Annotated in this window: 103 protein-coding genes and 5 pseudogenes; 65 read left to right on the plus strand and 43 right to left on the minus strand. The window is 60.3% G+C overall.

The features are described from left to right. The 3 genes from ACRARG_RS19390 to ACRARG_RS19400 form a co-directional block, all read right to left on the minus strand. A partial coding sequence (locus ACRARG_RS19390) for a TniQ family protein (protein ID WP_432691757.1) occupies window positions 1–580 on the minus strand: 580 nt, incomplete at its 3' end. A 38-nt stretch (window positions 581–618) separates the two neighbouring features. Further along, entirely contained in the window at window positions 619–1,557 is a 939-nt protein-coding gene (locus ACRARG_RS19395; RefSeq protein ID WP_432691758.1) for a TniB family NTP-binding protein, read from the minus strand. Beyond that, window positions 1,548–3,194 (minus strand): TnsB C-terminal domain-containing protein, encoded by a 1,647-nt coding sequence (locus ACRARG_RS19400; RefSeq protein WP_432691759.1) that lies wholly within the window; start codon window positions 3,192–3,194, stop codon window positions 1,548–1,550. The genes ACRARG_RS19395 and ACRARG_RS19400 overlap by 10 nt, the downstream gene beginning before the upstream one ends. A gap of 104 nt (window positions 3,195–3,298) precedes the next feature. Between ACRARG_RS19400 and ACRARG_RS19405 the strand changes: the two genes are divergently transcribed. Further along, a complete protein-coding gene (locus ACRARG_RS19405) occupies window positions 3,299–4,411 on the plus strand; it encodes a tyrosine-type recombinase/integrase (protein WP_432691760.1) in 1,113 nt (370 codons plus the stop codon). A 13-nt stretch (window positions 4,412–4,424) separates the two neighbouring features. Here ACRARG_RS19405 and repC read toward each other — a convergent pair whose 3' ends face one another. From repC to ACRARG_RS19425, 4 genes are all read right to left on the minus strand, one after another. Then, on the minus strand, window positions 4,425–5,705 hold the full coding sequence (gene repC / locus ACRARG_RS19410) for a plasmid replication protein RepC (RefSeq protein WP_432691761.1): 1,281 nt from the start codon (window positions 5,703–5,705) through the stop codon (window positions 4,425–4,427). Between the two features lie 160 nt (window positions 5,706–5,865). Beyond that, a complete protein-coding gene (gene repB / locus ACRARG_RS19415; RefSeq protein WP_028095335.1) occupies window positions 5,866–6,861 on the minus strand; it encodes a plasmid partitioning protein RepB in 996 nt (331 codons plus the stop codon). 103 nt (window positions 6,862–6,964) lie between these two features. Next, on the minus strand, window positions 6,965–8,176 hold the full coding sequence (repA, locus tag ACRARG_RS19420) for a plasmid partitioning protein RepA (RefSeq protein WP_009574268.1): 1,212 nt from the start codon (window positions 8,174–8,176) through the stop codon (window positions 6,965–6,967). 491 nt (window positions 8,177–8,667) lie between these two features. After that, window positions 8,668–9,006 (minus strand): DUF736 domain-containing protein, encoded by a 339-nt coding sequence (locus tag ACRARG_RS19425; protein WP_028095336.1) that lies wholly within the window; start codon window positions 9,004–9,006, stop codon window positions 8,668–8,670. A gap of 595 nt (window positions 9,007–9,601) precedes the next feature. Here ACRARG_RS19425 and ACRARG_RS19430 point away from each other — a divergent pair. Next, on the plus strand, window positions 9,602–9,751 hold the full coding sequence (locus tag ACRARG_RS19430; protein WP_229861747.1) for a hypothetical protein: 150 nt from the start codon (window positions 9,602–9,604) through the stop codon (window positions 9,749–9,751). A gap of 18 nt (window positions 9,752–9,769) precedes the next feature. Beyond that, window positions 9,770–9,937 (plus strand): hypothetical protein, encoded by a 168-nt coding sequence (locus tag ACRARG_RS19435; protein ID WP_229861748.1) that lies wholly within the window; start codon window positions 9,770–9,772, stop codon window positions 9,935–9,937. A 120-nt stretch (window positions 9,938–10,057) separates the two neighbouring features. Here the strand turns inward: ACRARG_RS19435 and ACRARG_RS19440 are convergent, their stop codons facing one another. From ACRARG_RS19440 to ACRARG_RS19450, 3 genes are all read right to left on the minus strand, one after another. Then, window positions 10,058–10,969 (minus strand): DUF2493 domain-containing protein, encoded by a 912-nt coding sequence (locus ACRARG_RS19440; RefSeq protein WP_028095337.1) that lies wholly within the window; start codon window positions 10,967–10,969, stop codon window positions 10,058–10,060. Between the two features lie 463 nt (window positions 10,970–11,432). After that, entirely contained in the window at window positions 11,433–12,314 is an 882-nt protein-coding gene (locus ACRARG_RS19445; protein WP_229861749.1) for a DUF7146 domain-containing protein, read from the minus strand. Further along, entirely contained in the window at window positions 12,311–12,706 is a 396-nt protein-coding gene (locus tag ACRARG_RS19450; RefSeq protein WP_028095338.1) for a hypothetical protein, read from the minus strand. The genes ACRARG_RS19445 and ACRARG_RS19450 overlap by 4 nt, the downstream gene beginning before the upstream one ends. Here ACRARG_RS19450 and ACRARG_RS19455 point away from each other — a divergent pair. From ACRARG_RS19455 to ACRARG_RS19540, 18 genes and pseudogenes are all read left to right on the plus strand, one after another. Beyond that, window positions 12,704–13,174: pseudogene (locus tag ACRARG_RS19455) on the plus strand (integrase core domain-containing protein); the annotation flags it as partial. The gene ACRARG_RS19450 and the pseudogene ACRARG_RS19455 sit on opposite strands and share 3 nt — an antisense overlap. Window positions 13,175–13,253: 79 nt before the next feature. Further along, window positions 13,254–14,353, plus strand: a protein-coding gene (locus tag ACRARG_RS19460) for an IS3 family transposase (protein ID WP_088652433.1) whose coding sequence is annotated in 2 segments (ribosomal slippage) — window positions 13,254–13,506 and window positions 13,506–14,353 — 1,101 coding nt in all. Because the reading frame shifts where the segments join, the coding sequence is not laid out codon by codon here. 161 nt (window positions 14,354–14,514) lie between these two features. Next, window positions 14,515–14,721 (plus strand): annotated as a pseudogene (locus ACRARG_RS19465) (transposase domain-containing protein); the annotation flags it as partial. Between the two features lie 123 nt (window positions 14,722–14,844). Then, window positions 14,845–16,056, plus strand: a complete 1,212-nt coding sequence (locus ACRARG_RS19470; protein WP_035367056.1) for a CaiB/BaiF CoA transferase family protein — start codon at window positions 14,845–14,847, stop codon at window positions 16,054–16,056. Next, window positions 16,053–17,219, plus strand: coding sequence for an acyl-CoA dehydrogenase family protein (locus ACRARG_RS19475; protein WP_028095202.1), 1,167 nt, complete (start codon window positions 16,053–16,055; stop codon window positions 17,217–17,219). The genes ACRARG_RS19470 and ACRARG_RS19475 overlap by 4 nt, the downstream gene beginning before the upstream one ends. 105 nt (window positions 17,220–17,324) lie before the next feature. Next, complete coding sequence (locus ACRARG_RS19480) at window positions 17,325–18,179, plus strand: SDR family oxidoreductase (RefSeq protein WP_028095203.1); 855 nt, start codon at window positions 17,325–17,327, stop codon at window positions 18,177–18,179. Window positions 18,180–18,216: 37 nt separating this feature from the next. Next, a complete protein-coding gene (locus ACRARG_RS19485; protein WP_258095910.1) occupies window positions 18,217–19,023 on the plus strand; it encodes an ABC transporter ATP-binding protein in 807 nt (268 codons plus the stop codon). Further along, window positions 19,016–20,935 carry an AMP-dependent synthetase/ligase gene (locus ACRARG_RS19490; protein WP_088652431.1) on the plus strand — a complete coding sequence of 640 codons (1,920 nt, stop codon included), beginning with the start codon at window positions 19,016–19,018 and terminating at the stop codon, window positions 20,933–20,935. The genes ACRARG_RS19485 and ACRARG_RS19490 overlap by 8 nt, the downstream gene beginning before the upstream one ends. Next, on the plus strand, window positions 20,936–21,823 hold the full coding sequence (locus ACRARG_RS19495; RefSeq protein ID WP_100931416.1) for a branched-chain amino acid ABC transporter permease: 888 nt from the start codon (window positions 20,936–20,938) through the stop codon (window positions 21,821–21,823). A 3-nt stretch (window positions 21,824–21,826) separates the two neighbouring features. Next, window positions 21,827–22,900 (plus strand): branched-chain amino acid ABC transporter permease, encoded by a 1,074-nt coding sequence (locus tag ACRARG_RS19500; protein ID WP_100931415.1) that lies wholly within the window; start codon window positions 21,827–21,829, stop codon window positions 22,898–22,900. Between the two features lie 10 nt (window positions 22,901–22,910). Further along, a complete protein-coding gene (locus tag ACRARG_RS19505; protein WP_100931425.1) occupies window positions 22,911–23,720 on the plus strand; it encodes an ABC transporter ATP-binding protein in 810 nt (269 codons plus the stop codon). A 33-nt stretch (window positions 23,721–23,753) separates the two neighbouring features. Beyond that, the gene (locus ACRARG_RS19510; protein ID WP_338054574.1) at window positions 23,754–24,992 is read left to right on the plus strand and encodes an ABC transporter substrate-binding protein; all 1,239 of its coding nucleotides are present in this window, start codon (window positions 23,754–23,756) and stop codon (window positions 24,990–24,992) included. 97 nt (window positions 24,993–25,089) lie between these two features. Continuing rightward, on the plus strand, window positions 25,090–26,340 hold the full coding sequence (locus ACRARG_RS19515) for an ABC transporter substrate-binding protein (protein WP_088652428.1): 1,251 nt from the start codon (window positions 25,090–25,092) through the stop codon (window positions 26,338–26,340). A 93-nt stretch (window positions 26,341–26,433) separates the two neighbouring features. Then, complete coding sequence (locus tag ACRARG_RS19520; protein WP_233152301.1) at window positions 26,434–27,195, plus strand: enoyl-CoA hydratase/isomerase family protein; 762 nt, start codon at window positions 26,434–26,436, stop codon at window positions 27,193–27,195. 11 nt (window positions 27,196–27,206) lie between these two features. After that, window positions 27,207–27,989, plus strand: coding sequence for an enoyl-CoA hydratase/isomerase family protein (locus ACRARG_RS19525; RefSeq protein WP_028095212.1), 783 nt, complete (start codon window positions 27,207–27,209; stop codon window positions 27,987–27,989). A 42-nt stretch (window positions 27,990–28,031) separates the two neighbouring features. Further along, window positions 28,032–28,790, plus strand: coding sequence for an electron transfer flavoprotein subunit beta/FixA family protein (locus tag ACRARG_RS19530; RefSeq protein WP_258095911.1), 759 nt, complete (start codon window positions 28,032–28,034; stop codon window positions 28,788–28,790). Next, window positions 28,790–29,716 (plus strand): electron transfer flavoprotein subunit alpha/FixB family protein, encoded by a 927-nt coding sequence (locus tag ACRARG_RS19535; RefSeq protein WP_088652425.1) that lies wholly within the window; start codon window positions 28,790–28,792, stop codon window positions 29,714–29,716. Before ACRARG_RS19530 ends, ACRARG_RS19535 begins: the two co-directional genes overlap by 1 nt. A gap of 204 nt (window positions 29,717–29,920) precedes the next feature. Continuing rightward, window positions 29,921–31,078 carry an acyl-CoA dehydrogenase family protein gene (locus ACRARG_RS19540; protein ID WP_088652424.1) on the plus strand — a complete coding sequence of 386 codons (1,158 nt, stop codon included), beginning with the start codon at window positions 29,921–29,923 and terminating at the stop codon, window positions 31,076–31,078. Between the two features lie 21 nt (window positions 31,079–31,099). Here ACRARG_RS19540 and ACRARG_RS19545 read toward each other — a convergent pair whose 3' ends face one another. Both ACRARG_RS19545 and ACRARG_RS19550 read right to left on the minus strand, forming a co-directional pair. Continuing rightward, window positions 31,100–32,266 carry a CaiB/BaiF CoA transferase family protein gene (locus ACRARG_RS19545; RefSeq protein ID WP_088652423.1) on the minus strand — a complete coding sequence of 389 codons (1,167 nt, stop codon included), beginning with the start codon at window positions 32,264–32,266 and terminating at the stop codon, window positions 31,100–31,102. A 33-nt stretch (window positions 32,267–32,299) separates the two neighbouring features. Beyond that, on the minus strand, window positions 32,300–33,445 hold the full coding sequence (locus tag ACRARG_RS19550) for a CaiB/BaiF CoA transferase family protein (RefSeq protein WP_088652422.1): 1,146 nt from the start codon (window positions 33,443–33,445) through the stop codon (window positions 32,300–32,302). Window positions 33,446–33,549: 104 nt separating this feature from the next. On the opposite strand from ACRARG_RS19550, the pseudogene ACRARG_RS19555 reads away from it, so the two are divergent. The 11 genes and pseudogenes from ACRARG_RS19555 to ACRARG_RS19605 form a co-directional block, all read left to right on the plus strand. Beyond that, window positions 33,550–33,675, plus strand: a pseudogene (locus ACRARG_RS19555) (Zn-ribbon domain-containing OB-fold protein); the annotation flags it as partial. 21 nt (window positions 33,676–33,696) lie between these two features. Further along, on the plus strand, window positions 33,697–33,927 hold the full coding sequence (locus ACRARG_RS19560) for a Zn-ribbon domain-containing OB-fold protein (RefSeq protein WP_432691777.1): 231 nt from the start codon (window positions 33,697–33,699) through the stop codon (window positions 33,925–33,927). 3 nt (window positions 33,928–33,930) lie between these two features. Beyond that, the gene (locus tag ACRARG_RS19565; protein ID WP_088652420.1) at window positions 33,931–35,082 is read left to right on the plus strand and encodes a thiolase family protein; all 1,152 of its coding nucleotides are present in this window, start codon (window positions 33,931–33,933) and stop codon (window positions 35,080–35,082) included. A 23-nt stretch (window positions 35,083–35,105) separates the two neighbouring features. After that, window positions 35,106–35,963, plus strand: coding sequence for a MaoC/PaaZ C-terminal domain-containing protein (locus ACRARG_RS19570; protein WP_198963345.1), 858 nt, complete (start codon window positions 35,106–35,108; stop codon window positions 35,961–35,963). A 10-nt stretch (window positions 35,964–35,973) separates the two neighbouring features. Continuing rightward, complete coding sequence (locus ACRARG_RS19575) at window positions 35,974–37,110, plus strand: CaiB/BaiF CoA transferase family protein (RefSeq protein WP_283984028.1); 1,137 nt, start codon at window positions 35,974–35,976, stop codon at window positions 37,108–37,110. A gap of 63 nt (window positions 37,111–37,173) precedes the next feature. After that, window positions 37,174–37,893, plus strand: coding sequence for a transglutaminase-like domain-containing protein (locus ACRARG_RS19580; protein ID WP_088652417.1), 720 nt, complete (start codon window positions 37,174–37,176; stop codon window positions 37,891–37,893). Beyond that, window positions 37,890–38,339: a MaoC family dehydratase gene (locus tag ACRARG_RS19585; RefSeq protein WP_088652416.1), complete on the plus strand. Its 450-nt coding sequence runs from the start codon at window positions 37,890–37,892 to the stop codon at window positions 38,337–38,339. Before ACRARG_RS19580 ends, ACRARG_RS19585 begins: the two co-directional genes overlap by 4 nt. Then, a complete protein-coding gene (locus ACRARG_RS19590) occupies window positions 38,326–39,450 on the plus strand; it encodes an acyl-CoA dehydrogenase family protein (RefSeq protein WP_088652415.1) in 1,125 nt (374 codons plus the stop codon). Before ACRARG_RS19585 ends, ACRARG_RS19590 begins: the two co-directional genes overlap by 14 nt. Next, entirely contained in the window at window positions 39,447–40,598 is a 1,152-nt protein-coding gene (locus ACRARG_RS19595; protein WP_088652414.1) for an acyl-CoA dehydrogenase family protein, read from the plus strand. Before ACRARG_RS19590 ends, ACRARG_RS19595 begins: the two co-directional genes overlap by 4 nt. A gap of 28 nt (window positions 40,599–40,626) precedes the next feature. Continuing rightward, window positions 40,627–41,436 (plus strand): enoyl-CoA hydratase/isomerase family protein, encoded by an 810-nt coding sequence (locus ACRARG_RS19600; RefSeq protein WP_088652413.1) that lies wholly within the window; start codon window positions 40,627–40,629, stop codon window positions 41,434–41,436. A gap of 27 nt (window positions 41,437–41,463) precedes the next feature. Further along, a complete protein-coding gene (locus ACRARG_RS19605; protein WP_233152299.1) occupies window positions 41,464–42,660 on the plus strand; it encodes a phenylacetate--CoA ligase family protein in 1,197 nt (398 codons plus the stop codon). Window positions 42,661–42,731: 71 nt separating this feature from the next. Here ACRARG_RS19605 and ACRARG_RS19610 read toward each other — a convergent pair whose 3' ends face one another. Beyond that, on the minus strand, window positions 42,732–43,697 hold the full coding sequence (locus ACRARG_RS19610) for an NAD(P)H-dependent flavin oxidoreductase (RefSeq protein WP_088652411.1): 966 nt from the start codon (window positions 43,695–43,697) through the stop codon (window positions 42,732–42,734). A 216-nt stretch (window positions 43,698–43,913) separates the two neighbouring features. Between ACRARG_RS19610 and ACRARG_RS19615 the strand changes: the two genes are divergently transcribed. The 3 genes from ACRARG_RS19615 to ACRARG_RS19625 are packed head-to-tail and all read left to right on the plus strand — an operon-like array spanning window position 43,914 to window position 46,412. After that, window positions 43,914–44,684 carry an enoyl-CoA hydratase/isomerase family protein gene (locus tag ACRARG_RS19615; protein ID WP_233152298.1) on the plus strand — a complete coding sequence of 257 codons (771 nt, stop codon included), beginning with the start codon at window positions 43,914–43,916 and terminating at the stop codon, window positions 44,682–44,684. Continuing rightward, window positions 44,681–45,871 carry a CaiB/BaiF CoA transferase family protein gene (locus ACRARG_RS19620; protein ID WP_432691762.1) on the plus strand — a complete coding sequence of 397 codons (1,191 nt, stop codon included), beginning with the start codon at window positions 44,681–44,683 and terminating at the stop codon, window positions 45,869–45,871. Before ACRARG_RS19615 ends, ACRARG_RS19620 begins: the two co-directional genes overlap by 4 nt. Window position 45,872: 1 nt before the next feature. Then, complete coding sequence (locus ACRARG_RS19625) at window positions 45,873–46,412, plus strand: acyl-CoA dehydrogenase family protein (protein WP_288996285.1); 540 nt, start codon at window positions 45,873–45,875, stop codon at window positions 46,410–46,412. A 3-nt stretch (window positions 46,413–46,415) separates the two neighbouring features. Here ACRARG_RS19625 and ACRARG_RS19630 read toward each other — a convergent pair. From ACRARG_RS19630 to ACRARG_RS19685, 12 genes are all read right to left on the minus strand, one after another. Beyond that, a protein-coding gene (locus ACRARG_RS19630; RefSeq protein ID WP_283984001.1) for an IS5 family transposase occupies window positions 46,416–47,173 on the minus strand; the annotation gives its coding sequence in 2 pieces (ribosomal slippage) (window positions 46,416–46,852 and window positions 46,852–47,173; 759 coding nt in all). A gap of 128 nt (window positions 47,174–47,301) precedes the next feature. Continuing rightward, on the minus strand, window positions 47,302–48,141 hold the full coding sequence (locus tag ACRARG_RS19635) for an HTD2 family dehydratase (RefSeq protein ID WP_288996287.1): 840 nt from the start codon (window positions 48,139–48,141) through the stop codon (window positions 47,302–47,304). Between the two features lie 11 nt (window positions 48,142–48,152). Further along, window positions 48,153–49,316, minus strand: coding sequence for an acyl-CoA dehydrogenase family protein (locus ACRARG_RS19640; RefSeq protein ID WP_088652163.1), 1,164 nt, complete (start codon window positions 49,314–49,316; stop codon window positions 48,153–48,155). Between the two features lie 3 nt (window positions 49,317–49,319). Beyond that, on the minus strand, window positions 49,320–50,114 hold the full coding sequence (locus ACRARG_RS19645; protein ID WP_088652162.1) for a citryl-CoA lyase: 795 nt from the start codon (window positions 50,112–50,114) through the stop codon (window positions 49,320–49,322). Further along, entirely contained in the window at window positions 50,114–51,028 is a 915-nt protein-coding gene (locus ACRARG_RS19650; protein ID WP_040608815.1) for an SDR family NAD(P)-dependent oxidoreductase, read from the minus strand. The genes ACRARG_RS19645 and ACRARG_RS19650 overlap by 1 nt, the downstream gene beginning before the upstream one ends. Before the next feature lie 12 nt (window positions 51,029–51,040). Further along, on the minus strand, window positions 51,041–52,000 hold the full coding sequence (locus ACRARG_RS19655; protein WP_009803516.1) for a hydroxymethylglutaryl-CoA lyase: 960 nt from the start codon (window positions 51,998–52,000) through the stop codon (window positions 51,041–51,043). Between the two features lie 4 nt (window positions 52,001–52,004). Continuing rightward, a complete protein-coding gene (locus ACRARG_RS19660; protein WP_009803515.1) occupies window positions 52,005–54,011 on the minus strand; it encodes an acetyl/propionyl/methylcrotonyl-CoA carboxylase subunit alpha in 2,007 nt (668 codons plus the stop codon). A 10-nt stretch (window positions 54,012–54,021) separates the two neighbouring features. Further along, complete coding sequence (locus tag ACRARG_RS19665) at window positions 54,022–55,629, minus strand: acyl-CoA carboxylase subunit beta (protein ID WP_088652161.1); 1,608 nt, start codon at window positions 55,627–55,629, stop codon at window positions 54,022–54,024. After that, entirely contained in the window at window positions 55,626–57,017 is a 1,392-nt protein-coding gene (locus tag ACRARG_RS19670; protein ID WP_100931424.1) for a phenylacetate--CoA ligase family protein, read from the minus strand. The genes ACRARG_RS19665 and ACRARG_RS19670 overlap by 4 nt, the downstream gene beginning before the upstream one ends. Before the next feature lie 26 nt (window positions 57,018–57,043). Beyond that, entirely contained in the window at window positions 57,044–58,204 is a 1,161-nt protein-coding gene (locus ACRARG_RS19675) for an acyl-CoA dehydrogenase family protein (protein WP_088652160.1), read from the minus strand. Between the two features lie 9 nt (window positions 58,205–58,213). Further along, on the minus strand, window positions 58,214–58,993 hold the full coding sequence (locus ACRARG_RS19680) for an enoyl-CoA hydratase/isomerase family protein (protein WP_088652159.1): 780 nt from the start codon (window positions 58,991–58,993) through the stop codon (window positions 58,214–58,216). Further along, a complete protein-coding gene (locus ACRARG_RS19685; protein WP_028093906.1) occupies window positions 58,990–60,171 on the minus strand; it encodes an acyl-CoA dehydrogenase family protein in 1,182 nt (393 codons plus the stop codon). The genes ACRARG_RS19680 and ACRARG_RS19685 overlap by 4 nt, the downstream gene beginning before the upstream one ends. Window positions 60,172–60,299: 128 nt before the next feature. On the opposite strand from ACRARG_RS19685, the gene ACRARG_RS19690 reads away from it, so the two are divergent. Further along, the gene (locus ACRARG_RS19690; protein WP_088652158.1) at window positions 60,300–62,300 is read left to right on the plus strand and encodes an FAD-dependent oxidoreductase; all 2,001 of its coding nucleotides are present in this window, start codon (window positions 60,300–60,302) and stop codon (window positions 62,298–62,300) included. A gap of 26 nt (window positions 62,301–62,326) precedes the next feature. Continuing rightward, a complete protein-coding gene (locus ACRARG_RS19695; protein ID WP_088652157.1) occupies window positions 62,327–63,847 on the plus strand; it encodes a class I adenylate-forming enzyme family protein in 1,521 nt (506 codons plus the stop codon). A gap of 415 nt (window positions 63,848–64,262) precedes the next feature. Here ACRARG_RS19695 and ACRARG_RS19700 read toward each other — a convergent pair whose 3' ends face one another. Together ACRARG_RS19700 and ACRARG_RS19705 are read right to left on the minus strand one after the other, a co-directional pair. Continuing rightward, the gene (locus tag ACRARG_RS19700; RefSeq protein ID WP_088652156.1) at window positions 64,263–65,015 is read right to left on the minus strand and encodes a glutathione S-transferase family protein; all 753 of its coding nucleotides are present in this window, start codon (window positions 65,013–65,015) and stop codon (window positions 64,263–64,265) included. Beyond that, window positions 65,012–65,446, minus strand: a complete 435-nt coding sequence (locus tag ACRARG_RS19705; protein WP_040608736.1) for a DoxX family protein — start codon at window positions 65,444–65,446, stop codon at window positions 65,012–65,014. The genes ACRARG_RS19700 and ACRARG_RS19705 overlap by 4 nt, the downstream gene beginning before the upstream one ends. Before the next feature lie 98 nt (window positions 65,447–65,544). Here ACRARG_RS19705 and ACRARG_RS19710 point away from each other — a divergent pair, with 98 nt between their 5' ends. After that, window positions 65,545–65,973 (plus strand): MarR family winged helix-turn-helix transcriptional regulator, encoded by a 429-nt coding sequence (locus tag ACRARG_RS19710; RefSeq protein ID WP_084658444.1) that lies wholly within the window; start codon window positions 65,545–65,547, stop codon window positions 65,971–65,973. An 87-nt stretch (window positions 65,974–66,060) separates the two neighbouring features. Here ACRARG_RS19710 and ACRARG_RS19715 read toward each other — a convergent pair. From ACRARG_RS19715 to ACRARG_RS19740, 6 genes and pseudogenes are all read right to left on the minus strand, one after another. Further along, window positions 66,061–66,560, minus strand: a pseudogene (locus ACRARG_RS19715) (DNA-3-methyladenine glycosylase I). A 305-nt stretch (window positions 66,561–66,865) separates the two neighbouring features. Continuing rightward, window positions 66,866–67,321: a PaaI family thioesterase gene (locus ACRARG_RS19720; RefSeq protein WP_088652155.1), complete on the minus strand. Its 456-nt coding sequence runs from the start codon at window positions 67,319–67,321 to the stop codon at window positions 66,866–66,868. A 21-nt stretch (window positions 67,322–67,342) separates the two neighbouring features. Beyond that, window positions 67,343–68,047: a helix-turn-helix domain-containing protein gene (locus ACRARG_RS19725; RefSeq protein ID WP_254698509.1), complete on the minus strand. Its 705-nt coding sequence runs from the start codon at window positions 68,045–68,047 to the stop codon at window positions 67,343–67,345. Window positions 68,048–68,051: 4 nt separating this feature from the next. Then, window positions 68,052–68,906, minus strand: coding sequence for an SDR family oxidoreductase (locus ACRARG_RS19730; protein WP_088652153.1), 855 nt, complete (start codon window positions 68,904–68,906; stop codon window positions 68,052–68,054). Beyond that, on the minus strand, window positions 68,903–70,840 hold the full coding sequence (locus ACRARG_RS19735) for an AMP-binding protein (RefSeq protein ID WP_100931406.1): 1,938 nt from the start codon (window positions 70,838–70,840) through the stop codon (window positions 68,903–68,905). Before ACRARG_RS19735 ends, ACRARG_RS19730 begins: the two co-directional genes overlap by 4 nt. A gap of 112 nt (window positions 70,841–70,952) precedes the next feature. Then, window positions 70,953–71,714 carry a glucose 1-dehydrogenase gene (locus ACRARG_RS19740; protein ID WP_432691763.1) on the minus strand — a complete coding sequence of 254 codons (762 nt, stop codon included), beginning with the start codon at window positions 71,712–71,714 and terminating at the stop codon, window positions 70,953–70,955. A gap of 124 nt (window positions 71,715–71,838) precedes the next feature. Between ACRARG_RS19740 and ACRARG_RS19745 the strand changes: the two genes are divergently transcribed. Beyond that, a complete protein-coding gene (locus tag ACRARG_RS19745) occupies window positions 71,839–73,203 on the plus strand; it encodes a TetR/AcrR family transcriptional regulator (RefSeq protein ID WP_100931405.1) in 1,365 nt (454 codons plus the stop codon). Here ACRARG_RS19745 and ACRARG_RS19750 read toward each other — a convergent pair. From ACRARG_RS19750 to ACRARG_RS19775, 6 genes are read right to left on the minus strand one after another with little or no spacing between them, the layout of a single operon-like run. Continuing rightward, complete coding sequence (locus ACRARG_RS19750; protein WP_028093915.1) at window positions 73,185–73,586, minus strand: PaaI family thioesterase; 402 nt, start codon at window positions 73,584–73,586, stop codon at window positions 73,185–73,187. The two genes, ACRARG_RS19745 and ACRARG_RS19750, sit on opposite strands and share 19 nt — an antisense overlap. After that, complete coding sequence (locus ACRARG_RS19755) at window positions 73,586–74,068, minus strand: PaaI family thioesterase (RefSeq protein WP_027264417.1); 483 nt, start codon at window positions 74,066–74,068, stop codon at window positions 73,586–73,588. Before ACRARG_RS19755 ends, ACRARG_RS19750 begins: the two co-directional genes overlap by 1 nt. 12 nt (window positions 74,069–74,080) lie before the next feature. Beyond that, entirely contained in the window at window positions 74,081–74,884 is an 804-nt protein-coding gene (locus ACRARG_RS19760) for an enoyl-CoA hydratase-related protein (protein ID WP_088652149.1), read from the minus strand. Next, window positions 74,877–75,731 carry an SDR family NAD(P)-dependent oxidoreductase gene (locus ACRARG_RS19765; protein ID WP_088652148.1) on the minus strand — a complete coding sequence of 285 codons (855 nt, stop codon included), beginning with the start codon at window positions 75,729–75,731 and terminating at the stop codon, window positions 74,877–74,879. Before ACRARG_RS19765 ends, ACRARG_RS19760 begins: the two co-directional genes overlap by 8 nt. Before the next feature lie 9 nt (window positions 75,732–75,740). Next, entirely contained in the window at window positions 75,741–76,940 is a 1,200-nt protein-coding gene (locus ACRARG_RS19770; RefSeq protein WP_088652147.1) for an acyl-CoA dehydrogenase family protein, read from the minus strand. A 13-nt stretch (window positions 76,941–76,953) separates the two neighbouring features. Further along, window positions 76,954–78,168 carry an acyl-CoA dehydrogenase family protein gene (locus ACRARG_RS19775; RefSeq protein ID WP_088652188.1) on the minus strand — a complete coding sequence of 405 codons (1,215 nt, stop codon included), beginning with the start codon at window positions 78,166–78,168 and terminating at the stop codon, window positions 76,954–76,956. Between the two features lie 133 nt (window positions 78,169–78,301). Between ACRARG_RS19775 and ACRARG_RS19780 the strand changes: the two genes are divergently transcribed. The 5 genes from ACRARG_RS19780 to ACRARG_RS19800 are packed head-to-tail and all read left to right on the plus strand — an operon-like array spanning window position 78,302 to window position 84,503. Next, entirely contained in the window at window positions 78,302–79,087 is a 786-nt protein-coding gene (locus ACRARG_RS19780; protein WP_100931404.1) for an enoyl-CoA hydratase-related protein, read from the plus strand. Window positions 79,088–79,108: 21 nt separating this feature from the next. Then, the gene (locus ACRARG_RS19785; RefSeq protein WP_088652145.1) at window positions 79,109–80,908 is read left to right on the plus strand and encodes an acyclic terpene utilization AtuA family protein; all 1,800 of its coding nucleotides are present in this window, start codon (window positions 79,109–79,111) and stop codon (window positions 80,906–80,908) included. A 12-nt stretch (window positions 80,909–80,920) separates the two neighbouring features. Continuing rightward, window positions 80,921–82,390 (plus strand): acetyl-CoA carboxylase biotin carboxylase subunit, encoded by a 1,470-nt coding sequence (locus ACRARG_RS19790; protein WP_088652144.1) that lies wholly within the window; start codon window positions 80,921–80,923, stop codon window positions 82,388–82,390. Beyond that, complete coding sequence (locus tag ACRARG_RS19795; RefSeq protein WP_088652143.1) at window positions 82,378–82,893, plus strand: acyl-CoA carboxylase biotin carboxyl carrier protein subunit; 516 nt, start codon at window positions 82,378–82,380, stop codon at window positions 82,891–82,893. The genes ACRARG_RS19790 and ACRARG_RS19795 overlap by 13 nt, the downstream gene beginning before the upstream one ends. 2 nt (window positions 82,894–82,895) lie before the next feature. Beyond that, window positions 82,896–84,503, plus strand: a complete 1,608-nt coding sequence (locus ACRARG_RS19800) for an acyl-CoA carboxylase subunit beta (RefSeq protein ID WP_088652142.1) — start codon at window positions 82,896–82,898, stop codon at window positions 84,501–84,503. Between the two features lie 114 nt (window positions 84,504–84,617). Here the strand turns inward: ACRARG_RS19800 and ACRARG_RS19805 are convergent, their stop codons facing one another. Beyond that, window positions 84,618–85,280, minus strand: coding sequence for an acyltransferase (locus tag ACRARG_RS19805; protein WP_233152267.1), 663 nt, complete (start codon window positions 85,278–85,280; stop codon window positions 84,618–84,620). Between the two features lie 243 nt (window positions 85,281–85,523). On the opposite strand from ACRARG_RS19805, the gene ACRARG_RS19810 reads away from it, so the two are divergent. The 11 genes from ACRARG_RS19810 to ACRARG_RS19860 all read left to right on the plus strand — a co-directional run bounded on the left by ACRARG_RS19810 (window position 85,524) and on the right by ACRARG_RS19860 (window position 96,889). Continuing rightward, window positions 85,524–86,708: a lipid-transfer protein gene (locus ACRARG_RS19810; protein ID WP_100931403.1), complete on the plus strand. Its 1,185-nt coding sequence runs from the start codon at window positions 85,524–85,526 to the stop codon at window positions 86,706–86,708. A 24-nt stretch (window positions 86,709–86,732) separates the two neighbouring features. Continuing rightward, complete coding sequence (locus ACRARG_RS19815; RefSeq protein ID WP_088652139.1) at window positions 86,733–87,563, plus strand: SDR family NAD(P)-dependent oxidoreductase; 831 nt, start codon at window positions 86,733–86,735, stop codon at window positions 87,561–87,563. 243 nt (window positions 87,564–87,806) lie between these two features. Beyond that, window positions 87,807–88,373, plus strand: coding sequence for a TetR/AcrR family transcriptional regulator (locus ACRARG_RS19820; RefSeq protein ID WP_432691764.1), 567 nt, complete (start codon window positions 87,807–87,809; stop codon window positions 88,371–88,373). Window positions 88,374–88,377: 4 nt separating this feature from the next. Next, the gene (locus tag ACRARG_RS19825) at window positions 88,378–89,976 is read left to right on the plus strand and encodes an acyl-CoA carboxylase subunit beta (protein ID WP_088652138.1); all 1,599 of its coding nucleotides are present in this window, start codon (window positions 88,378–88,380) and stop codon (window positions 89,974–89,976) included. Between the two features lie 9 nt (window positions 89,977–89,985). Next, on the plus strand, window positions 89,986–90,780 hold the full coding sequence (locus tag ACRARG_RS19830; protein WP_432691765.1) for a crotonase/enoyl-CoA hydratase family protein: 795 nt from the start codon (window positions 89,986–89,988) through the stop codon (window positions 90,778–90,780). Then, window positions 90,777–92,780: an acetyl/propionyl/methylcrotonyl-CoA carboxylase subunit alpha gene (locus ACRARG_RS19835; RefSeq protein ID WP_432691766.1), complete on the plus strand. Its 2,004-nt coding sequence runs from the start codon at window positions 90,777–90,779 to the stop codon at window positions 92,778–92,780. Before ACRARG_RS19830 ends, ACRARG_RS19835 begins: the two co-directional genes overlap by 4 nt. Beyond that, a complete protein-coding gene (locus tag ACRARG_RS19840) occupies window positions 92,777–93,943 on the plus strand; it encodes an acyl-CoA dehydrogenase family protein (RefSeq protein WP_432691767.1) in 1,167 nt (388 codons plus the stop codon). The genes ACRARG_RS19835 and ACRARG_RS19840 overlap by 4 nt, the downstream gene beginning before the upstream one ends. A 48-nt stretch (window positions 93,944–93,991) precedes the next feature. Continuing rightward, window positions 93,992–94,558, plus strand: a complete 567-nt coding sequence (locus tag ACRARG_RS19845; protein WP_432691768.1) for a biotin transporter BioY — start codon at window positions 93,992–93,994, stop codon at window positions 94,556–94,558. Window positions 94,559–94,759: 201 nt separating this feature from the next. Next, window positions 94,760–95,578, plus strand: a complete 819-nt coding sequence (locus ACRARG_RS19850; RefSeq protein WP_432691769.1) for an MBL fold metallo-hydrolase — start codon at window positions 94,760–94,762, stop codon at window positions 95,576–95,578. Window positions 95,579–95,780: 202 nt separating this feature from the next. Then, a complete protein-coding gene (locus ACRARG_RS19855; protein ID WP_432691770.1) occupies window positions 95,781–96,017 on the plus strand; it encodes a hypothetical protein in 237 nt (78 codons plus the stop codon). A gap of 125 nt (window positions 96,018–96,142) precedes the next feature. Further along, window positions 96,143–96,889, plus strand: coding sequence for a hypothetical protein (locus ACRARG_RS19860; RefSeq protein ID WP_189658333.1), 747 nt, complete (start codon window positions 96,143–96,145; stop codon window positions 96,887–96,889). 141 nt (window positions 96,890–97,030) lie between these two features. On the opposite strand, the gene ACRARG_RS19865 is transcribed toward ACRARG_RS19860, so the two are convergent. Together ACRARG_RS19865 and ACRARG_RS19870 are read right to left on the minus strand one after the other, a co-directional pair. Beyond that, window positions 97,031–97,288 (minus strand): helix-turn-helix domain-containing protein, encoded by a 258-nt coding sequence (locus ACRARG_RS19865; RefSeq protein ID WP_432691771.1) that lies wholly within the window; start codon window positions 97,286–97,288, stop codon window positions 97,031–97,033. 157 nt (window positions 97,289–97,445) lie between these two features. Further along, window positions 97,446–97,766 (minus strand): hypothetical protein, encoded by a 321-nt coding sequence (locus tag ACRARG_RS19870; protein ID WP_432691772.1) that lies wholly within the window; start codon window positions 97,764–97,766, stop codon window positions 97,446–97,448. 143 nt (window positions 97,767–97,909) lie between these two features. On the opposite strand from ACRARG_RS19870, the gene ACRARG_RS19875 reads away from it, so the two are divergent. The 10 genes from ACRARG_RS19875 (at window position 97,910) to ACRARG_RS19920 (ending at window position 105,425) form a co-directional block, all read left to right on the plus strand. Then, window positions 97,910–98,266 (plus strand): hypothetical protein, encoded by a 357-nt coding sequence (locus tag ACRARG_RS19875; protein WP_028093938.1) that lies wholly within the window; start codon window positions 97,910–97,912, stop codon window positions 98,264–98,266. Window positions 98,267–98,309: 43 nt separating this feature from the next. Continuing rightward, entirely contained in the window at window positions 98,310–98,930 is a 621-nt protein-coding gene (locus ACRARG_RS19880) for a lytic transglycosylase domain-containing protein (RefSeq protein ID WP_432691773.1), read from the plus strand. Next, on the plus strand, window positions 98,927–99,217 hold the full coding sequence (locus ACRARG_RS19885) for a TrbC/VirB2 family type IV secretion system protein (RefSeq protein ID WP_009803468.1): 291 nt from the start codon (window positions 98,927–98,929) through the stop codon (window positions 99,215–99,217). The genes ACRARG_RS19880 and ACRARG_RS19885 overlap by 4 nt, the downstream gene beginning before the upstream one ends. Window positions 99,218–99,229: 12 nt before the next feature. Next, window positions 99,230–99,508, plus strand: coding sequence for a VirB3 family type IV secretion system protein (locus tag ACRARG_RS19890; RefSeq protein WP_432691774.1), 279 nt, complete (start codon window positions 99,230–99,232; stop codon window positions 99,506–99,508). Then, window positions 99,498–101,873 carry a VirB4 family type IV secretion/conjugal transfer ATPase gene (locus ACRARG_RS19895; RefSeq protein ID WP_432691775.1) on the plus strand — a complete coding sequence of 792 codons (2,376 nt, stop codon included), beginning with the start codon at window positions 99,498–99,500 and terminating at the stop codon, window positions 101,871–101,873. The genes ACRARG_RS19890 and ACRARG_RS19895 overlap by 11 nt, the downstream gene beginning before the upstream one ends. Continuing rightward, window positions 101,870–102,037: a hypothetical protein gene (locus tag ACRARG_RS19900; RefSeq protein WP_171043047.1), complete on the plus strand. Its 168-nt coding sequence runs from the start codon at window positions 101,870–101,872 to the stop codon at window positions 102,035–102,037. The genes ACRARG_RS19895 and ACRARG_RS19900 overlap by 4 nt, the downstream gene beginning before the upstream one ends. Before the next feature lie 10 nt (window positions 102,038–102,047). After that, a complete protein-coding gene (locus ACRARG_RS19905) occupies window positions 102,048–103,181 on the plus strand; it encodes a lytic transglycosylase domain-containing protein (protein WP_432691778.1) in 1,134 nt (377 codons plus the stop codon). Window positions 103,182–103,192: 11 nt separating this feature from the next. Next, window positions 103,193–104,008, plus strand: a complete 816-nt coding sequence (locus tag ACRARG_RS19910) for a type IV secretion system protein (protein WP_432691776.1) — start codon at window positions 103,193–103,195, stop codon at window positions 104,006–104,008. A gap of 10 nt (window positions 104,009–104,018) precedes the next feature. Then, window positions 104,019–104,675, plus strand: a complete 657-nt coding sequence (locus ACRARG_RS19915) for a VirB8 family type IV secretion system protein (RefSeq protein WP_088652949.1) — start codon at window positions 104,019–104,021, stop codon at window positions 104,673–104,675. Between the two features lie 123 nt (window positions 104,676–104,798). Next, the gene (locus ACRARG_RS19920; RefSeq protein ID WP_432691779.1) at window positions 104,799–105,425 is read left to right on the plus strand and encodes a TrbG/VirB9 family P-type conjugative transfer protein; all 627 of its coding nucleotides are present in this window, start codon (window positions 104,799–104,801) and stop codon (window positions 105,423–105,425) included. Window positions 105,426–105,435: 10 nt separating this feature from the next. Here the strand turns inward: ACRARG_RS19920 and ACRARG_RS19925 are convergent. After that, window positions 105,436–106,352: pseudogene (locus tag ACRARG_RS19925) on the minus strand (IS3 family transposase); the annotation flags it as partial. Between the last annotated feature and the right edge of the window lie 101 nt (window positions 106,353–106,453).

Here is a 106,453-nt window from a genome sequence, read left to right on the forward strand (position 1 = left end):
ACCAATGGTGACTCAAATCGGCGTCCAGTCTCACATACCCTGAATCGGTTTCAGAAATGCGACACAGGCAAGTCATTGAAAACAAATGGAACGCAGTCTCAGAAATTCCGGCAGACCGACAGCACTTGCGACAGTAGGGGCGCAGCAGGCCATTCAGCATGCGAAAAGTAAGCCGCAGGCCACCACGACAGGCGGGGCAGCGATCCAGAAGCATCGTTCGGTGCGACTGGCAAACCACCTGCTCCGCCAATCGCCAATGCCCCCGCAGATAGGCATCGCGACCGGTAGCGACATCCGCATCGAAACAGGCAAGGCAGACCGGCACTGTCTCGGTCAAAAACCAGTCCAGAGGCCGAGCAGGATATCGGGAAGCCAGTGACCTGCGACGAAGCCGTTCCGGATCGATCCTGCAGGCCTTCGCCCAAAGCCTGAGCAGCCCCAAATCCGGCGCCACATCGTCAACCTGCCGCGCGCCTGCGTCCTTACCCCCCTGCCCCGCCAGGTACACCATCAGCTCAAGGGGCTCCGCCCCGTAGCGCGCGGCAACCCGCGCCACCCAGGACGAAAGCAGTTCGTCCATGAACGGTCGCGACGCGACGGGCAGTCTGGCCGGCACCATCATGCCACGACCCGTTGCTGCACGGGCTTCCCCCGCCGCCGAGCGGTCTGGGTCATCGAGACCAGCGGCAGCACCAGGTTGTCGCCAAAACTATCCGCGTCGAGGCGCTCCTTACCCGACCGAACCGCATCTTCCGCCGCCGTCTCTATCAGGCGGAAGATGCGCGCCGTCACACCGGAGGTCAGCTTGTGAATCCGCTCTCTGGCCTCCCCACTGATCAGATCAGATGCCTCGCGCAAAGGCAGGATGCGTTCAAAACTTTTCAGGAGCCCTGCGAAGGCGGTATCGTTCAGCCAGGGCTTGAGATGGAACGCCTCGAACCGCTCAGCCAGCTGCGCATCGGTCAGCAGGGCTTGGCGCGCAAGATCCGTTCCGGCACAAACCAGTGGAATCCGAAGGTCATTAGCCAGGAACCGGATCGCATTGAGAAAGATGCGCTGCTGCCGAAAGGTACCGGCAAGCATCCCGTTCACTTCGTCGAGAATGATCATCTTAGCCCCTACGGTCCGCAGCAACGACCGGCAGATATCCTTCTCGCGGGCGAGCGTGCCGCCTGTCATCGCAGGAGCGCCCATGGCGGCCAGAAGTTCGCGGTAAAGATCGCGTTCAATCGGTTCGGATGGCACTTGCGCAACAACCACCGGGCGGTGGTCGACGCCGGTCACCTGGCTGAACTTCGGCGGGTGGTCGCGTTCGAACTTGCGGACGATCTTGGTCTTGCCCATGCCTGTATCGCCATAAATCAGCAGGCAGGGCATCCGGTCCCGCGGCGGATAGGTCAATAGGTTCTCCAGACGCGCCAGAGCCGCCGCGGATTGATCGAAACCGATCCAACGGTCAGCCCGGATCCAGGCGATGCGCTCCTCATCCGTCAGCGCCGCAAACCGGCGGTAGGTCGGATCGAGATGTGCAAATGCGATGCCTTCGTTCACGACCATTCCTCGACTTCGAACCCCGGGTGGTCCCGGAGCACATTCTCGCTTTCCTTGGGCTCCGAACCGGCATCTACAGCCTCGTAGGCCCCTACCCCACCAAGCGCTCGGTCCCATCTCTCGGAAAACCGCCTGGCCTCCCGTGTCCTGCTGCTGGCCGCATCAACCAGGGCACGCTGTTCCTCGATCACCGCGAATATGAGGTCTTCGTCCTCGAGCGCGCGCCCGCGCGCGCGTAAAATCGCCTGCGCGCGGCGATGCTCCACAAGGGTGATCGACGGATGGCGCAGATCCGCAAACCGAACAGCATAGCGCCGGCCTTCGGGGCCAAGCACAAAGATCGTCGAGAGATCGCGAGGATCGTAGGTCACGCGCAATTGCCGGTCCTGCCGACCAGCCCAGAGGCTCAGGACATCGTCCCAATACCGCAGGCCGAAGAGATGGATGCCATCGCGGCGTACCATGCGTTCCGTGCTCGGCAGGAAGTCGATCCGGAACCCCTCGGGATCGTAAGGCCGGCGCAATGGTGCGTCGCGCCGCCCATAGGCCTCGTTCCAGGCCGCGACTGGCGGAATGCCGAGCGAGCGGTGCCGTTCGGCATGATAACGGGTGATTTCCAGCGCCAACCAGTGCTCCAGCTCGTCGAGCGTCATCGCCGACTTGCCCACGGAATCATAGTCGCCGCGGTCCTTGATGCTGCTGAAGGTCGATCCCGGCAGCAGGTGGACCGCCCCCATCATCGTGCCGATCAGCCGCTCGATGTGACCGCCGTAATGTGGCGCCCCGATCGGCCGATACTGCAACGAAATCCCGTGCTCCTCGGCGCCCCGCGTCATCGCTTTTGAGCGGAACTCCTTGGCATTGTCGACGTGAATGGTCTCCGGCAATCCCTCGGCGGGCCAGTCTGCGTCGATCCCCAAGCTCTCCAGCCAGTCGAATTTGGGCTGCACCAAGTGCTGAATGGCCAGTGCAACCGACAAGGCTGATGGCGGCTCCAGCGTCAGATAGAACCCTGCCACCATGCGGCTGGCGACGTCGATAGCAAGGGTCAGCCAGGGCCGTTGCAAAGGCTTCCGATGAACCCGGTCCACGACGATGACATCCACCAACGTGTGGTCGATCTGAACCACCTCATAGGCCCGTTCGACCTGATAGCTGCCTGACACCGGGTGATGGCGCTGGCGAGAGGCCTTAGCGCCCTCACGCGCCGCCATGAGTTCCGCCGGATCTATCGCCGCCACACGGTCCCGCAGCGTGGTCCAGCACGGGGGACGCAAACCCCTCTGACTGCACCGCCTGCGCACCTCCTTTTGTAGGGCGTTGATGCTCGGCTTCTGGAGGGACTTGTAGAACTCCTCGATCGCCCCCGAAATCACCGCTTCGATCTCGTCAGGCAGCCGACGGCTGCCCGTCGGTGTCCCAACCTGAGCCGCCAACAACGAACTGGCGACCGGGCGCGCCTTGTACGCTGAGATCAATTCGTACAGGCGAGAGCGCTTGAGACCAAGATCGCGGCAGGCCTTTAGGAATTCGGCACGGTTCGGTGGCGCCTTGCTTGCAAGGCGGCGTATCACAGCTTCCCGCGCAACCGCCTGTTCCCACGCAGCATCGTCGACGGCGTTGATGTCTGCTCGATCCACCATGGCCAAACCCGGAAAATAAGTGTCTTATGTCCGATAATGAAACTATAATCCGGGAATGAAACAAGAACATGAACACAATGATATCAATACGTTAGTGTCCACTAATGGAACAAGAACGACAGTCAGAAAGCACCGAGAAATCGAGCTCGGAAGCGCCGAACGGGTCTTTGTCCAACGAGGACAACGAGAGAGATCGCCCTGACGGCGACGCCTTGACCCTGCCGTCCTTTGTAGCGGGTTCCGGCACGCTTGACCGGCTGGTCGATACCGCCCGCGACTATGCCCGCGCAGCTGCGTCTGAGAACACGCTGAAGGCATATTCAAAGGACTGGGCACATTTTGCTCGCTGGTGCCGGATGAAGGGTGCCGAGCCGCTGCCGCCCGCTCCTGAAATAATCGGGCTTTATCTCGCGGATCTGGCGTCCGGGTCTGGCCCTTCCCCCGCCCTTTCGGTCTCGACCATCGACAGGCGGCTCTCGGGTCTCGCCTGGAACTATGCTCAACGCGGTTTCACCCTCGATCGCAAGAACCGACACATCGCGACGGTGCTGGCCGGCATCAAGCGCAAGCACGCGCGACCGCCGGTTCAGAAGGAAGCCATCCTGGCCGAGGACATCCTCGCGATGGTGGCCACCCTTCCTTTCGACCTGCGCGGCCTGCGGGATCGGGCGATCCTGCTGCTGGGCTATGCCGGAGGCCTGCGCCGCTCGGAAATCGTCAGCCTCGACGTACACAAAGACGATACGCCGGACTCCGGCGGCTGGATCGAGATATTCGAGAAAGGCGCCCTCCTTGCCCTCAACGCCAAGACCGGTTGGCGAGAAGTCGAGATCGGTCGAGGCTCCAAGGATCAGACCTGCCCTGTCCATGCCCTCGATCAATGGCTGCACTTTGCGAAGATCGACTTCGGCCCGGTCTTCGTCGGCACGTCGCGGGACGGCAAACGGGCAACCGAAACGCGGTTGAACGACAAGCATGTGGCCCGCCTGATCAAACGCACCGTCCTGGAAGCCGGCATCCGTTCCGAGCTGCCAGAAAAGGAACGCCTAGCGCTGTTTTCCGGCCACTCGCTGCGCGCCGGCCTCGCCAGTTCGGCGGAAGTAGACGAACGATACGTCCAGAAGCAGCTCGGGCACGCCTCCGCAGAGATGACCCGACGCTACCAGCGTAGGCGCGACCGGTTCCGCGTGAACCTGACTAAAGCTGCCGGTCTCTGACCCCCCTGCCCCATCACGCCGCCTGCCCGCTGATCCTGCCATAGAAGCTGCGCTCGAGATGCAGCTCCCCTGCCCCGGCCTTCTCGACCATGCCACGCAGATAGCCGCCCGGCGAGGAAACTTCCCCTGCGCAATGCTTCTCGAAGACAAGCGCCAGCGCTGCTGTCGCCACCTGTTTGCCCAATCGATCCTGCGCCACGTTCCACGCATGCTCGGACACCCCGATCATCGGCCTGAGCTGCCCGGCAACCCGGTGCAGATCGCCCCAATCCTTCAGGAAGCCGCCCATATTACGCGCCCAGGACGCGAATTCGGGACAGGCCTGCATCACTGTGGGCAGATCCAGTGCCGCGCGCTTCTTGCGGACTTCAGCCACCCACTCTTCCAGCTCCCTGTCAACCTGATCTTCGGGCTGAGCATTGGGCACCACGGCCGCGACTTCCTCATTTTCTGAGGAATTACGAGTTACAGGATCAAGTTGGTTTGTAATTAGTATATGAGGGTCAGAAATGACCTCCCTGGGGTTCATTTCTTGAGTCTTCTCGGGAACTTGTTCCTTGGCTTCGGGCGCGTTTTCCACAGGTTGAACGACCTCGGTTGCCTTGAGATAGGCCGCTTCGACGCGCTCCTGAAGTTCCTTGAACCAGGTCAGCAACCGCGCAAGTTGCTCAGAGGCTTCATGACGGCGCGGAAGCCGATCAAGAAGCTCCTCGAAGAGGCCTGTGAATTGCGTCCAAGGACCGCGCAGCGCGCTGCTGACGGCGGTCTCGATCCGCGCGCGGATCATCCGGCGTGCCACGGTGATCTGGCGCTTCAAGCGCTGGCAGAGCTCGCGTTCGGCCTGCAAATCGCTATGCAGTTCCTCGAACTCCTCGACGCGAGCTGCGAGCGGCGACAGATCGAAGCCATAGGCCTCCACGATGCGCCCCTCAGCGTCCCTACGGCCCCAACGCTTGCCGTTCGGGCTGTCCTGGAAGGAGATCACGCCGATCTCGGCCAGGCGCCGCGCATGGCGTTTCAGCGCGGAAAGCGAGAAGCCCGTCTGCTCTATCAGATAGGCGTTCGATGCCCAGACGATCGGGCGCTGACCCTCCTCCCAGTCCTGGGCCTGGGTAAACGCCCCGAGCGTGTCGAGGAGCATCATGTCCCCCGCCTTGAGGCCAATGTAGGCTCCGACCCGCTTCACGGCCACGAAGGCCCGCGTTTTGGGTACAGCTACCTGTTCACCGGCTTGGGCAAGCTGCTCTGCAATGCCAAGACCCGGTGTCGGCTTGCGCCAACCTGTATGCTTCATGCCTGTTTCTCACCTCCAGTTATGTGGAGGCAAAAGAAAGCCGTTCGCCGAAGTGGCGTTCTTGTTGACAGTGATTCGCGGGAGAGATATCTTCTAAGCGACCAAACTTTTCAGATTAGCTCTCAGGCCACGCTGCTTGGGGGCTTTTCTTTTGCCTAGATCATTGTTCTGACTGCTCCTCTTTCGTCGCGAGGAATTCGCTGTACAGCTGATCAAGCCGACCCGAGAGAAAGTCTCCGAACTCGGTTGAATCTTGTGCCGTAAGCGAAATGCTGAATGCCTTTCCGGAACGACCGATGACTCCCTTGATGCGGCCTTTGCCGGCAGTCCAGGTTCGTTTCTTGGGCGCGGCACGCGTTTTTCGGCGCTTCGGCACCCTACCCGCTTCTGCCAGCTTGCTATGCAGGAACTCAAAGCGAGCATCACTGTCGAGGTTCTGAAACCCGTCGAACTCCAGAGCTCCCTCGAGGATCTTGTCATTCGATGGTTCCGAAGCCAACTTTTTGAAGTCTTCCCAGCGATCACGCCCAATCTGCTTGGCCGGCCCAATCTGTTCGATGACGTACCTAGGGACGTTCTGCGCCACTGACAGCATCCGTGAAAGCAACGTCCCATCGATGGTAAGTGCGGACTGGATCACGTCCTTTGCTTGTCCCATATCCAAGAGGCTCTTCGCAAAAAGGGCCTTCTCAATAAAAGAGAGGTCTGCGCGCGCAGTGTTTTCCTGCCCTTGAGCAAGAATGTGGGCCACATCGTCCATTGGTTTTACAACTGCGCGAACCTTACGGCCGAGCGCCGATGCAACGCGCACACGGCGATGCCCGAAGACGATCATATAGCGGCCATCCGCTTCCGGATGCGGTCTAAGCAGTACCGGCGTGTCCTGGCGACCCGCTGCGATCGATGCTTTCAGTTCGTCGAAAGCAACATCGTCATCACTAAGCCGATCCGAAACGAATGACACATCGATCAATTGCGGATCGATCTCGACAATGGTTTCACCTTCAAGGAGACGCTTCGAGTTTTCCGCAAGGCTATCAATCGAAACCTTCATCGATTTCGAAGCACCGCGCATTGCGTATCCAGAGCGACCGGAATCCTTGGGCTGCTCCGGCGAGCCCGCCATAACGCTCTTCAGGAGGTCTTTGCGAGCCATCAAGCCATCTCCTTTTCGTCCAAATCCAACCAAAGCGCCGCGCGCATTTCGACAGTTGCACGGCTGTCAAAACTAGCTCTCTGCACGGCTGTCAAAACCTTAGTCATTCACGCCCCCAAGCCTTGTGGATCAGTTCGGCGATTTCATCGTTCACGTCATTCAAAGATGTCACTGCGCGGTCATAAGTAGTCCGCACGAATTGAGACCGTTCAACTTCGTAAAGCGTCTGCTTCGTAATCCCAGCGTCGGAGATCGCCGTAGACTTCAGCACAGGAGCCGACAGCATCTGATTTGGGAACATCGCCTGGAGGAACCCAACCATCTGCTTTTGGGGACCGTCCGTTGGTTCAAATCGCGTTACCAGGTAACGGAACCACTTCAGGCGCATGTTCGCTCCAGCGTCACGGATCGTCTTCATGATTCCGCCCAGCATCAGGAGAAACTGGCTCATCGACATGACGTCCAGCATCTGAGGATGGACTGTCACAATGACCGAGGAAGAAGCCGTGAGAGCAGTGAGCGTGAGGTAGCCCAGTTGAGGAGGGCAATCGATCACAACCACGTCATAGCGGTCATCAACCTCGCTAAGCGCCTTCGATATGCGAGTGAAGAAGGTACGGCCCTCGTGGGGATCGCTGCTCGTCAAAGCAACCGGGGTATCGTATTCGTACTCTTGAAGCTCGAGACTTGCCGGCACGATATCAAGGTTGGGAAAGTTCGTTGGCCGGATCACCTCTGAGATCGGCTTACGCTCGTCATCATAGCGAAGTGTCTCGTAGAGCGAAGGCACGTCGTCGAGTTCAGGCTGAATGCCATGCAAAGCTGTGAGCGAGGCCTGAGGGTCCAAGTCGATCGCAAGAACTCGATGCCCTTTCAACGCCAAGTGCTGCGCGAGGTGGGCGGCGGTAGTGGTCTTTCCACTTCCTCCTTTGAAGTTCACGACGGACACGACGTGCAGTTCTTCACCAGGCTGCCGATAGGGGACATAACGGCGTTTTCCGGGGCGGCCATGCTTGTCGAGATAAGCTCTCAGTTCCAGCATCTGCTCGGCCGAGTAGCTGCGCCTCCCGGACGATGATGTTTCAGGTTCAGGACCTTTGCCTTCGAGATGAAGCTTCTTGATGGTCGACTGCGTCACGCCGAGATAGTAAGCAACCTCGGCCAATGAAAACTGACGTAGACCTTTTTGGGCGTCCGGAGGATACTGTTCCTGCCGCAACATATTGAGGCGGTCGGAAATCAACTCTCCTTGCTGTAGGATGATCTCGTCGAAGGGTTGATCCTTCGTATCAGCCGCAAAAGACCGTTCTCGCATCCGCCTGTCCTCTAAATATCGCTTTTTCAGCGATTTCGCTCATTAAAGTGTCATCTACACGGAAAACTGAGTCTTAACAACGATTTTCGCCCGGCGGTTAGATCTTACCCAATCTACCAGCGTGCCTAGATGCCTCGACAAAGTATAGCGATCGAGGAATGTAGCTACCCAATATCTTGGGGAAACTGTCACTCGCTCGGATGTGTAGTCAACTTTAACTTCGCGCCAGTTACATTCAACTATCTGTTTTTGTTTCTTTTTTCACCGCTGCACGGCTGTCAAAATGCAAGATGCTGGAAGCCTCATGGCGCTAGGGGAACTACGAACCCGTCTCCTCCGAAGCGGATTGCATCATCATCACCTTGCGCCAATTCAGTGATCGGTTGCTTCCACCAAGCGGACCAACCACTGGCTCCAAAATGTGGGGAATGCGTTTCAGCGCGAAGGGAAACAGAGGAAATCGGCTGGGTTGTCCCAGCCGATTCTTTACGTCACGCAGCGTCTTTCGGCCCCCAAGGGATGACGGCCTGCAGGGACAGATCGTTCTGGTTCGCGGCCTTGCCGAGGTTGGCGTTGAAGCCGTGGTCGCGGATGGTCAGCGTATAGTAGTCGGCGCCGGTCTCCTTGTTCTGCTTCTTCCAGATGCCGCCGCACTCGACCAGCTTGCCGCGCGGGGAGCGGCCGAGGACGCGGTGCGTGGGGGCCATCGGGTTCACGCTTGCGACGGGTTCGACCGTGATGTCGAGGTCGAAGGTCAGGGTCGAGATGGAGCCGACGCCCTTGGCGGTTTCGATGTCGGCGCTGGTGAATTTGATGCAGTTCGTGGTCATCGCTCTTCTCCTTGTTTGCGTTGCAATGATGGTCACCTTGCAGCGGGCAAGGCCCGGCCACACCGAAGGCGGAGCGCAGCGGAGAGGGGCAGGCGCCGGTCTTTTTGCCTCGCGAGGAATGGCCCGCAGGGACAGGGGAAAAAGATCGGTGACAACCTTTTGGACGGGACGACAGCTGCGACCAGCATGTCATGCAACTCAGACAAAGGGAGAAGTGCGGCGGCCGCGAAGGAAACTGGGTGAACTGCCGACAGCCAGGAACGCCGATGCGTCCTTTGCACAGGCTCGCCAGATCTTTCGATACACACCACGACCTATCGCAACGCGACACCGGCCCGTATTCAGCTCCTCGGTCGGGTCACTAGGGGCCTCAAGCAGAGAGTGCTCTGACAGGCAGGAGAAGATGAAATGCCAGGGCGAAGACACGCGCATCTGTTCCCGACGGCTTCAATCCCGGCCGCGTTGCGAACTTCGAAGATGTCCCGTATGGGATTGCGAAACTGAGCAAACGACGCATGCGACTCGGAAGATCGGGTAGAAGCTCGGGCCCGCTCCAATCCCGATACGTGTCGGCATAAGTGAAGAGGATAAGCTGTTGGACGGCGCAACACCGAATGTGGTCACCGAGGATGGCCTGCGCGATCTGCACTCAGATGGCTACCTCATCGAGGTGATCTGCAACCAGACTGCCGGGAAGCGCCACAACAGTTGGCATGGCGCCTGGGCCGTGCACGCGGTGACGTAGGATGGCCAGGATGCGAAGATGCTTGTCACGAGCCGTAGCGTCTTCAAATTGCGCGAGTTCAAGACGATCGTCGGATTGGTCAGTTTCCTGGCCGACATGGGCTGCCTTTCGGCGAATATCCCGCTGACGACCGGACGACGTGAGCGTCAGGAGGCTTCAGAGGGTCTCGCCACAGCCGCCAGTTAGAAATGGTGTTAACACTCACGGCGGTCTGACAGACCAAATCCCGCAGAAGTGCGCAGCTCTGCGCACTCATAGAGCGAACCGCACAGTGTGCTCTGACTGATGTCATGGTAGAACCGGGGCCTAAGCCCCGATCCTCTTGATGCGGATCCCGAGCTTGCGGGCCTTGTCGACGATGTTCTCGGTGATGCCCGAACCGGGCGTTGCGATCAGACCCTGCGGCATGGTCTCGAGCATCTTGTCATTGCGCTTGAAGGGAGCCGCCTTGCCGTGGCTCTTCCAGTCGGGCTTGAAGACTACCTGGGTGACGCCCCGAGTATCTGCCCAGCGGGCCGCGATCATCTCGGCACCTTTCGGCGTGCCGCCGTGCAGCAGCACCATGTCGGGGAATTTGGCGTGCGTGGCGTCGAGCACGGACCAGATCAGATCGTAGGCGTGATAGCCCCCGCCCGAGAAGGCGATCCGCGTGCCTTCGGGGCAGTGTACCTCTGTCTCCTTGCGTCGCTTGGCCGAGAGGTAGGCCCGGCTGTCCACCACGGCGGAAGTCAGGCCGCGATGCGAGACCTTGGATCCGGTGCGGGGCAGCCAGGGTGAACCCGTGGCGGCCGAAAAGTGGTCCACGGCCAGATCGCGCATCTGCTCGAAAGCGTCGCGATGGTCCCAGAGTTTGAGCCCGATCATTTGGAGGCGCTCTAGTTCGACCGAGGCGACCTCTGAGCCGTCCTGGATGGCCAGACTTTCCCGGACCTCGAATTCGTTGTCGTCGAGCAGCTTCTGGATATGGGTGAGCCGGCGATGGAAGATTGAGGTCAGGGACCAGAGCATCTCTTCGAGATTGTCTTCCAACTGGCTGCCGGTGATGAGGCCGGTGGTGGTGTCAAAGAGCGCCGCCATGGCGAGCTCGACCTCGTCAGGCTGGGGCAGGGGGCGGTGATCGGTCTCGCCGGGCCCTGGCGTTGCGCCGTGAAGTGCGAGGTGGTCGAGGATGGCGGAGGTCACGCCGGTTTCCTCTTGGACGTCTGTCTGATGGGGCATTGTCTGGTTCCTCTGTTTGATCTGACCCGATTTGGATGGGGCGATACCAGGACCGGCGGCGACCGGGCCGCATCCGTCAGGATCGGAGCGAAGCGGAGAATGCGCCGCGGGCCGGAAAATTGGTCCCGCGAGGAATGAGCCGAAGGCTCAGGGGAATTTTCCGGGTAGCGGCGCATTGCTGCCCGGGCGAGGGGCACTCAGCCCCGACCCGCCGGTCCATCGCTCCCAATATCCAAACGGGATCAGATCGAACCCGCGGAACCTTTGCCCTGTTGGACATCCAAGAGGATGGTGGCGGTCACCCGTCCTCGATCTCCAGACCTTGTGCTTTCATGGCCTCTATCAGCGACCGGCGCAGCGTATCCTTGCCAAGTGCCTGCAAATCGTCGTTGAAATCGCCCATGTTTGGCACGAGATCACCACAGGTAATTCCCCGAGATTCCAGTTGGTTACGAAATCTCTTTCATGCGTTACGTCCGGCTTCGTCATTGTCCCGCGCGATCCAGATACGCTTGATCCCCGGCGGCGGGATGAACAGCCCGAGATGGGTGGCGGTGAGACAGGAGGCGAGATCGAACTCGGGGAGAGCGGTGCCCACCGAAAGGGTGTTCTCGAGACCTTCGCCGACGATGAGATCAGAGCGGCCCGTGCCGGACCAGAAGCGGATGGCATGGCCGTGAAGCTGCCCGAGGATCCGCTTCGGGCTCTCGATCCCGGCCAGACCGCCGGTGGACGGGTCTAGATAGAACCGCGCGCATCCAGTGATCTGGCCGCGAATATCGGTGATCTTCGCGAGCAGGGCAGGAGCCCTTTGCGGCGGATCGGCGTCGTCCGTGCCGTGCCGCAGGAAGACCCGTGGGTGATAGCGCAGGGCCGAACCCAGCCGTGTGATGCCACGCCCCTGCAGATAGGTGGCGGCCAGGGTGCCCAGGACCGGCTTGCCAGCGGCAAAGAGTTTGCGCGTCCGCGCGATGCGTTTGCTCGAGGCGGCATCTGGTTGCTCACGGGTTTGGGTGTCTCGCGGCACGGCCGGGCAGGGGGCCTCGCCAAGGAAAGACCGGGCCTCCCACAGCGTCTCTTTGAGCGTGATCGACCCAAGCCGTTCATGCAGCAGGTCGATCAAGTCGCCATATTCACCCGTCGCGTAATCGGTCCAGGACCCGGCCTTGCGCCCACCCTGGGCCTGGAGCCGGATGGCAAGGCTCTGCCCCTTTGCGCCCGAAGTGTCACCAACCTGCCAATAATTGCCCTGCTTGCGCCCCTCGGGGAAATACTGGCGGCAGAAGCTCTCGGCCCGGTCTGCCAGATCGGCCGAGAGGTCCGCGATACTGCGCCCCGCGCTCATGCTGCGGCATCCGCTGCACTGCCGCCAACAGGATACTCCGCGAGAACCCGCACCAGCACCTCGGTGCCATCCACCGGGATGAACACCCGCGTCTTCCACTGGATCACCTCGGTGAAACAGCCCATCGCCTTCAGTGCAGGCAGGGCCGTGCCCGACGCGCTGTTCAATTCCAGCCTCGGCTGACCCATGACCAGCGAGCGGCGCAGCTGGTAGCCGCCAAGGAGGCTCAGGGTCGTCTTCGCGTCCATGACCGCGCCGAACACCTCCTGCGGCGTCATCTCGATCTGACAATCGAGACCCAAGCGCGCATAGACATTGAGAAGCTGCTCCTGACTGACCAGACGGCCGATAGCGCGTTCCCCGTCTTCAGTCTGCAGGCGGTAGATGCGCATGACCAGCTTGCCATGGGCAAGAAGCTGCGCGTCCTGACGGTCGTGGACACGTTCTCGCGTTATTCGCCGGTGCTGGATGTTCGGTTCAGTTATCGCGGGGAAGACGTGGTCGCCACCCTGGATCGGGTGTGCCGCCGGATCGGCTATCCGAAGACGATCCGGGTCGACCAGGGTAGCGAGTTCATCTCCCGCGACATGGACCTCTGGGCCTATCAGCGCGGCGTGATCCTCGACTTCTCACGGCCCGGTAAGCCGACCGATAACGCTTTCATCGAGGCCTTTAACGGACGGTTCCGGCAGGAGTGCCTGAACACACATTGGTTCATGAACCTTGCGGATGCCTGCGAAAAAGTGGAGGCTTGGCGGAGATACTACAATGACGAACGGCCACACAGCGCGATCGGGAACAAACCGCCGATCCTGCTGACGAAATCGGGAGGCGCAACCAGCCCGTCACCCCGATCATAGTGACCTGCTTCCCGCTTCCTGGACCGGATCGAGCTGGGATTTTCCAGTTTAGGATCGGGCCGGGAATCGGAGAGCTGACATGAAGAGATCGAAGTTCAGCGAGGCGCAGATCGCGTTCGTCCTGAAGCAGGCGGAAGAGGGCACGGTGATCGGCGAGGTGTGCCGGAAGGCCGGGATCAGTGAGGCGACGTTCTATGCTTGGCGGAAGAAGTATGCCGGGCTGATGCCGTCGGAGATGCGCCGGCTGCGGCAGCTTGAGGACGAGAATGGCAAGCTGAAGAAGCTGGTGGCGGACCTGAGCCTGGACAAGGCGATGCTGCAGGACGTGCTGGCAAAAAAACTGTAGGGCCTGCGCGGCGGCGCCAGCTCGTCGATGAGGTTCGGGCGACCTGGAAGGTCAGCATCCGGCGGACTTGCCAGGTGCTGCGCGCCGAGCGATCGAGCTACCACTACAAAGGCAGGCGCCGCTCGCAGGCCGCACTGATGGAACGGATCAAGGAGATCGCAGCGACACGGATACGCTACGGCTACCGGCGCATCCATGTCCTGCTGCGGCGCGAAGGCTGGGCCATAAACCAGAAGAGGGTTTATCGCCTTTACAAGGCGTTAGGCTTGCAGCTCAGGAACAAGACGCCGAAGCGACGGGTCAAGGCGAACCTGCGCGAGGACCGCTGCCCGGCAGTTCGCAGCAACGAGACCTGGGCCATGGACTTTGTTCACGACCAACTCGCGACGGGCACGAAGATCCGGGTTCTGACGATCGTCGACACCTTCAGCCGCTACGCCCCGGCAATCGTGCCCCGGTTCAGCTTCCGCGCCCCGGACGTGATTGAGGTGCTCGAACGGGTCGGCGCCGAAATCGGCCTGCCGAGGACGATCCGGGTCGACCAAGGCAGCGAGTTCGTCTCCCGCGACCTTGATCTCTGGGCCTACCAGCGGGACGTCACCCTGGACTTCTCGCGTCCCGGGAAGCCGACGGACAATGCCTTCATCGAGAGCCTGAACGGCAAGTTCCGGGCGGAGTGCTTGAGTGCCCACTGGTTCATGACCCTCGACGACGCGGCCCGAAAATGCGAGGCTTGGCGCAGAGACTACAACGAAGTTCGCCCACACAGCTCGATCGGCAACAAGCCACCGATAGAGCTCATGGATCGGTCGGTGGCAGATGGCCCTCACTGACCGCGGAATGACCGGAAGCGCCCGCCCGGGTGGTCCAGCATCGGGTAGCAGGTCAATAGCCGGAAAACTCTGCCCGCCGCTGGTCCAAAGATGGGTGTCGCTTCATTCGTGCGGAAAACTCTAAGCCAAACCGGTCCAGTTTTCGGGGATCACATCACCTGATCAGCATCGGGCGAAAGAACTGGCTTTTCGCACACTCCGACAGCGGTGGCGAAACGCTGTCCCGGGCGATGTCCCTTGTCGAGACAGCCAAGATGAACGGCCACGATCCGCAAGCCTGGCTGGCCGAAATCCTCGACCGCATCCACAATCACATGACCAACCCGCTCAACGAACCGCTTCCATGGAACTGGACGCCAATGAACTGATCCATGGTAACAACCGGGCGGCTACGTTTTCGGGGAGGTGATTACCTTTGAATCTTGAGGTCAGACTTCGCCTTTGCTAGCAATCGAACAACCATTAGAAAATTAGCAGAGTCGAAAGTGCAGATGTCTAGACCCCTTGATCAACTGAAGATTATAGAACTTGGTCACGTAATTGCCGGACCACTTGCGGCAGCTTTACTCTCGGATTTTGGTGCAGATGTCATCAAGATCGAAGCCCCCAACCGGACGGATATGATGCGCGACCTTGGACCCAAGGCAGAGGATGGGGTGGGCGTCTGGTGGAAGACTTTGGGCCGCAACAAGAAAACACTAGGCCTGGACTGGAAGTCCGACGAGGGCCGGGACATCCTGCGCAGGTTGGTTGAAGATGCCGACGTGCTGATCGAAAATTTCCGTCCGGGTGTGCTAGAACGTGCTGGTGTTGGGCCAGACGTCCTGCACGATTGGAACCCGGACTTGGTTGTCTTGCGGGTTTCAGGTTACGGACAGGACGGTCCGATGCGCGACGTGCCAGCGTTTGGACGTGCTGCGGAGGCCATGAGTGGTTTAGCACATCTGACCGGTTTTCCCGACGGGCCGCCGATGCACCCCGGGTTTCCGGCAGCCGACAGCACGACAGGGCTGATGGGCGCTTTGGGAGTCATGATCGCGCTATTTGCTCGCGAAAAGGGCATTGCACGCGGTCAGGTCGTCGATCTTGCGGTGTTCGAGGCGTTGCTTCGGTTGATGGACTATCCTGTTCCCGCATTGACGGGCGCGAAGCTCTCGCCGCGGCGCAATGGGCTGCGCCAGCCGATGGACTTTGCTCCGGGGGGGATGTTCCGAACGTCCGATGGGGTGTGGCTGACCGTTTCCGCAGGAAGCGCGGAAACCGCGCAACGACTGTTGCGGGCAGTCGGCGGGGACGCCCTTGCCGATGATCCGCGGTTTGCGACACTTGGCGAGATGTCGCAGCACATGGCGGTGGTCTTCGATGCGATCAATGATTTTGTCATGCAGCACACAGCTAAGGAAGTGGAGGCGGTATTCGCCCGCCATGATGCCGTTGCCTCGCGTGTGTTGAGTGTCGAGGAAATCACGACGAACGAGCAGATAAGCCATCGCGGGGATATCGTGTCGGTCGCTGGCGAACAGACTCAGGTCATTGGCCCGGTCCCTCATCTCAGCGCGACGCCCGGTCAGCTTCGTTGGCTGGGACGACCGCCTGGCGCAGACAGCCAAAGCATTCTGCGTGATCTTGGTTTTAACGATGAGCGGATCACGGCCCTATGTGAGGCTGGGCTCGTAAGATTGGAAGGAGGGCGCGCGCTATGACATTTCGATTGACCGCCGACCAACAAGAGATTCGCGACCAGATTCTGCGGATTTGCGGAAGGTTCGACGACGACTATTGGCTGGATCGGGATCGCAACGGTGGTTTTCCCCATGAACTGCACAGGGCAATGGCCGATGGCGGCTGGCTAGGTATCGCCATGCCAGAAGCTGTCGGCGGCGCGGGTCTGGGGATCACCGAGGCGACCATAATGATGCAGGCAATCGCCGAGTCGGGGGCCGGCGCGAGCGGAGCCTCGGCCATCCACATGAACATTTTCGGGCTCAACCCGGTGGTGAAGTTCGGGACCGATGAGCAGCGCGCGCGTATGCTTGGCCCTCTGATCGCGGGTGACGAAAAGGCGTGTTTCGCCGTGACCGAACCGACGACGGGGCTGGATACCACAAAGCTGAAGACCATGGCGGTGCGGCAGGGGGACAGATATGTCGTGCACGGACAAAAAGTCTGGATTTCTACCGCGCAGGTGGCCCACAAGATGCTGCTTCTGGCCAGGACAACGCGGCTTGAAGATGTGAGCAGCCCGACCGAAGGGCTGAGCCTGTTCTATACAGATCTCGACCGAAATTTCGTTGACGTGCGAGAGATCGAAAAGATGGGTCGAAAAGCTGTCGATTCGAATGAAGTTTTCATCGATGGGTTGCCGATTCCGGCTGAGGACCTGATCGGGGAGGAAGGCAAAGGCTTTAGACAAATTTTGCACGGGTTGAATCCCGAACGCGTCCTGGTGGCCGGCGAATGTATCGGTATTGCGCGCAACGCACTGGCGCGCGCGGCGCATTATGCAAACGAACGTGTGATTTTTGACCGCCCAATCGGCCAAAATCAGGGTGTTCAGCATCCGCTCGCCAAAGCCTGGGCGCGGGTGGAATCTGCCAATCTCATGGTGATGCACGCTGCAGCCCTCTACGATGCGGGAGAATCCTGCGGCGTCGAGGCGAACGCTGCCAAGCTTTTGGCCGCCGACGCCGCGGTCGAGGCGACCGAAGCCGCGCAAATTACATTTGGCGGATTCGGATACGCCAAGGAATATCACGTGGAGCGACTGGTACGGGAGGCTCTGCTGTTCCGCATCGTACCGGTGACACCGCAGATGCTTTTGTCGTTCATAGCAGAAAAAGCCCTTGGGCTTCCAAAGTCTTACTGATCGGAGATGACGGGCGGGGCTGGTGGGAAAAGGTGTCTTGACCATTTTTCTAACACTCGTTAGATTACTGGCAACTGCCCCTAATGGGGAATGGGAGGAGGCGTCATGAATAAGACGCAGTTTGGGTCTTCGAGGGAGGACCTATCAAAACGTGCAACCGTTTACGCAAGCGGTTTATTCACCGGCAAAATCGTTGTGGTGACCGGCGCTGGAGGCGGATTGGGGCTGGCAATTGCGACCCTGTTCGCAAGGCTCGGGGCCAATCTGGCGATCAATGGACGCAACGAAGAGAAACTGGCTTTGGCCAAGGAGTTCCTTGAAAGTTTCGGGGGCGAAGTTTTCGCTGTGCCTATGACCATCCGGGAGCCTGAGCAGGTCGAGGATTTTGTCGCCAAGACGAACCAGGAGTTCGGGGCGATTGACGTTTTGGTGAACAATGCTGGGGGTCAGTTTCCGCAAGCTGCGTTGGAGTTCAGTCCAAAGGGCTGGAATGCGGTCATAGACACCAACCTCAACGGCACCTGGTGGATGATGCAATCCGCGGCGCGCCACTGGGTTGCCAACAAGCAACCAGGCTCCATCGTCAACATCGTGGCCGATATCTGGCGCGGCATGCCCGGCATCGCGCATACCTGTGCGGCCCGGGCAGGGGTAGTTTACCTGTCCAAGTCGGTTGCGGTGGAGTGGGCCCCGCACGATATCCGAGTGAACTGCGTCGCGCCGGGTTGCTGCGAAAGCAACGGTTTCGGGAACTACCCTCCGGAGGGTTCTGCGACATTTCAGGACTCCAACCCGATGCGGCACGCCGGGGACGAATGGGATGTCGCTGAAGGGGTTGTCTATATGGCGGCCAATTCAGGGAAATTCGTAACCGGTGAAGTTCTGAACATCGACGGTGGGCAGCAATTGTGGGGGGATCCATGGCCAACGGGGCGGCCGGACTACTTCCGGATTACCTGATGTTGGCCGTGAACCTTAGGGGGACAATGAGATCTAGATGACGACAAAGATTAAAACAGCAATCGGAGCCGATGATGGGGCGATACTGGAGTGCAGCGGGATCGAGCGACGGTTCGGCGGCATCGTCGCTGTCACCGGTGTTGACCTCGTTATTCGACAAGGGGAAATCTTTGGACTTGTCGGTCCGAATGGCAGCGGCAAGACAACGCTAACAAACGCAATTACCGGATTTTACCCGCCAAACGAGGGCAGGGTCCGGCTGGCAGGAAACGACATTACGGGTACGGCGCCTCACAAGGTTGCCAAGCTCGGCGTTGCAAGAACGTTCCAAAATCTTGCTCTGTTCAACGGGATGAGCGTTCTGGACAACATCCTGCTCGGGCGGCACATCCACATGAGCCCAGGCGTTTTGCGTACGGCGCTATATTGGTTGGCAGCACAGCGTGAAGAAATCGAGAACCGTAAAATCGTCGAGGAGGTGATCGAGTTTCTACAGCTCGAGAGCATTCGGCATGAGTTGGTCGATGGTCTTCCGATCGGGTTGAAAAAGCGGGTCGAGCTGGCGCGGGCATTGGTGGCCGAGCCACAGATGCTGATTCTCGATGAACCGATGGCCGGCATGAACCAGGAAGAGAAAGGGTATATGTCCCGTTTCATTCTGGATGCCCGTGCCGAACGCGGCGTCAGCGTTCTGCTGATCGAACATCATATGGATGTCATCACCGGCATTTGTGATCGGATGCTGGCCCTGAATTATGGTGAAATGATCGCCAGTGGCATCCCCAAGGAGGTTGTGAAGGACCCGCGGGTCATCGAGGCATATATCGGAGGGTCGCATGACTGATTTGACGAAGAAACAGTCTTCGGGCAGCGACACGATCGGCGCAATTCTGGCGCGGAACGCCTCGAAACACGGTTCGGAAATCGCGCTTCGCGAAAAAGAGCGTGGGATCTGGAAGGAAACCACATGGGCGGAATACGCCGAAGAGGTGCTGGCCTGCGCGGCCGGGCTTGAGAAAATCGGCGTAACACCGGGCAAGGCGGTGCTTATCCTGGGCGACAACCGGGCGCGGCTGTATGGCGGAATGCTGGCTATTTCGTTGCTGGGTGCCTATGCAATGCCTGCCTATCCCGGCGCGACGCTCGAAGAACTCCGGCACTTTCTTGGCGAAGTCGAAATCGTCGCGGCCATCGCCGAAGATCAGGAACAGGTTGACAAGATCCTGGAGCTGAAGGACGCGGGCGCCGAGGGGATCGACCACATCATTTATGACGAAGCGCGGGGCCTTGGTTTCTATGAGGTCGAAGGGCTGATGTCCTGGGATCACCTGATCGAAGTCGGTCAGCACGATCTGAATGAAGCCCCCGGCCTGCGCGAAGAGCTTTACGGTCGTGCAAAACCCGAAGATCCGGCCATCTTCATGCATTCGTCAGGGACCACGGGCGAGCCGAAAGGTATCGTTCTAAGTCAGAAAAATGTTCTTGCTGCCGCTAAGAACGGGCATGCAGCGGGCGCATTCGACGAAAACGAGGAAATCCTGGCCTATCTGCCGATGGCCTGGGTGGGCGATTTTGCCATTACCGTCGCGGCGGCCCTGCTTTGGCGGTTCACCGTGAACGTGCCGGAACGTCAGGAAACGGTTGTGCGCGACATGCGCGAAATCGCTCCGACATTCTATCTGGCGGCGCCAAGAAGCTGGGACCAGATGCTGACGACGATCCAGGTCGGTATCGAGAATTCGACCCCGGTCAAGAAATGGTTGTACCATTTCTTCATGGATCGGGCCATCGCAGCTGAAATGAACAAGCTGAATGGCAAAAGCGGCGGTGTACTTGAGCCATTGGGCCGGCTTCTGGGCGAGGTGATGGTTTTCGGACCGATCAAGGACCAGTTCGGGATGAGCCGCCTAAAGAATGCGTTCACCGGCGGTGAAGCGATCGGGGAAGACACCTTTGTGTTCTACCGCGCCCTGGGGATCAAGTTGCGTCAGCTCTACGGCCAGACCGAGAACAGCGCGATCAACGCGATTCAGGCTCCGGGCGAGGTCCGTCTTCATACGGTTGGCAAACCGGCGCCTGGCGTCGAGGTCAGCATTGCCGAAGACGGTGAGATCCTGGTGCGCTCGGACAGCGTGTTCGAAGGGTATTTCAACAAACCCGAAGCGACCGCCGAAGCGCTTGAGGGCGGGTGGCTGCATACCGGCGATGCCGGCTATCTGGAAGACGACGGACACCTGGTTGTTCTGGGCCGTGTCTCCGAGGTCATGCACACCGCCGACGGTGAACGTTACGTTCCAAACTACATCGAGAACCGGTTGAAATTCAGCCCGTATATCAAGGATGCGGCCGTGATTGGCGCCGGGCTGAAGGAACTGACGGCGATGGTCTGCGTGGATTTCGAGGCCGTGGGGCACTGGGCCGAAGTGAACGGCGTACCTTACGTGTCATATGCCGATCTTTCTCAGCGTGAAGAGGTCGCGACGTTGCTTCGCGAGGCGTTCCAACGGGTCAACAAGGCCGTCACCGAGCCATTGCGCCTGCAACGCTTTGTCAGTCTGCCGAAAGAATTCGACCCGGACGATGGTGAAATCACACGGACACGAAAACTGCGGAGGAAGGTCGTTCAGGAACGCTATGCCGACGTGATCGCGGCGCTCTACGACGGTTCAAAAGAGGTCCATGTAAGCGCGCAGGTGACTTACGAGACCGGGGAAGTAGGGAAGGTCGAAAGAAGCCTTCCCATCAGGGAGGTATAAATGGACTGGGTCTTTCTATCAGAGCTTGCGATCAACGGAGCCTTGACGGGTCTGCTGTATTCGCTATTCGCCATCGGCCTTGTGCTGATTTACAAGGCATCTTCGGTGCCCAATCTGGCGCAGGGCGGGTTGACCATGGTCGGGGCCTATGTGGTCTTGGCGCTGGCGCGCGATGTGGGTTTACCCTTGTGGCTGGCCATCCCTCTGGCTGCGGTTGTCATGTTCGGCCTTGGGTTCGGCATTGAGCGTGTTGCTCTGCGCCGTCTCGCAGGTCGGCCGGTCGTCATGATCTTGATGCTGACACTCGGCCTCGACATTTTCCTGCGGGGTACAACGCTTGCGATTTGGGGCGGGACGTCACGTTCGATGGAGTTGGGCGTCAGCTATGATCCACTGTTTTTGGGCGACATCTTCATCAGCCGCATCCATCTGGTTGGTGCCGGTGTTGCGCTCGCCTTGTTTGTCGCATTCATGCTGTTTTTCCGAACCCGGACCGGGATCAAGTTGCGGGCGATCGCGGATGATTACATGGCTTCGTGGTCGGTAGGTATCTCGGTTGAGCGCGGCGTTGGGTTGTCCTGGGCATTGGCATCCGTTGTTGCCGTCGCCGCTGGCGTCATCTGGGGTGAGATTCAGGGTGTCGATCAGGCGCTGTCGCTGTTGCTTCTCAAAGGACTGACGGTTGCCGTTCTCGGTGGTCTCGACAGTATCCTTGGCGCCGTAATCGCAGGCATCATCCTAGGTGTCGTCGAAAACATTGGCGCTGATTTCCTCGATCCGCTTGTCGGAGGCGGAAGCCGTGAGCTTATCGTCGCTGCCGTGCTCATTCTCACGGTCATGATCCGTCCGCACGGACTATTCGGTCGTCACGACATCGAAAGGGTGTAAGGGATGTTTTACAGACTTTCCGGCGTCCATCACGCCGACTACGTTTCGGACAGCCGTATCTTCAAGGTGCCTGCCGACAGAAATCTGACAGCATTCATCTTTCTGATCGGTCTTGCCGCGCCGTTCATCATTCCGTCGCTTTACCTGAACAGCTACTTGCTTCCCTGGCTGATCTGGACGGCCGCCGCTTTGGGGCTGAACCTGGTGACAGGTTGGGCGGGGCAGCTTCACCTGGGCTATGCCGCGGTCATGGCTGTCGGCGCCTATTCGGCGATCCATGCCGCGCGTTTCGGGGTGCCGTGGGAATTCGCCCTGATCATCGGCGGGTTGACGTCATCCGTGATCGGCAGCCTGTTTGCTTTTGCCGCTTTGCGGGTCAAGGGACTGTATCTCGCCCTTACCACTCTTGCGATGCAATTCGTGATGGACTGGGTTCTGACCCACTCTCCGGCGATCTCGGGGGGCTCACACGCGTCGCTCCAGTCACCGACATTGGCGCTGCTCGGGCAAGAGATTACCACTGATACTGGCTTCTACTATGTCGCCTTCGGCTGGTGTGTGTTGGTGACGATCTTCATGCTTAATCTCAAGCGTACTGGACTCGGTCGCGCCTTGGTCGCTGTCCGGGAAAAAGACTTTGCGGCCGCGATCCTGGGTGTGAACAGTTTCTACTACAAAATCCTCGCATTCGCGACTTCTTCGTTCATCGCAGGCGTCAGCGGTGCGTTGCTTGTTGCCACCTTTTTCTTTCTCGCCGCACCCGAGCAATTCTCGGTTGCCGTTTCGATCCAGGTTCTTGCGATGGTGATTGTTGGCGGCCTTGGCAGCATTATCGGTTCCTATTTCGGTGTTGCCCTGATCCTTCTTGTTCCGGGTATCGTGAATGGTCTCGTCGTCACGCTGAGTGACGGGCTTGGCATGCAGATCGATGTTGAAACACTCGCTCACATCCCGAACGCAGTCTATGGCGCACTGATCGTCATTATCCTTCTGATCGAACCACTCGGTTTGGGAAAACTCTACGGCAACATCAGAGACTATCTGATGGTTTGGCCCTTCGATCAGTTCAAGAAATAGGGGAATGCCGATGCAAGAAAAAGTTGAAGCCCAGAACATTCTATCCATGAACAGCGTCGAAGTACTGTACGACAATGTAATACTGGCGATCAAAGGTGTTTCGGTCCAAGTCCCAAAGGGCGAGATGATCGCACTCTTGGGATCGAACGGAGCTGGAAAAAGTACCACGTTGAAAGCGATCAGCGGTCTTTTGAAGGCCGAGCGCGGACGCATCAGCCGAGGTGAGATAACGTTCCAGGGAACGGACATTACCGAAGCGCCCGCGCAAAAACGCGTCGAGATGGGCATCTGTCATGTCATCGAAGGGCGGCGGGTCTTTGAACATCTGACCCCCGACGAGAACCTGACCGCCGCCGCGCCGCGCGGAATGTCCCGATCGACGCTGAATGCGGAAAAGGACAAGATTTACGCCTATTTTCCACGGCTTGCCGAACGCAAAAATTCCCAAGCAGGCTATTTGTCGGGTGGTGAGCAACAGATGCTTGCCATTGGGCGGGCCCTCGTGACCCAGCCGAAGCTTTTGATGCTTGATGAACCAAGCCTCGGGCTTGCTCCGTTCCTGGTCGAGGAAATCTTCGGCATCCTGCAAAAGATCAATAAGGATGAGGGCCTGTCCGTCCTGCTGGTGGAACAGAACGCCCTGGCAGCTCTGGAGATCGTTTCGCAAGGGTATCTTATCGAAAACGGCCGCGTCGTTATGCACGGCACGGCCGAGGCGCTCAAATCCAACTCCGACATTCAGGAGTTCTATCTAGGCGGCGGAGAGACCGATTTTCACAACGTCAAGCACTACAGCCGACGCAAACGTTGGCTGAGCTAACGTACTATTCGAAAACTGTTCAGGGAGGAAAAAATGAAGAGACTTACCAAAGCGCTGGCAGTATTTTCAATGGTTGGCGGGGCGCTGTTCGGCACCCAGGCGCTGGCCGAGCCATTCAAGATCGGCATCTGCTACGATCTCAGCAAGGCCTATACCTTTGCCACGCCGCAGGTTTCGCAGGCCGCGATGGACCTTGCCAAGCTCATCAACATGAAGGGCGGCATCGGTGGGGAACCGGTCGAAGTCATCGTGCGTGACCACGGGAACGAACCGCAGCGCGGAATCGAGTGCTACTCGAAACTCAGCCGCGAGGGCGTCTTTGTTTTCGATACCCTGTCCACTCCGGTCTCTCTGGCTATCCTGCCGCGGGCCATGGAAGACGGGCGTATCCTGATGCAGTCGCTTGTCGGCCGAGGCGATGCCGTCGACGGCACCGTTTTCGAATGGGTCTATCCGATCGGACCGACCTATTGGGGACAGGCGGCCAATGATGTTGCCTACATAAAGCAATTGCATGATGGCGACTTGTCGGACGTGAAGGTGGGGTTTGTGTATTTCGATTATCCTTTCGGACAGGAGCCGATCGAGATTCTCAAAACCTTGTCCGAAAAAGAGGGTTTCAAGCTTGAGCTTTACCCTGTGCCACTGCCTGGCAGTGACCAGGCCGGTGTGTGGTCCAAGGTGCGCCGGGACAACCCAGATCATGTGATTGTCTGGATGCTTGGCGGTGCGCATGTGGTTGCGTCGAAGGAAATGCAGCGCAATCGCATCCCGATGGACAAATACATTTCCGTCAACTGGCTGAACGAAGTCGATATCGCCAATATTGGCGACGAGGCCGCCAAGGGTATCAAGCGCGGTACCAATGTTGTGGGCGGTCAGGACGTCGCGCTGTATCAGGAGATCATGACCGAGCTCTACGACAAGGGCGAGGGTTCGGGCCCGATTGAGAAGACCCAGGACGTTTTCTACAACACCGGTCTGGCCATGTATTCAATCATGTTCGAAGCCGCGCGCAAGGCGGCAGAACTCGAAGGCCTTCCGATTACCGCAAAGTCCTACAAAGCGGGACTGGAGTCGCTTGAGGGATTCGACGCGAACGGGCTGATGGCCCCCATTACGGTGACGGCCGAAGATCATGGCGGCGGTGGCAAGACCCGGATCGAGATGTGGGACGGGGAGACTTGGGTGCCGCAAACCGACTGGATCTCTGAGTACACGGACGTCGTGTGGGACGTGGTGAAAGAAAGCTCGTCACAATACGAGCAGTGAAAGACTGGTAGCAGGAAGGGCGACGCTACGCGGGGCGGCAGCGGCGTTTACGAAACGGTATCACCGCCCCAAACCAAACCAACGGGAGAGAGAAAACATGAAAGTCAAACAGCACATTAAGGCAGTAGTCCTTGCTACTGCGCTGGCAGCAAGCGCGACTGTGGCCGCAGCGCAGGACAAGGAGCCGATCCGCTTCGGACTCTGCTTCGACCTTAGCAAATCCTACACTTTCATTTCGCCGCAGGTGGCTCAGGCCGCCCAGGATCTGGCGATGTACACCAACGAAAATGGCGGTATCGAAGGGCATCCGGTAGAAATCATCGTTCGCGATCACGGCAACGAACCGCAGCGCGGTGTGGAATGCTATGAGCAGCTCAAGCGCGAAGGTGTGTTCCTATTCAATTTTCTGTCCACGCCGGTCACGAACGCGGTTCTGCCGCGTGCCATGAAGGACGGCAACGTTCTGATGCAGTCCTTCGTTGGCCGTGGCGATGCAGTTGACGGGGAAGTGTTCGAATGGGTTTTCCCGGTCGGTCCGACGTACTGGCAGCAGGCGGCAAATAACGTTGCCTTCATCAAGGGCCAGATGGGCGGTGACCTGAGCAAGGCGAAGATCGGGTTCATCTATCTGGATTATCCCTTCGGTCAGGAACCAATCGAGATCCTGAAAACGCTTTCCGAGAAGGAAGGGTTCGAACTGGAGCTTTATCCCGTGCCGCTTCCCGGTTCGGATCAGGCCGGTGCCTGGAGCAATATCCGCCGTGATAAGCCAGATTACGTGATCAGCTGGCTTCTGGCTGGCGGGCATGTGGTTGCCTCGAAGGAAATGCGCCGCAACCGGTTCCCGATCGACCGTTACCTGTCGGTCAACTGGCTCAACGAGGTCGATATCGCCAACATTGGCGCACAAGAGGCAAAAGGCATTTTGCGCGGAACCAACGTGGCCGGTGGCCAGGAAGTTCCGATCGTCAAGACGATGCTGGAAACCTACTATGCCAATGGCAAGGGCAGCGGACCCGAGAATCTGGTGCGAGACGTGTACTATAACATGGGTATGGCGATTTATTCGGTCGGTTTTGAAGCCGCGCGTATCGCGATTGCCGAAAACGGTTGGCCGATCACACCGGAAAGCATGAAGAATGCCTATGAATCGATCGAGAACTTCGATGGAAACGGCACCATGGCCCCGGTTACAGTGACCGACAAAGATCATGGTGGTGGTGGCAAGACTCGGGTCGAGCAGTGGAATGGCGAAACCTGGGTTCCGCAGACCGACTGGAGCGCCGACTATCTCGACGTTGTGTGGGATGTCATCAAGCACAGCTCCGCGACTTTCAAAGTCGAGTAGGACACAGCTTCCCCGCGGTAAACATATCGCGGGGAAGCTTTACGCACCCAAGTTGTTCAGAGAAACGAAGCAGGTATCATGAGTCCCATTAACGTGAAGATTGAAGATGGCATTGCGACCGTCTGTATCAACCGGCCAGAACGCAAGAACGCGCTTTCTGTGGCGGCGACGAACGGGCTGACCGACGCCTGGGAGAAGATCGAGGCGGACGACAGCGTTCGCGTGGCCATTCTGACGTCGGCCGATTGCGGCGTTTTCAGCGCCGGATTGGATCTGAAGGAAGCTACACAAATCGCACGCGACGAGGGCGTCGATATTCTGACCAAGATGCGCGACCCGTTTCACGAGACCATGCGCGCCTGCAAAAAACCGATCATCGCGGCGATGACGGGGTCGCTGATGGCGGGCGGAATGATGCTGACGCTGAATTGCGATCTGAGGGTCGGTCTCAAGGGAACCAAGGTCGGCATTACCGAAGTAAAGATCGGTCGTGGATCGCCTTGGGCATCGCCAGCATTGTCCATGCTGCCGCAGCCCATCCTTATGGAAATTGTTCTGACCGGCGATTTGATGCCGATCGAGCGCCTGCACGAATACGGGTTCACCAACTATATCGAAGACACTCCCGATGCTGTCCGCGCACGGGCCTTCGACCTTGCCAAACGCATTGCCAGCGCGGCCCCGCTTTCGGTGATTGCGGCCAAAGGCGGCGTTCGCGCGACCATGGACCTGGGCTGTGCGGGTGGCCTGAAAGAGGGCAAGCGCCTGCACGAGGTGGTTTACGCCAGCAACGACGCGATTGAAGGCCCAAAGGCCTTTGCTGAAAAGCGAGCACCCGTCTGGACCGGGACCTGATGGAGACTTGAATGACTGAGCTTATTCGCCTGGACAGGGAAGGCCCTGTCGGAATCCTGCGTTTTCTTCAGCCGACAAAACGCAACCCTTACAGCATCGGGTTCGTCGAAGAACTGGTGGCGCTCCTGCGCGAAGCCGAACGGGACGCTACGATCCGTGCCGTTGTCATGACCGGCGGCGATCATTTCAGCAGCGGCGGCGATCTTGTCGGGTTTCAGTCCGAGATCGCCAAAGGCGCGCGGGCGACGTCGGAAATGGTGGACCTGGTTCACGATGGCGGACGCGCGGCCTATCTGTTTCGCAAACCTCTGATTTCTGCGGTATGCGGCGTGGCTTTTGGCGCGGGCCTCAGCCTGGCCTTGTCGGCGGACATTGTCGTTGCCGCCGAAGATGCCCGGCTGTGCGAAGTATTTGCACGCGTCGGCGGTTGTCCCGACACGGGATCAAGCTGGCTGCTTCAGCAGCGCGCCGGTGCGGGCGTGGCCCGGATGCTTGTGCTCACGGGCCGTGAAATCGACGGGCGCACCGCTAGGGACCTGCGCGTTGTCGAAGAATGTGTGCCGGCCAACCAGGTCGAAGTACGGGCGTTGGAAATTGCCCGCGAGATTGCAACGCACCCGATGTTTGGCGTTCAGACCGCCAAGCGTGTGATGCGCGCCGCAGCCGAGTGCAGCTATCTCGAGGCGCTGGATATCGAGCGCGATGCCCAAAGCGTTTTGCTGTGCGCGCATGACTTTCCCGAAGCGATGAAAGCGTTTTCGGAAAAAAGAACTCCAGAATTCAAAGACCGTTAGCTCGGTTGAAACCTTATCGCAAAACTCAAGGAGACCACGCCAATGAAGGTACTCGTGCCTGTGAAACGGGTGATCGACTACAACGTGAAGGTCAGCGTCAAGGCGGATGGCAGCGGTGTCGATCTCGCCAACGTTAAGATGTCGATGAACCCGTTCGACGAAATCGCCGTCGAAGAGGCGATCCGCCTAAAAGAGGCCGGCAAGGCCGAAGAGGTCGTCGCGGTATCCATCGGCGTCAAACAGGCGCAGGAAACCCTGCGCACCGCACTGGCCATGGGCGCCGACCGCGCCATCCTGGTCGTCGCAGCGGATGACGTGCACCAGGATATCGAGCCGCTGGCAGTGGCCAAGATCCTTGCCAAGGTCGTGGAAGAGGAACAGCCCGGTCTGGTTCTCTGCGGCAAGCAGGCGATCGACAACGACATGAATGCCACCGGCCAGATGCTGTCGGCGATCCTCGGTTGGAGCCAGGCGACCTTTGCCTCGGAAGTGGGCATCGATGGCGACAGCGCCGTCGTCACCCGCGAGGTCGATGGCGGCCTGCAGACCATCAAGGTCAAGATGCCGACCGTCGTTTCCGTCGACCTGCGCCTGAACGAACCGCGCTATGCGTCGCTGCCCAACATCATGAAGGCCAAGAAAAAGCCGCTGGATGAAAAGACGGCCGCCGACTATGGCGTCGACGTCACCCCGCGCCTGACCGTGGTCAAGACGTCCGAGCCGGCCGAACGCGCCGCCGGTGAAATGGTTGGCTCGGTCGACGAGCTGGTTGCGAAACTCAAGGAAAAGGGGGCGGTGTGATGGCTGTTCTTCTTCTTGCCGAAGTCAACAATGGTGAACTATCGATGGACGCGACCGCAAAGGCGGTCACCGCGTCCAAGGCCCTGGGCGACGTGACGGTTCTGTGCGCCGGCGCGTCTGCCGCCGACGCCGCGAAAGAAGCCGCGACAATCGACGGCGCGGCCAAGGTGCTGGTCGCCGAAGACCCCGCGCTGGGTCATCGCCTGGCGGAATCGACCGCCGACCTGATCGTGTCGCTGGCAGGCGACTACGATCACATCGTGGCACCCGCCACCACCGACGCCAAGAACGTGCTGCCCCGCGTGGCCGCGCTGCTGGACGTGATGATGCTGACCGATGTCTCCGGCGTGGTCGATGCCGACACGTTCGAGCGCCCGATCTATGCAGGTAACGCGATCCAGACGGTGAAATCGGGCGACGCAAAAAAGGTCGTGTCCTTCCGCACCGCCAGCTTCGACGCGGCCGGCACCGGTGGCTCGGCCGCCGTGGAAACCGTGGGCGGCGCATCCGTTTCGGGCCTGTCGGAATGGGTCGAAGACAAGGTCGCCGAAAGCGACCGTCCCGAACTGACCTCGGCCGGTATCGTGGTTTCGGGCGGCCGTGGCGTCGGCTCGGAAGACGATTTTGCGCTGATCGAGAAACTGGCCGACAAGCTGGGCGCCGCCGTTGGCGCATCCCGCGCCGCCGTCGACTCGGGCTTTGCACCGAACGACTGGCAGGTCGGCCAGACCGGCAAGGTGGTCGCGCCTGACCTGTATATCGCCGTCGGCATCTCGGGTGCGATTCAGCACCTTGCGGGCATGAAGGACAGCAAGATCATCGTCGCGATCAACAAGGACGAAGAGGCCCCGATCTTCCAGGTTGCCGATTACGGTCTGGTCGCCGACCTGTTCGAGGCCGTGCCCGAACTGACCGACAAGCTGTAAGCCATTGCAAAAAAGTATAAAAAGGCCCGCCTGTTTTGTCGGGCCTTTTTATACGAGCCGAATGGGCGGCGCGTTGATTGGATAAATCCGGATGCGCACGGTCCGAAGCCGTGTGACGCCCCGTCAGAACGGCTCGGGTTCATTGTGAGAAAAAAACACTTGTTAGATTTTTTCAATGCAAGCATGACTCGATAGGAATAAAACATGTCTCTGATCAAGAACTCCCCGAGTTGGGCAGTGGATGAACACAAGATGTTCGCCGATAGTACACGCAGGCTTTTCGATGCAGAGATGGCTCCGAAGATTGAAAAATGGGCGGAGCAGGGAATTGTTGACCGCGACTTCTGGAAAACAGTCGGTCAGCAGGGTGTCATGGGTGGCTCGATTGCCGAAGAATATGGTGGGTTCGGTGGCGGCATCGGGTTCGACGCGATTACCGTCTACGAGCAGGGGCGCACCGGTGATACGGGTTGGGGCTATGGGATCCAGTCCATCGTAATCCATTATCTCAACGCATATGGCAGTGAGGAACAGAAGAAAAAGTGGTTGCCGAAACTGGTCATCGGCGACAGCGTTGCGGCGATTGCCATGACCGAGCCTGGAACGGGCTCTGACCTCCAGAACGTACAAACCTATGCGGAAAAGGATGGCAACCACTACAAGATCAACGGTTCGAAGATCTTTATCACAAACGGGCACACGGCGGATCTCGTTGTTATCGTGGCAAAGACCGACCGCAACGCCGGCGCTAAGGGCGTTTCGTTGATCGTTCTGGAAACCGAGGGCGCCGAGGGCTTTCGCCGGGGACGGAACCTGAAGAAACTGGGTATGAAAGGTTCGGATACTGCTGAGCTGTTCTTCGAGGATGTGCGCGTGCCTACGGCGAACCTGCTTGGTCCGGAAGAGGGGCAGGGGTTCTACCAGCTGATGAAGCAGCTGCCTTGGGAGCGGCTGATGATCGGCATTACCGCCCTCGGTTTTATTGATTTTGCGATCGATGAAACGGTGAAATATGTTCAGGACCGCAAGGCATTTGGAAGCCGGATCATGGACTTCCAGAATACACGCTTCAAACTGGCGGAATGCAAAACCAAGGCCGAATTGCTACGTTCCTTCGTAAATGACGGGCTCGCGCGTCTTGAAGCGGGCGAACTTGATGCGGCCACGGCTTCGATGGCGAAGTGGTGGGGCAGCCAGACGCAGAACGAGGTCATGCATGAATGCCTGCAACTGCACGGCGGTTACGGTTTCATGATGGAATACCCCATCGCGCGTCTTTATGCCGACAGCCGGGTCCAGATGATCTATGGCGGCACCAACGAGATCATGAAGGAACTGATCGCGCGTTCGCTGGATGTTTGATCCGTCCGGTGCCGGGTGGGGCTATTCCCTACCCGGCACCAGAATCTCGTCGCTGTGTTCCCCAAGTCGCGGGGCCGGGCGATGATCATGCCGCGCCGGTGTTGCCGAGAATCGTATCGGCGGGCGTGTCGTCCAGATCGGTCCTTCGGATGGGTGATCAATCCGTTGGAAGAAGCCGGTCGCGGCAAGATGGGGATCGTTCGGCAAATCTGACAGGTTGCGCACCGGCATGGCGGGTATGTCTGCCTGCTCCATCAGGGCAAGCCAGTCATCCGTGGTCCGGGTCAGCGCAATCTGCGCCACCATATCGTATACCGCGCCGATGTTGCGGCTTCGGGCATCCATGTCAGTGACCCAGACATGGTCGATCATGTCGTCGCGCCCGACCGCCTGAAAGAACCGCGCCCATTGCACGTTGGTGTAGGGCAGAATGGTGATATAGCCATCTACCGTCTGAACCGGACGCCTGTGCGGAACCAGCATGCGGGCATAGCCGAAATCCTGCGGAGCCTCTTCAAAGGTGGCACCATCCATATGTTCGATCAACAGGAAGGCGGCCAGCGTTTCAAACATCGGAACCTCGACATGCTGGGCTTCTCCAGTGCGCTCGCGGTGGAACAGAGCACCCATCACGGCATAGGCAGCAGTGACCCCGCCAAGCTTATCGGCGAGAATTGTCGGGGCATAAGCGGGCGGTGCCTCGGGGTCGCGCAAGGTAGCCAAGCTGGCCAATCCCGACACCGACTGGACGGAATCGTCGAATGCAGGCTTGGCGGCATAGGGCCCGTCCTGCCCGAAACCGGTGGCGGATACCGTGATCAGGTTCGGGTTTTTCTGGCGTAGGGATTCGGGATCCAAACCCAATCTGGCAAGCGCCGCAGGCCGGATGCTCGAAATCATCACATCGGCATCGATGAGCAGTTTGCGCAACTGATCGCGACCGGTTTGTGTTTTGAGGTCGAGTACGACACTGCGCTTGTTACGGTTGGTCCCCAGAAAAGCGGCCCCCATCAGCTTGTTGCGCGATGGCTGGACCTGGCGAAGAAGATCGCCCTCGGGGCCTTCCACCTTGATCACATCGGCCCCCAGATCGCCCAGCATCTGCGTCGCCAAAGGTCCGAAAACTACAGAAGTCAGATCGACGATCTTCACGCCTTGAAGGATCGCCGGTTTGTTCTCAGCGGTCATTTGGTTGTCCACCGTTTTAGTTGTCCACCGTTTTCATGAAAGGGGCCCGAATTCGGCGCGTATGGCTTCACCTTCCGCATCGAAGGCCGGGCAGGGGCCCAGTGCCGTTTCGCCGAGGCTGCGCCGGATCGGGGGTGTCGGGACGTTGATCTCGCCCGAGGGTGTGCCTATCACGGATCGGTCAAGCTGCGGGTGATCGGACAGGGACGCCACGTCGTTCACCGCGCCGGAGGCAATGCCCGCAGCGTCAAGGCGCTTCAGCATCTCGGTGCGATCATGCGAGGCGAACACGGCCTTGATGAGCTCTTCGAGCGCGGGTTTGTTTTCAATTCGTGACGTGTTGTCGTGAAAACGGGGGTCGGTTGCCAGCGCCGCGTCGCCCAGTATGTGTTCACAGAACCGTTGCCATTCGCCGTTGTGTTGCACGGTAATGACGACAAGCTGGCCGTCTTTGCACTGATAGGCCCCGTAGGGACAGATGACCGTGTGGTTCAGCCCGACACGCGGTGTAGGCTTGCCAAGGTAATCGTGATACAGCAGCGGTACCGACATCCAGTCGGCCATCACATCGAACATTGCTACGGAAACGCCGCTGCCCTTGCCGGTGCGATCACGCCCGACAAGTGCTTCGCAGATTCCAGCATGGGCTGTCATACCGGTGGCGATATCGCAGACCGACACGCCCACCCGTCCTGGTCCGTCGGGTGTACCGGTCACTGATGCCAGACCGCTTTCGCATTGCACAAGAAGGTCGTAGGCCTTGGCGTTGCGCATCGGGCCGTCTTCGCCATATCCGGTGATGTCGCAGGTCACCAGGCGCGGGAACCTCTTTCGCAGACTTGTGGAATCGAGCCCGAGCTTGGCCAGCGCGCCCGGCAGGAGGTTCTGAATAAACACATCCGCGTTTTCCAGAATCCTGAGCAGGATTTCCCGGTCCTCGTCGGCTTTAATGTCCAGCGCCACCGATTCCTTTCCTCGGTTAAGCCATGTGAAATAGGCGCTTTCGCCGTTGGCGGCGGTATCGTAGGCGCGGGCGAAATCGCCGGCTCCCTTGCGTTCGATCTTGATCACGCGCGCGCCGGCATCGGCCAGCCGCGAGGAGCAAAAAGGCGCGGCGACTGCCTGTTCCAACGCAACGACGAGTTTGCCGGAAAGGGGGGCTAAGTCTGAACCTGGCATGAGTTTCTCGCAAATGATCTTGAATGGTTGACTAAATCTAACAATTGTTAGAAACATAATCAATACGGTTGGACGAAGACTGGATCGCTTGAAGGAGAACGCTGGTGCAGGACGCCATAGGACCAGACCAATTTTTTCAACGCGCGCTGGCAGAGGGAGAGATCCTGCTGCCAAAGTGCGACGACTGCGGGGCCTATCACTTTTTCCCGAGAGTCTTGTGTCCCCATTGTCATGGCAGCGCGATTTCTTGGATGAAGGCGAGGGGCAAGGGACGGGTCCACACCACAACGGTCGTGCGCCGAAAACCCGAACGGGGCGGTGACTACAACGTATGTGTCGTCGAGCTGGACGAGGGTGTCCGGATGATGAGCCGGGTCGAGGGCATCGCCCCGGGTGAGGTCGCTATCGACATGCCTGTAACCGCTTTCGTGGGCGAGGCCGAGGGCGCTCCGGCCGTGCTTTTCAAGCCGTCGGAGAGATAAGCCATGACCATTGAACTTCGGGGGAAATCCGCCATCGTGGGAACTGGTCATGCCGGTTTCGGAGAAGCCCATGGCCTGACGGCCTATGATGTCATGGCGCAATCTGCGCTTGCGGCGCTTGGCGATGCCGGGCTGAAACTGTCCGACGTCGACGGGCTGTTTTGCACCATGATGGAAGACAGCATGCCGGCGCTTATGGCGGCGGAGTATCTGGGCATCCAGCCCCGTTTCATTGATGGCACGATGTCGGGCGGTTCGTCCTTCGTAAACTACCTGACGTCCGCGACCATGGCGCTGGACGCCGGTCTGTGTGATGTCGCGCTGATTGTTTATGGCTCCAACCAGCGCACCGCGTCGGGCAGACTGGTGACCGCTTCACGTCCGCCGGCCTACGAGGCGCCGTATAATCCGCGCTATCCGATCTCGGCCTATGCGATGGCGGCGGCGCGGCACATGCATGAATATGGCACCACCCGCGAACAGCTGGCCGACGTGGCCGTCGCCGCGCGGGCCTGGGCGCAGCGCAACCCCGAAGCGTTCGAGCGCGGCCCGCTGACCCGCGAGGACGTGCTGGGTGCGCGCATGGTGGGCGATCCATTGACCGTGCGCGACTGTTGTCTTGTCACCGACGGTGGCGGCGCGATCGTAATGGTCCGCGCGGACCGCGCCCGGGATTTCCCGAAGGCGCCTGTCTATGTGCTGGGCAGTGCGGCGGAGAGCTCGCACCGGCAGATTTCCCAGATGAAGGATTTCACCGTGACCGCGGCCCGCGACTCGGGCGCGCGCGCCTTTGCGGCGGCCGGAGTGACCCCTGCGGACATACAGGCGGTCGAGCTCTATGATGCCTTCACCATCAACACGATTTTGTTTCTCGAAGATCTTGGGTTCTGCGCGAAGGGCGAGGGAGGGGCCTTTGTCGAGGGCGGACGCATCGCGCCTGGCGGCGTCTTGCCGGTGAACACGAATGGCGGCGGCCTGTCCTGCGTGCACCCCGGGATGTACGGAATCTTCACAGTGATTGAGGCTGCGCGTCAGATCCGTGGCGACGCGCCGGGCATTCAATTGAAAGATGTCGACCTGGCGCTGGCGCATGGCAATGGTGGTGTGCTGTCCAGTCAGGTCACGGCCATACTTGGATCGCAAAACACGCTCTGACGGCAACTAAGGGAGGAAAGTAAATGCCATTGGATTTCGATGCACTGTTGAACTGGGACTTTGAGGAAATCGAACAGACGCTGACCGAGCGGGATACCATCCTGTATGCACTCGGCCTTGGGTTCGGCGAGGATCCGACCGACAAAAAGGAGCTGGCCTATGTCTATGAGGACGGGCTCAAGGCAGTTCCCTCGATGGCGGTCATTTTGGGGTATCCCGGCTTCTGGCTGCGCGATCCCAAGACCGGCGTAAACTGGCAAAAAGTGCTGCACGGAGAACAGTGGCTCGACATCTACAAGCCGCTGCCGACACATGGCCGGATTGTCGGCCGCAGCAAGATCGACTTCATCGCCGACAAGGGCGAGGGCAAGGGAGCCGTCATTTACCAAAGCCGTGATATTATCGACGCGGACAGCAGTGAAAAACTGGCACGCGTGGCGATGTCGGCTTTCTGTCGCGGTGATGGGGGGTTTGGCGGTGAAAACCAGGCGGGTCCGGCACCCGCAGTGCTGCCTGATCGGGCGCCTGATCATGTATGTGATATCGATACCCTGCCGCGCCAAGCCCTTATTTATCGTCTCAGCGGTGATTTCAATCCGCTTCATGCTGACCCGGATGTTGCCCGTTCTGTCGGGTTTGACCGCCCGATCCTGCATGGTCTGGCGACCTATGGGCTGGCGGCCCGAGCGATTCTCAAGACGTTGCTTGACTATGATGCGGCCCGGCTTGTCGGTCTGGATGTTCGGTTCTCGGCGCCGGTCTATCCCGGCGAAACCGTGCGGTTCGAAATCTGGGAAGAGGACGGCGAGGCCCGGTTCCGGGCGTCGATCCCGGCACGCGATGTGGTTGTTCTGAACAACGGCGCGGCACGCTTCGCCTGAGGTAGTGAAGATGGCTCAACCGCTCAAGGATATCCTGGTGCTGGATTTCAGCACACTTCTTCCCGGTCCGATGGCGACGCTCATGCTGTCCGAGGTCGGGGCCGAAGTAATCAAGTTCGAACGGCCCGGAGTCGGCGAGGACGCGCGCCACACGGAGCCCAAGATCGACGGAGAGAGCATCGGATTTGCCGTGTTGAACCACGGCAAGCGATCGGTTGCCATCGACCTCAAGTCGAGGGGTGCAGTGGAATGGCTGCGCCCCTTGATCGAGAAGGCCGATGTTCTGGTAGAGCAGTTCCGTCCCGGCGTGATGGACCGGCTCGGGCTTGGTTATGATGCTCTGCGCGAGATCAATCCCGGTCTCATCTATTGTTCGATCACCGGCTATGGCCAGACCGGACCAAAGGCCAGCGCAGCCGGCCACGACCTCAACTACGTCGGTGATACGGGTATCCTGTCGCTCAGTTGCGGACCGGATGACCAGCCAACGGCACCGTTCGGACTGGTCGCCGATATCGGAGGCGGAACCTATCCTGCAGTGATGAATATCCTGCTGGCCCTGATTGCGCGGCAGGCAAGCGGGCAGGGGACGCATCTGGATATCGCAATGTCCGAGGGGGCGTTCGCCTTTGCCTATTGGGCCCATGCCGAAGGTGTGATTGCCGGGCAGAACATTAAAAACGGTAGCAGCCGCCTGACGGGTGGCCTGGCCCGGTATAGGCTTTATACGGCTGCGGACGGGCGTCAGATCGCCGTCGGCGCGTTGGAAGAAAAGTTCTGGCAGTCGTTCTGCGATGTCATTGGTTTGCCGGTGGCACTTCGCGATGACTGGTCCGATCCCGATGCCAGTGCCGCGGAGGTTGCGCGTCGTCTGAGGAAACACCCCTCGACCCATTGGGAGCCTCTGCTGGCTGCGGCCGATTGCTGCTGTTCGGTCGTGAAAACGCCCGCCGAGGCGGCGCGCGACCCGCATTTCAAAGCGCGTGACGTGTTCGGGCGGACCGTAAAAATCTCTGACCGGAACACGCCCGCTTTGCCGCTGCCAATTGCGCCGGAGTTCCGTTCTTCGGGAAATTCGGTCGGAGTTGCAGCCACCTTGGGCAAAGACAATGCGCGTTATGGCGTGGACCAACCGATGACAGAGTAAATCCCGTTGACGGGCAGGTTTTGAATCGGTAATCTAACACTTGTTAGAAAAAGGGAGGGGCCAATGGACAAGTCTGACGATGACCTGCCGACTGATGCTGAGCGTTATGTCATGCCATCGCGCTTTGTGGAAAGCGATAGCTTGGAAGTGCAGGGTTTCGTGACATCGGCTTTGCGTGATCTTCCTTTGGACGCAACCAATCGAGACAAGGCGGTCCGCCTGTTCGAAGCGGTGCGCGACGATATTCGCTATGATCCCTATTGTTTCGCGCTGGATGAGGACTCTTACCGTGCCAGCCGTATCGCTGGGGCGGAAGCGGCGTTTTGCGTTCCCAAGGCAATTCTGCTGGCGGCTTGTCTGCGTGCTGTGGGTATCCCAGCCGCACTGGGGTTCGCGGATGTGCGCAACCACCTGAATACACCCAAGTTGCAGGAGTTGATGGGGACCGATCTCTTTATCTACCACGGCTACGTTCAACTGTGGTTGGGGAATGAGGCCTACAAGGTGACACCTGCATTCAACATGGAACTGTGTGAAAGATTCGGGGTCAAACCCCTGGTCTTCGACGGCTATCACGACGCGCTCTTTCATGAGTTCGACGAACAGAATCACCGACACATGGAATATGTGAACGACCGTGGTCTCTATTTCGACGCGCCGATGGGTGAGTTCCTGGTGGCGTTCAAGGAAACCTATCCGAAGCTGGAAGAATTCAACCGCATCCGGATATCCAAGGATGCGAGCGGATACGATGACGGTTTCGCAAAGGAGGGTGCCTCTTGAGGTATCTGGAAGACTTCTCGCCGGGCCAGGTCTATCGCTTTCGCAGCGCTCCGATGAGCGCGGGTTCGATAAAGGCGTTTGCCGAGGAATGGGATCCGCAGCGGCTGCACACCGACGAAAACTATGCAACCGCCATACATGGCAGCCTGATCGCCTCGGGCTTTCAGACGATGCTGGAAGTGTTTAGGCCGGTCATGTCTGAAATGATGGTCGATGTCGCCAATATCGGTGGCATGGGCTTTGACAATCTGCGCTGGCTGCGGCCGGTGCGCCCGAACGAACCCCTTGATGTCGAACTGACGGTCAACGCGGTCACGCCGTCAAAAAGCAAGCCCGACAGAGGTGTTTTGCACTATACGCTCAGCGCCAAAAACCCTGCGGGCGAGGTCGTTTTTTCGACCGACACCCCCGTGATGATCCAGCGAAAACAAAATGACACAGACTGATATCCTTTCCAGCGAACAAGAAGACCTTCGCCTGTTGCGCGAGAGCGCGCGCACGTTGTTTGAACGGGCGGGCGGAAGTGACAGAGCCCGAAAACTTCGTGATGCCGGGGGCGGTTTCGATGCGGAGATGGTCCGGGAACTCGCCGAGGCCGGCGTTTTCGGGGTGGCGGTGCCCGAAGATCAGGGCGGGCTTGGCATGGGCCTGGCCGCTGCCGGCATCATCGCCGAAGAGGTCGGTCGCGTGATTGCCCCGGAACCGGTCGTGTTGACGATCGGTCTGAGCCTCGGTCTTCTGCGCCGCCTTTGCCCGGATCATCCGAAGGTGCCACAACTCATCAGCGGCGAAACTGTGCTGGCGGTTGCCTGGCAGGAACGCGGCCCGGGCGGAGCGCCCGCCGATGCGACCTGCCGATACGCAGACGGAAAGCTGACCGGCGCCAAGGCTTGGGTGGCCGGCGCGGCCGGATCGCAAGGGTTCCTTGTTGTGACCCAGGGAGACGATGGTCAGGTTCTGGTATTGGTCGAGGCAAACGCGGACGGGTTCGTCATCAACAAGCGTGCGCAAGCCGATGGCAGTTCCTTGGGCGAGCTTTCGTTTTCGGGAACCCCGGCCGCCGAACTGGCCAGCGGAAGAGCGGTTCAGGACGCGCTGGCCGAGGCTGTCGTCGATGCAACGGCGCTTGCCGCCGCCGAGCTTGTCGGCCTGAGCGAGCGCGCCTTCGAGATCACGCTCGATTACATCAAGACGCGGGAGCAGTTCGACAAGCCGATCGGGTCATTCCAGGTCATCCAGCACCGTGCTGTCGACCTTCACGTGATGTGCGAGGTCGCGCAGGCAGGCGTCGGCGAAGCTCTGGCGCAGATGGACGGCGAAACGGATCCGAAGATCCGCGCCCGGTTGGCCAGCCGGGCCAAGTCACGTGCGGTGACCGCGGCCAAAAAAATCACTCGTGATGCGATCCAGCTTCATGGCGCGGTCGGCTATACCGACGAATTCGATATCGGGCTCTATCTGAACCGGGCGTTGGTGCTGTCGGCCTGGTTGGGCGACGATGCCTATCACAGGCGGATATGGTTCGAGGCACGCGAAGCAGAGGGGGCCGCACAATGACCGACTGGAACGCAATGACCGATGCAGAGTTCCGCAAGGAGGTGCGCCAGTTCTTCGAGGCCGAATACCCCGAAGAGCTGCGCCATCTGCCGCACCGTCCAAAGTTCGCCGAGATCGAACACTGGCACCGCAAGCTGCACGCGAAGGGCTGGGTCGCGCCAGCATGGCCCACAGAATATGGTGGCATGGGCCTGAACGCCGCCAAGCTGCTGATTTTCTACGAAGAGCAGCAACGCTGGGGCGTCAATCGTGGCCGCGATATGGGCGTGCAGATGGTCGGCCCTCTGATCATCAAGTTCGGCACCCAGGACCAAAAAGATTACTGGCTGCCGCGTATCCTGAGTTGCGATGACATCTGGTGCCAAGGCTACTCAGAGCCGGGCGCTGGGTCCGATCTGGCGAACCTGCGCACGCGTGCAGAAATTGACGGGGACGACTTTGTCATCAACGGACAGAAGATCTGGACCACGATGGCGCATGACGCTACGCACATTTTCATGCTGGTGCGCACCGATCCGGATGCACCCAAGAAACAACAGGGCATCAGTTTCCTGCTTGCTCCGATGGATCAGCCCGGAGTCGATGTTCGCACGATCAAGACCCTCTCGGGTGAAACTGAGTTTTGTGAGGTCTTCTTTGACGATGCCCGGACGCCCCGCGAGAACCTTGTGGGCGAGCTGAACAAGGGTTGGACGATGGCCAAGGCTCTCCTGAGCTTCGAGCGCATCTTCATCGGTTCGCCAAGCCTGGCCCAGAACGCACTGGGGCAATTGGAAAGCTTTGCACGGGGCCGTGGCGCGTTTGATGATCCGGTGTTTCGCGATCGATTTGCCCAGGCGGCACTGGATGTGGAAGATCATGCCGCGCTTTATGCCCGTTTTGCAGATCAGCTCAAACGTGGCGAGACGCTGGGTGCGGATGTCTCCATGCTGAAGATTTGGGTGACTGAATGCTTCCAGCGCATCACCGAGCTGATGATCGAAGCAGCCGGACCCGATGGCGGCTCCATCGGGCCGCTCCAAGTCGGCAACGTAAGTGTCGATGTTCTGGCGAGTTTCTACAAGGCCAGACCTACCACGATCTACGGTGGATCGAACGAAATCCAAAGAAACATCCTGTCCAAGGCCGTCCTGGGACTGCCTGGCTGACTCAATACCCCACGGAGGAAATAGAACTATGTCGGATCGTTATGCAAAATACGATAAACTGAAATTTGACTACCCGGCGGATCGCGTGCTGCGCATCACGTTCGACCGGCCCGAGACGTTTAACTCGGTCGATGCCGAAACTCACACCCAGATGACGGACATGTGGATCGATATCGACCGTGACCCAGACATCAATTCGGTTATCGTGACCGGTGCGGGCAAGGCGTTTTCCGCCGGTGGCGATTTCAGCCTGATTGAAAAGATGATCGGGGACTCGCACGAGATCATGAAGACGTGGAAAGAAGCCAAGGATCTCGTCTACAACATCATCAACTGCAACAAGCCGATCATTTCCGCGATCAATGGCCCTGCGGCCGGCGCGGGCCTTGTGGTTGCCATCCTGGCCGACATCTCGATCGCCGGAAAACGGGCCAAGATTGTCGATGGTCATCCCCGCCTTGGTGTTGCCGCCGGTGACGTCGCGGCGATTATCTGGCCGCTGCTGACCTCGATGGCCAAGGCGAAATACTATCTGATGACCTGCAAGCCGGTGTCGGGCGAAGAGGCCGAGCGTATCGGTCTGGTATCAATGTGCGTCGAGGATGACGAGCTGCAGCAGATCGCGCTGGATACAGCCGTCGAACTAGCCAACGGCTCGCAAAGCGCGATTCGCTGGACCAAGTATTCGCTGAACAACTGGCTGCGCCAGGCCGGGCCGATCTTTGATGCGTCGACCGCGCTGGAGATGCTTGGCTTCATGAGCGAGGACGTCAAGGAGGGTGTGTTGTCGCACCGCGAGAAGCGCACGCCGAACTTCCGTAAGGACTGCCCGCTTTAACGCCCGATTGGACGAGGAGGCATGGAAATGTCTGATGATATCTACCGAGATATAGCGCAAGCCTATGCCGCTGCGGCCGAAAAGGCTCCTGGTCTGAAATCGCGATTCACGGCTGCCGGATTCGATCCGGCAGCCGTCACATCGGTGGCGGACCTTTCGCGCCTTCCAGTGATGAAGAAGGAAGAGCTTCTGAAAATTCAGCGCGAGAACCCGCCTTTTGGCGGGTTCCTCGCCTCGGATTTAAAGGATATCGGGCGAATCTACGTGTCCCCCGGCCCGATTTTCGAACCAGCCCTTTCGGGCGGTGGCGGCCACGGCCTTGACCTTCTGTTCAAGGCCGCAGGCGTGGGGCCGGGAGATATCATCCTGAACACCTGGATGTATCATCTGGTACCGGCTGGCCTGCTGTTCGACGAAGCGGCACAGGCCGCAGGCGCCACTGTGATCCCGGGCGGCGTCGGCAACACCGAGCTTCAGGCACAAATCATCGTCGAAACCGGCGTGACTTCGATCTGTGCTTCGACTGCGTTTTTCCTGACGCTGGCGGACAAGGTGATCGAAACCTATGGCCGCGACGCATGGAAGGTGAAAACCGCCTTTCTGGGCGGGGAAATGGGCGACTGGATGGCCAAACGCCGCCGGATCGAGGCCGATTACGGCGTGTCGACCTGGGCCGCCTATGCCACAGCCGATCTGGGCCTTGTCGCCTATGAGGATGGCGGCGACGGCTATCTGGTTCATCCCGACCGCGTGGTGCAGATCTGCGATCCGGTCAGCGGGGAACAGGTCGCCCATGGTGAACCAGGCGAGGTTGTCGTGACCGCGCGCGATGCTACGTGGCCGATGATCCGGTTCGGCACCGGCGACAGTGCCTTGGCGCTTGAGAGCAACGCGGATGGCACCGTCAGCCGGATTTCAGCGCTGCAGGGCAGGGTCGGCGCAGCGGTCAAAGTGCGCGAGATTTTCGTTTATCCGCGCGTGGTTGAAGAAGTTGTCATCGGTACGCCTGGCGCAAAAGCCGCGCAGGCCGTGGTGACACGCGAAAGTGACCGTGACATGATCCGGCTTTCGCTTGTGCTGGAAGACGGCGCCGACGCCTCAGCTGCGGAAGCGGCCGCAGCTGAGGCCTTTAAATTGCATGCCAGGATCCGTGCCGACGCGGTGAGCATTGTTGCGGAACTGCCCGAGAATGCAGAACTGATCATCAACCAAAAAGACCGCTGAGATCGCTCCTCAGGCATCTGCGATAGTGGCAGGATCAGATGGGCGGCTGGGCAACTTGCCGCCCTTTTTCGTCAGGCGCAGAGCGCATCTTTGGCGGCATGGTATTCTCGGACGAGACGGTCAACATAGTCCGCTGTCGTCGTCACCGCGCCGACCGCACCGATCCCCTGACCACTGCCCCAGATGTCACGCCAGGCCTTGGGCCGAATGTCGCCCGTCGACAGATTGAGCTTGTTGCCGACGCCGGTCAGGTTGTCCGGGTCGAGGCCGACCGCCCGGACTGACGGCTTCAGGTAATTCGCGTTCACGCCGCTGAAATGATTGGTGTAGACGATATCGTCCGCACAGCTGTCGACGATCATCTGCTTGTACTCCTCCGAAGCGACAGCCTCGGTCGTAGCGATGAAGGGCGATCCGATATATCCGAAATCGGCGCCCATGACCTGCGCCGCTAATATAGCCTGTCCGGTGGCGATAGAACCCGACAGCGCCAGCGGACCGTCGAACCATGCCCGGATTTCCTGAACCAGCGCAAAGGGTGACAAGGCCCCGGCGTGGCCGCCGGCGCCCGCGCAGACCGCGATCAGGCCGTCGGCGCCCTTATCGATCGCTTTCCGGGCGTATTTGTTGTTGATCACGTCATGCAGCACGATGCCGCCGCAATCATGTGCCGCCTGGTTCACGTCTTCGCGTGCACCCATCGAAGTGATCCAGACTGGCACCTTCCAACGGGCACATATCTCGACGTCGCGTTCGACCCGATCATTCGAGCGGTGCACGATCTGGTTGACCGCAAAGGGCGCGGCGGGCCGGTCGGGATTGGCCTGATTATGTGCATCGAGCTCTTCGGTGATGCGTTTGAGCCAGGCTTCAAGCAGGGGGGGCTCGCCGTCTTTTTCGCGTGCGTTCAAGGCGGGAAAACTGCCGATCACGCCGGCTTTGCACTGGGCGATGACAAGGTCGGGACCGGATACCAGGAACATTGGCGAGCAGATCACGGGCAGGCGCAGATGGCCGAGAAGAGTTTCGGAATACATGGTTTCGGTCTCTTTGCTGTTTCATCAGGACGTTGCGCGGAGCCGCCGTCAGCGCATCTCTGGCCAGACCGAAACACCGCGGCCTTGAGACCGCAACGGAAAAAACGGGCGGCATCTATTTAACACAAATCTGTTTTCCGGCGCTGACCTATAGCTTGTTGGCACAACCCGCCTCTAGCGTGTTCCCAAGAGATCCATTTCCGGGAGGAGGAAGCGGTGACCCTGCTGTACAAATGCTCAGAGGGTGTCGGTCGGATGACGTTCGACTTCCCCGCGAAGAAGAATGCGCTCGACCAGGCCGCGCGCAAGGAGATGGAGCGCATCGTCACGGAAGTGCGCGATGACGACCGTGTCCGCGCGCTGCTAATCGCCGGAACCGGTGGCGCATTTTGCGCGGGCGGTGACATCAACACCTTTGCAGGCGCGTCGCCAACCGCAATGCGCGACCGCATGAAGCAACAACACCGCGTCACCCGGATGCTCTATGATCTTGAAAAGCCGGTGATTGCGGCGGTTGCGGGGCCTGCATTTGGTGTGGGGTTCAATATCGCGCTTCTGGCCGATGTGATCCTCGCCGCACCCTCGGCCCAGTTCTGCCAGGCCTATGCGCGGGTGGCGATCGTGCCCGATGGAGGCGGGCTTTACCTGCTGTCGCGGGTGGTTGGCACGCAGCGCGCCAAGGCCATGTTCATGACCGCCCAGGTGATCGGCGCGCAGGAGGCGCGCGATCTGGGGATAGTCCATGCAATTCACGACGAAGACGCGCTGGAGGCGGAAGCCATTGCACTTGCCACGCGTCTGGCCGACGGGCCGACCCGTGCTTTCGGGCTGGGCAAGGCGATGCTGAACCGCGGCATGGATTGCGACTTTGCCACCTATCTTGAGATCGAGGCCACCGCCGAGGCCTTTATCATGCAGACCGAGGATCATCGCGAAGCCGTGGCTGCCTTCAGGGAAAAGCGCAAACCGTGCTTTAGCGGCACATGACCGCGGCGGCAGCGGGTGGCCCCCTGACTGGGCTCAAAGTGGTGGATCTGGGTCAGGTTTATCTCGGGCCCTATTGCGGGCTGATGTTCGCTCTCATGGGCGCCGAGGTCATCAAGGTTGAGCCGCCCGGCGGTGACACCATTCGCGGCATCGCGGGCGGGCGCGAAAACCCGGCGGCGATGATGCTGAATTCCAGCAAACAAAGCGTGGTGCTTGATCTCCAGTCGGAGGAAGGGCGCTCCGCGCTGCTGGCGCTGGCGGATAACGCCGACGTGTTGATCGAGAATTCCCGGCCTGGTACGATGGAAAAACTGGGTATCGGGGGGGAGACGCTCTCGGCTCGCAATCCGCGCTTGGTCATGGGGTCGGGCAAGGGCTACGCCGCCGATTCCGTTTACCGCGATGCACCGGCAATGGATTTCCCCATTCAGGCGCTGACAGGGCTGATGTCGGTGACCGGGTTTCCAGATGGTCCACCGGTGAAATGCGGTGCAGCGATCGCCGATTTTCTTGGCGGTATCCACCTTTTTGGTGGCATTATGGCAGCCTTGCATGCGCGCGGCACGACAGGGCGCGGGGACTTTGTCCAAATCGCAATGCAGGACGTCACACACCACGCGCTGGCATCGAATATCGCAAGCTTTTTGCTGGCGCCCGACGGGTTCGCTGACCGGGCCGGCAACAGTCAGGCCGTGCTCAAGGTCGCACCCTACGACCTGTTTCCGGCGCAAGACGGACAGGTGGCTATTATGTGCCTGAACGATCGCCACTGGCAGCACCTGACCCGTGCCATGGGCCGCCCTGATCTGGCCGAAGATGCCGAGCTTGCCGAAGGGCCCGCGCGCTGCGCGCAACGTGCCCGAGTCGATGGCTGGGTGACAGCGTGGACCTCACGTCATACCCGCGCCGAGATTTTCGCGGCCCTGAACAGCGCACATGTGCCGGGCGCTGCGGTGCGCACGCTCGCTGAAGTAGTGTCGGACGAAGACATGCGCGCACGCGGCATGATCCATGACCTTCCGCATCCAGATCTGGGCACGGTCCCTGTTCCAGGGCTGCCAATGCAATTTGCACGTCATAACCGCGTGCCCCCCATACCCGCCCCGGCAGCGGGTGCCGATACGGCACGCGTATTGGGCGCATTGCGCCAATCCGGGCTTTCCACGCGCTCAGAGGACAAAAACTGACATGTTCAAGCTCGATCCGGAACTGGAAGATTTTCGCTCGGAGGCCCGCAAGCTGGCCGAACGGGAATTCGCCCCAAAGGCCGCCTATTGGGACGACAAAGAGGAATTTCCCGCCGCCAACCGCGACAAGCTGGCCGAGCTTGGCTATCTGGGCATGTTCATCCCCGAGGAATACGGCGGCTCCGGCGCGCCGGTGGTGCAGGGCACCGTCTTTCTGGAGGAAATGGCGCGGGTCTGTTTCAACACCGCGCTGGTCTCGCAGCTTTACCTGAACGGTCCGTCGCGGGCGATCAGCATTCTGGGCAACGATGAACAGAAAGAGCGGTTTCTGCCGGACATGGCGGCGGGCAGGAAATTCATCGCCATCGCCATCAGTGAACCCGAGGCGGGGTCCGCGGTCACCGATCTGCGCACCACGGCCACCAAGGATGGCGACGGCTGGGTGCTGAACGGCAACAAGTGCTGGTCCACCGGCGCGCATGTGGCCGATTACGCGCTGGTCTTTTGTCGTTTCGGCAAGGCTAGGCTCCAGACTCGTTAATTCTCAAAGCCAGAAGATGACAGTTGCAGCGAGAGCCACGGCGGACAGAAAGACCTTCGGGCACCTGTCGTAGCGGGTCGCAACGCGGCGCCAGTCCTTTAGCCTTCCGAACATGATCTCGATACGGTTGCGCCGCTTGTAGCGGCGCTTGTCGTATTTGACGGGCTTGCCTCGGGACTTTCGGCCCGGGATGCAGGCCTTGATGCCCTTGTCCTGCAAGGCTTCACGATACCAGTCGGCGTCATAACCCCGATCGGCCAACAACCATTCTGCCCCAGGCAGGCTGCTCAGCAGGGCTGCCGCGCCGGTGTAGTCGCTGACCTGGCCGGCTGTCATGAAAAACCTGATTGGGCGGCCGTTCGTGTCCGTGACGGCATGTAACTTGGTGTTCATGCCACCCTTCGTTCGCCCAATCAGCCTGCCACGCCCCCCTTTTTCAACCGCAGGCTCGAAGCCGTGCGGTGCGCCTTGAGATAGGTGGCGTCGATCATCACTGTCTTCCGGTCGGCGCCCTCGGCAGCAAGCCCCTCCATCATCCGGGCGAAAACTCCCATGTCGCTCCAGCGCTTCCATCGGTTGTAGAGCGTCTTCGGTGGACCATACTCCGTGGGCGCATCGGACCAACGCAAGCCATTACGATTGATGAAGATTATACCGCTCAAGACCCGCCGATCGTCGACCCTCGGTTTGCCATGGCTCTTTGGAAAGAACGGTCGCAGCCGCGCCATCTGCTCGTCGCTCAGCCAGAAAAGATTGCTCATCATGCCCCCATCAGTTTGGGAGCGTGAATCACGCCGACAAGGTGGTCGCAAGCCGATTAATGGGTCCAGACCCTAACAGATGTTAGAAAAATTGGTCAACAACTGAATCCGCTACCAAAGGAAACCGATCAGACAGCCGCGTACTCTGCGGAAAAGCTTCGAAGACCGTTTTGATCCTGACACCAGACTGTCCCGGAGGTGCCGGTCTCTTCATTGTGCAGTTGCAATTCGCAGGGCAGGGTGAGTGGCGCGAGGCCGCGGAACGAAAACCGGTGGGGCGATGTCTTCAACGCATCCGCCGCCAGATTCAGAAGCAGCGTGGCCTGCAATGGACCATGCACAACAAGTCCGGAATAGGCTTCGGTTTCGGTGGCGTAGACGTAATCATAGTGAATGCGATGGGCATTGAACGTCAGCGCTGAATAGCGAAACAGAAAAACAGGATCCGGTGTCAGCGTCGATCTAAGCGTGGTGGGGTCACCCGCGTCAGCTGCGCTCTCGCCCGTGCGGGGGGTGGAAATCTCACGATAAACGATCGATTGCTGCTCCCGGATACAAAGCCGTTCGCCACTCAGATACTCGTGCTCGACGGTCACAAAAACCAATGGGCCACTGCGGCCCTGCTTGGCCGTTATGTCCCCGATCACCGAGCGGCGGGTGATGGTTTCGCCGGTCTTCAGCGGCGCGATATGCGTAACATCGCCGCCCGCCCACATGCGGGCGGGCAGCGGAACTGGGGGCAGAAATCCACCCCTCGCGGCATGGCCGTCTGCTGAAAGGGCGGCAGCTGGCACGGTATCAAGGGCAATGCACCAATGAATTCCCAGCGGGACATCGCCTGATCCGTCCCAAAGATGCGGACCGAGCGTGGCGCGGAATTTGTCGATCAGCCCCTGCGTCAGAACATCTTCCTTGGTCTCGGTGCGTCCCAGCCAGGGCGCCAGCGCGTCAAGGTCGATCTCACCCATAACCCTGGCCTTCAGAACGATCTTGGCATGCCGAGGATATGTTCTCCGACATATGACAGGATCAGGTTGGTCGAGATCGGGGCGACCTGATAGAGGCGCGCCTCGCGGAACTTGCGCTCGACATCGTATTCCCGTGCGAAACCGAAGCCGCCATGGGTCTGGATGCAGGCATTGGCCGCTTCCCAGCTGGCCTCCGAAGCCAGCAGCTTGGCCATATTCGCCTGTGCTCCGCAATCCAGCCCAGCATCGAACCGCCTGCAGGCTTCAAAGCGCATCAGATTGGCGGCCTCGATGTTCACATAGGACCTGGCGATAGGGAATTGCACGCCCTGGTTCTGGCCGATGGGACGGTCAAAGACCATGCGGTCGCCGGCATAGATGCGGGCCTTGTCAACGAACCAGTATCCATCACCGATACATTCCGCCGCAATCAGGGTCCGTTCGGCATTCAGCCCGTCAAGAATATGGTAAAATCCGCGCCCCTCGGTCCCAATCAGGTTCTCGGCGGGGATTTCCAAGTTGTCGAAAAACACTTCATTGGTTTCGTGGCCGGGCATATTGGCGATGGGGCGGACCTCCATCCCGTTGCCGATGGCCTCTTTCAGTTCGACCATAAAGATCGACAGGCCCTGCGACTTTTTCGTGACCTCGTTCAACGGCGTGGTGCGTGCCAGCAGGATCATCAGGTCAGAATGCTGAATACGGCTGATCCAGACCTTCTGGCCATTGATCTCATACCGGTCACCCTTCTTGACCGCGGTGGTCTTCAGTTTGGTGGTGTCGGTCCCGGTTGTCGGTTCGGTCACGGCCATGGATTGCAGGCGCAACGCGCCGCTGGCGATGCCGGGCAGGTATGTCTGCTTTTGCTCATCCGAACCATGTCGCAGAAGCGTGCCCATGTTATACATCTGCCCGTGGCAATGGCCCGCGTTTCCGCCGCAGCGGTTCACCTCCTCCATGATGATCGAGGCTTCCGTCAGGCCCAGACCCGAGCCGCCGTATTCCTCGGGGATCATTGCGGCAAGCCAGCCCTCGCGGGTCAGCGCATCGACGAATTCCTCGGGGTAGGTTTCGTTTTCGCCGAACCTGCGATGATATTCTGGCGGAAACTGCGCGCAAAGTGCGCGCAAGGCATCGCGCAGATCGGTATGAGTGTCTGGGACTGACGTCTGCATCGGTTACTTCGCTCCCGGACCCGACGTTTCAAGAATTTCCTGCTCGGCACGCTGCCAAAGCTCATAGGAAATCGGGTTTTCGCTCTCTTCGAGGATATGACCGACAAGACCGATGGCGCGTGCCATGACGCCAAAGCCCCGCACGATCTTCCAGGGGAAGCCAAATTCACAGCAGATTGCTCCGATCGCCCCGGTGGCGTTAATCGGCAGCATCTTACCCGATTTTTCTTCGGCAACGGCCTGAATTTTCTGGATCAACTCGATGTATTCACCGGACTTGCCGTTCTCGGCAGCGATCTGGAACAGGCGAGGTGTGCGCGGATCGACCGGCTTGTGCACCGGATGTCCGAGCCCCGGCACGATCATCTTGCGGGCGCGGAATTTTTCAACCGTTTCCACCGCGATCGCATCCAGATCGGCGCCGGTGCCCAGCTTGTCCTGCGGCAGCGCCTCGTAAAGCATCCTGGATGCGCCTTCCATCGAGCCGACAAAGACCGTACCCAGCCCGCAAAGCCCGGCGGCAACCGCCGCCTGAAGCGATTCCGGCGCCCCCATATAGGTCATACGCGCGGCAATGGCCGAGGGCGTGATGCCATGTTCGACCAGGGTGATGACGATCGCGTTGAACACCCGGCTTTCCTCGGGCGTCGCCTTGCGACCGGTCAGTTGCAGGAACGCCAGATCGCCCAGATTCATGTGGCCCAGGATTTCGTTGGGCAGATCGAGCCCGCGCACGCTGATCTTGTCAGAGGTGCTCCAGGCAATGTCGGAGCTGATTTTTTCTTTGCGTCTTCCCATCAGACAGGATCCCACGAAAAGACATCCGCCGAAACTTCGAGCGGTGTGAATTGCGATTTGAGCGCGGGAATGGCACGCTCGGCGATTTCGTCGGCGGTCCAGCCATCACCGGAATGAACCGACCGCACCGGGCGGGGCTGGTTGAACAGGAAGATTTCGTTCTTGCGAACCGCAAAGATCTGTCCGGACACGTCGGCCGCGCGGTCGCTCATCAGGAAACAGGCCATTGGAGCGACTTTGGCCGGTGTCATTTCCTTGATCTTTTCGACCCGTGCCGCCTGTTCCGGGGTGTCTGTCTTGATAGACGAGATCATCCGGCTCCAGGCGAAGGGCGCGATGCAGTTTGACCGCACGTTCCAGCGTTTCAGGTCGAGCGCGACCGATTTCGAGAAGGCCGCGATGCCCAGCTTTGCCGCCGAATAATTCGCCTGCGCCAGATTGCCAATCAGCCCCGAGGTCGAGGTCATGTGCACCAGAGCACCGCCCTCTTGTTCGCGGAAATAATCGGCCGCCGCGCGGCTGGTGTTGAACGCACCGTAGAGATGGACCTTCACAACCGCGTCGAAATCCTCGTAGGTCATCTTGTGGAAGAACCCGTCGCGCAGGATGCCCGCGTTGTTCACCACCGCGTCGATGCGGCCGAATTCGCTGACTCCGGCTTCGATCATCGCGCGCGCGGCGTCCGGATCGGTGACGTTGCCGCCATCGGCGATCGCATCGCCGCCCGCCGCCTTGATTTCTTCAACGACTTTCTGCGCCGCGGTTTCCGTCTGTCCGGTGCCCTTCAGTGACGCGCCCAGATCATTGACCACCACGGCGGCGCCTTCCGAGGCTGCCATCAAGGCGATATCACGCCCGATCCCACCGCCGGCCCCGGTGACCAGAACCACCTTCCCATCAAGTGCCTTTGTCATCTTCATTCTCCCTCAGCTTGCCTTGCGATATTTGTCCAGGCCGCCGGTATGCATGACCCGGCCCATGAGCGGCACGCCGATGATCTCTTCTGCCTTGTTCGCCGCTGCGATCAGCTTGTCCAGATCAATGCCGGTTTCGATGCCGAGCTCGTGACACAGGAACACCGCATCCTCGGTGCAGACATTGCCTGCGGCGCGGGCGTGACCGTGGCCCGCGAAAGGACAGCCGCCAAGACCGGCGACCGAGCTTTCGAACATGTCCACGCCCATCGACAGGGCGGCATGGAGATTGGCGATCCCCAGCCCACGCGTATCATGGATGTGCATACCGATGCGCGCCTCGGGCGCCATTTCGCGCAGCGCGCCGATCATCCGTTTGACCGCCTCGGGGTTTCCCCAACCCATGGTGTCGGCGACCACGAGGATCGGCACGGGGATGTTCTCTTCTTCGCACAGCTGAAGGATAAAGCGGAAATCGTCCAAGATTCGCTCTTGCGGGATGGGGCCTTCGAAGTTGCAGCCAAAGGCCGTCATCACATAGGCCGCGTCGACGGTATATCCTTCTTCCTTGTAAAGACGGACCCAGTCGCGTTGTTTTTCCCGCATCTCCGCCGAGGAACAATTGTTGTTCGATTGGGCGAATGCCTCGGAGGGATAGAACAGCAGGCGCGGGTCGATATCGACCTCATGCGCGGTCAGGGCCTTGCGAAACCCTTTGTCGTTCAGCCACAGCGATGTGTAATTCACGCCCGGCTTGCGCTTGATACGCTGGAACAACTCGCCGGTGTCGGCCATTTGCGGTACGTATTTCGGGCTGACGAAACTTCCGACCTGAATGCGCTTCAGACCGGTTTCGCTGAGCATGTCGATCAGTTCGATCCGCTCTTCGATCGGATAAATCTTCTTTTCGATCTGAAAACCCTCGCGCGGGCCTTCTTCACGAAATTCGACGAATTTGGGAAAGTCGTTCATTTCATCACTCCTCGGATGGCAGAATCTCGGCGATGACCTGGCCCCGGTCGACCATGTCTCCATTCGAGACGGATATGTGGCTGGCGATCCCGGCCGCGGCCGCCCGGATCGAGATTTCGAGTTTCATGGATTCCATGACCGCAACCACGTCGCCTTCGGCCACGCTCTGACCATCGGAGACCTTGATTTCGACAATCATGCCGGTCAGCGGAGAGGTCACGGCGCGATCCGCCGCGGCATCGCCGCCGGCAAAGGCAAGGGGCGCGGCGGGGCGGAAGACCAGGCGGCCTTCGGGCGTGCCCAGTTCGATCACGCCGGCATGCAGACGTGCCTCGATCAGGTGGACAGTGTCGCCCTCGTTCAGGCGCCAACGGCCCGGCGTGATTTCGCGTGCCGACAGTGTCAGCGCCTCGCCGTTTTCCGAATAGACGGTGTATCTGGCACCCGGTTTGACAGGACTGACGCGCAATTCCTCGGATACCTCGTCAGAATCGGTAAGCGTCACGCGCTGCCCCGCTTCCATCGCATCGCCGCCCAGTCCAAGCCGCCAGCCGGTAAAGGCATCACGGTTGGTCCAGGGATTGGCGTTTGTGTCGCTGCGCGACTGGGTCACGAAGAGAATGGCAGCGGTTGCTTTCCACAGATCGGGGCGGGTCAGGCCGGGTGCCTGTGTCAGCTCATCCAGCCTGCCGTCGATCCAGCGGGTATGCACCTGCATCCGTTCGAATTCATGGTTTCGCGCCAGCGCCGTCAAAAAGGCGCGATTGGTTTCGACACCTTCGACCGCGACATGATCAAGCGCCGTGGCCAGACGTGCCAATGCGGTTTCCCGGTCGGGCGCGTGCACGATCAGCTTGGCGATCATCGGGTCGTAGTAGGGCGTGACGGCATCGCCTTCCTCGACGCCGCTGTCGATACGCAGGCCCGATGGCAGGCTGAGCGTGGTGAGCGTACCCGTCGACGGGGCGAATTGCATCGCCGGATCTTCGGCGTATAGCCGTGCCTCGACCGCATGGCCGTTGATCGCCAGATCCTCCTGCACCAGCCCGAGGCCCGCGCCTTCGGCAATGCGCAGGTGAAGCGCGACAAGGTCCAGCCCGGTGATCGCTTCGGTGACGGGATGTTCCACCTGAATGCGCGGGTTCACCTCAAGAAAGAAATATTCGTCCCCCGCGACCAGAAATTCGACCGTGCCCAGCCCGCGATAGTCCAGCGTTTCACCGAGGCGCACCGCGTCGCGCGCGATGTCGTCCAGAAGCGTGCGCGGCAATCCCCAGGCCGGGGCTTCCTCGATGACCTTCTGGTGACGGCGCTGAAGCGTGCAATCGCGTTCGAACAGGTGCACCACATGGCCCTTGCCGTCACCTGCGATCTGCACTTCGACATGGCGCGCCTCGGGCAGGAAACGCTCCAACAGCAGCCCTTCGGAACCGAAGGTGGATTTTGCTTCGCGCAGCGCGCCTTCGATGTCCTCGACCAGCGTGGTTTCGTCGGTGACGAGCCGTTGCCCTCGCCCACCACCGCCGCCGACAGCCTTGAGCAGCACCGGCAGGCCCATTTGGCGCACCTCCTCGGCAATCTGCTCGGGATCGGACCGCGCACCTTCGGCGCCCGAAATCACCGGGACGCTGGCCGCCACGGCGGCCTCTTTGGCGCTGGCCTTGTCGCCGAAACGTTCCAGCGTTTCCGGCGTCGGCCCCATGAATATCATGCCGGCGGCTTCGACCGCGCGGGCAAAATCGGGGTTTTCGGCCAGAAAGCCGTAACCGGGATGGATCGCATCCGCGCCCACCGATTGCGCGGCGGCAATCACCGCGTCGATCTTCAGGTAACTTTCGGAGGCCGGTCCGCCGCCGATACAGACAGATTTGCCGATCTCGCGGACATGCAGGGCATTGGCGTCGGCCTGCGAATGTATGCCGACAGGTGTGATACCGCTGGCCCGCGCAGTGCGCGCGATCCGGCAGGCAATTTCGCCGCGGTTGGCGATCAGAAGCGTTTTGATTTTCACGGTTCGCTCCTCACATCCTGAACACGCCGAAGTTGGTCTCGACCTTGGGTCTGCGCGATGTCACATCTAGCATCAGCGCCATGACGTCACGGGTCTCACAGGGCTCGATCACGCTGTCGATCCAAAGGTTGGAAGCAAAATTATAGGCTCCCTGAAAATCTTCGTATTCCTCGCGGATCGGTGCCTTGAAGGCCTCCTCCTCCTCGGCGGTCCAGTTTCTGCCTTCGCGTTCGTTGATCTGCGCGCGGACCTGAGCTAGCACGCTGGCGGCCTGTTCCGGCCCCATGATCGCCGACCGTCCCGTCGGCCAGGCGAACATTGCGTCCGGCTGGAACGGGCGGCCCAGCATCGCCAGGTATCCGGCCCCGTAAGAGCCACCGGTGATGATTGTGAATTTCGGCACCCGGGCCGAAGACATGGCCGTGATCATCTTCGCACCGGCTTTTGCGATGCCCATCTGCTCGACCTCGCGCCCGACCATGAAGCCGTTCACATCGGCCAGGAACAGCAGCGGAATATCACGCTGCACGCAGAGATTGATGAAATGCGTGGCCTTCAGCGCGGCTTCGACGAAAAGCACACCTGTATTGGCGAGAATACCGACCTCGTGGCCGTGGATGCGACCCCAGCCGGTCATGATCGTGTCGCCATAAAGCGGTTTGAATTCGTGAAAATCGCTCTCATCGACCAACCGAGCCACGATTTCGCGGTTGTCGGTCGGTACCTTGGGGTCGCGGCTGATGAGTCCATAAATCTCTTCGACCGGGTAGGCGGGCGCACGGGGCGCTTCGGGCGTCTTGCGGGGTTGGGGTTTTTCGCCAAGATGGCTGACAATTTCGCGCGTGATGGCCAGAGCATGGGCGTCATCTTCAGCCAAATGGTCGGTCACGCCGGAGACGGACGAATGCATCTTGCCGCCACCCAGTTCTTCGGCTTCGACCTTTTCGCCGGTTGCGGCAAAGGTCAATTCCGGTCCGCCCAGATACATAAAGCCCTGACCGCGCACGATCACCACTTCGTCACAGAGCGCGGGGATATAGGCACCACCCGCAGTGCAGGGCCCCATGACCACGGCGATTTGCGGCACACCATCGCCGGACATGCCAACCTGTTGGTGAAAGATGGACCCGAACTGGCCTTCGTCGGGAAAGATGTTTTCCTGATCCGGCAGGAAGGCGCCGCCGGAGTCCACGAGGGTGATAACGGGCAGACGGTTCTTCCATGCGATCTTCTGCGCCCGCACATGTTTGCGCGATGTCATGCCGAAATAGGTGCCGCCCTTTACCGTGGCATCATTGGCGATGATCATGCATTGACGGCCCTCGATCACACCGATCCCGGTGATGATGCCCGCGCCCGGCGGCACGCCATTGTATTTGTTCAACCCGGCAAGTTCTCCGAGTTCCAGAAATGGTGTGCCCGGGTCGATCAGGCGTTCAATCCGTTCCCGCGGCAGGATCTTGCCCTTCTCCACATGCCGGTCGCGCGCCTTTTTGGGGCCGCCGACACGTTGCAGCAGCCGCAGCGCGTGCAGATCGGAGAGTTTTTCACGGTAGTGTGCGTCATTTGCCCGAAAGTCGTCGGACCCGGTATCAAGCAGGGATTTCATTTTGGTCATGGCAGGTTCGGATATTCCCTGAGAACAAAGGCGACCTTGGCGGCGCCGGGTTTTTCGAAAGTGTCAGCCGCCACCAGGTGAACGTCGGCCTTGAAGACAAGCGCGTCGCGCAGGCGTTGCTCGATCTTCTTCTTGAGGGCGGCGTCATCGGCCGGATCACGACCGGGGCCGCGTTCGACAATCACCGTCAGCGCGCCCTGCGTGGTGTGGCCCTCGAAATCAGCGACGATCCGCATGACGCCATTGGTGTCTGGCACCATCTCGGTGATTACGCTGTTGATGGCGGACGGGAATACATTGGCCCCGCGCACGATCAGCATGTCGTCGGTGCGACCGGTGCAGCGGATCTTGGGGCCGGTGCGCCCGCAGGCGCATTCGGTGTCGATGACCTCGATATAGTCGCCTGACCGGAACCGCACGAGCGGGCTCGCCTGGCGGCCGATCGCGGTATAGATCATCTCGCCCTCGGCGCCCTTTTCCCAGGGAATGATCCTGCCGCTATCGGGATCGAGCAATTCGGTGATGATATAGTCCATGTTGACCATATGCATTCCCGACTGTTCGTCGCACTCGGCCCAGTAAGTCACGCCCAGATCGGTTCCGCCCAGCATTTCGGTGCATTTCGCCCCCCAAGCCGCTTCGATCTTGGCGCGGATAGCAGGGATGCCGCCGCCGGGTTCGCCACCGACGATGACCTGTTCCACGCCCAACTCACTAGCCTTGCAGCCCAGCACTTCGGGCGCTTTTTCGGCCAGGTGCAGAACGAAATTCGGAGCACCAACGATGCAGCGCGGGCGCGTATCCGCGCAGGCACGCAGCAGCCGTTCGGCACCGCCATCCGCCCCCACCGGCACATCGATCGCGCCCATATACTGCAACCCCTGCATCACGGGGATGCCGCCGACAAAGCCCTTGGCCAGCGAAAACGCGTGCAACACCATGTCGCCGGGGCGCATGCCATTGGCAAAGAAGCAGCGCGCTGTCATCTCGTGCCACATCTCGGCGTCGGATTCTGTCAGGGCCACATATGAGGGGCTGCCGGTCGTGCCCGACGAGGCCTGCATCTGGATGATGTCCGACATGGGCGCGGCACGGTGCTTGCCAAAGGGCGGCTCGGCAGCGAGGCTTTCGCGGATCTCGGTCTTGTAGGTATAGGGCAGTTTTTGCAGGTCTGCGATGGTGCGGATATCGTCGAAGTCCACACCGGCCTCGGCGAACTTTTCCTGATAGAAGGTCGAGTTCGCCTTGAGATACGCCATCTGATCGCGCAGCCGCTCTTCCTGAATACGGCGCACCTCGTCGAGCGGTGTGCCCTCGATCGTGTGCCAGAAGCGATCATTTACCTTGTCGGCGGCATCCTGCCGCCTGAAGCGCATTCCAAATTGCATGTCGTTCTCCATGTCGGGCAGAGCGATCAATAAGACCGCGGCAGACCCATGACCTTTTCGCCGATGAAGCTGAGGCACAGCTCGCGGTTCACGGGCGCCGTGCGCAACAAGCGCACCAGCGGGTACATCTCGTATAGTCCCGTATCCTCGGTGAAGCCCGATCCGCCATGCGCCTGCAGCGCGGCGTCCACCGCTTCGATCCCGGCTTCGGCGGCGGCGTATTTTGCCATGTTTGACGACGCCCCTGCCGGCAGTTTGTTGTCAAACTCCCAGGCCGCGCGACGGGTCATCAGGCTGGCCATCTCGACCGCTGTGTGCGCCTTGGCCATCGGGTGCTGCACGCCCTGATGCGCACCGATGGGTTGGCCGAACACATTGCGTTCGGAGGCATAGGCCACGCCCTTGTTCAGGGCGAACCGGCCGATGCCGCAGCACAGGGCGGCCAGGATGATGCGTTCGGGGTTGAGACTGTCGAACAGGATCGAGAACCCTTCGTCCACCTCGCCGACCACATCCTCCGGGCCCAGATCCACCTCGTCGAAGAACAGGGTCCACTGTTCCTCGGGCAGGGGGATCGAGATCTTCACCCGCTGCTTGTCGACGCCCTTTTTCTTCAGATCCACTGCGAACAGGGTAAAGCCGTCGGTCTTGCGGCTGACCTCGGTATGCGGCTTGGTTCGCGCCACGACTAGGCAATAGTCCGAGACCTCGGCGCCAGTGATAAAGGTCTTTTCGCCCGACAGGCTGAACCGGTTGCCCCGACGTTTGGCCAGCGTAGTGGCCTTCATCGTGTTCGACCCGGCGCCCGGTTCCGTGATCGCAAAACAGAACTGGATATCACCGCGGCAGGCCGCCGGCAGCAGCTCTTTCTTGTGGAATTCACTCCCGTGGCTGGCGATATGAGCCAGCGACATGGTCGGCCCGACCACCATCATCAAAAGCGGAATGCCGTGATTGGCGGTGCCTTCCATGAACAGCGCCATTTCGGTCATACCGAGGCCCGCGCCGCCGTATTCCTCAGGCACCATGATGCCGAGAAAACCGTCGTCGGCAACCTGCTTGAACATATCGTGGGGAAACTCGTGCTTGCGCGCGTGTTCCAGCCAATAAGCATTGTCATATGTCTGCGCCAGCTGACCGCCATATTCGTAAATCTGGCGCTGTTCATCGTTCAGAGTGAATTCCATGTTTCGTCCTCAAGCCTTGAATTCGGGGGCGCGCCGGTTCTCGAATGCATCGAGCCCCTCGGCGACGTCATCGCTGGGCAGTGCGCGCACGGCGGCGTCACGCTCAAGCCGCATCTGCTGGTCGATGCCGAGATCTGCACCTTCGCGCGCCAGCCGCTTCATTTCCGCGATACCTGGGCGCGAGCGGGTCGCGATCTTTTCGCAATATTCCAGCGCGGCCTGGTGCAGATCCGCATCCGGTACGATGTAGTTGACCAGCCCGACCTCCTTGGCCTCGTCGGCTTTGAGCCAGCGCGCTGAGAACATCAGGTCAAGCGCCCGGCGTTCCCCCATTAGCCGCGTCAGCCGCTGCGAGCCACCCCAACCGGGAATCAGCCCGAATTGCGCATGCTGATCGCCAAACTGGGCGCTTTCGGCCGCAAAGCACACGTCGCAGGCCAGCATCAGTTCGATCCCGCCGGCCAGACACAACCCCTGCACTGCGACTACGACAGGGAGGGAGGAGGTTTCGAGCGCACGCAGGTTTTTCATGCCAAAGGCGATGAAATGGTCCAGCGCGGCGGGATCGTTCAATTTACCTTTCACTTCCACCAGATCGGCGCCGGTGCAAAAGTTCTTGCCTTGCGCCCGGATCAGGATCGCCCGAATATCCGGGTTCGCCTCGAATTCCGACCGCGCAGCAGAAATGCGCTCATGCACGTCAAGTGACAGGCAATTGAATTTCTCGGGGCGGGCAAGTTCGATGATGCCGGTGTTGCCCTCGGAAGTGACGAGGATGGGGCCGCTCATTTGGCGGCTCCCTTCGCCTTCTTGTCATACTGCAGCGCCATGCGACCGACCTTCTCGCGGGCGATCACCAGCTTCTGGATCTGCGCGGTCCCGTCACCGATCTGCAAGCCGAGCACATCGTTGTAGCGCTGGTGGTGGGGCAGGTCGGTGGTGTAGCCGTAATGTCCGTGCAGGATCAGGCACTGGTGCAGGATCTCGCAGGCGGTTTTGGGCAGGTACCATTTGCACATGGCGGCCTGAGAGGTGTGGGGCAGGCCACGGTCGCGCAGGTCCAGCGTGTAATAGCAAAGCTGGCGCATCATGGTAAGTTGGGTCTCGGCCTCGGCCAAGGGAAAGCTGACACCCTGATACTGCACGATTGGGGCCCCGAATGCCTCGCGCTCCTGAACGTAGGCCCAGGTTTCATCCACCGACGCTTGCGCGGCCCCCAGGCACTCCAGCCCGATCAGTGCGCGGGAATAGTCGAAGCCCGCCATGATCGTGCCAAAGGCACGGTCCTGTTCCGCCATCATGTTTTCAGCCGGCACGAAAACATCGTCAAAGAAAACCGAGCCGCGCCCGACAGGCTTGGTGCCGATGTCGTCAAAATGGGTGCGCTTGATGCCTTCCTGGTTCAGATCGACGAAAAAGGCGCTGACCCCGCGTGAGCCGCCGTCAGGATCGCCGGTACGGGCAAAGACGACCGCCGCATCCGCCTGACTGGCAAAACTCATGGATGTCTTTTCACCGTTCAGCCGCCAGCCGTTGCCGGATTTCTCGGCCCTCAGAATCAGGTTCGCCGCATCCGAACCGCCGCGCGGCTCTGTCAGGCCCAGGCCAATGACAGCATCACCCGAAACAACCTTGGGCACCCATTCCGACGCGATGTCCTTGGAGGCATGTTTGGCAACCATTCCGCCCATGAGAGAGCCCAGAAGCTGCACGTAACTTGCGTTGAAATCAGCATAGGCGATCTCTTCGACGATCAGCCCTGACGTGACAGAGCTTTCGCCGAGTCCCCCGAATTCCTCGGGCAGATCGGCCCCGATCAGCCCCAGTGCGCCCATCTCCTTGATCAGCGCACGGTCGAATGTATGGCCGCTGGCGCGTTCTTGATATGTGGGCGCAAGTCTTTCAGTTGCGAAGCGCTTTGCGGTCTCGCGAAACGCCTTCTGATCGTCTGTAGGCTGGAATTGCATCGGTGCTCCTCCCCATGAGCGAAAATCTTCTTTCCAAAAAAATCTAACAAATGTTAGATTGTAGATCAAGTGCAGTTTTGAGGAGGAGAACCGAAGTGAAAAATAGACCAGATGGAAGCTTTGAAACCATGCTCTCGCCCATCCGCGCAGGCCAACATACATTGCGAAATCGTGTCATCATGGGGTCGATGCACACGCGGTTGGAAACCGAGCCTGACGGCATAGCCAAACAGATCGCGTTTTACGCCGAGCGTGCGCGGGGGGAGGCGGCGATTCTGGTCACCGGCGGGTTTTCGCCCAATGCCGAGGGCATATTCGATCCAGAAGGTCCGCGAATCGATGGCCCGGAAGAAGCGCTTGACCTGCGCCCGATCTGCGAGGCGGTGCAGGCCGAAGGCAGCCTGATCTGCGCGCAACTCCTCCACGCCGGGCGCTATGCCAAGATCGAAGGCTGTGTCGCCCCGTCGCCGATCCGCGCTCCGATCAACCGTTTCATCCCGCGTGAAATGACCGAAGCCGACATTCTCCGTACCATCGAGGATTTTGCCGTGGCGGCCGCCAATGCGCAGGCCGCAGGCTTTGATGGCGTCGAGATCATGGGGTCCGAGGGATACCTGATCAACGAATTCACCGTCACCCATACCAACAAGCGCCAAGACGACTGGGGCGGCAGCGCCGCGAACCGCCACCGATTCCCGGTCGAGATCGTGCGCGCGGTGCGCGAACGTTGCGGCCCCGACTTTCTGGTCATCTACCGGATTTCGGCGGCCGATCTGATCGAGGGCGGCGCGCCCGCCGATGAAATTGCCGCACTGGCCCGCAAGATCGAGGCCGCAGGTGCGGATATTCTGAACACCGGCATCGGCTGGCACGAGGCCCGCGTGCCGACGATCGCCTATCCGGTGCCGCGCGGTGCCTGGCGCAAGGCGGCAGCCAACGTGAAAGCGGCCGTGTCGATCCCGGTGGTCGCCTCGAACCGGATCAACACACCCCAGCTTGCCGAAGACATACTTGCCTCTGGCGATGCGGACATGATCTCGATGGCGCGCCCGTTTCTGGCCGATCCGCATTTCGTGAAAAAGGCGCGAGAGGGCCGCGCGGACGAGATCAACACCTGCATCGCCTGCAACCAGGCCTGTCTGGATTTCATCTTTTCTGACCGTCCGGTCGGATGTCTGGTCAATCCAAAGGCCGGGCGTGAAACGGAATTCCGGGATACGCCAGCCGACACGCCAAAGAAAGTGGCCGTCGTTGGCGGTGGTGCCGCGGGCATGGCCACAGCCGCCGAGGCGGCGCGGCTGGGCCATGCTGTCACGCTGTTCGAGGCGCAGGACAAGCTGGGCGGTCAGCTGAATCTGGCCCGCGCCGCACCGGGCAAGGACGAATTCGACGAAACCCTTCGGTATTATGCCGGTCAGATGCAAAAACACGGGGTCACGCAGCGTCTGCGGCAGCGTGCTGACGTGAGCGATCTTGAAGGCTTCGACCATGTGGTTATCGCCACCGGGGTCATGCCGCGCATTCCCGACCTGCCGGGTATCGACCATCACAGCGTCGCGACTTACGCCGAAATTCTGTCCGGCGACCGTCTGGCGGGCGACCGTGTCGTCGTGATGGGGGCAGGGGGCATCGGTCATGATGTGGCCGAGTTCTTGGTGACCGAACCCGCCAAGACTGCCAACTCCGACGTCTTTTGCGAAACCTGGGGTGTGGACCCCGAATTTGTATCGTCGGGTGCCCTGGCGGGCGACCCTCTGGCACCGAAACCGTCGCGCCGCAAGGTCGTTATGCTGCAACGCAAGACGGCCAAACCGGGCGCGGGGCTTGGTGTTTCGACAGGGTGGATCCTGCGCAACGCGCTGCGCAAACATGGGGTCGAGGCAATGGGCGGCGTGACCTATGAACGTATCGACGATGCGGGACTGCATATCGTCGCGGACGGAATGCCAAAGGTCATTGCGGCCGATACAATTGTGCTATGCACCGGTCAGGAACCGGAACGGACCCTGGCCCAAGAGCTTGCCGCGCGCGGCGTCCCGGTTACGATGATCGGCGGGGCAAAAGAGGCCGCTGAACTGGATGCGCTGCGCGCCATTGATGAGGGCGTGCGCCTGGCGCAGGGTCTCTGAACCGAAGGCCGGGCAAGGGGTAAACCATGCTGACCGACGTCATCCGCGCGGGGCGCGCTGATCTGTATTCGATCTTTCGAACCCGCGCGCAAGACTGCGCCCGCGCCCTGGCCATCGAGGACGGCAGCAGGAAATTGACCTATGCCGAGCTGCTGGAGCGGGTCGATCGTCTGGCTGCCGTGTTTCTGGCCAGGGGCGTTGCGCCGGGCGACAGGATTGCGATCCTGTCGCACAACCGCTCTGAATACCTGGAGGTCGAACTCGCCGCAGCGGGAATCGGCGCGATCGTCGCCTGTCTGAACTGGCGGCTTGCTTCCGATGAACTGCGGCACTGCATAGATCTGGTCGCGCCGGTTCTCGCGGTCGTCGAACCGGACCTTTCAGAAGCTTACCGGGCCGTCGCGGCAACGCCCTGTCTGATTATCGGGCCGGATTTGGAAACGGCCATTGCCGCGGCCGGACCGGACCCGCGCATCGGAACCATGGTCGACGATCCAGAGGCTGGTCTGACGATCCTTTATACCTCAGGGACCACGGGCCTGCCCAAGGGCGCGCTCATCAGCCACCGCGCGCATATCGCCAGATCCATGGCTTTTGCGGCGCAGCTGGCGCTGGACCCCGGCGACGGGTTTATCGCCTGGGCGCCAATGTTCCACATGGCGTCCACCGATCATGGGTTGGCGACGGTCCTGCGGGGCGGAACCGTGGTGATGGTTGACGGTTTGCAGCCTGCGGTCATCAACGAGGCTCTGTCGCGCCACCGGATCGGCTGGTTCGTGATGATGCCCGGTGCGCTGGACGCCTTTATCGCAGAACGACGCGCCAACCCTTTGCCGCTGAAGGGTATCAAAGTTTGCGGCGCCATGGCCGATCTGGTGCCGCCGCATCAGATCGCGGAACTGACAGCCCTTCTCCACACGCCCTATCTGAATTCCTTCGGCGCAACCGAAACCGGCCTGCCGCCGGGGTCCGCCGATCTAATTGCGCCAGGTGTGACTCCGGACCGCCTTTCCAAGCGCATCAGCGCACTTTGCGAGGTTCGGCTCGTCGATCCCGACGACCAAGAAGTGACGGATGGAACGCCAGGCGAAATGGCTGTGCGGGGTCCGACATTGTTTTCAGGGTACTGGAACGCGGACGACGCCAATGCCCATGACTTTCGCAACGGCTTTTTCCACATGGGCGACTTGTTCCGGCGCAATGCGGACGGAACCATCGACTTTGTGGACCGGGCCAAATACTTGATCAAGACCGGCGGCGAGAACGTCTATCCTGCGGAGATCGAGCGTGTTCTTCTATCTCATCCCGGGGTGGTCGATGCCGCAGTCGTACGGGCATTTGACGTGAAATGGGGCGAAAGTCCGGTGGCCTTTGTCGCCCGCGGCAAGGACGGGCCGGATGCCGAAGCGCTGATGAATTTGTGCCGCGACAACCTCGCAGGCTACAAACGGCCGCGCGAAATTCGCTTCATCGCGTTCGAGGATTTTCCCAGATCGACCAGCGGAAAGGTCCAGCGGCATGTCCTAGAAGCGCGGCTCGCAGATTAATTTTTGCTCCGACCCGATCGTCACCCCGCCACGCCCGTTCGCCCCACTAGCGAAATAAGCGTTCCTGTCATCGTTGCGACGAGCTTCTCATCCCCGCCCTTTGGAGTAGCCCCCTGAAAGTGGTCCACCAACCGGGATAGATTGACCCGCGATTGACGTGCTGCCCTCTGTCGGACCACACGGCTGGAGTTTTCCCGGGGGTTTGAGCTCAGGCGGATTCTTCGATCCCTGAGCCATTCATCAGCGCGATCGGTGGTTTGTTCCCGGTTGCGCTGTGGGGGCAGCAGGTCACCCGGCGCTTCGCACGGACGGGCATGGAATGCCGGCAAGTGCCGGTTGGGGCTGCTGCGGGCCTTCAAGGGAAAGTCGGCGACTATCCGATGTGCGGGACAGAGCGGGTATTCACCAAGCGAACTCAAACGTCCGGTTCTGCACTGCGGCCCGACAGAACGATATCAAGTGATCGGCGATCAGCCGATTGCACCTGTGTAACAGTCTTCTTCGGCCCTCCTGTCTGCATGATCTGGGACAGGTAAGAATTGCGCCGTCTGATGAAGTCACGCAGAAGAGTCGGGTAGTCTTCACTGACGGCACTCTTCACAGAAACCCGACGCTCCAGTTCATATCGCCAGGCCCTTACACGGGCAAGCCCTGTGAAGACGCCAAACTCTCCGATGGCGTCAAAAACGTCGAAATAGCGGAAGACCGGGCCGAATACGACATCGACGAGGCTGAACTGGTGGCCGTCGAACCATGGTCCCTCCCCAAGCTCCGCGTCCAGCCGAAGGAATTTTGCGCGGAGCGCCGCGACTTTTGCTTCCAACGCTTTATCGTTCGGCGCCGAGTAGAACCCCGCAATGTCGTTCAAGACAGCAGATCCAAATTCAATCCAGGCACGGTGGCGGGCGCGATCGAGAGCGTCGTGCGGATGAAGTGCGTGGGGTTGTGTATCCTCAAGATATTCGAGGATAACCGCAGATTCGAAAATCGGCGTCCCGTTCACAACCAGGACAGGCGTCTTGCCCAGCGGAGATATGGCAAGAAACCAGTCGGGCTTGTTCGAAAGATCGATGTGAGTTCTCTCGAACGTGACACCTTTCTCAGTGAGCGAGATCGCTGCGCGCTGCACATATGGGCAGAGCGCATGGCTAATGAGGTGGAGGCTCATGTTGTCTCTCCCTCCATCTGCACGTTGCCGGGCGCGAAGGAGGGGCTGAGGGCGAAACGGCCGTCGCCCAGAAGTCCTTGCACGACGGCAAGCAGCGTCAGATAGGCCGGGTATTCCCACCCGCCGTTCTCGTATCCGAACATCCAGCCGTTTCCTGAGTGAGCCCAGGTTGCTCCGGCCAAGATGGGCACGGTCGCCGACGCGACCCACCGAGCCTGTACGCCGAGGACCAAAAGGGCACCGGCAATCGCCTCGACTGCAAAGATCATATAGGCAAACCAGCCGGGCAGCCCGATCGAAACGAAGAACTGCGCCGTTCCGGGAAGTGTGAAAATGAAGAGCTTGAGAAACAGGCTGTGCGCCAGGAACATGATACCGAGTGCTATACGGAGCAGGAATATCCCAAATTCTGTGAGGTGCGATTGTGACATGATATGATCCCATATGTCGATGCATTTGCATCTATATATAGCGCGTCACATGCGACGTCAAGGTTGATGCACTTACATGTATATGATATGTGCTGGATATGAACGAGATTGACCATGCTACTGAGGCCGCCTGGACAGCCCTCATGACTAAAAGCCGCGTTTTGCTTGAGGCTGTCGAATCGTCTCTGAAATCGGCAGGATACCCGCCACTTGCATGGTATGACGCGCTTCTCGAACTCGAGAAGGCAGGCCCGGACGGACTCCGTCCATTCGAACTCAAAGACCGGATTTTGTTACCCCAATACGGTACATCGCGGTTGCTGGACCGCATGGTGAAAGCAGGGCTGGTGGACCGACGGAACTGCTCGGAAGATGGGCGAGGTCAAAACATTTCTATCTCTGAAAAGGGTAAATCTGTCAGGAGGGCGATGTGGCCGATCTATGAACGGGTTCTGTCGGAAAGGATCGGCGCAAAGCTGAAACCCAAAGACGCCGCTCAATTGGCCACGCTACTCTCAAGGCTCTGAAGTCTCGGTCGACTGACGCGAAACCTGTCTGTGACTTTCCACGCTAAGTGGCCCTGATTTTTTTCACGTTAATTGGCCGACAGTTGCCTATGTCGGTGTGCGAAGGGTGTTTCGGGCTGTTCCGACGTCCTTTCGCATCCAACAGACTTCTGCGTGATCGTTGATAAATCCCATGGCCTGCATGAATGCATATACGGTGGTCGGTCCCACGAATTTGAAGCCAAGCTTTCGTAGATCTTTGGACAGGGTCTCGGACGCTGGTGATTTGGACCGCATTTGTGGCAGTGCGTCGTCCTTGGCAGGTTCATATAGCCAGATGAATGCAGCGAAGGAGCCTTCCTCTTGGACGACCTCGAAAGTACGGCGAGCGTTGTTGATCACGGCTTCGATCTTGCCTCGATAGCGAACAATTCCTTCATCGGCAAGTAGGCGCTCAATGTCGTTGTCGTCAAAGTTCGCAACTCCCGAAAGTCGAACCCGGCGAAGGCAGCACGAAAATTCTCGCGCTTGGCCAGAATGGTGCGCCAGCTCAGCCCTGACTGGAAACTCCGGCGTGACGGCAGCCCATCGGCACCGTGGGCGTCCATCCGTTCCAATTACGGTTGCAGCATCAGGCCGCTGCAGCATAAACTTGAACAGAAACCGAACCAGATCCTCCGTTACGATACAGTCTCAGCTCTCCGAAAAACCCTGACGACGGACAATCGGCGACCGCACTGCTAAAGGCTAACATTACCGCTTGGCAGGTCTGAACCTGCTGGCGGCGATCTGGATACCGCGCGAGCCTACGGGAAACGGTTGGCCGAGGTCGCGAGCCGCTGGAACAGCTGATCCAGCTGTCTGAATAATCGGCCCGGCCGCCCGGATCGGATGTGCTGCGGCCGGGTTGCGCTCAGTCCGCGACCCCCGCCCGCCCGATCAGCGCCATGAGCGTTCCGGTCATCGTTGCGACGAGCTTTTCATCCTGGCCCTTCACGGCATAGGCACGCGCCTCGCATATGGTCAGCGTCCTGCCTGGTTTCACCACGTCAGCGACGAAGCGAAACCGTGCGCCGTCCGCCGGGTTGAGTAGGTTGATCTTGAATTCGGCCGTCAACACTGCCGCGTCCGCTGGCATCAGCGAAAAGGCCGCGTATCCGCAGGCGCTGTCCAGCGCTGTCGACACGATTCCGGCATGCAAAAACCCATGCTGCTGGGTCAGTGCAACCTGATGTGCCATTTCCAGAACGATGCGGCCGGGTAACAACTCGGCAATGCTGATCCCCAACGTGTTCATTGCCTTCTGGCGATCGAAACTGTTGCGCACGCGTGCGTCATAGTCGGGGTTTTTCGGTTTGAATTGTGTCATGGCGGGTCTTCCTCTTCGATTTCATTCGTCAATGACCAATCTTAGGCGGTCTTTGAGGCGCGTATCTTGTAGCAAAAGGTCAAAACGACGCGGAATAGACAGAGCGCGCAACGCGCCGGGCGGTTTGCCGGCGAAGATCCGGCAAGCGGCGGACAAGTGAGATTGATCGTAATATCCGGCGTCCAGCGCCAGATCGCTCAGCGGCAGGGTCTTTGACGCAAGCTGCCCGAGAGCCCGGCGAAAGCGTCGCAAGGTCGCAAGCCGCCGCCGCGACACGCCGGTTTCCGCCCGCACCTTTCGACGTTTGGTCCGGTCGCTGTAAGCTCCGGTTGGTGCGGCAAAGCGCAGGTCTCTCGCAAGGCCGTCAAGCACCGCGATGAGCGCAGGCAGGTCATCGTCCCCGGTCTGAATCCGGGCCAGTTCTGAGGCCAGCATGTCCAGCCCTGTGGAGTCGGGAAATCGCTGCGGTCGTGACGACAGTCGCAGCCCGGCCACGACACCCTGGAATGGCCTTGGGCGGGGCGAAAAATAGGGGCGCGGTTCTGCCAGCGATACGCGCCCGCCGCCGCTGTCGTCGCGCGTTACCGAAAGGGTAAAGAGGTCGGTTGCGAACCGCCCGCGTCCACCACCGCTCAGCACACCGGTATCGCGGAACACGAACAAATGGTCGATCTGTTTGGCCGCTTCCTCAGTCGGCGCCAGTTCGAGATAAAGCGGCGGCGCCATCAGGTTACTTGACGAAAGCATCCCGGTTCTCGGCGACGAAATCGGCAAATCGGCGCGCCGGGCGTCCCATCACATCGCTGACCGTGGTCTCGATGCCGGCAAGGTAGCCCTTGGGCGCGATGGAAGCCAATTCGACCATGGCTCTGGCGACCTCGTCCTGCATTCCGCCAGCCACCATGCCCGCCTTGGCATTTTCGGCCGACAGGGGTGCGCAGGTGACAGTGCGCCCGGTCACCCTGGACAGGAGGGCGGCGATATCTTCTCCGGTAAGAGCTTCGGGCCCGGTCAGACCAAGAGCCTTGCCTTCGTACCCCGGAGCGGTCAGCGCCTCGGCGGCGACATCCGCGATGTCGCGGGCGTCGACCCAGGCCACAGGGCCGCCCAGATCGTCGTAATAGACCCCATCTTTTGCAATATTGCCGGCCTGCCAGAGCAGGTTCTGCATGAAATAGGTCGGCTGGACGAAGGTCCAGTCAAGGCCGCTTTGCTTCAGCAGTTCCTGGGTTTCGGAATGCCATTTCCCAAATGTCAGCCCCGCCTTGGGCGAGGCGCCAAGCCCGGTGGCCACGACAACATGGCGCACCCCCGCGGTCTTGGCCGCCGCGATCACATTCGCCTTCCACTGACGCATGTCCAGATGGGCAGGCGTGACCAGGTATATCTTTTCTGCCCCGTCACAGGCCCGCGCCAGCGCGGCAGGGTCCGTGAAATTCGCAACGACCGCCTCGCATCCTTTGGCTTTTAGCGCATCGAGCCTGGAAGGGTCGCTGGTGACAGCACGCACGGTCGCGCCTTTTGCCATAAGCGTATCGACAAGAGGGGCGCCGGTGGTGCCCGTGGCTCCGAAAACAGTGATCATGGCTTTTCCTTTTGCAGGTCTGCGATGGGTTGAATGGTTTCCGGGTTGCTGATCGACGACAGATCGCCCGGATCTTCGCCCAGAAAGGCCGCGCGCACGATCCGGCGCATGGTTTTCATGCTGCGGGTCTTGGGCAGGGCCTCGACAAAGTGGATCTCGCGCGGGCGGAAGGGTTTCGAGACGATCTCTCCGACCCGATCCTTGAGCCGCTCCACAAGCTCTGCGTCAGGCGTGACGCCCTGGGCTGCCACACAGACGCAGACGACGGCCACGCCTTTGATATCGTCGGGTGCAGCAATGGCAGCGGCGTCCACCACCTCTCCGGTTTCGGTCAGGGCCGCCTCAATCTCGGGCGGGCCGATGCGTTTGCCGGCGATGTTCAGCGTGTCGTCGGACCGGCCCAGGATATACCATGTCCCGTCCGGATCGCAGCGCACCCAATCTCCGTGTCGCCACATGCCCGGGAAGGTGGACCAATAGGTTTCAAGGTAGCGCTCGCGGTCGCCCCGGATGGCCGGGGTCAAACCCAAAGGCGGTTGAGTCACCACCAGTTCCCCCACCTCGCCCGGCGCGGCTTCACTGCCGTTTTCCCGCAGCACCTTGGCGCCGACGCCAAGTGCCTGGGCCGAAAATCCGCCGGGCTTGATCTCGTGTAGCACGGTCGAGGTCAGGATCGCGCCAAAAAGCTCGGTCCCGCCCGAGATGTTCAGCGGCACGGCGCGGCGGCGGCAGATATGATCGAGCTGCCAGAGCCAGGCGTCGTCGGTCCAAGGTTCACCGGTCGAGGCGACAATCCGCAGGGGCGACAGGTCGTAGCCCGACAAAGTTTCCGTATCCTGCGTCATGAACTGCCGTATCAGAGTCGGGGCCACGCCGAGATGTGTGACCTCCATTTCGGACGCAAGACGCAGCAGCCTGAAGGGATCGCCGGACATTGATGGTGCGCCCTCGGCCAGTACCAGAGTCGAACCGGCCAAGAGCACCGACAATAGGGTGAGCGGTCCCATGACCCACCCCATGTCGGTCATCCAGAGGTGCCGGTCGTCCCGTTTCATGTCGAGACAAAGCAGGATATCGGCCGTGGCCTTCGCCTGCACGCCCAAATGGGTATGCACGACGCCCTTGGGCCGCCCGGTGGTGCCCGAAGTATAGGCGATCAGAAAGGTGTCTTCGGCCTTGACCGGAACGGCGGCAAACTCCGGACTGGCGCGGCCTATGGTTTCGCTCCAGTCCAGATCGCGGACCGGATCGGCCACTGCACCGCCGAACCGTCGCAGGCTGATAACGGTATGAACCGATGGTACGTCGGTCAAAGCCTGGGCAAGGGTCGCCTCCATCCAGACCGGCTTGCCTCGTCGGGGTGTGGCATCCGCTGTCAACACCGCTACGGCATCCGCATCGCTCAGGCGCGATACGATGGCATGGGGCGCAAAGCCGGAGAACAGCGGTACCGCAACCGCGCCCAGCCGCGCGATACCCAGAAGCGCGGCCTCGATTTCGGGGATCATCGGCATATAAATGCCCACCGCCTGACCCGGCATTACACCGCGCGCGGCAAGGGCCGAGGCGACGCGGGAGGCTTCGGCGGCAAGGTCGAAGTAGGTCCAGCGACGGCGGCTTCCGTCTTCACCGACCCAGTCGATTGCGGTCTTGTCGCCCAGGCCATCGGCAATTCGGGCGTCAAGACAGGTTTCTGTCAGATTCAACGTGCCTCCCACGGCCCATCTGATCGATTCGGGCCCTGTGGAGATATCTCGCAACCGGGTGTAAGGCTGCGCGAACCGCATGCCGGCATGGTCGATGATCCGGCCCCAGAACCATTCGGGCTCTTCGTTCGATAGGCCGACGAGCTCCTCGTAGCTGTCAATCTCACAGTCATTCAGAAAAGCGGTCAGCGTGCTTGTTCGCTGGATTTCAGAGCTTGGCTGAAACATTCGCAACCTTTCTACAATAAAAAGGGGCCGCACATAAGGCGCGGCCAGTCGAGGAGTAACTCTTGGCACGGTTTGGCAGCAGCGCCTTGTCTCCGTCGCAGCTGTCAGCGTTTCAACCGTGCATGGACAAGCCGCCCGAAACCGAAATCACCTGACCGGTGATGAATCCCGCGTCGTCGGACGACAGAAAACAGATGATGCCCGGGTAATCTGACGGCTGCGCCAGGCGCTTCATCGGAATCGCCCGCTTGAGACCCTCAGCGATCTTTTGACCGGCCTCGCCTTCGGCAACCTGCGCGAACAGAGGCGTGTCGGTCGGTCCGGGGGCGACCGCGTTCAATTGAATGCCATTGCGTGCAAGTTCGCGCGCCACGGTCTTGGTAAACGAGATGATGCCACCTTTGCAGGCCGAATACACAGCCTCGCCGGATGATCCGACGCGTCCGGCGTCGGACGCGATATTGACCACGCGGCCGCTGCCGTTCTTGACCATGCCCGGAAGCACCGCGTGATGCATGTTGAGCGGGCCATAAAGATTGATGTCGATGACCTTTTTCCAAAGATCGGCATCGGTATCGAGGAACGGTTTGATCACGTCCCAGCCGGCGTTGTTCACCAGCACGTCAATCGGGCCTCCGGCCTCGAACGCGGACACTGCCATGTCGACCTGAGAACGATCGGTGATGTCCGCTTTGAAGGCCTGGGCCTTTCCACCCGCGTCGATGATCAGTCGGACAGTTTCATCCGCCCCATCCTTGTTCAGATCGAAAACGGCAACTTCGGCGCCCTCTGCGCCGAACCGTTCGCAAACCGCTCGGCCGATGCCGCTCCCACCGCCGGTCACGACGACCCGTTTTCCACTCAATCCTCGCATGTGGAGGTCCTCCTCTTCCGTTGCACCTTGAAAAGAGTTGATTCGACACTCTCTCGGATGTATTCTAACGTCTGTTAGATTTATTGCAATGGACAGCCACAGGGCCAACAAGTATCGACAATGGATGGCACGACAGAGTGAAGATACCAAGATAGTGTATGACGATCTAAGCAAGTCGGAGAGGACCCGCGAAGCCATACTCGCTGCGGCCGCGCGACTTTTTCGGTATCAAGGTTATCATGCAACGACGATGCGCGACATCGCGCAGGAAGCCCGCATTGAGGCCGGCAGCATTTATTACCATTTTCAATCCAAGGACCAAATTCTGAGCGAAGTTCTCGAAATTGGCGTCCGTCAACTATATCAGACGGTCAGTGAAATCGTTCGGCCGGCACCGACAAGTTCGGAGGATTTTCGCAAGACTTTCGGAACCCTGATTGAAACACACCTTACCTATCTGTTGACCGACAGTGACTTTACGTCAGCTAATATTCGGAACTATCCGATGTTGTCGGACGAAACACGCGCCCCGCATCGCGAATTGCGTGCATCATATGCAGGTGCCTGGGGCAAATTCCTGAATGACGCCAAACGCGCCGGCCACCTTCGAAGTGACATATCCACTGCTGTGATCCGCCAGTTCATCCTGAGTGCCATGAACTGGACCGTGGAATGGTACGATGTCGACAAGTATCCGGTGCGCATCCTCGCGGAACGAATGAGTAAGCTGATACTTGACGGAATGTGTTTGCATGACAGTGCTGATACAGAAGGCTTGAAGCTGTGTCCCGCCACTCCCGTCAAAACTCCGGACCCTGGCAGCAAGGCGGCTAAGACCCGTGCAGAAATACTAACGGCCGCAGCGCGCGTTCTGAGGGACAATGGCTACAAGGCGACGACTCTGAGAAAGGTCGCGGACAATGCTGGCTTGAAAGCGGGCAGCGTCTATTACCACTTCAATTCCAAGGACGCGATCGTTGACGAAGTGCTGAACGCCGGACTAAAGGACCTGCTATCAGGTGTCGAAGCCGCCGTTCGGCAATTCGATGCCCCCTACGATCATCACGCCAGGATAGCGACCGCAATCTGGACGCACCTGGATTTCCTCTTCAAGGCAAGCGAATTTACCTCGGCGAACATCCGAAGTTATGGAATGCTCCCCAATCATTTCAGGGAGAGGCACAGGGGTATTCGCCATGAGTATGGAAAACTCTGGGATTGGATACTCCGTGAAGCTCAGGACGACGGTGCCATACGGTCGGATATCAAGATCGTCCCCTTGCGCCAGGTGATGTTGGGTGCCTTAAACTGGACGGTGGAATGGTTCGACCCGAACAAGGCAGGAGTGGAAGGATATCTATCACTGCCTGAATTCTCCAGCATGCTCATCAATCTGTTACTGGAAGGCATTTGTAACCGGGAAGCGGCCCCGTCCACAGGACAAGGTAGCCCTGAAAGCGGTTGCCCCGGTCAGACCAGAAGGAAGTGATACAGCCCTTCGGCAACCGCCTTTTCCCGATCCGTCTGCCAGCTGAGCACGCTGACGCTTGCCATCCGCTTGCCTTTGCGCGTGACGTTAGCGCGGGCAAAAAGCGGTCCCTTCACACCGGGTCTGAGGTAATCGACGGTCAGGTTGATCGGCTTGGCCGGAACGTCGGCGAAATCGGGCTGTACCGCGATGGCGGCAGTGGCCTCCATAAAACTCGCGATTATGCCGCCATGGTAGTACTCCATGATCGGGTTACCGATATGGCGGTCATCAAAGGTCATTTCCGCCTCAGCATGGAGACTGTCTAGACTTCTGACCTCAAAGTTGAGAAATCGGAAGAACGGCACCCGGGATACATTGGCATTGACAGTTTGCACGTCCATCACGAGGTTTTTCCTTTTGTCATTGCGTCAAACAGGCTGGTTTCGCCGCGCGTCAATGCAAACGAGGCGGTTCCCCTGGCTATTTCAGCATCCTCATGGCCCGCGAACCAGACGCTGCCGGAATTGAAGGCGATGTGACGGGTCTTGCGAAAACAATGCGCTTGAACGATGACATCCGCGCGCGAACGGGCCGGGCGCAGGTAATCAACTCTGAGGTCAAGAGTGGCCATGGTACTGACGCCTTCGATGGCAACAAAGTTCGCCAGTCCAAAGACACTGTCCAGAAGTGCCGTCAGGATACCACCGTGGAGCAGTGATTGTTCCGCATCGACGCAAAAGTCCGGATTGAACGGCATCCGAACCCGAACACCTTCGGTCGAGACCTCTTCGATCTCAAGCGCCATATGCGTTATCAGACCCTTGCCGCGCGCATTCCACATCTGCGCGATTTGCTCCATCTTCTTTTGGGTGATGTCTGACATGCGATCTTTCCTTTAACGCCCCGTGAAATTGGGTTTTCGTTTTTCGACGAACGCAGCAACCGCCTCGTGGTGGTCTTCGGTCTGATGCATGAGCGCCTGATAGGCCGCCGCGGAATTCAGGAAATCCGGCAGGTCCATCCGTTCGGCATTGCGCATCAGACGCTTGGCGACCCGCACCGCGCGCGGTGGTTTCGCGGCGATGACAGCGGCCCGTTCGCGGGCCCGTTCCATCAATTTTTCATGAGGCACAAGTTCAAGCACCATACCAAGCTCCAGCGCTTCCTTGGCCTCGACCATGCGCCCTGAGAAGGTCAGATCGGCGGCCTTCTGGTGGCCCAGACGACGCAACAGGAACCAGCTGCCCGCATCGCCCGGAATGATTCCGAGATTCAGAAACACCTCGCCGAACCTTGCTTTTTCCGAAGCGATGCGCATGTCGCACATCATGGTCAGGTCGCACCCCGCGCCCACCGCCGGGCCGTTGACTGCGGCGATGGTCGGAATATCCATGTTGTAGAGCGCAAGCGGCAGCCGCTGCACCCCATCAACATAGCTCTGCGCCGCCGCCAGCGGCTCCTTGCGGAACACACTGTCGGGATCGTTCATCTCCTTGATGTCCCCGCCGGCACAAAAGGCCGGGTCGGCCCCGGTCAGAATCATCACGCTGACCTGCGGATCGGCCTGCACCTTGGCGAAGGTCTCCAGAAGGGCAGCGATCATGTCGTTCCCGGTAACCGGATTGCGACGCTCGGGGTCGTTCAGCGTTACCGTGGCGATCCTGTCGGAAATCTCCAGAAGGACTGGGTGTTTACTCATTCTTGCCATCTCCCCGTTCGCGTTTCTCGAACATCGCGGGGTTGATCATGTCCCGCGCGTCATGACCCATGTGCAGGGTCTCACCGCCGTCTACATAGATGTCCTCGCCGGTAATGAAACCGCCAAGTTTCGAAGCCAGGAATATGATCGTGCCTGCGATGTCCTCGGCCGCGCCCATCCGGTTCAGGACCGAACGGTTCAGCTTTTTCCACTGTTCCGGCGGAATGGGATAGCGGCCAAGCGCATCGGTCTTGATCGTGCCCGGTGCAACGCAGTTCAGCCGGATGCCGTACTCGCCCCATTCGGCGGCCAGCGTTTTCATCATGCCCGTCACACCGGCGCGGGCCGCGACGGTGTGTGTAAAGCCGGTGAGCGCGGTGCGCGCCGAGATGGCGGTGACAAACACAACCGATCCACCATTTTCGTACATGAAATGATCGGCAGCGGCGCGGGTCATTTGCCAAGACCCGATCAGGTTGTTGCGGATCACAGCTTCAAAGCCCTTGTTGGTGATATCGCGGGCGGCCGCGATATACTGACCGCCGGCATTGTTCACCAAAACATCCAACTGCCCATAGTGGTCCTTGATCCGCCCCATCGCAGTTTCGATACTGTCTTCGTCGCGGGTGTCTCCGGGCACGACAAAGGCCTCGCCCCCCGCCGCCCGGATCATTTCGGCGGTCTCTTCCAGCGGCTCTTCGCGGCGCGCGAACAGCGCAAGCCTGGCCCCGCAAGCGGCCATTTCGATCGCCGTCGCCCGGCCCATTCCAGATCCGGATCCCGTAACCAGGGCAACCTGGCCCGCCATGAGATCCGACGCGTAACGCCTTGATTTCGCTTCGCTCATGTTCCGCCCCTAGTTCTTCAGCAATTCGCCAGAGATGATGAGTTTGCGAACCTCTTGGGTGCCTGCGCCGACCTCAAGTACGCGACCGGTCCGGTACAGCCGGTTCACTTCTGTATCACGCATGTAACCCGAGCCGCCGTGAATCTGGACGGCCCTGTCGAGCACGAAGGATGTCGCCTCAGCGGCCTTGTAGATCGCCGCAGCGGTAAGCTTGTGGATTTCGCCGCGCCCGCCTTCGCCCTCTTCGAGGCCCTCACACATGGCTGCGGTGCGCAAGGACAGGCTGCGCGCGGCCTCGATCTGCGTATACATGTCGGCCAGCATCGCCTGAACCATCTGAAAACTGGCGATCGGTTTGCCGAATTGCTGGCGTGTCTTGGCATAATCGATGGAAATATCCAGCGCCCGCTGCGCAATGCCCAAGGCGTTGAAACAGACGATGGCACGTTCCAGATCAAGTCCGGACATGGTAACGGCAACCCCGCCATCCAGCTTGCCGACCATGTTTCTGGCCGGAACACGGCAATCTTCGAATACCAGTTCGCCCGTCGGCGAGCCGCGGAATCCCATCTTGTTGAGCTTCTGTGCCACCTTGAAACCGGGCGTGTCGGTTTCCACGATAAAGGCGGAAATGCCCTTGGCGCCCTTTTCCGGCGAAGTCTTCGCATAGACAAGGACCAGATCGGCAATCGGCCCATTGGTGATGTAGATCTTGGCGCCGTTCAGGATGTAGTCGTCACCATCTTGTTTGGCCGTGGTCCGCATCGAGCCAAGCGCATCAGACCCCGCGCCGGGTTCGGTCAGACCCAGGGCGCCGATCAGCGTGCCATTGCAAAGCCCCGGCAGATACTTGCGGCGCAGATCGTCATTGGCGTTGCGGTAGATATTGTTGACGCACAAGTTGTCATGGGCCACATGGGTCAGCCCGATGGCCGCGGAGGCGCGCGACAGCTCTTCGGTGATGATGCAGGCCGAGGTGAAATCCAGCCCCGCGCCGCCGAATTCCGGCGGCACGTTCAGGCCCAGATAGCCCATTTCGCCCAGCTTTGGAAAAACCGAAGGGGGTAAATCGTCGGTGTCGTCCATTTCCGCGTTCAGATGGTGGAACTCGGACATGAAGAACTTACCAGCCTGATCGGCCAGCGCCTGCTGTTCGTCCGTCATGAAATGGCTCGGCAGAGCGGTATCGTTGCGCAGTTGCTTGTTCATGGTCTCGTCTCCCTCAGGCGCGCAAAAGTTCTTCGGCAATGATGATCTTGCGGACTTCGCTTGTTCCAGCGCCGATCTCCAACAGCTTGTTGGCGCGGTAGAGCCGGTTGATTTCGGTGTCCTGCATGTAGCCGGAGCCACCATGTATATGGCAGGCTTCGGTGACCGCCTTGTTGAATGCCTCGCCTGCGTAAAGACAGGCCGCCGCGGTCAGCTTGTGGATTTCGCCACGGCCCCCGGCGCCTTTCGGCAGGCCCGTACAGGCGGCCAGCGCCCGATACCCGAAGGCGCGTGCCGTTTCGACCTCGGTGTAGATCTCGGCCAGTTTCGACTGCATCATCTGGAAACTTGCAATTGGCTTGCCGAACTGTTCGCGAATCTTGGCGTATTCCAGCCCCAGTTCCAGCGCGCGTTCGGCCATGCCGACACAGACCGATGCGACCATGGCGCGTTCCAGATCCAGTCCGCTCATTACCACCGAAACGCCGGTGTTTTCCTGTCCAACCATGGCGGATGCGGGTACGCGGCAATCCTCAAACACCAGTTCTCCGGTTGGCGAGCCGCGGAAGCCCATCTTGTCAAGCTTTTGCGCCACCTTGAAACCAGGATTGTCCGTCTCGATGATGAAAGCAGAAATGCCCTTGGCGCCCTTCGATTTGTCGGTCTTGGCATAAAGCAGGATCACATCGGCAATCGGCCCGTTGGTGATGTAGATCTTCGAGCCGTTGATGATATAGTCGTCGCCGTCGCGGCGCGCGGTGGTCGCCATGGACCCAAGCGCATCTGACCCCGCGCCCGGCTCTGTCAAACCCAGAGCACCAACCAAGTCGCCCGAGCATAGGCCGGGCACATATTTCTTGACCTGCTCCTCCGAGCCGTTGCGTAGAAGGTTGTTCAGGCACAGGTTGTCATGTGCGCCATGTGACAGTCCCACGGCAGGGTTCCATTTTGATATCACCTCAGAGACCAGCGCCTGGGTAAATTCATTCTGTCCGGAGCCACCCAGCTCCTCGGGCGCGGTGATGCCCAGAAGGCCCAGTTCGCCCATCTGCTTGAACAGATCGTCGGGCCACCACTCCTCTTCGTCCATGCGCGCCTGTAGCGGATGCAGCACCTCGCGCGATACTCGATCCACGTGATCGACAATCTGGCGCTGCTCATCGGTCAACGAATAGTTTGCCCTGATGGCCTTCAGATCAGCCGCGAGAGCCTCACTTTGAGTCGTCATATCATCCTCCCGAAAAATGTCGTCCGCCGTGTTGACCAAAATCAAACACATGTTAGAAAATAGATCAAGCCAAGCTTTTGACGACCTGACGTAAGAAAGCGCGGTGTCCTAAATACAGGGGGGAGCTTCGGAAATGACTGAGAGCGTTGTTCAATCGCAGGCGCTCGGCAAAGAAGTGCGTATCACGATTCGACGTCCTGATAATCGAAATGCCCTCAACCGTGAGGTCGCAGACGGGATCATTGCCGCCGTATGTGCTGCCGAGAGGGACAGCGATTGTCGCGTGATCGTTCTGACCGGCGAGGGCGAGCGCGCCTTCTGTGCCGGGGGCGACATCAAGGCGGGGGCGGATGGCGGCCCGTTTGTTCAGGATCCGGCGGACCCGGATCATTTTGCCGGAAGGTTGTTCGAGACGATACAGGCGTGCCGAAAGCCAACGATCGCGCGCATCAATGGCATCGCGATGGGGGCGGGGGCGGGCATCATCTGTGCCTGCGATCTGGCTGTGATGGTGGATCATGCCCGCATCGGAACGCCGGAAGTGAAGGTAGGTCTGTTTCCCATGACGATCGTGCCACCCATGATGCGCGTGCTGCCCCGGCGGAGGCTGATGGAGATGTTCATCACCGGCGTTCCTCTGACGGCCGAGGAAGCCCTGCAGTTCAATCTGGTCAACTATGTGACCGATGCCGCGGGGTTGGACGACAAGGTTGCAGAACTGGTTGCCCAGATTGCTGCGCAATCGCCGAGCGCGATCCGGCTGGGAAAATACGCCTGTCACGCGATGGAGGACATGACCTATCCGCAGCAGATGCGGTTTGCAGAAACACTGTTACCGCGAGTAGCACAGACCGAAGACGCGCGCGAAGGCTTTGATGCCTTTATTGAGAAGCGCAAACCTGAATGGACGGGCCGCTGATCAAACGGGGAGGAGAGGAATATGTCGGAACGAAAGCTGCGCATCGGATGCGCGTCGGGCTTCTGGGGCGATACGCCGGAAGCGATCGGTCAACTGGTCTCAAAGGCCGAGATCGACTATCTGGTGTTTGACTATCTGGCGGAGGTGACAATGTCGCTGATGGCGCGGGCCCGCGCCAAAGCGCCCGAGTCGGGCTATGCGCCGGACTTCGTCAAGGCGCTGGCACCCTGGTTGCCGGATATCAAGGCAAAAGGGATCAAGGTCGTTGCCAATGCAGGGGGCGTGAACCCGCGTGGCTGCCGCGATGCGCTTGCCAAAGCCGCCGCCCAGGCCGGAATCGATCTGTCCATCGGAGTCGTGCTAGGCGATGACCTGTTGCCCAGGGCCGATGAAATTCGCAAAAACGGTCAGACGGAAATGTTCTCGGGTGTCGCATTTCCAGATGATATCTGGAGCATGAATGCCTATCTGGGTGCCCGCCCCATCGCTGCCGCGCTGGATGCCGGGGCCGACATCGTGATCACCGGACGCTGCGCCGACAGCGCGGTCGCGCTTGGTCCCCTGATGCATGAATACGGCTGGGGCGACGATGACTGGGACAAGCTCAGCCAGGGATCGCTGGCCGGCCACCTGATCGAATGCGGCCCCCAGGGAACCGGCGGCAACTTCACCGACTGGCAGGACGTGCCGGGTTGGGACAATATGGGCATGCCCATCGTCGAGGTGTCCGAAGACGGCAGTTTCATCATGACCAAGACGCCTGACACCGGCGGGCTGGTCGTGCCCGGGTCAGTCGGAGAGCAGATGCTCTATGAAATCGGGGACCCGCGCGCCTACCTGTTGCCCGACGTGATCTGCGACTGGTCCGGGGTCACCCTGGAACAGGTCGGACCCGACCGGGTGCTGGTCAAGGGCGGCAGGGGGCTTGGGCGCACCGACAGCTACAAGGTGTCGGCGACCCATGCCGATGGCTGGCGCGCGGTCTCTACCCTGACACTGGCTGCGATTGACGCACCCGCCAAGGCCGAACGTGTGGCCGAGGCGATCCTGACCCGCTGTCGCCGGATTTTCCGCGACCGCAACATGGGAGATTTCCGGCAGGTCAGCGTCGAGGTGCTGGGGGCCGAGGCGGCCTATGGCGCAAATGCGCGCGCCCGGACCCGCGAGGTGGTGCTCAAGATCGGCGCGGTCCATGACGATCGCGCCGCGCTGAACATTTTTGCCGGCGAAATCGCACCGATGGCGATTTCGACCGCGCAGGGTCTGACCGGGTTCTTCGCCGGACGGCCAAAGGTGCAGCCGGTGGTCCGTCTATTTTCCTTCCTTCAGAGCAAGGCCGAAACCCCCGTCGCGGTCGAGGTCGACGGCAAGGATGTGCCCGTGAGCGTGGCCACTACGCCAGTCCACCTTGATCCGCCTGCCGCACCGCCCGCAGATAGCCGCGAGCCCGGTCCGGACGTTGTCAAGGTCCGCCTCGTCGATTTGGCCTGGGGCCGCTCGGGCGACAAGGGGGACATCGCCAATATCGGCATCCTCGCGCGCAAGCCGGACTACCTGCCATATATCCGCTCGGCTCTCAGCGAAGAGGTGGTGAAGGACTATTTCTCCCATGTCTGCGACGGCAGGGTAGAACGGTTCGACTTGCCTGGAAGCCATTCGCTGAATTTCCTGTTGCATGAATCGCTTGGCGGTGGCGGCATCGCCTCGGTCCGCATAGACCCGCAGGGCAAAGGGTTCGCGCAGATGCTGCTTGATATCGAAATTCCCGTGCCAGCCGATCTGGCCGCACGTGACGGACTGAATGCCGCGGCCCGGAACTAAGAGGACGACACCATGACCATTTCGAAACTCCTGGTCGCCAATCGGGGCGAGATCGCGGCGCGCGTGTTGCGCACCGCTAAGGCCCGCGGGCTTGCGACTGCCGTGTTGCGTCATGTCGCCGAGCAAGAGGGGCCGGCGCATCTGATCGCAGATGAGGTCGTGATGATCGAGGGCCCGACGCCCGTGGCCGCCTATCTCGATATTCCTCAGATCGTCGAAGCCGCCAAAGGGATCGGCGCGGACGCGGTTCATCCCGGCTATGGCTTTCTGTCAGAGAATGCCGGTTTTGTCGCGGCGCTGGAAAAAGCCGGAGTGACCTTTGTCGGCCCGACGTCCGAGGTCATCGACCTGATGGGGGACAAGGTCCGCGCCCGCGCCTTTGTCGAGGAACGCGGGTTTCCCGTCGCCCCCTCGGCCATCGAGGATGATGATCCGGCGAACTTTGTCGAACGCGCCCGCGCCGTTGGCTATCCGCTGCTCATCAAGCCCTCGGCCGGCGGTGGCGGCAAGGGCATGCGCGTCGTACGCGAGGACAGCACGCTGGAGACCGAAATCGAAACCGCACGCCGCGAAGGCGAGCGGTATTTCGGTGACGGGCGGCTGTTCGTCGAGCGCTATATTGAAAGTCCGCGCCATATCGAGGTGCAGGTGATGGGCGACGGGCAGGGTAAAGTGGTCCATTTCTGGGAACGCGAATGTTCGATCCAGCGCCGGTTCCAGAAGATTATCGAGGAAACGCCGTCACCGGCGCTGACTCCCGAACAACGGGACGAGATCTGCGAAACCGCCGCAGGTATTGCCAGCGCCGTCAACTATCGCGGGGCTGGGACCGTCGAATTCATCTATGCGCAGGACGGGACCTTTTACTTCCTGGAAATGAACACCCGCCTTCAGGTCGAACATCCGGTGACCGAGATGGTGACCGGCTTCGATCTGGTTGCTGAGCAACTGCGTGTCGCGGCGGGCGACGGGCTGAGCGCCGTGCAGGCGGATATTCCTCAAACCGGGCATTCGATCGAGCTGCGCATCTGTGCTGAGGATGCGACGGTCGATTTTCGCCCCGCGGTCGGCGATATCCTGCTGCTGGACGAACCCACTGGGCCCGGCGTGCGGGTGGACAGCGGCATTCTGGACGGTGGCAAGGTAACGACCGACTTTGATCCGATGTTGTCCAAGCTGATCGTGCATGGCCAGGATCGCGCGCAGGCGATCGCCCGTGCCCGGCAAGCGGTGCAAAACTATGTGGTCCTCGGGGTGACGACCAACACCGGTTACCTGGATGCGATCCTAGCTCATCCGGATTTCGCCTCGGGGGAAGTTTCAACCGGGTTCCTGGCGGAACAATCCGAAACGCTGACTGCAACGGGCGAAGATGTCACTGACCTGCTGATGGCGGCGGCAGCCCTATCGGACGAGCGGCTGGTGATTGAGGTCATGCAGATACCGGAAATGTACCGCAAGATGGGCGGGTGGAGAAACTGATGCAACGGATTTTTCAAATCGACGGAGAAGAGACAGATTGCTGGCTGGGTCATGATGGCAGCCGGTTCGTGCTTCATACCCCCACTCGCGCTGTTGCCTGCCAATTGGACCCGACGGGTCTGCCGGGCGGGTATACGTTGCGGGCCAAGGGTGTTGTGCGCGAACTGCGACTGGCAGTGGGGCCGGAAGCAACTTTTGTGCACATGAACGGCCGGACCTACGAAGTCGGACGGGTTGATCCCGCCGAACGCCTGGCCGGCAGCGACGGTGGCGCGAGCGACGACCGATTGGTGGCGCCCATGCCGGGTGTCGTGGTGTCGGTTGCGGTCAAACCCGGCGATGCGGTTAAGGAAGGCCAGCCGCTTTTGGTGATCGAAAGCATGAAGTTGGAAACCACACTGGTGGCGCCGCGCAGCGGGGTTGTTGCCGAAATGCCATTCGCCGTAGGCGACAGTTTTGGTCTGAAAGACATCCTAGCCCAATTGGCCCCGGAGGAGGAGTGACAATGCGCAGGATTGAAAGTCAGATCGACACCAATGCCGCCGACTACAAGGCAAATTATGCCGCCATGTCTGAACGGCTTAAGGAATTCCACGCCCGCCAGCACGCGGCGCGTTTCGAACGCCCCCAGCGCGATATCGACCGCCTTGCCCGCCAGAACAAGCTGGGCGTTCGCGAGCGACTGAAACTACTACTGGACCCCGGCACGCCCTTTTTGGAGTTTTCCACACTTGCCGCTTGTCGCGAATACGACGGCACCGTGCCCGGCGCCGCTGTGGTGACAGGCATCGGTATAGTGCAAGGTCGCGAGGTCGCCATCCACGCCAACGACGCCAGCGTCAAGGGCGGCGCCTGGTATCCCCATACCGTGAAAAAGATCGTGCGGCTTCTGGATGTCGCGCTGGAAAACCGACTGCCGGTCATCCATATTTGCGACAGCGCGGGTGGTTTCCTGCCGCTTCAGCACGGCGTCTTTCCCGACCGGTATCTGGGCGGACGGGTGTTCCGCAACCAAGTCAAGCTGAGCCAGGCCAATATCCCGCAGATTGCCGTGGTCGGCGGACACTGCACGGCTGGTGGCGCCTATGTGCCGACCCTGAGCGACTACAACATCATCATCGAAGGTACAGGGGCGATTTTCCTTGGCGGCCCTCCGCTGGTCAAAGCGGCCACCGGCGAGGAGGTCGGCGTTCAGGAACTGGGCGGGGCGGTCATGCACACCTCGGTTTCGGGCACGGGCGACTATCGCGCCGCGACCGAACAGCACGCCTTTTCACTGGCGCGCGAAATTGTCAGCCAGTGGAAACGTATGCCAAAAACAATCATCGAAACCGCGTCCTATGAAGAGCCTTTCTATGACCCGAAGGAACTTTACGGGATCATTCCAAAGGACCGGAAAACCCAGTTCGACATGCGCGAGGTTCTGGCCCGGATCGTGGACGGCTCACGCTTTCACGAATACCAGCCGGACTATGGCACCACGATGGTTTGCGGTTTTGCCCATATCTGGGGTTACAAGGTCGGCATCCTTGCCAACAATGGGGTTTTGTTCAACGACAGTTCGCTCAAGGCGGCGCATTTCATGCAGCTTTGCAATCAGAACCGGACGCCCCTGGTCTTCTTCCAGAACATCACCGGCTACATGGTCGGCCGCGAATATGAAGAGCGCGGCATCGCCAAGGACGGCGCCAAGATGCTGATGGCGCAGGGCGGCTCGGTCGTGCCGAAGTTCACAGTGATCGCCAATGCCTCTTACGGGGCCGGTAATTACGGCATGTGTGGGCGGGCCTGGGATGCGCGCACGCTGTTCATGTGGCCCCAGGCCGAAATCGGCGTGATGGGCGCGGATCAGGCCGCCAACACCATGGCGGACGTCAAGATCCGGCAGCTTCAGCGTGAAGGCAAAGAGCTGACCGAAGAGGAAATCGCCGCCATCCGAGAGCCTGTGCTGGAAAAGTACAAAAGGGATGTCGAGGCCTATACCTCGACCTCGGAATTGTGGGACGATGGCATTCTTGACCCGGCAGACACTCGCAACGCGCTTGGAATATCTATATCCGCCTCGCTAAATGCACCGATCGACGATCCGCACTACGGGATCTTCCGTCTGTAACGGCTTGAGGGGCTCGGGCGATACACCGGGAAACGGTCGTGTCGCCCGTTTTCAGATAGGTCCTGCCGCTTCGGGCCGCTTCTTAAACCCGCCCCGGTCCGGTGCCTGGAGAGGTCAGGACGATGTCCGCCGCGCCTCCTGAATGGAGACGACGTCAGAGGCCACCATCCCGGGCCGGTCTGCCTCGACCGTCTTCAGCGGCTCGACCGGCATCAATCCGGCCAGACAGTCGCGCGCAAGTTGCTGGTATTCCGCGGTGCCGCGTGTTTTCCACGCGACTTCTTTCTCGCTGACCTCCCGGATCACCTTTGCCGGCGAACCGACCACCATCGAACGGGGCGGAATCACAGTTTCGCCGCGCAAAAACGCCTGCGCGCCGACAATCGATTCCGCGCCAAGATCTACACCATCCATTATGACGGCATTCATCCCGACCAGAGCGTTCCGGCCAATTGTGCAGCCGTGCAGGATCGCGCCATGGCCGATGTGACCGTCGGTTTCCACGACGGCGTCGCGGCCGGGAAAGGAATGGATGATGCAGTTATCCTGTACATTGGCGCCGTCACCGATCACGATTCTGCCGAAATCGCCCCGCAGGCTTGCGCCGGGTCCGATGTAGCATCCATGACCCAAGATGACATTTCCGATCAGAACGGCCTGAGGATGGACATATGTATCATCGGGAACAACGGGTATAAACCCTTTGAATTCATAGCAATGCGCCATTTTTCTTGCCCTTTCGTAGTCTGTAAACCAATGGTCGCGAAATCCAGACATCCCAAATGCATCATTCGCTGTGTCAGGCCATGGTCAGACTCAGAGGTCTGGACCGAAAATTGCCCGGACTTCCGAGACAGGCAGCGCGAACAACCAAACATATGTTAGAAACTTCGACAAGCACCATACTCCACAGTGTGATCGTGTTGACAGGTCCGCGTGGCGTCATGTAAATTCTAACAAACGGTAGAAAATGCAATGGCACTTGTATAATGCAGGCCAGTCCAAACCTGAGAGAGAGAAATGTCAGATAAAGCCTATGTCGTCGGCGTCGGGATGGTCCCGTTCCAGAAGCCGGGGAAATCCGAGAGCTACGATGTGATGGCAACCGCGGCGACCCGTTCCGCTCTGGCCGACGCGGGTCTGGACTACGACAAAATCCAACAGGCCTATGTGGGCTATGTCTATGGCGACAGCACTTGCGGCCAGCGCGCCCTGTACCATGTTGGAATGACCGGCATCCCGGTTCTGAATGTGAACAACAACTGCTCGACGGGGTCGTCCGCCCTGTTCCTGGCGCGTCAGGCCGTGGAAAGCGGCGCGGTGGAATGTGCTCTGGCGCTTGGGTTCGAGCAGATGCAGCCCGGCGCAATCGGTGCAATGTTCCATGATCGGGTCAGCCCGTTTGCAGCTTTCGACGCAGAAACCGACGATCTGGTTGGCAGTGCCGAGATCCCGCTGGCACTGCGGTACTTCGGCGGTGCGGGCAAGGCGCATATGGATGAGTTCGGCACGCCCCTTGAGACCTTCGCAAAGATCCGCGCCAAGGCCAGCCGGCATGCGGCCAAAAATCCGGTGGCCCTGTTCCGGCAGGAAGTCACCGCCGAGGATGTCATGGCGGCCCAGGTCGTCTGGCCGGGCGTGATGACCAAGCTCATGGCCTGCCCGCCAACCTGTGGCGCAGCGGCGGCAATTATCTGTTCCAAGGAATTCGCCGACAAGCACGGACTCGACAGTTCCGTTCGGATCGCGGCGCAGGCAATGACAACGGACGGCCCGGAAACTTTCGGAGCCCATGACATGCGCGAAGTGGTCGGCTTTTCGATGGCCAAGCGCGCCGCCGATCAGGTCTACGAGGCCGCCGGCATCGGGCCCGAGGACGTGGATGTGGTCGAACTGCACGACTGTTTCGCTCACAACGAGCTTATCACCTATGAGGCGCTTGGCCTTTGCGGTCGCGGCGAAGCGGCGAAGTTTGTCGATGATGGCGACAACACCTATGGCGGCAAGTACGTGACCAACCCGTCTGGCGGTCTGTTGTCCAAAGGGCATCCTCTGGGCGCGACCGGACTTGCGCAATGCACTGAGCTTGTTCAGCAACTTCGCGGCCAGGCCGATGCTCGGCAGGTCGATGGCGCGCGACTGGCGCTTCAGCACAACCTTGGCCTCGGCGGGGCCTGCGTCGCCACGCTTTATGAAAAAGCCTGATAGCGCCCTTCGGGAGGAATTAATATGACTGGAAAACTCGACGGGCGCGTGGCGCTGGTCACGGGCTCGGGCCGGGGCATTGGCCGCGAAATCGCTCTCAAACTCGCGTCGGAAGGGGCCCGGCTGGTGATCAACGATCTGGACGCCGATCCGGCCAATGAAACCGCCGAGGCGTTGCGCGCAATGGGAGCTGAGGCCGTGGTCTGTGCCGGCAGCGTCACCGAAGACGGATTTGCCGAACGGTTCATCAAGACCGGTATGGACAGCTTTGGCGGGCTGGACATCATCGTGAACAATGCGGGCTATACCTGGGACAGCGTCGTTCAGAAAATGACCGACGAACAGTGGCAGGCGATCATCGACGTTCACCTGACGGCCCCCTTCAGGATCCTGCGCGCCGCGCAGCCGGTGATCAGCGCCAAGGCAAAGGAAGAGGCCGCCGCCGGACATGAAGTGTTCCGCAAGGTGGTCAACATCTCGTCAATCGCGGGCACTGGCGGGAATGCCGGCCAGATCAACTATTCCGCCGCCAAGGCCGGCATCCTGGGTGTCACCCGGACGATGGCCAAGGAATGGGGCCGCTACAAGGTCAACGTCAACGCCGTCGCCTTCGGCCCGATCCGCACCCGCCTGACTGAAGGTAGCGCTGATGGCAACAGCACAATCAAGGTCGACGAAAAAGAGATCAAGGTCGGCGTGAATCCCGATCTCCTGTCCCAGATGGAGCGCATGATCCCGCTGGGCCGGGTCGGCACTCCGGAAGAAGCTGCCGGTGCCGTCTATCTGTTCTGTGCGCCGGAATCGAACTTCATTTCGGGGCAGCACGTCATATGTGGCGGCGGTTTCGTGATCTAAAGCATTTGCCCGGAGCCGATAACGGGGTCCGGGCAAGCACATTGTTGTCTGGGCGGCCTCTTGGCGGTCGCCCATGCGGAATTTCCCGCAAACTCCAATCGGGCACGATTAAGACGATTGACTCACTTGCGCTATTGACCTAACAGGCGTTAGTTAGGCGCTGAGGCGAAACGAAGGTCTATGGCACAAAGCACTGCAAGCAAAGTCAACGAGACATCGCGCAGCGCGGTCGGACGGGACGGGGTGCTGGACATTGCCGCGCGGCTTTTCCGCGAACAAGGCTACGGGTCCGTTTCGCTCCGAAAAATTGCCGAGGCCGCCGGGATCAAGGCGGGTAGCATATACTATCATTTCGGTTCCAAGGACGAGATCGTCGCGGCCGTTCTTGATGCAGGGATTCGGGTCGTTCACGCGAGTATGAGAGACGCCATCACCGACCTGCCAGCCGATACCGATGGCGAAACGATCCTGCGCTCTGCGATCCGGGCGCATTTGCGCGCGCTTCTTGATGTGAGCGATTATACATCGGCGAATGTGCGTATTTTCGGGCAGGTGCCGCAATCCGTCCGGGATGCCAACTTGCCCACGCGCAGGGCCTATGAGGCAGAGTGGGACAGTCTTCTGTCCCAGCTTAAGAAAGATGGCACGCTGAAGCAAGACGTCGATATCCGTCGCCTGCGCCTGATGCTGATCGGTACATTGAACGCCACGCTCGATTGGTTCGACCCGGACCGCGGTAGCGCCGATGCGTTGTCACGCACCTATGCCGATGTGTTCCTCAACGGGATACTCCAAAGACAGGATACCTGACTTCATGGCACGTCTTGAAACAGCGGTGCTGACCGCATCAGAGACCTACACCCGCAACCACGCCGCACAAAGCGAGCGCGTCGAAACGCTGCGCGCGCGGATCGCCGAAGCAACGGCTGGCGGCCGCCCCGACATGGTCGCGCGGCATCGCAAGCGCAGCAAGCTGTTGGTTCGCGAACGGATCGACCTGCTGGTGGATACGGGCACTGCGTTTCTTGAGCTGTCGTCGCTTGCCGCCTACGGTCAATACGGGGGCGAGGTGCCCGGTGCGGGAATCGTGACCGGTATCGGGATCGTCCACGGGCTTCCCTGCGTTGTGATCGCCAACGATGCGACAGTGAAGGGTGGGTCTTTCTATCACGAAACCGTGCAGAAACACATCCGCGCCCAGGAAATCGCAGCCGAGAACCGGCTGCCCTGCCTCTATCTGGTGGATTGCGGCGGTGCCTATCTGCCAGAGCAGGACCGGGTTTTCCCCGATGCCCGCCATTTCGGCAATTCCTTTTATCGTCAAACCAACATGTCCGCGAGCGGCCTGCCGCAGATCTCGGCGGTCTTTGGAGGCTGCACGGCCGGTGGGGCCTATATCCCGGCCCTGTCGGACGAAGTCATCATGGTACGCGGCAACGCACGCATCCATCTGGGCGGCCCCTCGATCGTCAAGGTGGCGATCAACGAAGAGGTTGATGGAGAAACATTGGGGGGGGCCGAGATGCATTCGCGCGTCTCCGGTGTGTCTGACCATCTGGCCGAGGACGAGTATCATGCGCTTGCTCTGATGCGCGACATCGTATCCGAACTGGGCCTGTCGCGCCCGATGGGTCCCGATGCAACCTGCGCGCCGCCGGCGCGCAACCCAGAGGAACTGCTTGGCGTCATCAGCGCCGATCGCAAACAGCCCTATGACATGCGCGAGGTTCTGCTGCGCATGATCGACGCCGGCGAATTCCGCGAATTCAAGCCCGGATGGGGTGAGACGCTGGTCTGCGGCACCGCGCGGATTCACGGCTATCGAGTGGGCATTCTCGCAAATAATGGGGCGCTTGTGTCCGACAGTTCGCTCAAGGGCGCGCAATTCGTGTCGATGTGCGATCAACGCAACATACCGCTTTTGTTCCTCCACAACATCTCGGGCTTCATGGTCGGCACCGAAGCCGAGCGCGGCGGCATTGCCAAAGACAGTGCCAAGCTGGTCTATGCCATGTCGGTTGCCAAGGTGCCGCGCCTGTCGGTCCTCTTGGGCGGCTCATACGGGGCAGGCAACTACGGCATGTGCGGACGTGGTTTCGCCCCGAATTTTCTCTTTGCCTGGCCCACGGCGGAACTGGCCACCATGTCTGCCGACATCGCCACAAATGTGATGCTGGAACTGCGCCGCCAGAAAGGGGGCGACCCGGGCAAGATGGAGGCCGACATGAAGCTGATCGAGGAGCAGGTTCGGGCCCAGTATGGTGAACAGTCCGATCCCTATTATGCCACCTCGCGGCTTTGGGATGACGGGCTGATCGAACCCGCGCAAACCCGCGATATCCTTGGCCTGTGCCTGGCCATCGTGACATCGGTACCCGAAGCCGGTCGCCATACGCCTGTATTCAGAATGTGAGGCTTCAAGTTGACCAATACCTACAACACGATCCTTGTCGAAACTGATGCGCGCGGCGTCGCCACGCTGACGCTCAACCGCCCCGACAAACACAACGCGCTGAATGGCGAATTGATCGCAGAGCTATACGATGCCGCAGAAAAGCTGGCTGCAGATGACGATGTGCGTATTGTGGTCCTGACCGGCGCGGGCAAGAGCTTCTGCGCGGGCGGCGATTTCAACTGGTTCGCCTCTAACGTCGAGAAAACCCGTAGTGAAAGGGTCGCACAAAGCGCCACGCTGGCGCTGCTGTTGCGCCGTCTTGACACGCTGCCTAAGCCCTTGATCGGGCGGATCAACGGCCCGGCCTACGGTGGCGGTGTCGGCATGATCTCCGTCTGCGACTACACCATCGGCGCCGAAGGCGCGCGCTTCGGTCTGACCGAGGTCAAACTGGGCCTTCTGCCCGCGAATATATCGCCTTATGTGGTGGCCCGCATCGGCAAGGTGCATTCGCGTGAAACCATGCTGTCAGGGGCGTTGTTCGACACGGTCCGCGCCGAGCGGATCGGTCTGTTGACCGAAGTTGTCGCGCCGACCGACCTGGACGCCACGGTGAAGCGGTTGGTGCATGATCACCTTCAGGCCGCGCCGGGTGCCGTGGCCGATACCAAGGCGCTGATCGCCTATGTCGCGTCCCACGATCTGGAGACCAATATGATCTACACCGCCGACCGGCTGGCCGATGCGTGGGAGACGGAGGAAGGTATCGAAGGCATCAACAGCTTCATCAACAAGGGCGTTCCGTCATGGCGGGTGAAATGAGCTTCACCCGCGTTTTGATCGCCAACCGGGGCGAGATTGCCCGGCGCATCCAGCGCGGGTGCCGCAAACTGGGGCTGGAAAACGTAGCGGTGTTCTCAGAGGCGGACCGCGACGCGCCCTTCGTGGCCGAGGCCGATCATGCCGTCTGCATCGGCGGAGCCGCCCCGTCGGACAGTTATTTGAACGTCGAGGTCATCCTTGAGGCCGCGCGGGCGACGGGCGCGGGTGCGGTGCACCCGGGCTATGGTTTTCTGTCTGAGAATGCCGGTTTCGCGGCGGCGGTCGAGGCGGCGGGCCTTGTGTTCATCGGGCCGGAACCCGACGCTATCGCGCGGATGGGCTCCAAGATCGAGGCCAAGGCTGCCGCCGAAGCCGCAGGCGTGCCCGTCCTGCCCGGCTATCGCGGCGAGGATCAGTCCGACGCGCGCCTGCTGCAAGAGGCCGAGGCGCTTGGCACCCCCTTTCTGGTCAAGGCCAGCGCCGGCGGCGGCGGACGCGGGATGCGGCTTGTCTCCGATCTGGGCGACGCACCCGAAGCGATTGCATCTGCCCGGGCCGAAGCGCAGAGCGCCTTCGGCGATCCGGCGGTGTTCCTCGAACGCTATGCGCCCCGTGCCCGCCACGTCGAAGTGCAGGTTCTGGGCGACACTCACGGCACCGTGCTGCATCTGGGCGACCGCGATTGTTCGCTGCAACGCAACCACCAAAAGCTGATCGAAGAAGCCCCCGCCGCCGATCTTCCCGAGGCTGTGCGCGACCGCATGCGTGCGGCAGCGGTGCGGTTGGCGCAGGCGATCGGCTATCGCTCCGCCGGGACGGTGGAATACCTCTATGACCCCGGGCGCGGTGAATACTACTTTCTGGAAATGAACACCCGCTTGCAGGTCGAACACCCCGTGACTGAGGCAATCACCGGCATCGACCTTGTTGAATGGCAGTTGCGCATCGCGCGGGGCGAGCCGCTGACACTGGCGCAATCGGATGTGAAATTCGACGGGCACGCGATTGAAATCCGCATCGCCGCCGAAAACCCGGCCGAGAATTTCCGCCCCGAAACGGGCGAGATCAGCCTTTGGGCTCCGCCCGCCGGCGTGCGGCTCGATACCGGGGTCGAGGCAGGCTCGGTCGTCAGCCACCATTACGATTCGATGATTGCCAAGCTGATCGTCCACGCGCCGGACCGGGCCGGTGCGATCCGTCAGGCGGTCGTCGCAATGGATGCCTTTGCCGTCGGTGGCGTCGGTCTGAACCTGGCCTATCAGCGCGCGTTGCTGACACACCCGGATTTTGAGGCGTTCCGTCACCATACCTCGGGCCTGCCCGAGATGTTTCCAGGCGGCTGGACTGAACCGTCCGCTGATCCCCGGGACATGGCCTTTGCCGCGATGGCGCTGCATCTGCGTCTCGTGCCGGCGGGCGCGTCGCCCTGGGAAAGCCTGGGGTCATGGCGACTCACAGCCCCTGCGAGACAGTCCGGCGCGGCCTTCTATTGGGACACAACCAAAGACGAACCGATCCGCATGAAAGGCTCCGGGTCGGGGTTGACTGCCATTCAGCCGGACGGCCAGACCATCACGGTCGAGAGTGCCGCTTTAACAGGATGCCGACTGAGCGGACGCATCGATGGGGTTCCGTTTTCGCGCATCGCTTACGTCGTGCGCGCGCCGAGTCACTGGCGAGTGCACCTGCAAACCCCCGCTGGAATGACCGCAACAGACCTGCGTACGCTGGAAGACCAGCATCTGCAACGTGCCACCGGCGGGTCTGGCGTCGCTGACCTGTTGTCCGCACCCATGCCCGGCGCCGTGGCCGAGGTGCGCGTCGCACTCGGCGACCGCGTCAAAGCCGGTGACACGCTGGTGGTGCTTGAGGCCATGAAGCTGTTGCAAAGCCTGCCCGCGCCGGTCGCGGGCGTGGTGACTGAAATCTATTGTGCACCCGGCGATACGGTCGCCGGGCACGCCCCGCTTATCAAACTCGATCCAGAGGAAAACACATGACCAGACAAGACAGCATTACTCAGGTCACCGGCCCGTTCAACGAAGACCTCGAGTTGATCCGCAACCAGTTGCGCCGGTTCATTGAAGCCGAGGTGATCGCCAAGGCCGAGCCTTGGGAGGAGGAGGGCAAGGTACCCCGCGACGTGCTGCGCCGGATGGGTGATCTCGGCGTGCTGGGGATGCGCTATGACGAACAGTATGGCGGCGCGGGGCTGGACGTGATGTCCAGCGTGGTTTTGGCCGAAGAGGTCGGGCGATCCACTTTCGGCGGGTTCTCGGCCACGGTTCTGGTCCACACCGACATGGCCTCGCCGCATCTGGAAAACGCCGGCACGCCCGAACAGAAGGCGCGCTGGATGCCGTCGATCGTCTCGGGCGAAATGATCACCGCCGTTGCTGTGACTGAACCGGGCGCGGGCTCGGACGTGGCCGGCATGCGCACCCGCGCGGTGCAGGACGGGTCGGACTGGGTGCTGAACGGCACCAAGATGTTCATCACCAACGGCGTGCATGGCGATCTCTACTTTGTCGGTGCCAAGACCGATCCCGATGCCAAGGGGTCGCGCGGGATCACCATGTTCGCGGTCGAAAAGGGCACGCCGGGCTTTTCGGTGGGCCGGGCGTTGAATAAGACCGGCTGGCTGTGCTCGGACACTGCCGAACTGATCTTCGAAGAAGTCCGCATCCCGACCGAAAACGTTTTGGGCGAGGTCAACCACGGCTTCTATTCGGTAATGAAGAACTTCCAGAACGAACGCATCGTGCTGGGTGCGATGGCCTGTGCCGAGGCGCAAACCGCGCTGGACATAACTGTGGATTACGTCAAGCAGCGCAAGGCCTTTGGCGGCGCTCTTTGGGACAAGCAGGCCGTGCGCCAGCGACTGGCCGACTGTCAGACGCGGATCGTGGCAGGGCGTCAGCTGGTCTATCACGCCGCCGGTTTGGATGCCGCGGGCCGTGACTGCGTGAAAGAGGTCTCGATGGTCAAAGCCTATTGCGGCGAACTGGTGAACAGCGTGCTCTATGACTGCGTCCAGTTTCATGGCGGTATGGGCTATATGCGCGAAACACCGGTGGAACGCATGTCACGCGATGCCCGTGTGCAGGCCATCGGCGGCGGGGCGAGCGAAGTCATGTTGGAAGAAGTCGCCAAGCGCATGTGAGCTTACTATCCAAAAAAGTAACAATCTACAGAAACAAGGACGAAAAAGATGAATCTGGAAACCACTCAAAGCCGATCAGTCGCAAGACTGACCCGAGAGATCTCGATAATACTCGTCGGCACAATTCTTCTGACAATATCCGCCAAAATCGTGGTGCCGTTCTACCCCGTACCTATGTCTACACAGACCTTGGTTGTCTTGGGTCTGGGTCTTTTCCTGGGGCCGGTGCGTAGTAGTCTTGTTGTTGTGACATACCTTTTTGAAGGTCTGCTTGGCCTGCCGGTCTTCGCAGGCACGCCTCCGGCTCCGGCAGGACTGGCATATATCGCGGGTCCCACAGGCGGATACCTGGTAGGCTTCGCACTTGCAGCGGCGGCTGCCGGTTGGGTTGTTCAAGCACTGCAAGGACTTTGGCCTGCATTCAGAGCATCTGTCGCGGTCTTTTCGGGCTCGATACTCATGTATTGCGCAGGGCTGTTCTGGTTGGGTGGCTTTGTCGGTTATGGCGAGAAATTGCTGAACGCCGGGCTTTACCCATTCCTGATCGGGGATCTGACGAAGGCGACAATTGCTGTAGTTCTGTATTCTGCTTACCATAATCGCCGCGCTGTGTGACTGCCAGCCCAAGACCGTATCAGACTGTTTTAGTCTCATACGGTCTTAGTCCGATATAAGTTGAAATGGTCCGATGCCAGATTTGGTAGGCACCGGACGCCAGCCTGAGGTTTCCGGCGCCATGCGAGAGCAACGCACAAAACTGTGCGAACCGGATTGTTCGCAATCAATAACTGGTCGCACACAATGAAAAGAAGCAGCATGTTTTTCTCAGAGCCGGAGCCTTGCCGCGCGAAGGGAGTCGAATTGGCCCCTGGAATTCTGAGGATCGTCGCGAACAATCCCGGAAAGATGACCTACCACGGGACAAATAGCTACATCATTGATACGCCTGATGGTCGGTTCATAATCGACCCCGGCCCAGCAGAAGACAGTACACATTTCGAGGCAATCATCGAAAATTTGGGGGCCAAACCATCCGGGATTCTGCTCACACACCACCATTCTGATCATTTTGGAGTCGTCCCAGCCCTGCGAGCACGGACAGACGCACCTGTTTATGCCTCACGGGCATTCCCTGACGATGCATTTCGACCTGACCGGTTTCTGGAGGACGGACAGGTCATTGCCGGTCTTACCGTCCTGCACACACCTGGTCACGCGAGCGACCACCTTTGTTTCGCGAGACCTGACGGAGTGCTCTTCACGGGCGACCACGTTATGAGCTGGAACAGTTCGATCGTCAGCCCCCCTGACGGAAACATGCACGACTACTGCGCGCAGCTACAGCGGCTGATTGAGCGCGACGATAGGATCTACTGTCCGGGGCACGGACCTATACTCCGGGATCCGCAACCTTACGTCAAACGGTTGCTTTCCAACCGCAAGCGTCGCGAGGCGGAGATCCTCGCCCACCTCTCAAACACCCCGGGTTCGGTCCAGAATATCGCCGCTTCCGTCTACCAGAAAACCGACCCACATATCGCAATGGCCGCAGAACGAAACGTTGCGGCGCATCTGGAGAAGCTGTTGTCTGAGTCGCGGGTGGTACAAGATGGCGGAGTCTGGAAATTAACATAAGACTCGTTATGCGTCTAGCAACAAAACATTGCAATCATTTGGATTTCGCCCTCTACCTCCTCCCTGTGGGCGAACCTCTGGCGGCATCGGCTTTGCCGATGCCGCCTCTTTCACCGGGCTAGGATCGGATACGGCCGGTGCGTAGCGAGACGCTCTTGCAGCCAATCAATCCTTAAGAAAAATTGAAGGTACACAAGAACCAGTGAGTGTTAACAAGGAAGAAGCGGCTCCGGTCGCTCGACTGATCTGTAGTCGCATCAACCGGACGGTTGGCTGGGTTTATCGGTGGAACACGTCCGAGCTGTCGATCCTCTGGATCGGCGCCGCCCGCACCGCAGACCACATCGATCCACCTCTGCGCCCGGACATGCTTGCAGCTGCACAGGCCGTTACTTCAGATGAGGTAACACACTTCCTGGAAAAGCTGTCGCGCGGGTGAACGATCTCGTAATAGTCGCTCCATGTGCGATCGGCGGAATAATAGCGACAGACAAATTGACCCCCAAACAATAGTATATTATTGCAGGGTGCAGATTCGACCGTCAGCCGACTGAGTTCCTCGTCATGCGCAGTTTTCTTCGTCATTTTGCCTTCGCAACGATTGTGAGCACGGCTTCCCTCTTCGGCGCCTCGACCAATGCGTCGGCCCAGACCTACCCGATCGATTGCGCCATCCTACTCTGCCTCTCCGGCGGCTGGCCGGCATCAGAGCCCTGCTCCCGGGCGCGTGCAGAGTTCATCCGCCGGATCACGCCGTGGCCTGTCGAGCCCCCGCTGCAGATCTGGCGTTGCCCCATGGGGGCCTCCTTCAAACCTGAAGACGGTCCCGGTCGCACTCCGCGTGTCTTTGACATCCTCTTCTCCAACGCTGCTCCTCTGCCTCAGAGCCTTGCGGAATCTGACCCCGAGAAAGCTGACACCCTCTTGCCCGTCGTCCTGCGGTCGCAAGGTGTCCACCCCCTACCCCATCCTGACGGGTTCGCATTGCATCTGATCCAGGACCGCGCAGACATCGACATTAGTGGACCGGACTTCAATTTCGTCCGTTCTATCCGTGTCTACGATGTGCGTTACGCACGCCAAAACGAGTCCCGTGACAGCGATTGCAGCCGTTACGAATCCGTCCTTATCGGCACCTATGGAATCCAGGGCGATTTTTCCTGGTCTCGTTCGTCCGTCGCGGCGTTGCCCGAGGCCCATGTCGGCTTGGAACGTTGGGGCGATCATTGTCCCTCCATCTATCACCGCTCGGTCTTCGTCGACTGGCGCGACTACGAGGGCAATTACGGGTTCGAGCAGGTGAATTACTGAGCCGTTTGCCTCTGCGCCAAACCTGTACCAGAGACCGTGCATCGCAGCGCCCCATAACAATTCGTTTTTATCATTGCCCTTCGGTCCCACCGGGGCTTGATCTCGTCATACCGTCCGAGGCGACAAGCCAATCGCCTCGTCCTAAATCCGGTGATCGAGTTCCGTCGCCGCCTCGGCTGCCGCCAATAGCGTAACCGGATCGCTCTGCAGAGCACGAGCGAGTACGATCAACTCAACCACGTCGACCCTACGCTCTCCGCTCTCCAGACGGGCGACAAAAGACTGGTGACATCTCAGACGCAAAGCGAGCTCGGCCTGCGTTAAACCAGCCACCTTCCGCGCCGCAATCAAAGCGTCGCGAAGTGCCTCATGTCCCGAACTCCTGATCGTTTTCGCCACGTGTCACAAACCTCTTGTGACACGGCTAATCTACTTTATAGATTATCTAAAAAGTGGATATTATGGGCGCGACATGGATTCTGCGGTCAAACCTGTTCTTTCGTATGGCATCGTGGACCCTTCCAATAGAACCACGACACGTTCGCGCTTCCAGACGTCACCTATCGATCGTCTTCAGGAAACGTCCGTATTCCTCGCTCACTTCGCGCGCTTCTTCGAAGGCCCGCGCACGCTCAGCTTCGAGACAGCGGAAGTAGCTCTGGATGTCGCGGATGTAGAGCTCGAAGTCGCGCCGGATGAAATCGGCGTAGTCCCGGGTGGCCTCAGCGTCGCCCGGGACATAGGGACGATTCGGGGCGAGGCAGGATTCGGCCGAGGCATGTCCGGTGGATAGAAAGAGCAGAAGTATAGCCTGCGATGCGCAAGCCCTGATCAACCGGAGGTTACGCAAACCCTTTAATTTCTTGATCAATCGCATCCGCTCGGTTTATCCATTGCGTGAGCGAGAATCCGCCTGCCGCACGCTCAATATATCTTGTGCGTCAACACTATATCATTGTATGCCTGGGCTTCAACATCTTTGGCCCGGTCATTCGCCTATTGGAGAACGTGATCCGGGTGATGGACCTAGAAAAAGAAGCCCCGAATGTGGTCACCGAACCCAGATTCCGCGATCTGGTCGCCAGCGGCTATCGCGTCGAAGTTGTCTGCAAGGAAGACGCCTTCAAGAAAGGCCCCAACTGGCATGGGGTCTGGATCATGCGTGCTGTCAGCGACGACGGGATCGAGAAACTTCTGGTCACGGCCCGGACCCGAACCTCGCGCAACGACATCAAGATCCGCGAGATCAAGACCGTCACCGGGGTCATCTCCTTCCTGCAAGGGATCGGCTTCTCACACGCCGATGTGCCTCTGGAAGAGGGCAAGCGGACGGTTCACAAGCTTTCCAGCGAAGAGATGGCTGCCAGCCGGGCTTAGCGTCCTTTTCTTTTCCTCCCTGAGCTTCCCGGCATCGGCAGACATGGTCTTGGTGATGGCGGGGGACGGTTCTCTTTCGCCGTCGCGCGCCCAGGAACGGTTCGCGCGCAACTACAATGACGGGGTCGGCGTTGGCTCGACTTCGGACGGGTTGCGCATCTTGGGCGAGGAGCGCCGTACTGAGCGACGTGAAGGGGTGCGCGTCGCGGCGATGATCCCTCGCGCGCTCACGCCACGCCCGGATATTCTCGCCGCGATCGAGGAGACCGGACTGCGCTATGCGAGCCACCCTGGGCTCCGTGCGGCGGATATCACCGTCACGGACTGGCTACACCTCTATCGGGCCAATATCGAGATCGAGAGTGCGTACAATCCGCACGCCGTCTCCCATGTCGGGGCGATCGGGCTCGGGCAGTTGATGCCCGATACGGCCCGTGTACTTGGCGTCGACCCTCACGATTGGCGGCAAAACCTCGACGGATCGGCCCGTTACCTCGCCCTGATGCTGGCCGAGTTTGGCGACGCGCGACTCGCGCTCGCCGCCTACAATGCCGGACCCAACGCCGTGCGCGAGCATTCCGGCATTCCACCGTTTCGAGAAACCCAAAACCACGTCCAGCGGGTGCTGGCCGTCTTCAACCGGCTGGAAGGAGCGTCCCCATGAAGCCATTGACGAAATCCCTGATCACCCTCGCCGCTCTCCTCATCGTTGCGGCAGAACCGGCCCTGGCCCAGAGCATCGACCTCTCCCCGATTCAGAGCCTGTTACAGGGCATCGTGGACGCGCTGACCGGACCGCTTGGCGTCGTCATCGCCACCCTCGCGGTCCTCGGCGTGTTCCTCAGCTGGTTCTTCAACATCATCGATCTGCGCCAAGCCCTCTGGGTGCTGGTGGGCATCGCTGGCGTTGCAGCCGCGCCGACCATCGTTGCCGCCGTCTTCGGGTCGTAACCGGGGGTTCTCGTGGCCGAACGATCGCCGCTCTTTCTGGGCCTTGTGCGCCCGCCGAAGCTCCTCGGCCTGCCGATCATGTATGCCATGGTCTGGCTCTTCGGGTCGGTGCTGTTCTTCGTCTGGGTGCAGCACTTTGCTGTCCTGGGCATCGCGGCGGTGCTCTATCCGGTTCTCTGGAAAGCGGCTGACTGGGACCCGCGCTTCATCGACGTGATGATGACCGCACTTCAGGAAACCCCGCCGACGCGGAACCGGTCCATCCACAGGGGCGACAGCTATGCGCCATAGTGAAGCCCAGGGCGAGACCGTCGATGAACGCACCCTCATGCCCGACTGGTATGCCCGCGAGAAACGCCTCGCGCATATGCTGCCCTATGTCAGCCTCGTCGATGACCAGACAGTCCGCACCCGGGTCAACGAGCTCTTCCAGTGCATCCGTCTGAGCGGGGTCAACAGCTACACCACAGACGACGCTTACCTCGACAAGGTGACGGCGCTCTTTGCCCGGATCATCGCGCAGCTGGGCCCCGAATTCAGCTACTACGTGCACAAGGTCTCGAAGTCGATCACCCCGGACTTGCTACCGGTCCAGGGCAACGGTTTCGCGGCGGCGGTGGATGATGCCTGGCGCGCTAAGCTCGCCTCGGCAGGCCTCCGGGACAAGACCCTCACACTCACCATCATCCACCGCCCGCCGCCCAAGAGCTTTCTTGGATTCGTGAACCGTTCCGCACCGGAGCGATTCAAGGAAGAGACCGCGAAACGGATCAGACGCCTCAAGGAGGCGATCGGGGTCTTCACCTCCGGCCTGGCGGAACTCAAGCCACGCATCCTGTCGGCGGCCTCTGGCGAGTTGGTCGGGTTCCTCGGTGCGCTCAACACGGGCCGCGAACTGCCGCTCTATCCCGCCAACCGCTACGGGTTTCTGGCCTACAACGTTGCCAATACTCGCGTGACGTTTCTGGAAGATCATTTCGAGCTCTCCGACGGCGTGGTCGGCCGTCGCTTCGGTAAGAGCTTTACCATCGGCGAATATGCCGAAGGTACCACCTGCACCATGTTCGACATGCTGAACCTGCCGGTCGACATGATCGTCACCCATTCCTTCACACCGATCAATTCGAACCTGATGGCGGGTCGGATCAAACGCCAGAAGCGCCAGATGCAAGCCTCGCAAGACGCCGCCCTCTCGCTCCTAGAGGCACTCGACATCGCGCATGATGATCTTGAGGCCAAACGTCAGAGCTTCGGTGAGCACCACATGGTGGTGACCGTCTTCTGCGACAGCCTCGACGAGTTGCAAACCCTCGGGGCCGAGATCGTGAACGCCGCGGCCGCCGAGGGCGTGAAGATGATCGGCGAGCGGATGGCCGCGAAATCGCACTACTTCAGCCAGCATCCGGGCAACCAGCCAAAACGGGTCCGCGCGAGTGCTGTGACCAACCGCAACTTCGCGGATTTCGCAGCACTTCATCGCACGCAACTCGGCAAGGAAAAACACCATCTGCCCTGGGGCCAGGAGATCACGCTCTTTCCGACGCCAGAACAGAGCGCCTATCGTTTCTCCTACCACGAGCAAGGCTCGCCAGAGAAAGAGCCCACCAGCGGACACACTCTCATTCTCGGGCGTCCCGGTTCAGGCAAATCCGTCCTCTCGGCCTTCCTCATGACGCAAGCCCGGCGGGTCGGCGCCCGCATCTTCGTCTTCGACTACCGGCTCGGGATGGAGATGGCAGTCCGCGCCAATGGCGGGCGCTACGCCTCGATCAAGGCGGGACAGGCGACCGGCCTCAACCCGCTCTGGACCGAGATCGATGAGCGCGGCACGGCCTGGCTCTCGGATTGGCTCGCCTCGCTCCTCTATCGCTCCGACAAGCCCGTGACGCCCGCCCAGACCAACCGCATCCAGGAAGTGGTTCGCCAGAACGCCACAGCCACCAACCCGGCCTTGCGGAACTGGAAAGACTTCGCCTCACTCTTCGTCTCCACCGACGACAATGGCGATCTTCACCAGCGGCTTCTCGAATGGACCGAGGATGGGCGATACGGCTGGATTTTCGGCCAAAGCCTTGAAGACACCTTCTCCCTTGATGGCGACGTCGTGGGGTTCGACCTGACCGGCATTCTCGACAGCGAGAGCGAGAAGGAACGAATGGCGGTTCTCTCCTATCTCTTCCGCCGGATCGAGCGGGAGATCGAGGACCGGCGACCTACCATCATCGTGATCGACGAGGCATGGAAGGCGCTCGACAACCCATACTTTGCCGAACGGCTCTCGAACTGGCTGGTGACCGCCCGGAAACAGAACACGGTCGCGGTGATGATGACACAATATGCGAGCCAGCTCGAACGCACGCGAACCGGCAAGACCATCGTCGAGGCGGTGCCAACCCAGATCCTGCTCCCCAACATTCGCGCTCATGCGTCCGACTACGCGATGCTCAACCTCTTCGAGAAGGAACTCGACGTGCTCCTGAACACCGGCAACGACAGTCGCCTCGCGCTCATCCGCGACGACAGCGGCTCCGTGGTGGTCGACGCCGACCTCTCCGCGCTCGGCCCCCTCCTCACCATCCTCGGCGGCATGGAGAAGGGCGAGTCCCTCGCCGGGGCGGATTATCGCGACAGACCTGATTTCTGGAGGCTCCCATGATCCGACCCCTTATCCTCCTCGCCGCACTCGGCGTTCTCTCTTCCTGCGCCGAATATCGCGAACCTCAGGCCAACTGCTTCGCATTCCGCGCCTCGCTCGACCGCGCCGAGCCGGATTGCATCTTCACACCCATCGGAAACCCGGAAGACAGCGTTGAGGTCTAGGGTCGCACATATCCTCCTGGCGGCTCTCCTGCCGGCAGCCACGCTCGCCCAGGGCGTTCCCACCAACGATTCCGGGTTGACGGTCCGCGATATCGTCGAGACGGGCGACCGGGACGCCGATCTCGCGGTCCAGCGAGACAAGCTCACCGTCGAAGAGCTCCTGACCGAGATCGAACAGGAACAGCTGGCCGTGCTACGTGCCATCCTTGATGCGCAGACAAGTTTCGGTGGCCAGGGCTTGCCGGGCATGGTCGCCAATCTCGAAAACGGCAGCGGCGATCCGGACCGCTCCGTGGCAGCGGTCTACGGTTCGGGCGATGTCGATCCTAATCCCGGTGGCGCGGGCATGTTTGGCGATGCCGCAGAAAACATCGAGCAGCTGATCATCCGGGTCGCCCAGGAGACCCACGGGTGGCCCGGGGTCGGGCGGGCCGGTCTTTCTGTCGTGCAATGGCGCGCCCTCCTGCAGGCGCTCATCTGGCAGGAGAGCCGCTTCTCCATCGGCGCACGCTCGCCCCTGGGCGCCTTCGGCCTCACCCAGATCATGCCCGGCACCGCGAGCGATCTCGGGATCAACCCGGAATATTACGACAGCCCCTACCTGCAGGTGACAGGCGGCGCGCGCTACCTCGCGGCCCAGCTCGCCACCTTCGATGGCAATATCATCAACGCGCTCGCGGCCTATAACGCCGGGCCTGGCCGTGTGTTCGAATATGGCGGCGTACCGCCCTTCAAGGAGACCCAGCATTACGTCACGGTCATCCCCGAACGCTACAATCTCTACCTCGCGCGGATCGGCGGCATAGAGGCGCTCGGCACGATCGAGCCCGCGCTTCTCGCCAACGCCCATCTCTCGCTCAGCGGGTTCGGCGCCGCCTTCTACGGCAGCAATTCCCCCGCCGCCATCCGGCAGGCCGCCCTGCGCGTCCAGGACATCGTCACCCGGATCGGCGCGACCCAGGACATCCAGGAGAGCATGGCGCTCAACACCTATGCCCGCGCCGAACTGGTCCGGCTGATGGCCGCGCGCATTCGCCTGAAAGCCGCACGGACCCAACCGCTCAGTGCGGCCCAATTGGCCCAGGCCGCGGCCCGCATGGCCGAGAACGAATTCATGGAGTTCACATTGGAGGATCTGAATTGATGCCCCGCAGAATGTTCATTTCAGCACCACTTCGCACCTTGACCCTAGCCAGCGTCTTGGCGCTTTGCTCGCCTTTCGTGACCAGTGCCCCCGTCCTGGCCCAGGGCGTGCCGGTCGTGGACACCCAGAACATAGCCCAAAACATCCAGCAACTCCGGCAGATGATCGAGGACGAGATCCTGCAAAACGAGCAACTCGTGCAGCTCCGCGAACAGCTTGCCACGCTTACGGAGCAGCTCGCCGAGCTACAACGAACATATGAGGCGTTAACGCGTCTCGCAGAGTTGCCCGAAATCATCCGGACACAGATGGAAGACGAGCTGAACGGTCTCCTGGACCAGGAGTTCGGTGACATCATCGCCACGATTCAAGCGATCAAGACGGGGGACTTTTCCGGGCTGACCGGTTCCGGCGCCAGCGAGATCGAAACCCAGATGGACCGGGTGCTGGCCGATCTCGGTTTCGACGAGGACACGCTCTCGGAAATGGCCCGCAGCGGCAATCCCGGGGCCGAGCGCGTGGCGACACAGGCCACGACCGGCGCGCTGGTCTCGGCCGCGGCCCAAAACAGCTATGAGGATGCCGGGCAGTCGCTCGAACGCGTCGACCGGCTCGTCGGGCTCATCGACGACATGGATGAGCTCAAGGAGAGCGTCGATCTCAACACGCGGGTGACGGCTGAGCTTGCCATCGCGCTCGTCGCCATGTGGCAGCTCGAAGCGATCCAGACCGTAGGTGATGGCACCGGCGGCGTGATCGATGCCGCCACCATCGCCGAAGAACAACGCTTCATGGATTTCACGCTCCCGGAACTGAGCGCGGATTGAGGGCTGATTGTTGGACGAAGAAACAGCCATCATCGAGGAGGAACTGGTCTACGGCGCGCTGAGACGGGAACGGCTCTGGCAGCGCTTGGGACTCTTCGGCCTTGGCTTTGGCATCCTGGGCTGCCTCAGCGCGGCCGCCGTGGCCATCCTCGATGTCGATCCGCCCCCTGTAGTGGTACCTTACGATCCCGCCACCGGCTTCGCCCTCCCCGAAGCCACCGTCGGGGCCACCACCGTCACCGAGAACCGCGCCATTATCGAGGCGGAGGTCTTCCGCTACGTGACCGACCGCGAGGTTTACAACCAGCTCGACAATGACGTGCGCATCCGCAGTGTGTTGCGCCGTTCGGACCGTGCAGCAGGGGCCTCACTGCGCCAGATCTGGAACTCGGCCAATGCCGACTATCCCCCGACCGTCTATGGACCCAACGCTCGCCTCGATGTCGAGATCCTCAGCATCAACCTGATCGGAAACAACCGGGCCACGGTGCGGCTTCGCAAGCGCCTGACCTCGATTCAGGGGGTTCAGGCGGGCCTCTTCACCGCGACGCTCCTCTTCGAGTTCCGCCCGGAAGAGAGCCGCTCCATCGACCAGGTCTGGACCAACCCGTTTGGCTTCACGGTTGTCGAATACGCGATCCGCTCGGACAGATTGGAGAACCAGTAAGTGCGCTTCCGGAACAAGAAATCAGAGAACGCCTTGCCAGCGTCCCAAAAGCGCGAGACGCGCCAGACTCTTTGCAATGCGAAACACGCCGGACACGCCAGGGCGTTCGTCGCGGCCTTTTTGATGGTCTCGCTGTTTGCGCCCCACGCGTCAGCCGAGGCGATCCCGCGCGGGGGAGCCAACGACCACCGCGTGCGGGTCGCTTCCTATCAGGAAGGCCAAGTCTACAGGCTGAACGTTTCCCTGACCCATGTCACGACCATCGAGTTCGGGACAGGCGAGAGTATCCGCTCAATCATCGCCGGCGACACGGAAGGATTTGAGATCGACGGTGTGCCCGGCGGGCGGGCCTTTGCCATCAAACCCGTTGCCCGCGGCGTCCATACCAACGTGACCGTCTACACCAACAGGCGGAGCTACTATTTCAACGTGAACGAGGTCTCGAGCCCGACCTTCTATGTCGTGCAGTTCCGCTACCCCGAGCACAATCGCCGCCCGGCCAACGCCATCGCGCGCGCGGCCCCGAATACCAATTACGGGGCCAGCGCACGGACGGAGTTCACGCCGACCCGTGTCTGGGACGACGGTACCTTCACCTATTTCGCCTTCCCACGGAACGCACCCGTCCCGGCGATCTTCCGTTACACGAACGGGCGCGAGCGCACGGTGAACACAGGCGCAGTCGAAGACGGTGTGATCCGTGTCTCGGGCGTGGGGCGCCAATGGGTGCTTGGACTTGCCCGGGTTTAGTGGAGAGCGTTTAGCTCACTTCGCGGGCCCTTCGCTCGAAGGCCACGGGGCTTCGGAAGTCGAGCGATGAATGGCGTCTGACGGGATTGTAGAACCCGTCGATGTATCTGGCGATGGCGTTTTCCGCCTGCTGGCGTGATTGCCAGGCGACTGGCCACAAAAGCTCCGACTTGATGGTCTTGAAGAAGGTCTCGACCATGGCGTTGTCATAACAGTTTCCCTTGCCACTCATTGATATCAGGACGCCGCGGTTGCGGAGCTCCGCCTGGTAGTCGACAGAGCAGTATTGGCTGCCGCGGTCGCTGTGATGGACCAGGCCAGGCTGCGGATTGCGAGCCGCGAGAGCGCGGCGCAGGGCCTCAACCGCCAGGCCGCGCTTCAGTCGATCACTCGTGGCCCAGCCGACAACCCGTCTTGAGTAGAGGTCGATGATCACGGCCAGGTAGAGCCAACCCTCAGCAGTCCAGACATAGGAGATGTCGGCGCCCCACTTTCTGTCAGGGGCTTCCGCCGAAAAGTCCTGTGCAACATGGTTGGGCGCGATCGGCCAGGCATGCTCGCTGTCGGTCGTCCGCTTGAAGCGGCGTTTCTGCCGCGCGATCAACTGGTTTTCGCGCATCAATCGTGCCGTGCGATGCCGCCCGATCTGGTGCCCCTCATCGACGAGATCGCGGTGCATGCGGGGACTGCCGTAGGTCCCGTTCGACAGCGCAAAGGCCGTTCGGATGTGGGCAAGATGGATCATGTCCTGCCGCTGGCGATGACAGGCCGGGCGGTCCCGCCAGGCGAAGAACCCGCTCTGGCTGACACCGAGAACATGGCACATCCGTTGGATCGGGAAGCTGGCCTTCTCCGCCTCTATGAAAGCGAAGCTCATCGACTTGCGTCTTTCGCGAAGAAGGTTGCGGCCTTCCTAAGAAACAGCCGCTGTCTCGCTAATAGGTGCCAAGGCGTAACCCATTGTCTTGGCACGCCGCTGGAGGTTTGAGAGCACACGTTGTCGATGCCTTTCGTCATAGGCCGCGGCG

The sequence above is a fragment of the Pseudooceanicola profundi genome (assembly GCF_050897955.1).
Taxonomy (GTDB): domain Bacteria; phylum Pseudomonadota; class Alphaproteobacteria; order Rhodobacterales; family Rhodobacteraceae; genus Pseudooceanicola.

What these genes read in the sequence shown, in the direction of transcription:
- ACRARG_RS19655 (WP_009803516.1), bottom strand. Translation starts at nt 52,000, where the DNA reads ATGAACGACTTTCCCAAATTCGTCGAATTTCGTGAAGAAGGCCCGCGC.
- ACRARG_RS19875 (WP_028093938.1), top strand. Translation starts at nt 97,910, where the DNA reads ATGGACCTAGAAAAAGAAGCCCCGAATGTGGTCACCGAACCCAGATTC.
- ACRARG_RS19545 (WP_088652423.1), bottom strand. Translation starts at nt 32,266, where the DNA reads ATGACCGCTGAGAACAAACCGGCGATCCTTCAAGGCGTGAAGATCGTC.
- ACRARG_RS19895 (WP_432691775.1), top strand. Translation starts at nt 99,498, where the DNA reads ATGCGCCATAGTGAAGCCCAGGGCGAGACCGTCGATGAACGCACCCTC.
- ACRARG_RS19735 (WP_100931406.1), bottom strand. Translation starts at nt 70,840, where the DNA reads ATGTTTCAGCCAAGCTCTGAAATCCAGCGAACAAGCACGCTGACCGCT.
- ACRARG_RS19765 (WP_088652148.1), bottom strand. Translation starts at nt 75,731, where the DNA reads ATGAGCGAAGCGAAATCAAGGCGTTACGCGTCGGATCTCATGGCGGGC.
- ACRARG_RS19635 (WP_288996287.1), bottom strand. Translation starts at nt 48,141, where the DNA reads ATGGGTGAGATCGACCTTGACGCGCTGGCGCCCTGGCTGGGACGCACC.
- ACRARG_RS19710 (WP_084658444.1), top strand. Translation starts at nt 65,545, where the DNA reads ATGAACGAGATTGACCATGCTACTGAGGCCGCCTGGACAGCCCTCATG.
- ACRARG_RS19870 (WP_432691772.1), bottom strand. Translation starts at nt 97,766, where the DNA reads ATGCGATTGATCAAGAAATTAAAGGGTTTGCGTAACCTCCGGTTGATC.
- ACRARG_RS19510 (WP_338054574.1), top strand. Translation starts at nt 23,754, where the DNA reads ATGAAGAGACTTACCAAAGCGCTGGCAGTATTTTCAATGGTTGGCGGG.
- ACRARG_RS19720 (WP_088652155.1), bottom strand. Translation starts at nt 67,321, where the DNA reads ATGACACAATTCAAACCGAAAAACCCCGACTATGACGCACGCGTGCGC.
- ACRARG_RS19670 (WP_100931424.1), bottom strand. Translation starts at nt 57,017, where the DNA reads ATGCAATTTGGAATGCGCTTCAGGCGGCAGGATGCCGCCGACAAGGTA.
- ACRARG_RS19495 (WP_100931416.1), top strand. Translation starts at nt 20,936, where the DNA reads ATGGACTGGGTCTTTCTATCAGAGCTTGCGATCAACGGAGCCTTGACG.
- ACRARG_RS19525 (WP_028095212.1), top strand. Translation starts at nt 27,207, where the DNA reads ATGACTGAGCTTATTCGCCTGGACAGGGAAGGCCCTGTCGGAATCCTG.
- ACRARG_RS19600 (WP_088652413.1), top strand. Translation starts at nt 40,627, where the DNA reads ATGTCGGATCGTTATGCAAAATACGATAAACTGAAATTTGACTACCCG.
- ACRARG_RS19505 (WP_100931425.1), top strand. Translation starts at nt 22,911, where the DNA reads ATGCAAGAAAAAGTTGAAGCCCAGAACATTCTATCCATGAACAGCGTC.
- ACRARG_RS19485 (WP_258095910.1), top strand. Translation starts at nt 18,217, where the DNA reads ATGACGACAAAGATTAAAACAGCAATCGGAGCCGATGATGGGGCGATA.
- ACRARG_RS19515 (WP_088652428.1), top strand. Translation starts at nt 25,090, where the DNA reads ATGAAAGTCAAACAGCACATTAAGGCAGTAGTCCTTGCTACTGCGCTG.
- ACRARG_RS19625 (WP_288996285.1), top strand. Translation starts at nt 45,873, where the DNA reads ATGTTCAAGCTCGATCCGGAACTGGAAGATTTTCGCTCGGAGGCCCGC.
- ACRARG_RS19650 (WP_040608815.1), bottom strand. Translation starts at nt 51,028, where the DNA reads ATGACAAAGGCACTTGATGGGAAGGTGGTTCTGGTCACCGGGGCCGGC.
- ACRARG_RS19475 (WP_028095202.1), top strand. Translation starts at nt 16,053, where the DNA reads ATGACATTTCGATTGACCGCCGACCAACAAGAGATTCGCGACCAGATT.
- ACRARG_RS19760 (WP_088652149.1), bottom strand. Translation starts at nt 74,884, where the DNA reads ATGAGTAAACACCCAGTCCTTCTGGAGATTTCCGACAGGATCGCCACG.
- ACRARG_RS19785 (WP_088652145.1), top strand. Translation starts at nt 79,109, where the DNA reads ATGTCGGAACGAAAGCTGCGCATCGGATGCGCGTCGGGCTTCTGGGGC.
- ACRARG_RS19540 (WP_088652424.1), top strand. Translation starts at nt 29,921, where the DNA reads ATGTCTCTGATCAAGAACTCCCCGAGTTGGGCAGTGGATGAACACAAG.
- ACRARG_RS19605 (WP_233152299.1), top strand. Translation starts at nt 41,464, where the DNA reads ATGTCTGATGATATCTACCGAGATATAGCGCAAGCCTATGCCGCTGCG.
- ACRARG_RS19750 (WP_028093915.1), bottom strand. Translation starts at nt 73,586, where the DNA reads ATGGACGTGCAAACTGTCAATGCCAATGTATCCCGGGTGCCGTTCTTC.
- ACRARG_RS19640 (WP_088652163.1), bottom strand. Translation starts at nt 49,316, where the DNA reads ATGCAGACGTCAGTCCCAGACACTCATACCGATCTGCGCGATGCCTTG.
- ACRARG_RS19805 (WP_233152267.1), bottom strand. Translation starts at nt 85,280, where the DNA reads ATGTCTGGATTTCGCGACCATTGGTTTACAGACTACGAAAGGGCAAGA.
- ACRARG_RS19745 (WP_100931405.1), top strand. Translation starts at nt 71,839, where the DNA reads ATGGCACGACAGAGTGAAGATACCAAGATAGTGTATGACGATCTAAGC.
- ACRARG_RS19665 (WP_088652161.1), bottom strand. Translation starts at nt 55,629, where the DNA reads ATGACCAAAATGAAATCCCTGCTTGATACCGGGTCCGACGACTTTCGG.
- ACRARG_RS19580 (WP_088652417.1), top strand. Translation starts at nt 37,174, where the DNA reads ATGGACAAGTCTGACGATGACCTGCCGACTGATGCTGAGCGTTATGTC.
- ACRARG_RS19595 (WP_088652414.1), top strand. Translation starts at nt 39,447, where the DNA reads ATGACCGACTGGAACGCAATGACCGATGCAGAGTTCCGCAAGGAGGTG.
- ACRARG_RS19840 (WP_432691767.1), top strand. Translation starts at nt 92,777, where the DNA reads ATGACCAGACAAGACAGCATTACTCAGGTCACCGGCCCGTTCAACGAA.
- repC (WP_432691761.1), bottom strand. Translation starts at nt 5,705, where the DNA reads ATGAAGCATACAGGTTGGCGCAAGCCGACACCGGGTCTTGGCATTGCA.
- ACRARG_RS19675 (WP_088652160.1), bottom strand. Translation starts at nt 58,204, where the DNA reads ATGGAATTCACTCTGAACGATGAACAGCGCCAGATTTACGAATATGGC.
- ACRARG_RS19440 (WP_028095337.1), bottom strand. Translation starts at nt 10,969, where the DNA reads ATGCCCCATCAGACAGACGTCCAAGAGGAAACCGGCGTGACCTCCGCC.
- ACRARG_RS19885 (WP_009803468.1), top strand. Translation starts at nt 98,927, where the DNA reads ATGAAGCCATTGACGAAATCCCTGATCACCCTCGCCGCTCTCCTCATC.
- ACRARG_RS19400 (WP_432691759.1), bottom strand. Translation starts at nt 3,194, where the DNA reads ATGGTGGATCGAGCAGACATCAACGCCGTCGACGATGCTGCGTGGGAA.
- ACRARG_RS19405 (WP_432691760.1), top strand. Translation starts at nt 3,299, where the DNA reads ATGGAACAAGAACGACAGTCAGAAAGCACCGAGAAATCGAGCTCGGAA.
- ACRARG_RS19560 (WP_432691777.1), top strand. Translation starts at nt 33,697, where the DNA reads ATGAAGGCGAGGGGCAAGGGACGGGTCCACACCACAACGGTCGTGCGC.
- ACRARG_RS19690 (WP_088652158.1), top strand. Translation starts at nt 60,300, where the DNA reads ATGCTCTCGCCCATCCGCGCAGGCCAACATACATTGCGAAATCGTGTC.
- ACRARG_RS19435 (WP_229861748.1), top strand. Translation starts at nt 9,770, where the DNA reads ATGCTTGTCACGAGCCGTAGCGTCTTCAAATTGCGCGAGTTCAAGACG.
- ACRARG_RS19755 (WP_027264417.1), bottom strand. Translation starts at nt 74,068, where the DNA reads ATGTCAGACATCACCCAAAAGAAGATGGAGCAAATCGCGCAGATGTGG.
- ACRARG_RS19550 (WP_088652422.1), bottom strand. Translation starts at nt 33,445, where the DNA reads ATGCCAGGTTCAGACTTAGCCCCCCTTTCCGGCAAACTCGTCGTTGCG.
- ACRARG_RS19565 (WP_088652420.1), top strand. Translation starts at nt 33,931, where the DNA reads ATGACCATTGAACTTCGGGGGAAATCCGCCATCGTGGGAACTGGTCAT.
- ACRARG_RS19445 (WP_229861749.1), bottom strand. Translation starts at nt 12,314, where the DNA reads ATGAGCGCGGGGCGCAGTATCGCGGACCTCTCGGCCGATCTGGCAGAC.
- ACRARG_RS19770 (WP_088652147.1), bottom strand. Translation starts at nt 76,940, where the DNA reads ATGAACAAGCAACTGCGCAACGATACCGCTCTGCCGAGCCATTTCATG.
- ACRARG_RS19790 (WP_088652144.1), top strand. Translation starts at nt 80,921, where the DNA reads ATGACCATTTCGAAACTCCTGGTCGCCAATCGGGGCGAGATCGCGGCG.
- ACRARG_RS19780 (WP_100931404.1), top strand. Translation starts at nt 78,302, where the DNA reads ATGACTGAGAGCGTTGTTCAATCGCAGGCGCTCGGCAAAGAAGTGCGT.
- ACRARG_RS19845 (WP_432691768.1), top strand. Translation starts at nt 93,992, where the DNA reads ATGAATCTGGAAACCACTCAAAGCCGATCAGTCGCAAGACTGACCCGA.
- repA (WP_009574268.1), bottom strand. Translation starts at nt 8,176, where the DNA reads ATGCGAGAACGGTCTTTTGCGGCTGATACGAAGGATCAACCCTTCGAC.
- ACRARG_RS19910 (WP_432691776.1), top strand. Translation starts at nt 103,193, where the DNA reads ATGTTCATTTCAGCACCACTTCGCACCTTGACCCTAGCCAGCGTCTTG.
- ACRARG_RS19470 (WP_035367056.1), top strand. Translation starts at nt 14,845, where the DNA reads ATGTCTAGACCCCTTGATCAACTGAAGATTATAGAACTTGGTCACGTA.
- ACRARG_RS19880 (WP_432691773.1), top strand. Translation starts at nt 98,310, where the DNA reads ATGGTCTTGGTGATGGCGGGGGACGGTTCTCTTTCGCCGTCGCGCGCC.
- ACRARG_RS19705 (WP_040608736.1), bottom strand. Translation starts at nt 65,446, where the DNA reads ATGTCACAATCGCACCTCACAGAATTTGGGATATTCCTGCTCCGTATA.
- ACRARG_RS19480 (WP_028095203.1), top strand. Translation starts at nt 17,325, where the DNA reads ATGAATAAGACGCAGTTTGGGTCTTCGAGGGAGGACCTATCAAAACGT.
- ACRARG_RS19920 (WP_432691779.1), top strand. Translation starts at nt 104,799, where the DNA reads ATGGTCTCGCTGTTTGCGCCCCACGCGTCAGCCGAGGCGATCCCGCGC.
- ACRARG_RS19535 (WP_088652425.1), top strand. Translation starts at nt 28,790, where the DNA reads ATGGCTGTTCTTCTTCTTGCCGAAGTCAACAATGGTGAACTATCGATG.
- ACRARG_RS19570 (WP_198963345.1), top strand. Translation starts at nt 35,106, where the DNA reads ATGCCATTGGATTTCGATGCACTGTTGAACTGGGACTTTGAGGAAATC.
- ACRARG_RS19680 (WP_088652159.1), bottom strand. Translation starts at nt 58,993, where the DNA reads ATGAGCGGCCCCATCCTCGTCACTTCCGAGGGCAACACCGGCATCATC.
- ACRARG_RS19695 (WP_088652157.1), top strand. Translation starts at nt 62,327, where the DNA reads ATGCTGACCGACGTCATCCGCGCGGGGCGCGCTGATCTGTATTCGATC.
- ACRARG_RS19610 (WP_088652411.1), bottom strand. Translation starts at nt 43,697, where the DNA reads ATGTATTCCGAAACTCTTCTCGGCCATCTGCGCCTGCCCGTGATCTGC.
- ACRARG_RS19800 (WP_088652142.1), top strand. Translation starts at nt 82,896, where the DNA reads ATGCGCAGGATTGAAAGTCAGATCGACACCAATGCCGCCGACTACAAG.
- ACRARG_RS19730 (WP_088652153.1), bottom strand. Translation starts at nt 68,906, where the DNA reads ATGATCACTGTTTTCGGAGCCACGGGCACCACCGGCGCCCCTCTTGTC.
- ACRARG_RS19725 (WP_254698509.1), bottom strand. Translation starts at nt 68,047, where the DNA reads ATGGCGCCGCCGCTTTATCTCGAACTGGCGCCGACTGAGGAAGCGGCC.
- ACRARG_RS19900 (WP_171043047.1), top strand. Translation starts at nt 101,870, where the DNA reads ATGATCCGACCCCTTATCCTCCTCGCCGCACTCGGCGTTCTCTCTTCC.
- ACRARG_RS19740 (WP_432691763.1), bottom strand. Translation starts at nt 71,714, where the DNA reads ATGCGAGGATTGAGTGGAAAACGGGTCGTCGTGACCGGCGGTGGGAGC.
- ACRARG_RS19810 (WP_100931403.1), top strand. Translation starts at nt 85,524, where the DNA reads ATGTCAGATAAAGCCTATGTCGTCGGCGTCGGGATGGTCCCGTTCCAG.
- repB (WP_028095335.1), bottom strand. Translation starts at nt 6,861, where the DNA reads ATGGCTCGCAAAGACCTCCTGAAGAGCGTTATGGCGGGCTCGCCGGAG.
- ACRARG_RS19850 (WP_432691769.1), top strand. Translation starts at nt 94,760, where the DNA reads ATGTTTTTCTCAGAGCCGGAGCCTTGCCGCGCGAAGGGAGTCGAATTG.
- ACRARG_RS19590 (WP_088652415.1), top strand. Translation starts at nt 38,326, where the DNA reads ATGACACAGACTGATATCCTTTCCAGCGAACAAGAAGACCTTCGCCTG.
- ACRARG_RS19425 (WP_028095336.1), bottom strand. Translation starts at nt 9,006, where the DNA reads ATGACCACGAACTGCATCAAATTCACCAGCGCCGACATCGAAACCGCC.
- ACRARG_RS19450 (WP_028095338.1), bottom strand. Translation starts at nt 12,706, where the DNA reads ATGCGCATCTACCGCCTGCAGACTGAAGACGGGGAACGCGCTATCGGC.
- ACRARG_RS19860 (WP_189658333.1), top strand. Translation starts at nt 96,143, where the DNA reads ATGCGCAGTTTTCTTCGTCATTTTGCCTTCGCAACGATTGTGAGCACG.
- ACRARG_RS19575 (WP_283984028.1), top strand. Translation starts at nt 35,974, where the DNA reads ATGGCTCAACCGCTCAAGGATATCCTGGTGCTGGATTTCAGCACACTT.
- ACRARG_RS19685 (WP_028093906.1), bottom strand. Translation starts at nt 60,171, where the DNA reads ATGCAATTCCAGCCTACAGACGATCAGAAGGCGTTTCGCGAGACCGCA.
- ACRARG_RS19500 (WP_100931415.1), top strand. Translation starts at nt 21,827, where the DNA reads ATGTTTTACAGACTTTCCGGCGTCCATCACGCCGACTACGTTTCGGAC.
- ACRARG_RS19490 (WP_088652431.1), top strand. Translation starts at nt 19,016, where the DNA reads ATGACTGATTTGACGAAGAAACAGTCTTCGGGCAGCGACACGATCGGC.
- ACRARG_RS19815 (WP_088652139.1), top strand. Translation starts at nt 86,733, where the DNA reads ATGACTGGAAAACTCGACGGGCGCGTGGCGCTGGTCACGGGCTCGGGC.
- ACRARG_RS19825 (WP_088652138.1), top strand. Translation starts at nt 88,378, where the DNA reads ATGGCACGTCTTGAAACAGCGGTGCTGACCGCATCAGAGACCTACACC.
- ACRARG_RS19775 (WP_088652188.1), bottom strand. Translation starts at nt 78,168, where the DNA reads ATGACGACTCAAAGTGAGGCTCTCGCGGCTGATCTGAAGGCCATCAGG.
- ACRARG_RS19530 (WP_258095911.1), top strand. Translation starts at nt 28,032, where the DNA reads ATGAAGGTACTCGTGCCTGTGAAACGGGTGATCGACTACAACGTGAAG.
- ACRARG_RS19395 (WP_432691758.1), bottom strand. Translation starts at nt 1,557, where the DNA reads ATGGTCGTGAACGAAGGCATCGCATTTGCACATCTCGATCCGACCTAC.
- ACRARG_RS19835 (WP_432691766.1), top strand. Translation starts at nt 90,777, where the DNA reads ATGAGCTTCACCCGCGTTTTGATCGCCAACCGGGGCGAGATTGCCCGG.
- ACRARG_RS19620 (WP_432691762.1), top strand. Translation starts at nt 44,681, where the DNA reads ATGACCGCGGCGGCAGCGGGTGGCCCCCTGACTGGGCTCAAAGTGGTG.
- ACRARG_RS19700 (WP_088652156.1), bottom strand. Translation starts at nt 65,015, where the DNA reads ATGAGCCTCCACCTCATTAGCCATGCGCTCTGCCCATATGTGCAGCGC.
- ACRARG_RS19645 (WP_088652162.1), bottom strand. Translation starts at nt 50,114, where the DNA reads ATGGGAAGACGCAAAGAAAAAATCAGCTCCGACATTGCCTGGAGCACC.